The 113189-nt window shown below is 61.4% G+C and carries 107 protein-coding genes and 3 tRNA genes; 65 read left to right on the forward strand and 45 right to left on the reverse strand.

Annotated elements, in window-relative coordinates; all coding sequences use genetic code 11:
- The first annotated feature begins 301 nt into the window (after window positions 1–301).
- The 3 genes from GGQ85_RS06785 (at window position 302) to GGQ85_RS06795 (ending at window position 1569) form a co-directional block, all read left to right on the forward strand.
- Entirely contained in the window at window positions 302–790 is a 489-nt protein-coding gene (locus tag GGQ85_RS06785) for a ferritin-like domain-containing protein (protein WP_309773891.1), read from the forward strand.
- A gap of 385 nt (window positions 791–1175) precedes the next feature.
- Window positions 1176–1349, forward strand: a complete 174-nt coding sequence (locus GGQ85_RS06790; protein WP_309773892.1) for a hypothetical protein — start codon at window positions 1176–1178, stop codon at window positions 1347–1349.
- Window positions 1342–1569, forward strand: a complete 228-nt coding sequence (locus GGQ85_RS06795) for a hypothetical protein (RefSeq protein WP_309773893.1) — start codon at window positions 1342–1344, stop codon at window positions 1567–1569. Before GGQ85_RS06790 ends, GGQ85_RS06795 begins: the two co-directional genes overlap by 8 nt.
- An 812-nt stretch (window positions 1570–2381) precedes the next feature.
- Here the strand turns inward: GGQ85_RS06795 and GGQ85_RS06800 are convergent.
- Window positions 2382–3515 carry an acyltransferase family protein gene (locus tag GGQ85_RS06800; RefSeq protein WP_309773894.1) on the reverse strand — a complete coding sequence of 378 codons (1134 nt, stop codon included), beginning with the start codon at window positions 3513–3515 and terminating at the stop codon, window positions 2382–2384.
- Window positions 3516–3636: 121 nt separating this feature from the next.
- Window positions 3637–4041, reverse strand: a complete 405-nt coding sequence (locus GGQ85_RS06805; protein WP_309773895.1) for a helix-turn-helix domain-containing protein — start codon at window positions 4039–4041, stop codon at window positions 3637–3639.
- A 275-nt stretch (window positions 4042–4316) separates the two neighbouring features.
- Here GGQ85_RS06805 and GGQ85_RS06810 point away from each other — a divergent pair, with 275 nt between their 5' ends.
- From GGQ85_RS06810 to GGQ85_RS06825, 4 genes are all read left to right on the forward strand, one after another.
- Window positions 4317–4673 carry a hypothetical protein gene (locus GGQ85_RS06810; RefSeq protein ID WP_309773896.1) on the forward strand — a complete coding sequence of 119 codons (357 nt, stop codon included), beginning with the start codon at window positions 4317–4319 and terminating at the stop codon, window positions 4671–4673.
- A 59-nt stretch (window positions 4674–4732) separates the two neighbouring features.
- Window positions 4733–5254: a hypothetical protein gene (locus GGQ85_RS06815; RefSeq protein WP_309773898.1), complete on the forward strand. Its 522-nt coding sequence runs from the start codon at window positions 4733–4735 to the stop codon at window positions 5252–5254.
- Complete coding sequence (locus GGQ85_RS06820; RefSeq protein ID WP_309773899.1) at window positions 5211–5699, forward strand: cupin domain-containing protein; 489 nt, start codon at window positions 5211–5213, stop codon at window positions 5697–5699. Before GGQ85_RS06815 ends, GGQ85_RS06820 begins: the two co-directional genes overlap by 44 nt.
- A gap of 96 nt (window positions 5700–5795) precedes the next feature.
- The gene (locus tag GGQ85_RS06825; RefSeq protein WP_079445615.1) at window positions 5796–6200 is read left to right on the forward strand and encodes a DUF3597 domain-containing protein; all 405 of its coding nucleotides are present in this window, start codon (window positions 5796–5798) and stop codon (window positions 6198–6200) included.
- An 893-nt stretch (window positions 6201–7093) separates the two neighbouring features.
- On the opposite strand, the gene GGQ85_RS06830 is transcribed toward GGQ85_RS06825, so the two are convergent.
- Window positions 7094–7540 carry a hypothetical protein gene (locus GGQ85_RS06830; RefSeq protein WP_079445549.1) on the reverse strand — a complete coding sequence of 149 codons (447 nt, stop codon included), beginning with the start codon at window positions 7538–7540 and terminating at the stop codon, window positions 7094–7096.
- Window positions 7541–7869: 329 nt separating this feature from the next.
- Window positions 7870–8085 (reverse strand): hypothetical protein, encoded by a 216-nt coding sequence (locus GGQ85_RS06835; protein WP_139372816.1) that lies wholly within the window; start codon window positions 8083–8085, stop codon window positions 7870–7872.
- Between GGQ85_RS06835 and GGQ85_RS06840 the strand changes: the two genes are divergently transcribed.
- The 3 genes from GGQ85_RS06840 to GGQ85_RS06850 all read left to right on the forward strand — a co-directional run bounded on the left by GGQ85_RS06840 (window position 8067) and on the right by GGQ85_RS06850 (window position 9827).
- A complete protein-coding gene (locus GGQ85_RS06840) occupies window positions 8067–8447 on the forward strand; it encodes a hypothetical protein (protein WP_079445551.1) in 381 nt (126 codons plus the stop codon). The genes GGQ85_RS06835 and GGQ85_RS06840 overlap by 19 nt on opposite strands.
- A gap of 420 nt (window positions 8448–8867) precedes the next feature.
- Entirely contained in the window at window positions 8868–9293 is a 426-nt protein-coding gene (locus GGQ85_RS06845; protein ID WP_079445552.1) for a VOC family protein, read from the forward strand.
- A gap of 339 nt (window positions 9294–9632) precedes the next feature.
- Window positions 9633–9827, forward strand: coding sequence for a hypothetical protein (locus GGQ85_RS06850; RefSeq protein WP_079445553.1), 195 nt, complete (start codon window positions 9633–9635; stop codon window positions 9825–9827).
- A 206-nt stretch (window positions 9828–10033) separates the two neighbouring features.
- Here GGQ85_RS06850 and GGQ85_RS21070 read toward each other — a convergent pair whose 3' ends face one another.
- The 3 genes from GGQ85_RS21070 to GGQ85_RS06860 form a co-directional block, all read right to left on the reverse strand.
- Window positions 10034–10219, reverse strand: a complete 186-nt coding sequence (locus GGQ85_RS21070; RefSeq protein WP_445376076.1) for a competence protein CoiA family protein — start codon at window positions 10217–10219, stop codon at window positions 10034–10036.
- Between the two features lie 503 nt (window positions 10220–10722).
- Window positions 10723–10812: transfer RNA gene (locus tag GGQ85_RS06855), tRNA-Ser, on the reverse strand.
- Between the two features lie 384 nt (window positions 10813–11196).
- The gene (locus GGQ85_RS06860; RefSeq protein WP_309773900.1) at window positions 11197–12324 is read right to left on the reverse strand and encodes an ROK family protein; all 1128 of its coding nucleotides are present in this window, start codon (window positions 12322–12324) and stop codon (window positions 11197–11199) included.
- A 359-nt stretch (window positions 12325–12683) separates the two neighbouring features.
- Here GGQ85_RS06860 and GGQ85_RS06865 point away from each other — a divergent pair, with 359 nt between their 5' ends.
- The 7 genes from GGQ85_RS06865 to proB all read left to right on the forward strand — a co-directional run bounded on the left by GGQ85_RS06865 (window position 12684) and on the right by proB (window position 20861).
- Complete coding sequence (locus tag GGQ85_RS06865) at window positions 12684–15476, forward strand: hypothetical protein (RefSeq protein WP_309773901.1); 2793 nt, start codon at window positions 12684–12686, stop codon at window positions 15474–15476.
- 68 nt (window positions 15477–15544) lie between these two features.
- Complete coding sequence (locus GGQ85_RS06870; RefSeq protein ID WP_309773902.1) at window positions 15545–16435, forward strand: hypothetical protein; 891 nt, start codon at window positions 15545–15547, stop codon at window positions 16433–16435.
- Window positions 16436–16718: 283 nt separating this feature from the next.
- Window positions 16719–17249: a 50S ribosomal protein L21 gene (gene rplU / locus GGQ85_RS06875; protein WP_309773903.1), complete on the forward strand. Its 531-nt coding sequence runs from the start codon at window positions 16719–16721 to the stop codon at window positions 17247–17249.
- Between the two features lie 85 nt (window positions 17250–17334).
- The gene (gene rpmA, locus GGQ85_RS06880) at window positions 17335–17607 is read left to right on the forward strand and encodes a 50S ribosomal protein L27 (protein WP_079445558.1); all 273 of its coding nucleotides are present in this window, start codon (window positions 17335–17337) and stop codon (window positions 17605–17607) included.
- Between the two features lie 138 nt (window positions 17608–17745).
- The gene (locus GGQ85_RS06885; protein ID WP_079445559.1) at window positions 17746–18348 is read left to right on the forward strand and encodes a GNAT family N-acetyltransferase; all 603 of its coding nucleotides are present in this window, start codon (window positions 17746–17748) and stop codon (window positions 18346–18348) included.
- 190 nt (window positions 18349–18538) lie between these two features.
- Window positions 18539–19615, forward strand: coding sequence for a GTPase ObgE (gene obgE, locus GGQ85_RS06890; RefSeq protein ID WP_309773904.1), 1077 nt, complete (start codon window positions 18539–18541; stop codon window positions 19613–19615).
- A 106-nt stretch (window positions 19616–19721) separates the two neighbouring features.
- Window positions 19722–20861 carry a glutamate 5-kinase gene (gene proB, locus GGQ85_RS06895; RefSeq protein ID WP_309773905.1) on the forward strand — a complete coding sequence of 380 codons (1140 nt, stop codon included), beginning with the start codon at window positions 19722–19724 and terminating at the stop codon, window positions 20859–20861.
- A 101-nt stretch (window positions 20862–20962) separates the two neighbouring features.
- Here proB and GGQ85_RS06900 read toward each other — a convergent pair whose 3' ends face one another.
- On the reverse strand, window positions 20963–21397 hold the full coding sequence (locus GGQ85_RS06900; protein ID WP_079445562.1) for a hypothetical protein: 435 nt from the start codon (window positions 21395–21397) through the stop codon (window positions 20963–20965).
- Between the two features lie 465 nt (window positions 21398–21862).
- Here GGQ85_RS06900 and GGQ85_RS06905 point away from each other — a divergent pair, with 465 nt between their 5' ends.
- The 8 genes from GGQ85_RS06905 to GGQ85_RS06940 all read left to right on the forward strand — a co-directional run bounded on the left by GGQ85_RS06905 (window position 21863) and on the right by GGQ85_RS06940 (window position 29755).
- Window positions 21863–23155, forward strand: a complete 1293-nt coding sequence (locus GGQ85_RS06905; protein WP_309773907.1) for a glutamate-5-semialdehyde dehydrogenase — start codon at window positions 21863–21865, stop codon at window positions 23153–23155.
- A gap of 91 nt (window positions 23156–23246) precedes the next feature.
- The gene (locus GGQ85_RS06910) at window positions 23247–23837 is read left to right on the forward strand and encodes a nicotinate-nucleotide adenylyltransferase (RefSeq protein WP_309773908.1); all 591 of its coding nucleotides are present in this window, start codon (window positions 23247–23249) and stop codon (window positions 23835–23837) included.
- 242 nt (window positions 23838–24079) lie between these two features.
- On the forward strand, window positions 24080–24418 hold the full coding sequence (gene rsfS, locus GGQ85_RS06915; RefSeq protein WP_374708854.1) for a ribosome silencing factor: 339 nt from the start codon (window positions 24080–24082) through the stop codon (window positions 24416–24418).
- A gap of 45 nt (window positions 24419–24463) precedes the next feature.
- On the forward strand, window positions 24464–24946 hold the full coding sequence (rlmH, locus tag GGQ85_RS06920) for a 23S rRNA (pseudouridine(1915)-N(3))-methyltransferase RlmH (RefSeq protein ID WP_309773909.1): 483 nt from the start codon (window positions 24464–24466) through the stop codon (window positions 24944–24946).
- A gap of 136 nt (window positions 24947–25082) precedes the next feature.
- Complete coding sequence (locus GGQ85_RS06925) at window positions 25083–26390, forward strand: murein hydrolase activator EnvC family protein (protein ID WP_309773910.1); 1308 nt, start codon at window positions 25083–25085, stop codon at window positions 26388–26390.
- Window positions 26387–27742, forward strand: a complete 1356-nt coding sequence (locus GGQ85_RS06930) for a S41 family peptidase (RefSeq protein ID WP_079445565.1) — start codon at window positions 26387–26389, stop codon at window positions 27740–27742. The genes GGQ85_RS06925 and GGQ85_RS06930 overlap by 4 nt, the downstream gene beginning before the upstream one ends.
- Before the next feature lie 155 nt (window positions 27743–27897).
- A complete protein-coding gene (locus GGQ85_RS06935; protein ID WP_309773911.1) occupies window positions 27898–29103 on the forward strand; it encodes a divergent polysaccharide deacetylase family protein in 1206 nt (401 codons plus the stop codon).
- A gap of 151 nt (window positions 29104–29254) precedes the next feature.
- Window positions 29255–29755, forward strand: coding sequence for an RNA pyrophosphohydrolase (locus tag GGQ85_RS06940; protein WP_079445567.1), 501 nt, complete (start codon window positions 29255–29257; stop codon window positions 29753–29755).
- Window positions 29756–29800: 45 nt separating this feature from the next.
- Here GGQ85_RS06940 and GGQ85_RS06945 read toward each other — a convergent pair whose 3' ends face one another.
- From GGQ85_RS06945 to GGQ85_RS06970, 6 genes are all read right to left on the reverse strand, one after another.
- Window positions 29801–30208 (reverse strand): F0F1 ATP synthase subunit epsilon, encoded by a 408-nt coding sequence (locus GGQ85_RS06945; protein ID WP_079445568.1) that lies wholly within the window; start codon window positions 30206–30208, stop codon window positions 29801–29803.
- 146 nt (window positions 30209–30354) lie between these two features.
- Window positions 30355–31785, reverse strand: a complete 1431-nt coding sequence (gene atpD / locus GGQ85_RS06950; protein ID WP_309773912.1) for a F0F1 ATP synthase subunit beta — start codon at window positions 31783–31785, stop codon at window positions 30355–30357.
- Window positions 31786–31868: 83 nt separating this feature from the next.
- Complete coding sequence (locus GGQ85_RS06955; RefSeq protein WP_309773913.1) at window positions 31869–32273, reverse strand: organic hydroperoxide resistance protein; 405 nt, start codon at window positions 32271–32273, stop codon at window positions 31869–31871.
- Between the two features lie 14 nt (window positions 32274–32287).
- On the reverse strand, window positions 32288–33166 hold the full coding sequence (locus GGQ85_RS06960; RefSeq protein WP_079445571.1) for a F0F1 ATP synthase subunit gamma: 879 nt from the start codon (window positions 33164–33166) through the stop codon (window positions 32288–32290).
- Between the two features lie 145 nt (window positions 33167–33311).
- Window positions 33312–34844 (reverse strand): F0F1 ATP synthase subunit alpha, encoded by a 1533-nt coding sequence (gene atpA, locus GGQ85_RS06965; protein ID WP_079445572.1) that lies wholly within the window; start codon window positions 34842–34844, stop codon window positions 33312–33314.
- Window positions 34844–35404, reverse strand: a complete 561-nt coding sequence (locus tag GGQ85_RS06970; protein WP_309773914.1) for a F0F1 ATP synthase subunit delta — start codon at window positions 35402–35404, stop codon at window positions 34844–34846. Before GGQ85_RS06970 ends, atpA begins: the two co-directional genes overlap by 1 nt.
- 645 nt (window positions 35405–36049) lie before the next feature.
- On the opposite strand from GGQ85_RS06970, the gene GGQ85_RS06975 reads away from it, so the two are divergent.
- Complete coding sequence (locus GGQ85_RS06975) at window positions 36050–36562, forward strand: septal ring lytic transglycosylase RlpA family protein (RefSeq protein ID WP_309773915.1); 513 nt, start codon at window positions 36050–36052, stop codon at window positions 36560–36562.
- A 235-nt stretch (window positions 36563–36797) separates the two neighbouring features.
- Here GGQ85_RS06975 and GGQ85_RS06980 read toward each other — a convergent pair whose 3' ends face one another.
- Complete coding sequence (locus GGQ85_RS06980; protein ID WP_309773916.1) at window positions 36798–39008, reverse strand: primosomal protein N'; 2211 nt, start codon at window positions 39006–39008, stop codon at window positions 36798–36800.
- Window positions 39009–39272: 264 nt separating this feature from the next.
- Here GGQ85_RS06980 and GGQ85_RS06985 point away from each other — a divergent pair, with 264 nt between their 5' ends.
- Window positions 39273–40238 carry a tyrosine recombinase XerC gene (locus GGQ85_RS06985; protein WP_309773917.1) on the forward strand — a complete coding sequence of 322 codons (966 nt, stop codon included), beginning with the start codon at window positions 39273–39275 and terminating at the stop codon, window positions 40236–40238.
- Between the two features lie 32 nt (window positions 40239–40270).
- On the opposite strand, the gene lpdA is transcribed toward GGQ85_RS06985, so the two are convergent.
- From lpdA to GGQ85_RS07035, 10 genes are all read right to left on the reverse strand, one after another.
- The gene (gene lpdA / locus GGQ85_RS06990; RefSeq protein WP_309773918.1) at window positions 40271–41674 is read right to left on the reverse strand and encodes a dihydrolipoyl dehydrogenase; all 1404 of its coding nucleotides are present in this window, start codon (window positions 41672–41674) and stop codon (window positions 40271–40273) included.
- 101 nt (window positions 41675–41775) lie between these two features.
- Entirely contained in the window at window positions 41776–42273 is a 498-nt protein-coding gene (locus GGQ85_RS06995; protein WP_309773919.1) for a hypothetical protein, read from the reverse strand.
- Window positions 42274–42292: 19 nt separating this feature from the next.
- On the reverse strand, window positions 42293–43579 hold the full coding sequence (gene odhB / locus GGQ85_RS07000; RefSeq protein WP_309773920.1) for a 2-oxoglutarate dehydrogenase complex dihydrolipoyllysine-residue succinyltransferase: 1287 nt from the start codon (window positions 43577–43579) through the stop codon (window positions 42293–42295).
- Window positions 43580–43691: 112 nt separating this feature from the next.
- Window positions 43692–46649, reverse strand: coding sequence for a 2-oxoglutarate dehydrogenase E1 component (locus GGQ85_RS07005; RefSeq protein ID WP_309773921.1), 2958 nt, complete (start codon window positions 46647–46649; stop codon window positions 43692–43694).
- 148 nt (window positions 46650–46797) lie between these two features.
- Window positions 46798–47682: a succinate--CoA ligase subunit alpha gene (gene sucD, locus GGQ85_RS07010; RefSeq protein WP_079445580.1), complete on the reverse strand. Its 885-nt coding sequence runs from the start codon at window positions 47680–47682 to the stop codon at window positions 46798–46800.
- A complete protein-coding gene (sucC, locus tag GGQ85_RS07015) occupies window positions 47683–48882 on the reverse strand; it encodes an ADP-forming succinate--CoA ligase subunit beta (protein WP_309773922.1) in 1200 nt (399 codons plus the stop codon).
- A gap of 203 nt (window positions 48883–49085) precedes the next feature.
- The gene (gene mdh / locus GGQ85_RS07020; protein WP_079445582.1) at window positions 49086–50054 is read right to left on the reverse strand and encodes a malate dehydrogenase; all 969 of its coding nucleotides are present in this window, start codon (window positions 50052–50054) and stop codon (window positions 49086–49088) included.
- Window positions 50055–50156: 102 nt separating this feature from the next.
- Entirely contained in the window at window positions 50157–51341 is a 1185-nt protein-coding gene (gene zapE, locus GGQ85_RS07025; protein ID WP_309773923.1) for a cell division protein ZapE, read from the reverse strand.
- 65 nt (window positions 51342–51406) lie between these two features.
- Window positions 51407–51943, reverse strand: coding sequence for an RNA 2',3'-cyclic phosphodiesterase (gene thpR, locus GGQ85_RS07030; protein WP_079445621.1), 537 nt, complete (start codon window positions 51941–51943; stop codon window positions 51407–51409).
- Between the two features lie 140 nt (window positions 51944–52083).
- On the reverse strand, window positions 52084–52734 hold the full coding sequence (locus GGQ85_RS07035; protein WP_309773924.1) for an arylesterase: 651 nt from the start codon (window positions 52732–52734) through the stop codon (window positions 52084–52086).
- Window positions 52735–52936: 202 nt separating this feature from the next.
- Here GGQ85_RS07035 and GGQ85_RS07040 point away from each other — a divergent pair, with 202 nt between their 5' ends.
- The 6 genes from GGQ85_RS07040 (at window position 52937) to GGQ85_RS07065 (ending at window position 60964) form a co-directional block, all read left to right on the forward strand.
- Window positions 52937–53665 carry an ABC transporter ATP-binding protein gene (locus tag GGQ85_RS07040; RefSeq protein ID WP_309773925.1) on the forward strand — a complete coding sequence of 243 codons (729 nt, stop codon included), beginning with the start codon at window positions 52937–52939 and terminating at the stop codon, window positions 53663–53665.
- A gap of 127 nt (window positions 53666–53792) precedes the next feature.
- Window positions 53793–56348 carry an ABC transporter permease gene (locus GGQ85_RS07045; protein WP_079445622.1) on the forward strand — a complete coding sequence of 852 codons (2556 nt, stop codon included), beginning with the start codon at window positions 53793–53795 and terminating at the stop codon, window positions 56346–56348.
- A 282-nt stretch (window positions 56349–56630) separates the two neighbouring features.
- Window positions 56631–57422, forward strand: a complete 792-nt coding sequence (locus GGQ85_RS07050) for a Bax inhibitor-1/YccA family protein (RefSeq protein ID WP_079445586.1) — start codon at window positions 56631–56633, stop codon at window positions 57420–57422.
- Between the two features lie 215 nt (window positions 57423–57637).
- Window positions 57638–58696 carry a ligase-associated DNA damage response exonuclease gene (locus tag GGQ85_RS07055; RefSeq protein ID WP_309773926.1) on the forward strand — a complete coding sequence of 353 codons (1059 nt, stop codon included), beginning with the start codon at window positions 57638–57640 and terminating at the stop codon, window positions 58694–58696.
- Complete coding sequence (locus tag GGQ85_RS07060; RefSeq protein WP_309773927.1) at window positions 58693–60483, forward strand: ATP-dependent DNA ligase; 1791 nt, start codon at window positions 58693–58695, stop codon at window positions 60481–60483. The genes GGQ85_RS07055 and GGQ85_RS07060 overlap by 4 nt, the downstream gene beginning before the upstream one ends.
- 175 nt (window positions 60484–60658) lie before the next feature.
- Entirely contained in the window at window positions 60659–60964 is a 306-nt protein-coding gene (locus GGQ85_RS07065; RefSeq protein ID WP_309773928.1) for a DUF6460 domain-containing protein, read from the forward strand.
- A gap of 112 nt (window positions 60965–61076) precedes the next feature.
- Here the strand turns inward: GGQ85_RS07065 and GGQ85_RS07070 are convergent, their stop codons facing one another.
- Window positions 61077–62171 (reverse strand): quinone-dependent dihydroorotate dehydrogenase, encoded by a 1095-nt coding sequence (locus GGQ85_RS07070; protein ID WP_079445590.1) that lies wholly within the window; start codon window positions 62169–62171, stop codon window positions 61077–61079.
- Window positions 62168–62512 (reverse strand): DUF952 domain-containing protein, encoded by a 345-nt coding sequence (locus GGQ85_RS07075; RefSeq protein ID WP_079445591.1) that lies wholly within the window; start codon window positions 62510–62512, stop codon window positions 62168–62170. The genes GGQ85_RS07070 and GGQ85_RS07075 overlap by 4 nt, the downstream gene beginning before the upstream one ends.
- A gap of 229 nt (window positions 62513–62741) precedes the next feature.
- Between GGQ85_RS07075 and GGQ85_RS07080 the strand changes: the two genes are divergently transcribed.
- The gene (locus tag GGQ85_RS07080; RefSeq protein WP_079445623.1) at window positions 62742–63368 is read left to right on the forward strand and encodes a S24 family peptidase; all 627 of its coding nucleotides are present in this window, start codon (window positions 62742–62744) and stop codon (window positions 63366–63368) included.
- Between the two features lie 63 nt (window positions 63369–63431).
- Here the strand turns inward: GGQ85_RS07080 and acs are convergent, their stop codons facing one another.
- The 4 genes from acs to tsaD form a co-directional block, all read right to left on the reverse strand.
- On the reverse strand, window positions 63432–65390 hold the full coding sequence (gene acs / locus GGQ85_RS07085) for an acetate--CoA ligase (RefSeq protein ID WP_079445624.1): 1959 nt from the start codon (window positions 65388–65390) through the stop codon (window positions 63432–63434).
- 166 nt (window positions 65391–65556) lie between these two features.
- On the reverse strand, window positions 65557–65970 hold the full coding sequence (locus tag GGQ85_RS07090) for an EVE domain-containing protein (protein WP_309773929.1): 414 nt from the start codon (window positions 65968–65970) through the stop codon (window positions 65557–65559).
- Window positions 65971–65972: 2 nt separating this feature from the next.
- Window positions 65973–66953 carry an NAD(P)H-dependent glycerol-3-phosphate dehydrogenase gene (locus tag GGQ85_RS07095; protein ID WP_309773930.1) on the reverse strand — a complete coding sequence of 327 codons (981 nt, stop codon included), beginning with the start codon at window positions 66951–66953 and terminating at the stop codon, window positions 65973–65975.
- 13 nt (window positions 66954–66966) lie between these two features.
- Entirely contained in the window at window positions 66967–68040 is a 1074-nt protein-coding gene (tsaD, locus tag GGQ85_RS07100) for a tRNA (adenosine(37)-N6)-threonylcarbamoyltransferase complex transferase subunit TsaD (protein WP_309773931.1), read from the reverse strand.
- Between the two features lie 93 nt (window positions 68041–68133).
- Between tsaD and hemC the strand changes: the two genes are divergently transcribed.
- The 8 genes from hemC (at window position 68134) to GGQ85_RS07140 (ending at window position 75003) form a co-directional block, all read left to right on the forward strand.
- Window positions 68134–69084, forward strand: coding sequence for a hydroxymethylbilane synthase (gene hemC, locus GGQ85_RS07105; RefSeq protein ID WP_079445595.1), 951 nt, complete (start codon window positions 68134–68136; stop codon window positions 69082–69084).
- Between the two features lie 3 nt (window positions 69085–69087).
- Window positions 69088–69834, forward strand: a complete 747-nt coding sequence (locus GGQ85_RS07110; protein WP_309773932.1) for a uroporphyrinogen-III synthase — start codon at window positions 69088–69090, stop codon at window positions 69832–69834.
- 89 nt (window positions 69835–69923) lie between these two features.
- Window positions 69924–71309, forward strand: a complete 1386-nt coding sequence (locus GGQ85_RS07115) for a COG4223 family protein (RefSeq protein ID WP_309773933.1) — start codon at window positions 69924–69926, stop codon at window positions 71307–71309.
- A 7-nt stretch (window positions 71310–71316) separates the two neighbouring features.
- A complete protein-coding gene (locus GGQ85_RS07120) occupies window positions 71317–72969 on the forward strand; it encodes a heme biosynthesis protein HemY (RefSeq protein ID WP_309773934.1) in 1653 nt (550 codons plus the stop codon).
- Window positions 72970–73102: 133 nt separating this feature from the next.
- Window positions 73103–73178, forward strand: a tRNA-Thr gene (locus GGQ85_RS07125).
- 87 nt (window positions 73179–73265) lie between these two features.
- Window positions 73266–73496 (forward strand): hypothetical protein, encoded by a 231-nt coding sequence (locus GGQ85_RS07130; RefSeq protein ID WP_079445640.1) that lies wholly within the window; start codon window positions 73266–73268, stop codon window positions 73494–73496.
- A 134-nt stretch (window positions 73497–73630) separates the two neighbouring features.
- Entirely contained in the window at window positions 73631–74110 is a 480-nt protein-coding gene (locus tag GGQ85_RS07135) for a tellurite resistance TerB family protein (protein WP_309773935.1), read from the forward strand.
- Window positions 74111–74217: 107 nt separating this feature from the next.
- A complete protein-coding gene (locus tag GGQ85_RS07140; protein ID WP_079445680.1) occupies window positions 74218–75003 on the forward strand; it encodes an SDR family NAD(P)-dependent oxidoreductase in 786 nt (261 codons plus the stop codon).
- Window positions 75004–75127: 124 nt separating this feature from the next.
- On the opposite strand, the gene GGQ85_RS07145 is transcribed toward GGQ85_RS07140, so the two are convergent.
- Window positions 75128–75203: transfer RNA gene (locus tag GGQ85_RS07145), tRNA-Ala, on the reverse strand.
- A gap of 480 nt (window positions 75204–75683) precedes the next feature.
- Between GGQ85_RS07145 and GGQ85_RS07150 the strand changes: the two genes are divergently transcribed.
- From GGQ85_RS07150 to folD, 3 genes are read left to right on the forward strand one after another with little or no spacing between them, the layout of a single operon-like run.
- Entirely contained in the window at window positions 75684–75974 is a 291-nt protein-coding gene (locus tag GGQ85_RS07150; RefSeq protein WP_011313809.1) for a YggT family protein, read from the forward strand.
- Between the two features lie 11 nt (window positions 75975–75985).
- Window positions 75986–76306, forward strand: a complete 321-nt coding sequence (locus GGQ85_RS07155) for a DUF167 domain-containing protein (RefSeq protein WP_309773936.1) — start codon at window positions 75986–75988, stop codon at window positions 76304–76306.
- An 18-nt stretch (window positions 76307–76324) separates the two neighbouring features.
- Window positions 76325–77209, forward strand: a complete 885-nt coding sequence (gene folD, locus GGQ85_RS07160; protein WP_309773937.1) for a bifunctional methylenetetrahydrofolate dehydrogenase/methenyltetrahydrofolate cyclohydrolase FolD — start codon at window positions 76325–76327, stop codon at window positions 77207–77209.
- A 108-nt stretch (window positions 77210–77317) separates the two neighbouring features.
- Here the strand turns inward: folD and ppa are convergent, their stop codons facing one another.
- From ppa to GGQ85_RS07185, 5 genes are all read right to left on the reverse strand, one after another.
- Complete coding sequence (gene ppa / locus GGQ85_RS07165) at window positions 77318–77848, reverse strand: inorganic diphosphatase (protein ID WP_309773938.1); 531 nt, start codon at window positions 77846–77848, stop codon at window positions 77318–77320.
- Between the two features lie 184 nt (window positions 77849–78032).
- Window positions 78033–78542, reverse strand: coding sequence for a GNAT family N-acetyltransferase (locus tag GGQ85_RS07170; RefSeq protein ID WP_309773939.1), 510 nt, complete (start codon window positions 78540–78542; stop codon window positions 78033–78035).
- Between the two features lie 323 nt (window positions 78543–78865).
- Window positions 78866–80125, reverse strand: coding sequence for a flavin monoamine oxidase family protein (locus GGQ85_RS07175; protein ID WP_309773940.1), 1260 nt, complete (start codon window positions 80123–80125; stop codon window positions 78866–78868).
- 11 nt (window positions 80126–80136) lie between these two features.
- Window positions 80137–82863: a DNA mismatch repair protein MutS gene (gene mutS / locus GGQ85_RS07180; RefSeq protein WP_309773941.1), complete on the reverse strand. Its 2727-nt coding sequence runs from the start codon at window positions 82861–82863 to the stop codon at window positions 80137–80139.
- A gap of 96 nt (window positions 82864–82959) precedes the next feature.
- Window positions 82960–83673 (reverse strand): class I SAM-dependent methyltransferase, encoded by a 714-nt coding sequence (locus tag GGQ85_RS07185; RefSeq protein ID WP_309773942.1) that lies wholly within the window; start codon window positions 83671–83673, stop codon window positions 82960–82962.
- A 227-nt stretch (window positions 83674–83900) separates the two neighbouring features.
- Here GGQ85_RS07185 and GGQ85_RS07190 point away from each other — a divergent pair, with 227 nt between their 5' ends.
- From GGQ85_RS07190 to ispG, 3 genes are all read left to right on the forward strand, one after another.
- Window positions 83901–84761, forward strand: a complete 861-nt coding sequence (locus GGQ85_RS07190; protein ID WP_309773943.1) for an alpha/beta fold hydrolase — start codon at window positions 83901–83903, stop codon at window positions 84759–84761.
- A gap of 335 nt (window positions 84762–85096) precedes the next feature.
- Entirely contained in the window at window positions 85097–85588 is a 492-nt protein-coding gene (locus GGQ85_RS07195) for a Fur family transcriptional regulator (RefSeq protein ID WP_079445648.1), read from the forward strand.
- A gap of 345 nt (window positions 85589–85933) precedes the next feature.
- On the forward strand, window positions 85934–87226 hold the full coding sequence (gene ispG / locus GGQ85_RS07200) for a flavodoxin-dependent (E)-4-hydroxy-3-methylbut-2-enyl-diphosphate synthase (RefSeq protein WP_079445649.1): 1293 nt from the start codon (window positions 85934–85936) through the stop codon (window positions 87224–87226).
- A gap of 76 nt (window positions 87227–87302) precedes the next feature.
- Here the strand turns inward: ispG and GGQ85_RS07205 are convergent, their stop codons facing one another.
- From GGQ85_RS07205 to GGQ85_RS07215, 3 genes are all read right to left on the reverse strand, one after another.
- Complete coding sequence (locus tag GGQ85_RS07205) at window positions 87303–88910, reverse strand: Na+/H+ antiporter (RefSeq protein WP_309773944.1); 1608 nt, start codon at window positions 88908–88910, stop codon at window positions 87303–87305.
- Between the two features lie 193 nt (window positions 88911–89103).
- Window positions 89104–89790, reverse strand: a complete 687-nt coding sequence (locus tag GGQ85_RS07210) for a DUF1345 domain-containing protein (protein WP_309773945.1) — start codon at window positions 89788–89790, stop codon at window positions 89104–89106.
- Window positions 89791–89797: 7 nt separating this feature from the next.
- On the reverse strand, window positions 89798–90724 hold the full coding sequence (locus tag GGQ85_RS07215) for a polyprenyl synthetase family protein (protein ID WP_309773946.1): 927 nt from the start codon (window positions 90722–90724) through the stop codon (window positions 89798–89800).
- Window positions 90725–90982: 258 nt separating this feature from the next.
- Between GGQ85_RS07215 and mtgA the strand changes: the two genes are divergently transcribed.
- The 4 genes from mtgA to GGQ85_RS07235 all read left to right on the forward strand — a co-directional run bounded on the left by mtgA (window position 90983) and on the right by GGQ85_RS07235 (window position 95075).
- Window positions 90983–91663, forward strand: a complete 681-nt coding sequence (gene mtgA / locus GGQ85_RS07220) for a monofunctional biosynthetic peptidoglycan transglycosylase (protein WP_309773947.1) — start codon at window positions 90983–90985, stop codon at window positions 91661–91663.
- A gap of 99 nt (window positions 91664–91762) precedes the next feature.
- Window positions 91763–91948, forward strand: coding sequence for a 50S ribosomal protein L32 (rpmF, locus tag GGQ85_RS07225; RefSeq protein ID WP_009798498.1), 186 nt, complete (start codon window positions 91763–91765; stop codon window positions 91946–91948).
- A gap of 124 nt (window positions 91949–92072) precedes the next feature.
- Entirely contained in the window at window positions 92073–92714 is a 642-nt protein-coding gene (locus GGQ85_RS07230) for a hypothetical protein (protein WP_309773948.1), read from the forward strand.
- Between the two features lie 582 nt (window positions 92715–93296).
- Window positions 93297–95075: an EAL domain-containing protein gene (locus GGQ85_RS07235; RefSeq protein ID WP_374708855.1), complete on the forward strand. Its 1779-nt coding sequence runs from the start codon at window positions 93297–93299 to the stop codon at window positions 95073–95075.
- Between the two features lie 129 nt (window positions 95076–95204).
- On the opposite strand, the gene GGQ85_RS07240 is transcribed toward GGQ85_RS07235, so the two are convergent.
- Window positions 95205–96263, reverse strand: coding sequence for a polysaccharide deacetylase family protein (locus GGQ85_RS07240; RefSeq protein WP_079445655.1), 1059 nt, complete (start codon window positions 96261–96263; stop codon window positions 95205–95207).
- A gap of 260 nt (window positions 96264–96523) precedes the next feature.
- Here GGQ85_RS07240 and GGQ85_RS07245 point away from each other — a divergent pair, with 260 nt between their 5' ends.
- The 10 genes from GGQ85_RS07245 (at window position 96524) to phoB (ending at window position 106251) form a co-directional block, all read left to right on the forward strand.
- Window positions 96524–97915: an OmpA family protein gene (locus tag GGQ85_RS07245; RefSeq protein ID WP_309773949.1), complete on the forward strand. Its 1392-nt coding sequence runs from the start codon at window positions 96524–96526 to the stop codon at window positions 97913–97915.
- Between the two features lie 4 nt (window positions 97916–97919).
- The gene (locus GGQ85_RS07250) at window positions 97920–98246 is read left to right on the forward strand and encodes a hypothetical protein (RefSeq protein WP_309773950.1); all 327 of its coding nucleotides are present in this window, start codon (window positions 97920–97922) and stop codon (window positions 98244–98246) included.
- 129 nt (window positions 98247–98375) lie between these two features.
- On the forward strand, window positions 98376–99431 hold the full coding sequence (locus GGQ85_RS07255) for a putative bifunctional lysylphosphatidylglycerol flippase/synthetase (RefSeq protein ID WP_079445685.1): 1056 nt from the start codon (window positions 98376–98378) through the stop codon (window positions 99429–99431).
- Window positions 99412–100764 carry an ATP-binding protein gene (locus GGQ85_RS07260; RefSeq protein WP_244553402.1) on the forward strand — a complete coding sequence of 451 codons (1353 nt, stop codon included), beginning with the start codon at window positions 99412–99414 and terminating at the stop codon, window positions 100762–100764. Before GGQ85_RS07255 ends, GGQ85_RS07260 begins: the two co-directional genes overlap by 20 nt.
- A gap of 125 nt (window positions 100765–100889) precedes the next feature.
- Window positions 100890–101915 carry a phosphate ABC transporter substrate-binding protein PstS gene (pstS, locus tag GGQ85_RS07265; protein ID WP_079445658.1) on the forward strand — a complete coding sequence of 342 codons (1026 nt, stop codon included), beginning with the start codon at window positions 100890–100892 and terminating at the stop codon, window positions 101913–101915.
- A 127-nt stretch (window positions 101916–102042) separates the two neighbouring features.
- Window positions 102043–103032: a phosphate ABC transporter permease subunit PstC gene (pstC, locus tag GGQ85_RS07270; protein ID WP_309773979.1), complete on the forward strand. Its 990-nt coding sequence runs from the start codon at window positions 102043–102045 to the stop codon at window positions 103030–103032.
- Between the two features lie 82 nt (window positions 103033–103114).
- Window positions 103115–103960 carry a phosphate ABC transporter permease PstA gene (pstA, locus tag GGQ85_RS07275; protein ID WP_079445659.1) on the forward strand — a complete coding sequence of 282 codons (846 nt, stop codon included), beginning with the start codon at window positions 103115–103117 and terminating at the stop codon, window positions 103958–103960.
- On the forward strand, window positions 103957–104775 hold the full coding sequence (pstB, locus tag GGQ85_RS07280) for a phosphate ABC transporter ATP-binding protein PstB (RefSeq protein ID WP_079445660.1): 819 nt from the start codon (window positions 103957–103959) through the stop codon (window positions 104773–104775). The genes pstA and pstB overlap by 4 nt, the downstream gene beginning before the upstream one ends.
- Window positions 104776–104808: 33 nt before the next feature.
- Window positions 104809–105525, forward strand: coding sequence for a phosphate signaling complex protein PhoU (phoU, locus tag GGQ85_RS07285; RefSeq protein WP_079445661.1), 717 nt, complete (start codon window positions 104809–104811; stop codon window positions 105523–105525).
- A 21-nt stretch (window positions 105526–105546) separates the two neighbouring features.
- Complete coding sequence (gene phoB, locus GGQ85_RS07290) at window positions 105547–106251, forward strand: phosphate regulon transcriptional regulator PhoB (protein WP_079445662.1); 705 nt, start codon at window positions 105547–105549, stop codon at window positions 106249–106251.
- A 249-nt stretch (window positions 106252–106500) separates the two neighbouring features.
- Here the strand turns inward: phoB and GGQ85_RS07295 are convergent, their stop codons facing one another.
- Complete coding sequence (locus GGQ85_RS07295; protein ID WP_079445663.1) at window positions 106501–107007, reverse strand: GcrA family cell cycle regulator; 507 nt, start codon at window positions 107005–107007, stop codon at window positions 106501–106503.
- A gap of 455 nt (window positions 107008–107462) precedes the next feature.
- Between GGQ85_RS07295 and GGQ85_RS07300 the strand changes: the two genes are divergently transcribed.
- Window positions 107463–108674 (forward strand): aspartate aminotransferase family protein, encoded by a 1212-nt coding sequence (locus GGQ85_RS07300; RefSeq protein WP_309773951.1) that lies wholly within the window; start codon window positions 107463–107465, stop codon window positions 108672–108674.
- Complete coding sequence (gene argF, locus GGQ85_RS07305) at window positions 108671–109597, forward strand: ornithine carbamoyltransferase (protein ID WP_079445664.1); 927 nt, start codon at window positions 108671–108673, stop codon at window positions 109595–109597. The genes GGQ85_RS07300 and argF overlap by 4 nt, the downstream gene beginning before the upstream one ends.
- A gap of 72 nt (window positions 109598–109669) precedes the next feature.
- Here the strand turns inward: argF and GGQ85_RS07310 are convergent, their stop codons facing one another.
- Complete coding sequence (locus GGQ85_RS07310) at window positions 109670–110941, reverse strand: coiled-coil domain-containing protein (RefSeq protein ID WP_079445665.1); 1272 nt, start codon at window positions 110939–110941, stop codon at window positions 109670–109672.
- Window positions 110942–111132: 191 nt separating this feature from the next.
- Window positions 111133–111738 (reverse strand): DUF1134 domain-containing protein, encoded by a 606-nt coding sequence (locus GGQ85_RS07315; protein WP_309773952.1) that lies wholly within the window; start codon window positions 111736–111738, stop codon window positions 111133–111135.
- A 110-nt stretch (window positions 111739–111848) separates the two neighbouring features.
- Here GGQ85_RS07315 and GGQ85_RS07320 point away from each other — a divergent pair, with 110 nt between their 5' ends.
- Window positions 111849–112355 carry a YHS domain-containing (seleno)protein gene (locus GGQ85_RS07320; protein WP_309773953.1) on the forward strand — a complete coding sequence of 169 codons (507 nt, stop codon included), beginning with the start codon at window positions 111849–111851 and terminating at the stop codon, window positions 112353–112355.
- A 17-nt stretch (window positions 112356–112372) separates the two neighbouring features.
- Here the strand turns inward: GGQ85_RS07320 and GGQ85_RS07325 are convergent, their stop codons facing one another.
- Complete coding sequence (locus tag GGQ85_RS07325) at window positions 112373–113161, reverse strand: 3'(2'),5'-bisphosphate nucleotidase CysQ family protein (RefSeq protein WP_309773980.1); 789 nt, start codon at window positions 113159–113161, stop codon at window positions 112373–112375.
- Between the last annotated feature and the right edge of the window lie 28 nt (window positions 113162–113189).

Consider the following 113189-nt stretch of genomic DNA (forward strand, 5'->3'; position numbering starts at 1 on the left):
ACTTCCGCCGCTTCGCCACCCGATACGACAGGCGAACAGAACACTTCACAGGCTTCATCAAGCTCGCAGCAGCCATGATATGGATGCGATGAATGCCGATCGGTTCTAGCGTCGTCAACTAAAGCGGCCGCGTCCAAGCTAGTGTGGGTGGGCCTCGGCAGCCAGGCTACCGGATCCTTCTGAATCTCATTCCCAATTAGGAACGTTTCAGGGGTGATGGCATTGAGGCGATGTCCCGCCTCGAAGACAACCGTCGCAATAAGTCGCGAACAATACTGACCGGTAAAGTGAAGGACCTGATATGACCAAGGCTGAAGAGAACCTCATGGCTTGGCTTCGCGATGCGCACGCCATGGAAGAACAAGCCGAGACGATGCTGAAGGCCTTGGCAGGCCGGACCGACGACTACCCTGAGATAAAGACGCTCATCGAAAAGCATCTCGGCGAGACCCAAAGGCAGGCTAAATCGCTTCAGGAATGCATTCAGCGTCGCGGTGGCGATACGTTGACTTTGAAGGATGTAGCGGGGAAGATGGTCGCGTTCGGCCAAGGTATGAGTGGTATGTTCGTAGAAGATGAGATCATCAAGGGAGCGATGGCGAGCTACACGTTTGAACACATGGAAGTCGCGGCGTATCAAGTTTTAATTGCCGCTGCCGAAGCTGTCGGAGATGGCCGAACGAAGGCGGTTTGCGAAGGTATTCTGCAGGAAGAGCTTGCGATGGCTGATGACCTTGAAAGCCATCTGCCGGGGTTGACGGGCAAATATCTCAGCCGTTTGGATGTTTAGCCTCATCGAGTGAGGGCAGACAAGACCCGCTCCGGCGGGTCTTTCTATTGTGGCAAGCTAACAAGCCTTTGCTGCTCGTCAATTGCGAGCCGGCGCACCTTGCACATCTGACGACAGCTACGGCTGTGCATTGCAATTCATTGACTGCGATCTTACTGCTGGACTACAGCACGGCTGGTAGGATGTAGCAGCATGAGCACGAGTGAAAGGCCGGTCTCGGATAACGGTTATGTCAAGCCAATATTTCTGACCAGTTCAAATCCTTCTCAACGCATCGTCGATAGCGAGATCGACAAACGCAGACTACACCGGAGATCAGTTCCGTTCGGACGTCGCAGCCGCTGGCGCCGCGAAGTACGGGCTTTCCAAAGATTACATAGAGAACGTGCTTCCAGTCCTGGCAAGTCATACTTCGGGCTTCGGCGTGAAGCTTGCGACCAGCAACTCGGCCTTGATCGGTGGCCGGAAGACCAAGCAATCAAGGCATGCGATGCAGTCCGCCGGTCTGCTCGAGAAGAACGGTGGGGAATACGAGTTTCATGATTGGGCGCATGAATAGCTTCGCCAATGCGCTGTCACGGTTCACCTCCACGATCGAGACCGGGAATTGTCCTCTCGAATCCCGTGGCGGCAAACTTATCAACTGGCTCAAAGGTGACGACGCGCCGCTCGAGGGCAAGATCCCGATGCCGAAGGGCGATCCACGGCGCTTGCCCGACGGCTCAATTCTTCCCCATGCCGACGAGCGATCTCCGAAATCAAATCCCGGACTTCCCTGACGGCCTCCCGCTGCCAATGCGAGATCCTCGGCGCACGCTTAGCGGAGAGCGGATTCCATTTCCGTATGCCCGATCCTCGCAATGAGGGTGAGAGTTGGTCGCCGCCCCCTGTCGATGCCAACGCATCAGCACCGGCGAAGGTGGACGTAGAGGTGAAGCCGAGCTCGGACCGGGCATCAATGTGAAGGTCGAGCCCAGCTCATATTTCACGACTCTGGTGGAGCGTATGGAGAAGGCCATCAAGCTCGTCACCTCAATAGCATACAGCAGCAACGGCCCCGGCTCGGCAGGTCATTCATCCCCCGATGCAAGCGCGGCTTCGTCAGGGCAAGGAGGCAATGAGCTACTTGGCTTCCAGTAACGCTAACCACGCAGCCGCCGCCGCGGTTGCCCTGTCCCATGCGATCTGTGCCGTGACGCCCGCTTGTAGGGCACCGACGAGTTGTCGACAGGCGTATAAGAAAGTGGTTTCGGATTCCGCGATTTCGCCGTCAGTCTCTAAGTCTCTCGCTAGGCCTTCCACCAGCCTAAGCGCGTTTTGGGCAGGCGAACCTCTCGCAACCCTCAAAACCGAGACGGCATAGCGGGCTCTAATCAAGCCTTCTTTCTCGCCCATCCGATCTTTGACCCTCACCACAATCGAATCGCTCGGATGGTATTGAACCATAGGCTGAACGCCGGGTGCGGCGATCCTTGCTTAGGACTGAGTGGATCGCGACGAGCTTGATGGCCTGTGCCGGCTAGAGGCCGGTGAGGGCCGACGAATGACCAGGTGCCGAACGACCCAGATTCTCATCGCGAGCGCCAGATAATCAGCGATCCGAAGAAATACGCATTGACCTTGGCCTTGCTCTGACTTGGAGTCCGGATCGGCTTGCTAGCGTCGCAAGCTTTTCTTTTGTTAGGCGATGTAACGGGCGGTCGAAGAAACGCCACACAACAGCGGCGAGTGCGAAAGCACCGGCGATAATACCCATGGTCAAGGCCCGGCTTTGTTGCTGTGGTGCGAGCGCCGTGAAGACGACGTAGCCGAGCTGCATGTGTAACAGGTAAAGGGGATACGTGATGCCGCCGGCGGCGAGCACGGCCTTTGCCGGCAGCGGCATGCGCTTGACCTTGGTCGCAAGAAAGACAGACGCGAAAGAAATCAGACAAACGGCAACGGCCACCTTTGGGTCGAATGAACTGTCGGAATGTACGCCAAGCCGTTCAAGTTTATGGACGGTTTGGAATACCACTGTACCCAGCGCCAATACCGACAGCGCCCACAGGCGCAGATCACGGCGTCCGCGATAATACTCGTAGATGAGGAGACCGGCCGCGAAAAACCCGCTGTCGTCGGCTATGAAGAGCTTCTCGAAAATGGGTGCGTCGATCGTGAGCTCATTGGCGGAAGTGATTGCTAGCCATACCACGATGATCGCGTCCATCCGGCTTGGAAACAATCCTGACGCCATGAGAATGACGACCCAAATGTAGAACACCACCTCAATTACAAGCGACCAGTAGGCGGAATCCATATAGGGCTGACCGAGCATTGGCGCCGCGATGAAGAGATTGCACAACCACTGCCGCGCCGTGACTTCGAAGTGACCCGCACCGAACAGCGCAACGGCAACGAAGGTAATGGTCATGCAAACGACGAACGTGGGATAGATGCGACTAAAGCGGGCGATCGCGAACCCCGTCGGCGTCCGCCCCTCCGCCGAGAAAGCGATAACAAAGCCGCTAATTGCGAAAAAGACGGGTACGCCGAGGAAACCGTATTGCGCAATCGGGGCTAACTCCGGAAGCGCCACCAAATACGTGCCGTGCGAATAGGGGCCCCAGAAACCGTAGTGATACAGAATAACGCCTGCGACAGCGGCGAGCCGCAGCAGGTCGAGGGCCGGTAGCCGCGAGGGCGCTGTCTGAATTTGCTGCACGAGCCTGATCTTCCAGAGCATGCACCATCCGCCCTATCGCTGAAGATCCCTTTAACACAACGTTGAACGGGCATCCGTCACAGCAGGGCTAGTTCCTCCCCATTGCACGTTCCTAAAGTGCCCGTCGTAACGATCGCCGTCTTTAGTCTTCGCGACACGCAATCTGCTCGACCAGGTTGACGACGCTGCGGCGGAGCTTTGGATCAGTGATCCGAGTGAATGCGCGGATCAGGGCTAGTCCCTGAGATGTTGCGACAAAACTGGAAACGTAGTCAGGTGATGGCACCTGGCCGGGATCCTCGGTCGCGGAGATACGCGTGGGGCTACCCTCGAATAGAAAAGAAACCGGAATTCCAAGGATCTCGGAAATCTGCTTGATGCGACTGGCACCGACGCGATTAGTGCCTTTTTCGTACTTCTGAACCTGCTGAAATGTCAGCCCCAAAGCTTCCCCGAGTTGCTCCTGGCTCATGCCGAGCATAATGCGGCGCATGCGCACACGGCTGCCGACATGCTTGTCAATGTAATTGGGCGACTTAGTCGACATATCCTGGTCTCTTCGCCGGAAGGCGGCAGCAAGCTGTCGGTACAATCAGTTGCAGTTATCGTCAAATTCAACTCGATCACATGATGAAAATTCGAAGTTAATTCGCTATGGAATGGAATTGCTCGACTTGGCGTTAGTTCCACTTCCCGATCGGATCTACGACTATGAACTAGGGGCGCGGCTACGCCGCGACGTGCGCGTGCAACGATAAGGTCCTCCGGATACAAACTATGTAACGGTCATCGTAGAAGAGCCGCTGCACTAGGCGCATCACGTTGCAATTCCTCGATCGCGCTCTTACACCTGATACAGCGCAATGGCGAAAGGCTAGCAGCGTGGTGAGCACCAGTTTGTTGTCCGCGGCCAAGCAATGGATTCCTGCGTTCCAACCGACACCACCAGAGATCTGCGCGGAAACGCTCCAACGGATCCTATGCTCTTTTGATCGGCCGATTATCGAAGCGACAGCACGTGCCAGGCTAGAACGCGTCCTGCGGTACCATGACGAGGGCCACGTCAATCTTCTCATCGTGACGATCATCGAGTCCGCGGACAACGAAAATGCGCTGGTCGCGCCGGTGATTGAGGCCGTGCACCATGTGATGACTCGGCAACGCGCGTGGACGGACTAGGGCTCAGAATGGCTCGAGGCATTTGATCATCTGCCGCCACTGATGACCATTTCGAGGTCATGCACGAGCTCGACCTTTTCCTCGAAACATCGCTCGGCAAGTATCTGGGCATGATCCTGGAAAACAAGTTGAGGAAGCATTTCGAACCTGAGCCCACTCAGAAGCCGCGGGTCGAGCGAAAGTCTAAGGCCGAAATCGTGATCGCCGAGGGATTGTTCCTCCTCCAGCACAAGGGAGAACACAAGACGTCTCGCATAACCCAGCTCGCCTTCGACAAGTTCGGACTTAATCCGACCAGTTGCGCAGCTGTGACGAATGTTGCCCGGCCCTATGGGTATCGCCTTTGGCTGGTGAAAGGCCTCTCTCGTGTTGCGCTATATGAGATTTCGGCGCCGTCGACCTCGCCGGCCATTCGTGAAGCAATCGAAAATAGGTTGCGCCTTGGAGAGAAGGTCCGGGCGCCAGATCAGGCGCTTACGAGCGACCTCGGGTTGAGGCTACCTCAAATCGCCATCGCTTCAACGGTTGGAGAATATAATGAGCAAGGCGCCCGACGGCACCATTTGCATTGCCGCGCATGATGCCCCGCTGCGTGCGCGATCTTCAAATTATCCCGAGCCGTACCGGTCGCAGATGGCGAGGCGGCAGAAGAGGCCGCTTGGTGATCTGTTCGGGATTCGGAATTTCGGCGTCAACCTGACACGTCTTTTGCCGGGAGGTATGTCTTCGCTGATGCACCGGCACGATAAGCAGGACGAATTCATTTTCATTCTGGAAGGCCAACCTACGCTAGCAACAGATCAGGGAGAGTTCGAGCTCCAGTCAGGCATGTGCGCTGGCTTTCCGGCTAAGGGTCTTGCGCATCATCTGATCAATCGTACGGGATCCGATGTCGTGTATCTGGAGATCGGTGACCGCTCACCTGGGGATTCCGCTACCTATCCAAACGACGATCTTGAGGCAGTGCTGGATTCGACGGGAGCTTGGCAATTCCTGCATAAGGATGGAAAGCCCTACACTGATTGAAGCCAATCTCAGGGCGGCGGAATGGGATGGAACGAACCTGATCGGGCGCGTTATCTCGAGGTTGAATTGTTCCTCGCGGCCGAACGGAGCCTCACAATGAGCATATTTGGAAAGATCATGGGTGCCATCTTCGGCAGCCACGCCGAAGCTGCGACACCGACATCAAAACCCGAGACAGGCGGCGGGTCTGCTGCGACCCCGGCCACCTCTACCTCAAATGGAACGGCCGCCGGCAGCACTGTTGACGTTGCAGCCATTCTCGACAAGGCTGTAGCGAAGAAAAACGAACAGCTGGCCTGGCGAACTTCGATCGTTGATCTCATGAAGGCTCTCGACGTCGACTCCAGCCTAGAATCTCGCAAGGAGCTGGCGAAGGATCTGGGCTTTCCCGGCGACATGAATGACTCCGGGACAATGAACATTTGGCTGCATAAGCAAATGATGGCACAGCTGGCAGCTAACGGCGGCAAATTACCGCCTGATCTCACCCGCGCAGCTTAGCGGGAGGTTCGCTTCGATTCATGCCAGCAGGAGTTCGACAAGTGGCGATTGGTACTGTGAAGTGGGGCCACATATCCCTATCTCAAACGCTCAATTCTATCGGCATACGACGCGGGGGTTAATCCGGGGGGTTATATTTTAATCAATATTCTTTAATGTTTTCAATCTGATATGGCGGAGAGAGTGGGATTCGAACCGTCATCCTTGTAAGCGCCTGAAAAGTAATGACTTCTTCGACCGCGACATTGGCTTTGTGTACCAATGCGATGTAAACGGCCTTCCGAAACCTTGTCAACAATTGCGGAATCAGGCCGAGGGTTGACGACGGAAACGCGCGCCTACGCTTGTTCACCGTCCGGCCCCGTAGGGCGGGACGTCGAGCGGAGGGGCCTTGCGCGCGTTTCCGACGTCACCGCGCGACGGGGCCCCCGGTTCTATGCGGGAGGACGGTGGACGCGCAGCGTCCAGGCGCGGGACCCGTGGCCCGCGTCGTGCCGTCCGAAGCATCGAACTGGGGTGAGTGCGGGGAACCCCGGCCGAAACTTATTCTCACAGGGAACATTATTCCGGACGCCTAGGAATCAAACCTCGTCGGCGACTACCGGAGAGAATGTTTCCTGCCGTTCCGGGAGGCCGACGTCCGATAACTGACAAATCCGCTACGCCGCAACCGCCCGCAGCCATTCCGCGGAATGAAGATTTCGGTAATTTAGCACCGTTTTCTAAGATTGTGGCAAGCCTCTGCCGTTTCCCGGAACGTCATTTCGCTGTTTTGATACCGTTTTTCGAGTTTCCAATGAAGGTGTTCCAAAAATAGACAGGTTTAAACGCGCATTGGATGGGGTCGGCGGGGCGGCTGGGATGATTGCCCACGGGAGAAAGACCCCCGTCGTTCAACGCGGCAGGAGGCTGCGGGGGCCGTCTCCGCGTGCTGCGGGCCATCCGTCGAGCGGTCCCGGCGTATCCGGAATGACGGCAGCCGTCGCGCCCGTGACTGCTGCCATGAGGTGTTGCCCCGCAGCAGTCCAGTCGCGGAGGCAACGCTTGGAGTGCTCCCGGACGGCGGCGGCAAGGGACGGCCAGTCGTCTCCGGAGACAGTCAGGAAAAACATCCGCAAGGCGAGGTCGTCGGCAACTGCGGTCTGGTGGCCCATGACGTCGCACCACGGCTGTCCGGCTTTCCGGATACGGCGCCAATGCTCATGGCGCCGGGCCGCCGTCTCGTCTGTGCGAATCCAGGCCGCGAGGTCTGGCGCGTAGTAAGCCCACTCATGGCGCGGCGTCCGGCCGCTGGCACGGTCGATCACGTAGCGCCGGAGGATGTGCGGAGCGACCGTCATCGAATGTCGAATCCATTAGCATCGCGGTCGGGATGGCGCGGCCGAGGTGGCGAGAAACGCTCTCCACGGCGCTCGAATTCGGCAGGCTCGTCATTGCCGAGGCTGCGGAATCGATCCAGCTCCGGGATGATGTACGCCACGCCCTGCGCCGACAGATGTTTCCGTTGGTCGTCGTCAAGGTGCGAAATCACGAAAGCCTGGAGCGGCTTCGGAAGGCGGTTCAAAGCTTCAAGATCGCCACCCGCAGCGGTCTTGACGTCGGCGGCGACGGCAGACCGTGCCGACGTAATCGTTCGCGTGGTCGTCGCGACGGCTTCGTGTTCGCGTTTTCAAGCAGCTTGTGCGGAAGCGGACGGTTCGCAATTCTGAATCTCGACGCCTGCGCGCTGCGCGGCGATCCATAGACGGTCCTGCTCATGCTGGGTCCAGTCGCCGTCGAGATAGACTTTGCCGTCCCATGCATCACGCGCTTTAACGACCGTGGCCGCGATCGCTTCATCAGTCAAGGCGGGTCCGCCGGTGCCGCGTGTGGCGCCTGCGATCATGCGGCGACATCCACCGCTCGAAGGCGGTCAACGATGCGAACAAGGTCGGCTTGCGTGGCGCGGATATCCTGGAGAACGGATTCGGCAGCGGCATGTCCCGGAGCGCGCCCGATCTCGCGAAGAGCCTTCGCGATCTGAACCGTTGCACCGGTGAGCTTGCCGACTTCACCGACAAGGCGGGCCACGGCGGCGACGGACGTACCGCAGGAAGTCCTGCACGATCCGGAAGGGCTTTGATGATCGCGGTGCGGGCGAAACCTGAAACCGACGTCTCGGCCGATGCGGCCGCAGCGGTGAGTGCTGCGGATGTCGCGGGATCGAGACGGACGGACAGGATTGAAGGCATGGCACCAACTCAGTGAAACGATGTCACTGAGGATGAGTCCACCGGCGGCTTTGAACAAGCCATGCTATCTTACGATGTGCGCGAGCCGGACAAGCCATGGTGTGTGACGTCGGCTTGAATAACGCACAACCCATGTTGTCATACGGCGGCAACGCAAACGGCTGCGGGAAGCCGTTTGGTGGGGGTTAAGGGGGAGGTTTCCTCCCGCCTCACCAGCTTGGGGTCAGGAGCGAAGCGTATGACACCATGGCTGGCTTTCTCAGATTCCGCTCACTCAAAACGACTGCACAAGCCATGTTGGCGAATTCGTCGAGCAATGACACGACAAGCGGTCACGAAGGGGCTGAAAACCGCAACGTCGTGTCAACAATGAGGGACTGAGGACGTCGAATCAGGCGTATCCTGACCGACAGGATTCTGACGATGGAGGCACGACATGGACTTGGGATTGACCCTATTTGTTGAGTTGGAACGGCTGCGGGACGCGGCGGATTTCTATAGGGCCGCATTCGGCGCCGAGCAGGTGGCCACGCATAACGAGGATGGCCGTCTCTCGGCCGTGGAGATGCGCCTTGGCGGCTCGACATTTAACGTGTGTGGGGCAAACCCGAAGCGAGAACAGGAACCGCAGCGCGGCGGTCCCTTCTTTCCGAAGGCCGCCGGCGCGGTGAATGCAATCGTGAACCTAACCGTTCCGGATTTGGATGCAGCAGTTCGTTCTGCGATTGCCGCCGGTGCAACGGTCCGAAATGGAATCGAGACTGACACCGCCGGTCGGCGGGTGGCGGCCCTTTTCGATCCGGATGGCCATATCTGGGGGCTCGTCGAACGGCAGACAGTAACGACGGCGATTGCCGCTTGAAGCGACAAGAAAAGGCCCCGAAAAAACTCGGGGCCTTGTTCATTGGGTGTCGCGGCGCTTATCCTCGCTATTTTCCGGACGTCTTATGCGGCTGCGTTGCAGGCGCTCAATATGCCGCCCGTTGAGTCCAAGGGAACGAAGCTCACCAGCCGCCCAAAGCTTTCCGGGAGCGGCGGGCCGAGGTCGATTTTGGGTACTACGCGGCTCTCTGGCAGACTTCGCGAAGTGAATACGTTCGTTTTCCATGCCTGCAGTCATAGACTCACCCCAGCAACAAGGACAGGACACCACTAACCTACCGGTCATGATCGAGTACATCGCCACGAATTACCGGCTGACATGCAGGTCATACTGGCCGTGGAAGCGCCGACGACGTTCCGTTTCGATAAAGTGATCGAACTCGATGAGGCCTATCATCTCCTGAAAGCAGACCAGTACAGCCAGATCTATGAGTTTATGCGGCCATTCACGGACGCCATGTACAATAGTTTGCTTGGTAGTGATGACCCGAGCGATGAGGAGCCAGCTTCGTAAGCGGTATATCCCTGAGGAGACAGCTGCTATGGGAGAAGTATAGTCGAGCGTACTATGCTGCCCCTCGAAAGCCACACGATTGGCCTACCCGACGGCAGCAGCACGTCTGAGCGGGGATCGCCGGCGATCGACAAAACCTCCGCCTCGACGTCGCACGATAGGCTGCGCGCGATAGGCGGTGGCCAAGTTCCTTGGCCCGTGATGTTTCATGCGCGGCATAGCTGCAGACCGCCCGGCCGATGCCCGAAATACGGCCGCCAAATGCGTCCCTTCGCTAGGGTCACCGGCTCGCCGCAGCCTGGGCAGGCATAGGCTGGCCCCTTGGCTGCCTGCGCCGCTTCGATCCGAGTGTTGAAGATGGCACGGTCTGAGGGCAGTAAGCTCTTGGCGATTCACAGCTGTGAAGGCAAGGCTAAGCCAAGTGCGCTGTGGGTGTGGTGCTTGAGCGGCGGTAACTTGGTTCCATCGCGCTCTTGCGCTTTATAAGAGGTCCGCTGGATCGGGTCCTCGAATAGGTAAGGCTAAAGGCGGTAACGAGGTAAGCGATGTCGCCGAAGATGCGCCGCTTGAGGAGTTCGCCGCGCTGGAAGCGTGGTGAGTCGTTCGATCATCTCGATGACATCTCGTGCCGCGCGCCGCCGGGCTGGGGATGACCTGGTTAACCCGGAGTGAAGCTCGCGAGAACAATGCAGCATGTGCCTCGGATCGCGGTTGCGTTGATACCGGGTCGGGACCGTAGTTCTCAACCGTAGTATGGTCAAATAATTTGCATCGTGGTGAGGTGGGGCGGCGAGGTTCAGGATGAAGAACCTACCAGATCGATTGCAGGCGATGGGGGTATATCCGGGGGTCATATCTGAAAAATCCAAAAATATCGTTATTTTTCAATGCGATATGGCGGAGAGGGAGGGATTCGAACCCCCGATAGGCTTGCACCTATGCCGCATTTCGAGTGCGGTGCATTCGACCACTCTGCCACCTCTCCAGGGGCCGCCCGGGCGGACGGGGCCGCGTTTAGCGCGTTTTCAGGCTAAGTGGAAACTGGTTCGCGCGAAGAACGCGCGCATTGATACATTGCCGCGGGATCAAATGCAAAATCGAACCGGCAGCGAGGTTCGCCATGGAAGCCGCGGACAAACTGAGGCCATCGGTGCCTCGTTGTGGCCGAGTGGTGGGACCGCCGGACGCGATAATAACCGGCGGTCCCGTGCCGCGTCATTAAATCGTGGCCGGAAGTGCGGCTTCGCGGACCACCTGCGCGACCATCCGACCGTAGCGGTCTTTGCGCAACCGGCAACGCGATCCGGATTTTAACCTCACCAATCAAGGTTACTTTGTTGTGAAAGGAGATCAGTGTTGTGAAAGGAGATCAGTCCTTGGCTTTCCTGTCTTTCTTATCTTTGTCCTTTCCGTCCTCGATATTCTTTTCTTTCTTGTTCTCTTTCCTGCGATTGGTGTAGCGCGCGTTGCCAAGGCCGGTACCGATGGTCAATACGCCCCAGCGTTTGACATCCTGCATGTAGGGCGTTTCGCTCAGACCTTGCACCACGCCGTCGTTATGCATGAGCACGGTAGTGTCGTGACCGCCGATCTCCGGAATGGCCTCGATCAGCAAACCCGGCAGGTTGAACCTGCTGCTCTCCCAGTTCCCCGGAAGATTCTGCGCGCCTTTCTCGATCGATCCGTCCTCCTCGATTACGCCCGGACAGGAAATGCCGATGAAAGGCGCGAGCTTTAGCCCCTGTTTTTCCGCCTGCGAAATGAGGTCCTTCAGCATCTTCGCAAGTCTCTTCACCGCGCTCTCGCGGGTCGGCTCGTCGTCGGCATGGCGCCACAGCTCGGACTTCCACACCCCGGCCTTGGACAGGTCGGCAGCCTTCTTCCATTTCGTTTCAACCACTCCGCAGCGGATGTTTGTCCCGCCGATATCAACCGCCAGAATGCTGTCGAACGCCTCGAAGATCCAGGAGGGCGCCAGATGCAGGCAGCCGATCAGCCCGGCTTCGTCGGGATCGAAGCGAATCGGAATCAGGTGGATTTTGTGACCCTCGCTTTTCAGCAATAGGTCGGCGCGAGCGATCGCGATCTCGCCGACACGGCTTTTGCGAAAGCCGCCGCCGACCACGATGCATTCGGTGTCAGTCCAAGCCTTGGTCTTGAGGAAGCGCCCGGTCACATAGGCCAGTTCCTGCGCGAATTCCTCGATCGCGCCGTGCACCAGCGCCGCAGCCTCGATGTCATCGCCGACCAGCGTCTGATCGAGCGATCCTTTGCCGATCTCGGCGGAGGGGGTCTTGCCGAGAGGATCGTCGCCGTTTTTCTTCAGCGGTTTGCGCAGGTCGTCGAGAATTTTCCGGAAAGCCCCCCTACAGGCGCGGTCACCGAGAAAACCCTCCTCGTCCTTTAACTCGATGTTGTAGCTGTCGACGTCCACGGATGGCAGCCGCAGAACACCGTGCTTGCCGATGCCTGCGGTGCTTGCATTGCCTTCGGCCATTGCGCCCCTGCTGTTGTTGGTATTCCCGGAACACAACGGCGTGGGAACCGGATGGTTGCAACGGCCCGGTCAAATCGTCGCAGCGCCGTCCGCTCGGCGCGGCCGATTCCACGGGTACATCGATCGAATCCCACTGGAATCAGCGGGCTATGCACCCCCAACGCAGCGCGCAGCCCGGCCGGACAATCGGAGCATTGACCTTCCAGTTAACACCCGCGATACCGCTGTCTGGCGCCGCGAAAGGTTTGATGCTTACGTTCGGCGCAGACTGCAAGCCATTATTCAGACCCAGTTTTTCACGCCGCGTCGTTTCCGACTTATCAGGGCAATTCATTGTGGGATTTTCTTACCGGAGCTGTTTGCTCGTAGCCGCCTGCACATTCGGATTCGCCGGTTCAGCTCTTGCAGCCGATCTCGCCGGCACCTGGCAAGGCAATTATTCATGCGGCGCAAACCGCAACATTGCCTTCACGCTCGATCTGCAACGGTCGGACACCAAATTCGAAGGTACTTTCCGTTTTGCTGTGCCGGAAGCGCGCGACAAAGGCGGCGCTTACAAAGTCAGCGGCAGCATCGATGCCAAGGGCGGATTTACTTTCGTGCCGCGCGACTGGATCGAACGCCCTAGCGGCTACACCGCGGTCGGACTGGTCGGACGCCTGCGTGACAATGGCTTGATGATCGAAGGCACTATGCCGGGCTGCGGCGGCATTGGCGACAATTTTACCGCCACGCGCAACACCCCCGCGGCGCCATCGGGTAATGCCGCGGCCGCGAATACGCCCGTCACCAAACCGCAACCGCCCAGCGGCGGCAAGCTTCAGGGACAATGGCGAGGCACCATAACGTGCACCGCGAAGCGGCGCGAACCCGAGACGCACGACGCGCAGGCCGACATCGTTCAGGACGGCGACCAACTGGCTGCGATATTTCGATTTAAAACACTGAACAAGGCACGCCCCGGCGTTGCCGAGACCGCCGAACAGATCGTCGTTACCACCGGTCACGCAGACGGCAGCCAGGTGAAATTTGACGCCGGTTTGGTAGTCGAGGGAAATCCGCGGTTTTCTTTCAAGATTGACGATGCGCTGCTCGATCTATCGGGCAAACAGCTAGCCGGCAACGTGACGGCGTCCGACTGTCAACAGATCAAGCTTGAACGACACGGCGAGAGCAAGCCCATCGCGTTCAACGCCAACATGGTTGGCGTCTGGACCTACGCCGGCCGCAGCCATACCGACCTGACGATGTCGTTTAGCAACGATGGCTTCGCCGAATTGTTCGCCTCCATGCCCGACGATCAACCGCCCGCCGCGCGCGACCGGCTGCGGCGCGTGCTGGTGCCGCTTTACGTCAACGATCATCGGACCATTCTCATGGTGGCCGGAACTCGTGAGGCCACCGGAATATTTAGGCCCGAAGGTAGCGGTCCGCAGTATCATGTGCTGTCGCGGGCGCGCGCTTTCATTATATCGACCGTCGGTGACAACCTGTCTCTCGTGCCGGTGTTGAGCACGCGGGATATCTGGGAAGCGCCTGGGGGCGATGCACGGACCTCGCTGCGCAGGCTGCCCAACGAAATGCTGCTGACGCGCGCCGACCCAACCTTGCAGAAGCAACTCGACGCGGGGCGAACGCCACCGGTCAAGCTGGCGGATGGCATCGGTGGGCTGCTTGCCGCCGCGCCTTCGCGCCAAGATCAATGCACGGTGTTGCGAAACTGGATCGCGCCATTTGTCGCCAGCACCGACCTCAATCGCATGAGTCTCGATGCCGGCACACGCGTGATCATGGATGCCTTCGCCAATAAAGCATTCGTGCCGGTGTTCGGCCTGCCGTTTGCGGACATGCAGGAGGCGCAACGGCGTTCGATCTGGGAGTTGATGCAAACCCATTGCATCCGCGCCATGAAAATCCAGGCGCTCAACAATCTGGTGATTACTAACTCGTTCTTGAATGAGCGCCACTTCGTCGACATCGCGTCGCTGTTGTCCAACCGCGCCGAGGCGGACAAGTGGTTCGACGAAATGGTCCAGACCGTCGGCCAGCTGCCGCTGGAGCGTCCGGCGCTGGAACGGATTGCCGCGATCGGCAAGGAGGCGGCGAGCCGCTACAACGACGTCGCACCGGCGAGGAAAGCTGCGTTCGAGGACAGCCTAAAGACCAAAACCAATCAGGTGCTTGAGAGCGTTTTCAATCAGGATCTGAAGTCGCTGATCGCCGCCGACGATAGTCTCGCAACATTGAGCAAGCTGTCGGACTTGCTCGGCACCATCGAGAAGTCGTCGCTGCCGCAAGAACGGCGGCAAGTTCTTGTGCAGCAAGCGGCGCCGAAGGCGAATGCGATTGCGCAGCCGCTTTACGTCAGGGCGGTCGCTCAGGCCGAGGCAGCACCGCAATCGCTCGATGGACTCGCCGCCATCCGGCGCATCTGGGCCGAACTCGCGCCGGTGTCGCGCATGATGGCGGCGCATTTCACGCCGGACCGTGACGGCTCGTTGCGCGCCGTGTCGGCGCGCGAGCGCACTCTGTTGGACGACACCGCGATCCAGCAGGCGTTCCGGACAGCGATGCTGGCGGTCAAACCGGCGGGCGATCCGGAGACCAGCGTGCGGAACGAAGCGTTGAAATATGTCGACGCCCGGACCATCGACGACGGACCGGGCACGATCGGGGCGTATCAGACCGCCGTCAACGACGGCGTCGCGCGCGCGGAAATGCGGCTGATCGATTTCAGCGAGGGCAGCGCCCTGGCCGAGCCTGGCGAGCCGACCGCGGAAGACATCTTCCTGCTGGTCAACCAACGGCTGACCAAGGCCAATCAAGCAATTCGCGATCTTGAGCGGCAATGCCTCTCCGGCGGCTACCGCAACGATCCGGTCCTCGGCATCGAGTGCCTGCAAATCCTGGCGCTGACCGGCGGCAAGGGCGGCATGCGGGTGCGCCTGACTGCCTTCAAGAAAATCAGTTGCGCCAAGGATGCCGGTCAGGGCCGCTATCGCTGCCTGTTCTCGGTCTCTCATACCAGCAACAGTCCGGCGATTACCGGGCGGATGGGACAGCTTTTCTCAGCGCCCGGCGTACAAGACAGCCTGTTCATCTGCAACACCGATGGCTGGACAATGGTCAGCGGAAGCCGCGATTCCCGATGAGCGAAACTTGGTGCAGCAACAGCCGCGCGCGTCGGATCGCACCGATCCGGTCGCGCCAGAACGTGACAATGAAGCAGCCGACAATGAAGCAGTCAGTGACGATGCGAACTCACGTCGGCACCATGGCGAGCCTGACCTTGGCAATCTTGCTTGCCGCCCCCTCGCACGGAGTCGCGAAACAGCTCGTGCCGGCGCAATTTCAGGGTGTCTGGCAGAACATGGAAGGCAAGACCGGCGTCTGCAAACAGGCAGATTGGGGCACCGCCGCGCAGACCGATACGCATATCCGCATCAGTCCGGAATCCGTCGATTATCACGAAACGCAGTGCCGTTACACGTCGATCCCGGCCTCGAAGGCTGATAGCGGCAGCGGTACGATCCGGCTGACTCTCGCCTGCCGCGGCGAAGGCGAGACGTGGTCGGCGACCGAAATCTGGCAACTGCAAAAGATCAACGAGCAGTCCATGTTGCTGATCGCCTCACTGAACAGCAAGCACCCGTACATTTTCGCCTATCAGCAGTGCGTTGCGGCCGGCAATGGTACGGCGCCGTCCGGCAGCGGCGCGTCGTCGCCCGCGAACGCCCCGCCAGCCAAGCCGATCGCCGCCGCTAGCCTGCCCTTGCAGCGTGGATATTATGTCGCCAGCGACACCCCCTGCGGTCAGGCATCCAATGCCACGCTGCAATTGCTTCGCCGCGGCGGCATCGGCGCGGCTCGTACGCTCTGCGAATTCAAGGCGATCGAGCAGACCGGCCCGACCAGCTACCGCGTGCGGGAATCCTGCAGCGAACTCGGCAGCGCGACCGCCGCCACGGAGACTGTCAGCTACGAGATCGCAAACGACCGCAGCTTCACGACCCGACGCGCAGACGGCGCCGACTATAACGCCCGCTATTGCGTCCAATCCAGTCTTCCAAGCCCTTGGCGCGATAACGATATTCGTGGGCTCATCAAATAGGCGGCCGTCAGGCCAGCGCGCCGCCGCTCTAGCAGGCCAGAATGGCCGAAAATCCGCCAAATCCGGCATTTTCGCCGGCATTTGCCGGGCGGTTGCCTTGACTCCCTTCGCTGGGCCACTATAAAGCCGCCAACCGGCGCAGGGTGTTTCCCGCGCCGCTTGTTTTTGCGCGGCCGGCAGGCCTTCGCCCCGAGCGCGCGGAAACGATATTAGCCCATGCGACTGAACAAAAAGCCGGCCCGGACCTGTCCGAGGCCGGGATCGAACACGAAGGAATAAAACGATGTTCGCAGTCATCAAAACCGGCGGCCGGCAGTATCGTGTCGTTCCGGATGATGTACTTGAGATTGGCAAGATCGCCGGCGAGGTCGGGACGATCGTGCAGCTTGGCGAGGTTCTGGTGCTGGGCGGCGACACGCCGGTGCTTGGCGCGCCCACCGTGGCAGGCGCCTCGGTCGCGGCGGAGGTGCTGCAGCACAAGCGCGGTCCCAAGGTGATCGCATTCAAGAAGCGTCGTCGGAAGCATTCGAAGCGCAAGCGTGGTTATCGCGACGAAATCACGATGCTGCGTATCACCGAGATTCTGGCTGACGGTAAGGCTCCGACAATCGGGCCGCGCCCGAAGAAGGAAAAGGTCGTCAAGCCTGCAGAAGGCGAGGGTAGCGACGAGGCGCCGAAGGCCGCGACGAAAAAAGCCGATTCTAAAAAGACATCCGCCAAGAAGGTTGCTGACAAGGCTCCGGCAAAGGAGGCTCCAGCAAAAAAGGCTCCGGCTAAGAAGCCCGCTGCCAAGAAGGCGAAATCCGACGATTAAGAGCAATTAAAAATCTCCGTGAGAGAAAATGAATGATTCTGTCACGGAAATGATCTAGAGATACGGACGAAGTTGGAGACGGGCGATGGCTCACAAAAAGGCAGGCGGTTCTTCGCGGAATGGACGCGATTCGCACGGCAAACGCCTTGGAATCAAGGCGTTCGGCGGCGAGCGCGTGATTCCCGGTAACATCATCGCCCGCCAGAGGGGGACCACCTGGCATCCCGGCCTTAATGTTGGCATGGGCACTGACCATACCCTGTTCGCCAAGGTCGAAGGTCGCGTCGCGTTTCGCGTAAAAGCCGGCGGCCGCACTTTCGTATCGGTCCTCCCGATGACGGAAGTCGCAGCCGAATAGACGGTGGATGACATCACGTCCGCCGGTACCTGTTGAACCGGTGGGGCATTGATGGCTCCAAGGGGGAGGCGGGAAACCGGCCTCCTTTTTTATTTTGCGCTCGCATGAAGGCTTGCGTTCGCATCACGGAGCCCGACCATGCTGCAGGACATGCCCATCCCGACGCCCTTGCTGCGCGATCGGCGGTCGTTCGCGCTTGAGACCGAGCGGTTGACGCTGCGCAAGCCGGCCCATGCGGACGCCAGGGTCATTGCGGCGCTCGCTAACGACCGTCGCATCGCGGAGATGGCGCGCCGTCTGCCACATCCTTATACGCTGGATGACGCGGTTCGCTTCGTCGAAGCCGTCGCGTGTGATAGCCGCGAGATGGTGTTTCTGGTCGAGCACCATCATGTGCCGGTCGGAGTAGCTGGCGTTGATTGGAGTGAGCCAGATGCGCCTGAACTGGGCTATTGGTTCGGCGTGGATTATTGGGGCCGGGGCTTCGCCACCGAGGCCGCGCGCGCGGTGATCGACTACGCCTTTGAGGAGTATAACGTCGATCGCATGGTCTCCGGCGCGCGCGTGGTCAATCCGGCCTCGCGCAACGTGCTAGAGAAGTGCGGCTTCCAGTGGACCGGCGTCGAACTGCACCGAATCAGGGCGCTCGGCTCGTCCACACCGATCGATCGTTTCCGCCTGTCCCGCAGCGTATGGTCGTCGCTGAAGCATTGGAATAGTGCCGCTCGTCGCGAACGGTGACATCTGAAAATCTTGGGGAGCGGCATGCCGACGCGTTTTTCTTCACCCGAGCCAGCATCCATCCCCGGGGCAAGCCTGAGGACATGCTTCGCCCGAAACCGCTTCATCTGACGATTTCAGGCAACGGCCGTGATCCGATCACGATGCACGGCCGTTGCCTCGCCAGTCCACCTATCCTACCTAATCGGTTATGAAATTCCTCGATGAAGCCAAGGTCTATATCCGTTCCGGCGATGGCGGTAACGGCTGCGTGGCTTTCCGCCGCGAGAAGTTCATCGAGTTCGGAGGTCCTTCGGGCGGCAATGGCGGACGCGGCGGCGACGTCATCGTCGAGGTCGCCGACGGTCTCAACACGCTGATCGACTACCGCTACCAGCAGCACTTCAAGGCCCCGAAGGGCGCCAACGGCATGGGCTCCGACCGCCACGGCGCCAACGGCAAAGACATCGTGCTCAAGGTGCCGCTCGGGACCCAGATCATCGACGAGGATCGCGAGACGCTGATTCACGATTTTACCCAGCTCGGCGAGCGTTTCGTGCTGGCGGAAGGCGGCAATGGCGGATTCGGCAATGCGCATTTCAAGTCGTCCACTAATCGCGCCCCGCGCAACGCCAATCCCGGCCAGCTAGGGGAGGAGCGCTGGATCTGGCTGCGGCTGAAACTGATTGCGGATGCCGGCCTCGTCGGGCTGCCCAATGCCGGCAAGTCGACGTTTCTCTCCAAGGTCAGCGCAGCGAAGCCGAAGATCGCGGACTATCCGTTCACGACGCTGCATCCGCAACTCGGCGTGGTGAATGCGGATGGCCGCGAATTCGTGCTGGCGGATATTCCCGGCCTGATCGAAGGCGCGCATGAGGGCGCGGGACTCGGCGATCGTTTCCTCGGACATGTCGAGCGCTGCCGCGTGTTGCTGCATCTGGTGGATGCCAGCGGCGATCATGCGGGTCGAGCCTACAAGATCGTGCGCGGGGAAATGGAGGCCTACGCCGGAACGCTTGCCGAGAAGATCGAGATCGTGGCGCTCAACAAGATCGACGCGGTATCGGCTGAGGATTTGAAGAAGCAGCGCGACCGCCTCAAGCGCGCCGCGAAAAAGACACCGCTGCTGGTATCAGGTGTCACGGGCGATGGCGTGCCGGAAGCATTGCGCGCGCTTGTCGAGGTCATCGGGCAAGCGCCCGTCTCGGACAAGGCCAAAGGCGCGGATGCTTCGGTTGCGCAGGCGATAAAAACACCGGTGGCCCGGGCCAAGCCGTGGTCACTCTAGGCGATACCCGCGTAAGCAGGAACGATCCCATCGGTATTCCGCTTTCCTAGCCGCCGCTTTCATGTGATGAAAGCTGCGCTGTCGTTTCGATTGACCGTCGATTGCCATGACCCGCCCGCATCTCAAGAAATTTCGTCGCATCGTCGTCAAGGTCGGCTCGTCCCTTCTAATCGATTCCGCGGCGGGCAAGGTTCGCGCGACGTGGCTGTCGGCGCTGGCTGCCGATATCGCGGCGCTTCATGGCGACGGCTGCGACGTGTTGATCGTCTCGTCCGGCGCGGTCGCACTCGGCCGCAGCAAGCTGAAGTTGCCGCGCGGCCCATTGAAGCTGGAGGAGAGTCAGGCCGCAGCCGCCGTTGGGCAGATCGCACTGGCCCGGATCTGGTCGAAAGTGTTGGGCGATCACGGCATCGGCGCGGGGCAGATTCTGGTGACATTGCAGGACACCGAAGAACGCCGTCGCTATCTCAATGCGCGCTCGACCATCGCAAAGCTGCTCGAGTGGCGCGCAGTCCCGGTCATCAATGAGAACGACACGGTGGCTACCAACGAAATCCGCTACGGCGACAACGATCGCCTTGCCGCGCGGGTCGCCACCATGGCGAGCGCCGATTTGCTGATCCTGTTGTCGGATATCGACGGTCTCTATGACGCGCCGCCTCATCTCAATCCGGAGGCAAAACTGATTCCGGTGGTGAAGAGGGTCACCGCAGACATCGAGGCGATGGCAGGCAGCGCTGCGTCCGAATTGTCACGCGGCGGAATGCGGACCAAGATCGAGGCAGCAAAGATCGCAACAACCGCCGGCACGCACATGCTGATCGCTTCCGGCAAGATCGAACATCCATTGCAGGCCATCATGGATGCTGGTCCCTGCACCTGGTTTCTGACGCGGGCGAATCCGGTCACGGCGCGCAAGCGTTGGATCGCCGGTTCGCTGGAGCCCAAGGGTACGCTGACGATCGATGCCGGCGCGGTCGCAGCGCTACGCGCCGGCAAGAGTTTACTTCCGGCGGGCGTGACCCGGATCGATGGACATTTCGCGCGGGGCGATGCCGTCATCGTGCGTGGCCCAAATACGCATGAAGTCGGTCGCGGTCTCGTTGCCTACGATGCAGTCGATGCCGACAAGATCAAAGGACGCTCGTCTTCCGACGCCGCGCAGCTTCTGGGGGTCAGCGGCCGTTCCGAAATGATCCATCGCGACGATCTCGTGGTTGGCGGGTTGCGCGGCGAGGCTGATTAGAGTGGCTGTTTAGAAAGGACAGGCTTGATTGAATCGTCAAGCCCGGCTTTATGCCGGGCCATGATGAATCCTAGAGCATTTTCTGGCTGAGTGGAAACGCATTAGCTGACTATGCTGGAGCCAATCATACTGCTGAGGATCGCGTAGATGGTTCCCATGGCCGTGATTCCAAAGGCAGCCGCCGCCATCGGGAGCAATATCTCGGTGGCCGCCTGCTTGGAGCTCTGCTGACTGCCCCAAACCGCAAATTTGCCCGTAATCCAATCTCGGAACGGGACCTCGTTCGGATGCTTGTCGTAGTCCGGCTGATGCCTGTACCACACCAGAAACGACCCGCTGAAACACAGGCCGGCCACCAGAAACAGAACGGTGATGAAGGCCAGCGGAAGTGCGACGAAGCTCTGCCTGTCAAAAAAGACCCATGCCATCAGTACAAACCAGGCAACTAGGCCGGCTGCAATCTTTGGGATGGTAGAGTGAAGCTGAGTATAAGTCTCGTTTGCCGGGTGGTTATGAGCGATTGGTTCTCTGATCATGGGACATTACCTTTCTTTGATGCGCAATGCGGGCTTGACGGTTTTGAGGTGGAGTGGCGAGACGCCATAACCGCGGCAAGGGGACTGGCGCGACCGCATTGAGCTAGCCAGCCGTACAGAAAGAAAACAGCGTCGATCACGGCAGGTTTCAGGGTCACGGAGAGTTGTGTGCTGTTGCTAAGCTGATACTCGGTGTGGTTTTGTTCGCCCTGGATTTCCGTTCGTGCTGCCGGAAAGTACATCGGCAACGCCAGGATCGAATCCTGCTCGGCATTAGCTGATGTTTCAATATTTGATATGACGCGTTATGCGCGAGCACAGCTGTTCGCGCGCATCGCTTCACTCGATGGTGACCCACGCTCCTTTCAGAGGCTGTACGCTTTTGCCTCGCGCCTCGCCGGACACGGATTTCTATGCTAGGACGTGACCTCAAGAGAGAACAAACAGCGGGGATTATTATTTGATATGACTGCCTCCCTGAAGGCGGTCGGCGCCTTGGCCGATCTTCCGGTCTTGATGAGCGACCTTGCAACACAGGCGCGTGTAGCCGCGCGAGCGCTCGGTCTTGCTTCAACGGCGCAGAAGAATCAGGCGCTTGATGCGATGGAGCGCGCGATCCGGAAACATGCGGCTGCGATTCTCGAGGCCAATGCGGAAGATGTCGCTGATGCACGCGACGGCGGTGCGACGGCGGCGTTCATCGATCGTCTCACGCTGACGCAAGCGCGCGTGGAGGCGATGGCTGACGGCGTGAAGGTCGTCCGCGAGATCGACGATCCGGTGGGGCGCGTCATCGAGCGCTGGCAGCGACCCAACGGCATGACCATTGAGCGTGTGCGTGTGCCGCTCGGGGTGGTCGCCGTGATCTTCGAGAGTCGTCCCAACGTCTGCGCCGACGCCGGCGTGCTCTGTCTCAAATCTGGCAACGCTGTAATCCTGCGCGGCGGCTCGGAAAGCTTTCGCTCATGCCGTGCTATTCATGATTGTCTGGTGCAGGGATTACGCGAGGCGCAATTGCCGGAAGCGGCGATCACGCTGGTGCCGACGCGGGACCGTGCTGCGGTTGGGCTGCTCTTGAGCGGGTTGAACGGCGGCATCGACGTGATCGTGCCGCGCGGCGGCAAGAGCCTTGTCGCGCGTGTCGAGGCCGAGGCGCGCGTGCCGGTGTTTGCGCATCTTGAGGGCGTCAATCACGTCTATGTCGATGGCGCTGCCGATCTTGCGATGGCGAAGGCGATCGTGCTCAATGCCAAGATGCGTCGCCCAGGCGTTTGCGGTGCAGCCGAGACGCTGCTGGTCGATCGCGCCGGTGCGCGGGACACTCTGAAGCCGTTGATCGAAACGCTGATCGATGCCGGCTGTGAGGTGCGCGGCGATTCCGTCGTGCAGGGTATTGATCCGCGGGTCAGGCCCGCGACCGATAATGACTGGGACACCGAATATGGCGAAGCGATCATTGCTGCGCGCGTGGTCGATGGTTGCGGTGGTGCCATTGATCATATCCAGCGCCACGGCTCGCACCACACAGACGCAATCGTGACCGAGGATCCCGAAACGGCTGCCCGGTTTCTTAACGAGGTCGATTCAGCGATCGTGCTGCATAATGCTTCGACGCAATTTGCCGACGGCGGCGAATTTGGCTTTGGCGCCGAAATCGGCATCGCCACAGGCAAATTCCATGCGCGCGGGCCGGTTGGCGCCGAGCAACTGACCAGTTTCAAATATCGCATACATGGTAGCGGGCAGGTCCGTCCGTGAGCGCAATTGGATCATCCTGCGGGTTGCGCGGGGATTGATTTTGGGGTCGCGTTCCGTCGCTTCAGACGCCATCCCGCTTCATTCCGATGGCATGCGCATAGGTCTGCTTGGCGGGTCGTTCAACCCGCCTCACGCCGCGCATCGTGCCGTCAGCCTGTATGCCTTGAAGCGGCTGGATCTCGACCGGGTCTGGTGGCTCGTTTCACCCGCCAATCCGCTCAAGGATGCGCGGGCGCTGCGCGCTCTCAGCGAACGCGCTGCTGCGGCGTCGGCAATGGCGAGTGATCCGCGGATCGATATCAGTTGTCTCGAAGCTGTCATCGGAACGCGCTACACCATTGACACCATAACCTATCTGCGACGCAGGTGCGCAAACGTGCGCTTTGTCTGGATCATGGGCGCCGATAATCTGGAGCAGTTTCATCGCTGGGAAAACTGGCAGCGGATCGCCGCCGCGGTGCCGATCGCAGTGGTCGATCGTCCGCCGCACAGTTTCCGCGCTCTTGCGGCGCCAGCCGCGCAGGCGCTTGCGCGATGGCGTTTGCCCGAAGCCAGGGCCGACCGATTGGCCACGCACCGCCTGCCTGCCTGGGTTTTCCTCACGGGAATGAAATCGCGGTTGTCCTCGACCGGGCTGCGGAACCGGGACGGAACATGGATGGACGGAAGCCTCAAAACATGAAGGCGCGGCCTCACTGGAATATTGAAACTTCCGCCCCTACATGCGTATTATAACCCATCGGTGCCGGGAGTCGGCGTCGGTACAGCGAAAGGAAATGGTCCCTGACCGCACCTGTATTGTCCAGGTCTGCTTCATCCTCCTCGCCGGGATCGTCGGCGCTGAAGAGAACGAAAGCCAAGACCGACGGGCCTAGAACACGAAGGACTTCGGCAGACGCCGTCATTGCGGAGGCGCAGCCGGATGTGGAACAGACCCTTGAGCTGATCCTTTCCCGCCTCGAGGATATGAAGGCGGAAGATGCGGTCACCATTGACCTACGCGGCAGGTCGGCTTTTTCGGACTACATGGTCATCGCTACCGGTCGGTCCAACCGTCATGTCGGGGCCGTCGCCGAAAATGTGGCCAAGGGCCTCAAGGATGCCGGAGTCAAGAAAGTCCATATCGAGGGCATGCCCAATTGCGACTGGGTACTGATCGATTCCGGCGGTGTGATCGTGCATGTGTTCAGGCCTGAGGTTCGTGAATTCTACAATCTCGAGAGATTGTGGATACAAAACACGGCAACGGCGAAAACGGTCTGAACCGTTCGCCGCTGCGATTCAATTATCGCATGTCAGCGTGCGCAGATGCGACTCGTCGTCGTTGCCGTAGGTCGTCTTAAGCAGGGTCCTGAGCGGGAGCTCGCCAATCGCTATCGCGGACGCATCGAGGATATCGGGCGCAAGCTTGGCTTTCGCGGCTTGGATATCCATGAAATTGCGGAAAGTCGCGCCCGCGATGTTGAGCAGCGCATTCGCGAAGAGGCGGACGCAGTTCTTGCTTTGGCTCCCGAAGAGATGGTCCTGGTGGCGCTGGACGAAAAAGGTAAAAATATCGACAGCGCCGCGTTTGCGGAACATCTTGGCCGCTGGCGGGACGAGTCGGTGGCGAGCACTGTTTTTGTCATCGGCGGCGCGGACGGACTTTCGCCTGAATTGCGGCGCAGGGCTAGATTGAGCGTTGCGTTCGGTGCTGCCACTTGGCCGCATCAGATGGTACGCGTCATGTTGCTGGAGCAGATCTACCGGGCCGCGACCATCCTGGCCGGCCATCCTTATCACCGCGGTTAGTGCGCTCGGCTGAACGCGCCGGCGCGAACGGATTAACAGAGTGCGAGCAAACGAGCGCCGATCACCTGAATTGGGACTGATCCAGGGCTTCCGTTCACGGTCCCAGGAGGTGCGATTCGGACAGTCACCTGCTTCCATGCTTGTGATCTCAGCCTGTCTGCTTGCGGGTTTTTCGTCTGCGGTTTCGTCGTCCGTGATGGCGCAGACCGGAACACCCTCGCCGGCAAACCCGTCGTCGGACGACATCAAACAGCGCGAGCGGGATCTGGACGCGATACGGGCGCAGCAAAAGAGCGCGGTTGAATTGCAGGAGCGACTGAAGGCCGACATTGCGGCGATTGGTCAAAATCGCGCCAAGCTCAATCAACAGTTGATCGATGTCGCCGCCAGTGTCCGTGACATCGAGACCAAAATTGCAGAGGCCGAAGCGCGCCTGCTGCCGCTCGATGCCCGCGAACAGGAAATCCGAGCCTCGCTGGATTCGCGGCGGTCGGAGATCGTGGAGGTGCTCGCCGCTCTCCAGCGCGCCGGCCGCCGCACACCGCCCGCTTTGCTGGTGCGGCCGGAGGATGCTTTGCAGTCTTTGCGCACCGCGATTCTGCTCGGCTCCGTTGTGCCGGAGATGCGCGTGCGCGCGGAAAAGCTCGTGGCTGATCTCGATGAACTTGTCGGCCTTCGGAAATCAATCGCTGCCGAGCGAGATCGAATGGCGGCCAATCGCGACAGCCTCAAGGACGATCAAACCCGTTTGGCGACGCTGGTGGACGAACGACAACGGCAGCAAAGCGGTATCGAAAAAAATATGGCCGTGGAGGCGGCGCGCGCGGTCGAACTGTCGCGCCAGGTCGACACGCTGCAAGGCCTGATCGCGAAGATGGAGCAGGATCTCAAGAGCGCGGCCAAGGCGGCGGCGACAGCCAGCCGGCAAGGTGTTCCGGGAGCGCTCAACGGCAAGCCGAATCTGGGTGCCCTCAAGGATCCCGGCCGGCTCAGTCCGGCTATTGCCTTTGCGTCGGCCAAGGGCTTGTTGGCGCTGCCGGTTAACGGCACGAAGATTCGTGATTTCGGCGGCTCCGATGGTGCCGGTGGCGCGGAAAAAGGCATTTCGTTAGCCGCCCGTCCTGGCGCTCAGGTCACGACACCCTGTGACGGCTGGGTAGTGTATGCGGGACCGTTCCGTAGTTATGGACAACTCTTGATCCTCAATGCCGGGGGCGGGTATCATGTGCTGATCGCCGGCATGGAGCGTATTTCGGTTAACATCGGCCAGTTCGTGTTGACCGGGGAGCCGGTAGCGACGATGGGATCGACTTCCCGTGTCGCCTCGATTCTCGCGGCAAACGCTAGTCAGCCCGTCCTCTACATTGAGTTCCGTAAGGACGGCGCTCCCATTGATCCAGCCCCGTGGTGGGTCGTAAACAAAGGTCAAAAGGTTCGCGGATGATGCGCAAGGTTTCCCTTATTGTTCTCAGCGCCGCAGCGGGTGCCGCGTTGACGCTGTTCGTGACACAGCCGCGGTCTATGACGATGGGATCAAGCGCGCGAGCCGCAACCTCGGATACCTATCGCCAGCTCAATCTGTTCGGCGATGTGTTCGAACGTGTCCGTACCGACTACGTCGAAAAGCCTGACGACAGCAAGCTGGTCGAATCGGCGATCAGCGGCATGCTCACGGGTCTTGATCCGCATTCGAGCTATATGGATGCGAAGAGCTTCCGCGACATGCAGGTGCAGACACGCGGTGAGTTTGGAGGTCTCGGCATCGAGGTCACGATGGAGGATGGCCTGGTCAAGGTGGTCTCGCCGATCGACGACACGCCGGCATCCAAGGCGGGTATCCTGGCAAACGACATCATCACCAATCTGGACGACGAGGCGGTGCAGGGACTGACCCTCAACCAGGCCGTCGACAAGATGCGCGGTCCGATCGGCACCAAGATCAGGCTAAAGATCATCCGCAAGGGACAGGACAATCCGATCGACGTGACGCTGGTGCGCGACAACATTCGCGTCCGTTCGGTCCGTTCGCGGATCGAATCAGACGACGTCGCCTATATCCGCATCACGACATTCAACGAGCAGACCACCGAGGGGCTCAAGAAGTCGATTTCCGACCTGCAAAGCCAGCTTGGCGACAAGCTCAAGGGTTACATCATCGACCTGCGCAACAACCCGGGCGGGCTGCTCGAGGAAGCGGTGACCGTTTCGGATGCCTTCCTCGATCGCGGCGAGATCGTGTCGACGCGCGGCCGCAATGCCGAGGAAACCCAGCGGCGCAGCGCACATCCCGGCGACCTCACCAAGGGCAAGCCCGTGATCGTTCTGACCAACGGCGGGTCGGCATCGGCTTCCGAAATCGTCGCCGGCGCGTTGCAGGACCACAAGCGGGCAACATTGATCGGGACCCGTTCGTTCGGCAAGGGCTCGGTGCAGACCATCATTCCGCTCGGGTCGGGCAATGGCGCGCTCCGGCTGACGACCGCGCGCTATTACACGCCATCGGGCCGTTCGATTCAGGCCAAGGGCATCGTTCCGGATATCGAGGTGCTTCAGGATGTGCCTGATGAACTGAAGTCAAGGACCGATACCAAGGGCGAGGCCTCGCTGCGGGGGCACCTCCGAAACGGCACCGACGAGAAGACAGGCTCGCAATCCTACGTCCCGCCGGACACCAAGAACGACAAGGCCCTCAAGATGGCCGATGACCTTCTGCACGGGGTCAAGATCAACGCCTCGTCACCGTCCCCCAGCAACAAGGCGGCGATTGAAAAGCCTGCAAACAAGGCAGCGAACTGATCCTTTGAAGTAATCAGGTTTTCCGGATTCGGGCGGCCTCAGGGTCGCCCGAATTCGTTTGCGAGTGGGGTCACTTCAGGCGTCGCTGCCAGATCTCGCGTTGCCGCCTTTGCGAGCGCCCATGGTATTCTCGATTCGGATGATTCGAGGGGGCCATGGCCGATACCACCGACGATCTCAGCACGCCGCTTGGACAGAACTCCGCGCCCAAGCGCCGCTTACGGCTTCCTGTCACGCTGCCACAGGCGGCCGGATTTTTGCTGGGATCGATCCTTGTCGTCTTCCTGGGCTTCGTTTTCTTCAATCACGATCCTCTCGGCGGCGAACCTGTGGCGCGGGTTGCGATCCAGCAGACCTCAGTCAGCGATGACAAGCCTGCAGCCGTCCGATCCGCGCCGAAGCAGCCGGACAGCGCCGCCGCCGTTGCCGCTCAATCCGCAACCGGACAGAAGACCATCACCATCATCGACGGGTCCAGCGGATCTCGTCAGGACGTCGTCGTCTCCGGTCCTGAGTCCAATACGGCGGACGCCGGCTCACCGGCGGCGGCAACGGGAGTTGGTCAGCATCTGTTGGAGAAGTCGCGTTATGGAATGATTCCGGTTGTCGCTGCCGACGGGCTGAAGCCTTTCAAGGCTTATGCCATGGGCACCGAGGCGGATCGCGCGAAGGCTGCAAAGACGCCGGTGGTCGCCATCGTGGTCAGCGGTCTCGGCGTCGGTGCGACGAAAACCACCGATGCAATCATGAAACTGCCGTCAGCCGTAACGCTGGCGTTCACACCCTATGGCTCTGATCCGGGTAAGATGGTGGAACAGGCGCACGCGCAACGTCACGAGGTGCTGCTGCAAGTCCCTATGGAGCCCTATGATTATCCCGACAACGACCCCGGACCGCAAACACTGCTCACGACACTTGGCGCCGAGCAGAATATCGATCGCCTTCATTGGCAGCTAAGCCGCTTTCAAGGCTATGTCGGCCTGACCAATTTCATGGGAGCGCGTTTTGTCACTGCGGCTACGGTCATGCAGCCATTCATTCGCGAGGCAGCAGGGCGGGGTCTCGGCTATCTGGACGACGGAACTGCGCCGACGAGCGTTGCGGGTCAACTTGCGGAAAGGCAGGCTATGCCTTTCGCCAAGGCCGACCTGACCATTGATGCCGTTCCGACCTCGGTAGAGATCGACAAGGCGCTCGCAAGACTTGAGGAACTGGCAATGAAGCGGGGGACCGCCGTGGGCATGACTTCGGCGCTTCCGGTTTCCATCGACCGAATTGGCGCTTGGATCAAGGGCCTCGAAAGCCGTGGCGTGATGCTTGTGCCATTGACAACCGCGATGCTGAAATCAAAATCGAGCTAGCCTTCCGCATTTGATAGAATCAGAAGCGTGGCTCTATGATTTTGGCTGACGCGTTTTCTTCACGCGAACCGGTATCCACTTCGCTCGAAAACGCTTTAATCCGAGTCCTTTCCGTTCTCAGGGCGGAGGAGGCGTGCAGGGCATTGATGGAATGGCGCGTTACGACGATCTACCCTACCGCACGTGCGTCGGCATAATGCTGTTCAACGAGAGGGGACTCGTTTTCATTGGTCGCCGCGCAGGCATTGAGCAGGTCGATGACCAACATGTCTGGCAGATGCCGCAAGGCGGCGTCGATCCCGGTGAGGACACATGGCTCGCGGCGAAACGCGAGCTCTATGAGGAGACCAGCATTCGCTCGGTCGAGAAGCTCGCCGAGGTATCTGACTGGCTGATCTATGACATTCCACGCACCGTGGCCGGACGGGCCTGGAAGGGCCGCTATCGCGGACAGCGCCAGAAGTGGTACGCGATGCGCTTCACCGGCAAGGACAACGAGATCGACGTCGCTAATCCGGGCGATGGCCACAAGCCAGAATTTATCGCCTGGCGCTGGGAGCCGATGCAGAACCTGACCCGGTTAATCGTGCCTTTCAAGCGCCCGGTCTATGAGCGCGTGGTCAAGGAATTCACGAGCCTCTCCGGCGGTTAGAGCACATGCGCGGCGCATCCGGAACCCGATCGCCGGTTACGCGGCTCAGTGCATTGCCGTCGTATTGAGCTGACTCTGAATGCTCTTGAAATGGTCCAGCCGCTCGATGGCCCTGTCGAGTTCGGAGCCCTCCTTTTCCGCCAACTGGGCTTCCATGCTCGCGACCGTGTCAGCGAACTGCGTACGATCAAGCTCCTCGATGGAGGTGGCTACGTCGGCAAGGACGGTCAGGCCCTTCTCCGAGACTTCGGCGAGGCCGCCGAGCACGATGATCTTCTGTCGTGTGCCGCCAGCGGTGACGGTCAGGATTCCGGGACGGATCGCCGCAACGACGGGCGCGTGGCCGGCAAGGACGCCGAAGTCACCCTCGACGCCGGGGATGTCGACCTGATCGACTTCGCCGGAGAAAGCGAGCTTTTCAGGGGAGACGAGATCGAAATGGAAAGTCGCCATGGTACTCAGTCTCTCTGTTGTCACCCGCGGGCTTGACCCACGGGTCCATCAGTCAAGATAGTCTGTCTATCGATGGATTGCCGGGTCATAGGCGTTCTTTAGAACGCCGTTCTTCGAACGGCTATCCCCGGCAATGACGCAGTTGTTTAAGCCGCTTCGGCCGCGAGCTTCTTGCCCTTCTCGACGGCTTCCTCGATGGTGCCGACCATATAGAACGCCGCTTCCGGCAGATGGTCGTATTTGCCTTGGCAAAGGTCGCGGAAGCCCTTGATGGTGTCGGCGAGATCGACGAACTTGCCCGGCGAGCCGGTGAACACCTCGGCGACGAAGAACGGCTGCGACAGGAAACGTTCGACCTTGCGGGCGCGGGCCACCGTGAGTTTGTCCTCTTCTGACAGTTCGTCCATGCCGAGAATGGCGATGATGTCCTGCAGCGACTTGTAACGTTGTAGAACCTGCTGCACGAGGCGCGCCGTCTGGTAGTGTTCCTCGCCGACGATCAGCGGCGACAGCATGCGCGAGGTCGAGTCGAGCGGGTCCACCGCCGGGTAGATGCCTTTTTCCGAAATGGCGCGGTTGAGCACCGTGGTCGCGTCGAGATGCGCGAACGAGGCGGCCGGCGCCGGGTCGGTCAGGTCGTCGGCAGGAACGTAAATCGCCTGCACCGAGGTGATCGAACCCTTGTTGGTGGTGGTGATGCGCTCCTGCAGCGCGCCCATGTCGGTGGCGAGCGTCGGCTGATATCCAACGGCGCTGGGGATGCGGCCGAGCAGCGCCGACACTTCAGAGCCCGCCTGCGTGAAGCGGAAGATGTTGTCGACGAAGAACAGCACGTCCTGGCCCTGGTCGCGGAAGTATTCGGCGACCGTGAGGCCGGACAGCGCAACGCGCGCACGCGCCCCGGGCGGCTCGTTCATCTGGCCATAGACCAGCGCGCACTTTGAGCCTTCGCCGCCGCCCTTCTTGTTGACACCGGATTCGATGAATTCGTGATAGAGATCGTTGCCTTCGCGGGTCCGCTCGCCGACGCCGGCGAACACCGAATAACCGCCGTGCGCCTTGGCGACGTTGTTGATCAGTTCCTGAATCAGCACCGTCTTGCCCACGCCGGCGCCGCCGAACAACCCGATCTTGCCGCCCTTGGCATAAGGCGCCAGCAGGTCCACGACCTTGATGCCGGTGACGAGAATTTCCGCCTCGGTTGACTGGTCGGTATAGGACGGCGCCTCTTGGTGAATCGGACGCAGGTCGTCGGCCTTGACCGGACCCTGCTCGTCCACGGGCTCGCCGATCACGTTCATAATGCGACCCAGCGTGCCTGCGCCGACCGGCACCCGGATCGGCGCGCCGGTGTCGGTAACGTCCTGGCCGCGCACCAGACCCTCGGTGGTGTCCATCGCGATGGTGCGCACCGTGGATTCGCCAAGATGCTGCGCTACTTCCAGAACCAGGCGGTTGTCGCCGTTCTTGGTTTCAATGGCGTTGAGAATAGCCGGCAGGTGGCCTTCGAACTGTACGTCGACGACGGCGCCGATGACCTGCGTGATGCGTCCGGTCTGATTGGCGGGGGATGCCATTAGAAATATCTCCTTAGAACTCGTTATTAGTTTGCGCGTGATCCATTCTGAAAACCGGTTTCCACTTTTCAGGATCAAGCGCTTTAGACGGCGGTCAATTTGACGGGCACATTACCCCTGGTCGCCTTGGAATAAGGACAGATGGTGTGAGCGTCTTCGATCAGCGCTTGCAGCTTCGCCTTGTCGGCACCGGGCAGAGCGACCTTCAATTCGGCAGCGAGCGAGAATGCGCCGTCATCGATATTAAGCGTGACTTCGCAGGTAACCCTGGCGGCCTGCCCGTCGAGACCATGCTTCTTCGCCAGAACGAGAATGGCCTGTCCAAAGCAGGAGGACCAGCCAAGCGCGAACAGCTGTTCCGGATTGTGGCCATCGCCGGCACCGCCGAGATCCTTCGGAAGCGCCATCGCCAATGCCAGCGCACCGCCGTCGAGGACGGCGCGGCCATTGCGGCCGCCGCTCGTTGTCGCCTTCGTGACGTAAGCCATGAACGCTCCTGCTGCTAGATGGCCTCGGCGCCGGAGATGATTTCGATCAGCTCCTTGGTGATCATCGCCTGGCGGGTCCGGTTGTAAACCAGCGTTTGCTTGCGGATCATGTCGCCCGCGTTACGCGTCGCGTTGTCCATCGCCGTCATCTGTGCGCCGTAGAACGAGGCGTTGTTCTCCAGAAGCGCGCGGAAAATCTGCACCGCGAGATTGCGCGGAAGCAGCCGGTCGAGAATCTCATCCTCTTCCGGCTCGTATTCGTAGGATGGCGCCGCATCGCCATTTCCGGCCGCGGCCTCGACCGCAAGCGGAATGACCTGTTGGGCGGTCGGAATCTGTGCAATGACGGACTGGAAGCGCGAATAGAACAGGGTGCAGACGTCGAACTCGCCGGCGTCGAAACGAGCCAGCACTTTCTCTGCAATCGCTTCGGCATTGACGAAGCCGAGCTGGCGCACCGAGCGCAGTTCGACGGTCTCGACGATCTGCTTGTCGAAGTTGCGGCGAAGCTGCTCGTAACCCTTTCGCCCGACACAGAAGAACTTGACCTCCTTGCCCTGGTTCATCAAGGCGAAGGCCCTTTCACGGGCCAGGCGGACGATGGCCGAGTTGAACGCGCCGGACAGGCCGCGCTCTCCGGTGCAGACCAGAAGCAAGTGAACTTGATCCTTACCGGTGCCGACCAGAAGCGGCGACGCGTTGGGCGAACCGGCCGCGGCGCTGGCGATGTTTGAAATCACCGTGTCCATTTTTTCGGCGTAGGGCCGCGCTGCTTCCGCGGCGTTCTGCGCGCGGCGGAGTTTGGAGGCCGCCACCATCTGCATGGCTTTGGTAATCTTTTGTGTCGCCTTGGTAGAGGCGATGCGGACCCGCATGTCTTTAAGGCTGGCCATCGATAACCCTGTCTATCTCCTGCTCGGCCTTTCGCCTCTCTCGCTTGCGGGGAGGGCGAGGGAGGGGTCCGACGCGATGTGTATCACTTGTTCCATTCCACCGGCCGCGCCGGTTGATCTCCCAAAAACGGGAGATGTGAAAGGATCAAGCAAAGGTCTTGGCGTAACCCTCGACGGCAGCCTTGAGCTTGGCGGCGGTATCGTCACTCAGGTCACGGCTTTCACGGATGGCATTGAGAATGTCGGCGTTCTTGCCGCGCAGCAACGACAAGAGCCCGTCCTCAAACGCGCGCACCTTGTTGAGCGGCAGCGGATCAAGATAGCCGTTGGTGCCGGCCCAGATCACAACGACCTGCTCCTCCATCTTCAGCGGCGAGAACTGCGGCTGCTTCAGGAGTTCGGTCAGGCGCGAGCCGCGGTTGAGCAGGCGCTGGGTCGAGGCGTCGAGGTCGGAGCCAAACTGCGCGAAAGCCGCCATTTCGCGGTACTGCGCGAGTTCGCCCTTGATCTTGCCGGCGACCTTCTTCATCGCCTTGGTCTGCGCCGACGAGCCGACACGCGACACCGAAAGACCGACGTTCACCGCGGGACGGATGCCCTGGAAGAACAGGTCGGTTTCGAGGAAGATCTGGCCGTCGGTGATTGAAATCACGTTGGTTGGAATGTAGGCCGACACGTCGTTGGCCTGAGTCTCGATCACCGGCAGCGCGGTCAGCGAGCCGTTGCCCTGGCTGTCGTTCAGCTTGGCGGCGCGTTCCAGAAGGCGGGAATGCAGGTAGAACACGTCGCCCGGATAGGCTTCGCGGCCCGGCGGGCGGCGCAGCAAAAGCGACATTTGACGATAGGCGACGGCCTGCTTGGAGAGGTCGTCATAAATAATGACGGCGTGCATGGCGTTGTCGCGGAAGTATTCGCCCATGGTGCAGCCGGTGAACGGCGCGAGGTACTGCATCGGGGCCGGATCGGACGCGGTCGCGGCGACGACGATCGAATATTCCAGCGCACCCTGCTCTTCGAGCACCTTGACGAACTGCGCCACGGTGGAACGCTTCTGGCCGACCGCGACGTAGACGCAGTAGAGCTTCTGGCTCTCCGGGGCGCCAGCGACGTTCAGCGGCTTCTGATTGAGAATGGTGTCCAGCGCAATCGCGGTTTTGCCAGTCTGGCGGTCGCCGATGATCAACTCGCGCTGTCCGCGGCCGATCGGGATCAAGGCGTCGATGGCCTTGAGGCCGGTCGCCATCGGCTCGTGCACCGACTTGCGCGGAATGATGCCGGGAGCCTTGACGTCAACGCGCTTGCGCTCGGTGCCCTGGATCGGACCCTTGCCGTCGATCGGATTGCCCAGCGCATCGACCACGCGGCCGAGCAGGCCTTTGCCGACCGGCGTGTCGACGATGGCGCGGGTGCGCTTGACGGTCTGACCCTCTTTGATCTCGCGGTCGGCGCCAAAAATCACGATACCGACATTGTCGGTTTCGAGGTTCAGCGCCATGCCGCGCGTGCCGTTTTCGAACTCGACCATCTCGCCGGCCTGGATGTTGTCGAGGCCGTAGACGCGGGCAATACCGTCGCCGACGGACAGCACCTGTCCGACTTCCGAAACTTCGGCTTCTTTGCCGAAATTCTTGATCTGATCCTTCAGGATCGCGGAAATTTCCGCGGCGCGGATGTCCATCAGCCTGCCTCTTTCATCGCGTGCTTAATCGAATTGAGTTTGGTCCGGAGCGAAGTATCCACCATGCGGCTGCCGAGCTTGACGACAAGTCCGCCGATGATGGACGGATCGACTTTCACGTTGAGCGTGATGTCCTTGCCCGTCACTGATTTCAGCGCGGTTTTCAGCGCGTCCAGATTCTTGTCGTTGAGCTTCTCGGCGACGGTAACCTCTGCCGTGGCCTCGCCCTTGAACTTCGCGACCAGCGCGCGAAACGCCCGGATCACGTCGGCAACCGCGAACAGCCGGCGGTTGGCGGCCAGGACTTTCAGGAAGTTTGCGGTCGTGCCGCCGATCCCGGCCTTGCTCAGCACGGCGGAGAGTGCCTTGCTTTGCGTATCGGCGCTGAAAACCGGACTGCGCACGAGGCGCACAAGTTCAGCGCTGTCCGCCAACATGGCATCGAACTTGTCGAGGTCGGCCTTGACGGCGTCGATCGATTTGTCTTCGCGCGCCAGTTCGAACAAGGCCGTCGCATAACGGCCGGACACACCAGAAACCGAGGGATCTACAGCAGCCACCAGAGCGCTCTTCAAGCTGTCAAACTCGCAGGGGAAAAGCCGTCGCCGAACAAGCGGCGCCAAAGCGGCCCAAGCCCTTGGAATTCAAGAGGGACTTCGATTTCCGGCCGACACGAGCGTACCGGCAGCGTTAAAATCGCGGCTTTGCTAACATAGCGCGCGCGCAGGTGCAATATGACGGCGGCGTGCGGCGATGCCTTGTCGCATGGCGTCGGATTCAACCGGTGTTGGAAGTTCGGTCGGTCAATCGCGCGAAGCACAAGGCGCATTCCTGCGTACAGTCATTCGGTTGGCAAATGCTGCGTCAGGACAAAAGCAATCAGACCCTTGCCATGGCGGTTTCTCTACACGGCTGAGCCAAGCTTAGTGCCTAGGCGCGCTCCGCAGTACTTAATGAATGGTCACTGATCCAACGCTATAACTTTCTTTTACAGTATATTGATGTATATTATCATGTATATTTTATTAATATATGTATTGTCACGATTAGTGGACGAATCCATCTCGATCAAAAGATATTTCATCCGAGTCACGAAGCAATTCCTTGCCCATTTTACGCCTTAGTTTGAGGATCAACCCTGCCGCGACGAAAAAGTCAGGGGTTTCACTTGCCGCAGGGGCGGCAATACTTTCAAGGGTCCTTCAATGTTGTACTCGCAAAAGACGACCTTAGGGTTTCTCATCCGGCCGCGTACGTTGGCCGCCGTGATCGCCGCAAGCGTTTTGATTGCAGGCAGCGTCACCGGGGCATCGGCCCGGTCGAGCAACCATCATCGGCATCACCACCACCATCAGGGGCATTATGCGAAGAGCCACGGCATCAGCGGATCGTCCTGGTTGAACGCCAATGCTTCTTTTGGAAGCTCGGCCCATTCGAGTCGATCGTTCTCTGGCATGGCCTCCTATTACGGCAATGAAGCCGGCAGCCGCACCGCATCCGGCCAGCGCTTCAATCAGAACGCCATGACCGCCGCCCATCGCCATCTGCCGTTCGGAACCAGGCTGAGGGTCACCCATGGCAGCCGCAGCGTGGTCGTCACCGTCAATGATCGCGGTCCGTTCATCCGCGGTCGTGTGCTGGATCTTTCCAAAGGTGCCGCCCGCGTGATCGGCTTGACCGGCAGCGGCGTCGGCCGTGTGGTCGCCGAGGTCATGTAAGTCCCGCGCCAAGGCGTTTTCCGGGCAAGCGGCGTCCGGAAATTTCTTTGAAGGCCGAATAGGAAAGCTGTGGTCACCTGTTCGGCCCTTCGCGCAGGTCATGGCTTGCCGGGGCCGGAGTTGGCCTCGGTCCGATTCCACATGAGCGCCTCGCGATGGACCGGTCGTCTGACGGATCGGCTGGTCGTCCGCGAGGACGAGGCGCGTCGGTGAACCGGAGTGCTCGAAAGCGCTGCTAGAGAAAGCTCTGCGGATCAATATCCACTTCGAGCTTGAGATTGCCCCTTGTCTTCGGCGCAGACGCGAGCCAGCCGCGCAAATAGCCGGAGAGGTCCACGCTGCGCGCCGACTTCACCAGCAGACGAAATCGATAGCGCCCCTTGATCAGGGCAAGCGGCGCTTCTGCCGGTCCGAGTACCTGAATGTCCTTGTCGATCGGCGCGATTGCGACGAGCCGGCGGGCGAAGCTCTCTGCGCTCGGGCGGTCGCCTGCGGATATGATCAGGCTGGCCAGTCGGCCGAACGGCGGGTAGCCGGTCCGCTCCCGCGCGGCGATTTCGCTGGAATAGAACGCCTCGCGGTCGCTCGCGACCAGCGCCTTCATTACGGGATGTTCGGGCTGGTGGGTTTGCAGATAGCCGATGCCATGGCCCTGCTCGCGGCCGGTGCGCCCGATCACCTGATTGAGCAGTTGGAAGGTTCGCTCGGCGGCGCGAGGGTCGCCGTTGCCGAGGCCCAGGTCGGCATCGACCACTCCGACGAGGTTCAGGCGCGGAAAATGGTGTCCCTTCGCCACAAGCTGCGTGCCGATGATGATGTCGACGCGGCCCTCCGCGATGTCATTCAACTCCGAGCGCATGGTCTCGATCGAGGTGATCAGGTCGCTCGACAGCACCATGGTGCGCGCGTCGGGGAATAGTGCGGCGGCCTCCTCCTGCAACCGTTCGACTCCGGGGCCGACCGCGACCAGCGATTCCTCCGCCGCGCAATGCGGGCATTGATTCGGGCGCGGCATTGAGAAGCCGCAGTGATGGCATACGAGCCGCTGACGGAAGCGATGATCCACGAGCCAGGCATCGCAGATGGTGCAGGCGAAGCGGTGGCCGCAGGCGCGGCACAAGGTCAACGGCGCATAGCCGCGGCGATTGAGAAACAGCAGCGCCTGCTCGCGCCGCTCGATGGCGGTCCGAATCTCTTCGGCCAGACGCGGAGAAATGAAGCGGCCGCGCGACGGTCCCTCGCGCCGAAGATCGATCAGTTCGATCTGTGGCAAATGCTGACCGCCGAACCGGGATGTCAGCGCGATGCGCTGGTAGCGTCCCTTGCGCGCATTGACCTCGCTTTCGACGGATGGCGTCGCCGAGGCCAGTATGATCGGAATCTTCGCGACATATGCGCGAACCACGGCCATGTCGCGGGCGTGATAGCGCACGCCCTCGTCCTGCTTGTAGGCTTGATCGTGCTCCTCGTCGACGATGATCAGTCCGAGGTTAGCGTAGGGAAGAAACAGCGCGGAGCGGGCGCCGACCACAACCTGCGCCTCGCCCGCCGCAATGGCTGCCCAGTTGCGCGCGCGGGTGCGCGGCGTCAATTCGGAATGCCATTCCAGCGGCCGCTCGCCGAAGCGGGCGACGAAACGGTCGCGGAACTGCCCCGTCAACGCAATCTCGGGCATCAAGATCAAAGCCTGCTTGCCGCGGCGGACGGTTTCGGCGACCGCTTCGAAATAGACTTCGGTCTTTCCGGAGCCGGTCACGCCATCCAGCAGCGCGACGTGGAACGTGCCGTTTGACGCCAGCGTGCGCATGGCGTCCACGGCCGCTCGCTGCGAGCGGGAAAAGTCGGGGACGGCGAAGTCGGGATCGGGCGGCGGGGGCGGCGGCGCACGCGGCATTGGCTGGATTGTCAGCGTGCCTTCGTCGACAAGACCATCGACGACGCCGGTGCTGACGCCCGCTTCCTTGGCCGCATCGGATTTTGCACGCAGCAACCCATCCGACAGGACTTCCAGCAGCCGCCGTCGTGCCGGGGTCATGCGTTGGGGCGGCTCGCCGCTCAGCCGCACGCCTGGTCGCGTCCGCTCCGGCCCGAGCTGTTCGCCCATCCGCAGGCTCATGCGCATGACCATGCCGCGCGGCGACAATGTGTAGTTGGCGACCCAGTCGATCAGCGCGCGGAGTTCGTCCCTGAGCGGAGGTACATCGAGCTTGTCGGAGATGTCCTTCAAGCGGTTGTGCAGGCGCGGATCGGGGGCGGGATTCTCGGCCCAGACCACGGCGACCACCTCGCGGGGGCCGAGCGGCACCGTCACCACGTCGCCGGGCCGCACCTCCATGCCGCTCGGCACGCGATAGGAATAGGCATGATCGATCGCAACGGGAACCAGCACATCGACGATGCGCGTCGTCGATGACGGGAATGTGCCATTGCGCGAAGAACGGTCCATCCGGAGAATCGGCCTCTGTCGGGAGTGGCGGACAGCTTAGAGCCTTTCCGCTCCTGACGAAATCAGAAGCGGAGCGCTATCATTTTGATCTCACGCATTTTCTTCACGCGAACCGGTATTCATCCTCGGGTCAAGCCCGAGGACATGCTTCACTCGAAAACGCTATGGGAGGGCCGGCGCCATAGGCCTGCCGGTGGGAAAGTTAGCGAAGGATAAACGAAAGCGGCGCGATATAACCGCCAGACTTATAGGCAAGGTGCGAAGATGGCGAGACTCGCAGATCCGCTACCAGATCTCGCCTGCACGGCGTCGGACGTCGGGCAGCAAATCGTGCGATGGCTGGCGCATCTGCGTGCCGAGCGTCGGCTGTCGCCAAAGACGCTTGAAGCCTATGCGCGCGATGTTCGGCAATGCCTGATGTTTCTCGGCCAGCACTGGGGCGAGTTGGTGACTTTGAAGCGTTTCGCCGCGCTCGAGCCAGGCGATATCAGAGCCTTCATGGCCGCGCGACGCGCGGAGGACATTGGTGGCCGCTCGTTGATGCGTTCGCTGGCGGGGCTGCGTTCATTCGCGCGATTTCTGGAACGGGAAGGGCTCGGCAAGATCGGTGCGCTCGGCGCAATCCGCGCGCCGAAGGTTGGCAAGAGCCTCCCGAAGCCGATCCATATGAGCGCGGCGAAGCGTTTTGCCGACGCGTCCGAGCGGGCCGGCGAGGACCGCGATCCCTGGATCTGGGCACGCGATGCAGCCGTCATGGCGCTATTGTACGGGTCTGGCCTGCGCATTTCCGAAGCGCTCGGGCTGAAGCGCCGCGATGTGCCGCAGCCCGGCGCCGGCGACGTTCTGGTGGTCACCGGGAAGGGCAACAAGACGCGGATGGTGCCGGTGCTGCAGAACGTGCTGGCGCTGGTTCATGAGTATATGGCGATGTGCCCGCATTTGCTGCCGCCGGAAGGGCCGATCTTCGTCGGCGCGCGGGGCGGGCCGCTCAGGGCCCGCATCATCCAGCTTGTGATGGCGCGGATGCGTGGCGCGCTCGGTCTGCCCGACAGCGCAACGCCCCATGCGCTGCGCCATTCATTCGCGACGCATCTCTTAAGCCGCGGCGGTGATTTGCGCGCGATTCAGGAACTGCTTGGCCACGCGTCGCTCTCGACCACGCAGATCTACACCGGCATCGACAGCGAGCGGCTGCTGGAAGTCTACAGGACGGCACATCCCCGCGCCTGACCGAAGATCGCGGTGCAGACAACTCCTCGGTCTCACATATGAATGGCTCGTTTGCCGACTGCGAGGGCGGCTTCCTTGATCGCTTCCGATCGCGTCGGGTGCGCGTGGCAGGTGCGCGCGAGGTCTTCCGCCGATCCGCCGAACTCCATCAGCACGCAAGCCTCGTGGATCAGTTCGCCAGCCTCTCGGCCGATGATGTGAACGCCGAGCACTCGATCGGTTTTCGCGTCCGCGAGAATCTTCACAAAGCCGTCGGTGGTCTGGTTGACCTTGGAGCGGCCATTTGCCGTGAACGGAAACTTGCCAACGGTATAGGCTATGCCGGCCTGCTTCAGCTCCTCCTCGGTCTTGCCGACCGATGAAGCCTCGGGCGTTGTGTAGATCACGCTGGGGATCACGTCGTAGTTCACATGGCCGGCCTGGCCTGCGAGGATTTCCGCGCACGCCACGCCTTCGTCCTCGGCCTTGTGCGCCAGCATCGGTCCCTTGACGACGTCGCCGATGGCGTAGATGCCTTTCACGCTGGTCGCAAAATGCGCGTCGATCTCCACGCGGCCGCGCTCGTCGAGCGCGACGCCTGCCTCCTTCAGGCCGAGGCCGTCGGTGTAGGGCGTGCGGCCGATCGCGACCAGAACCACGTCGGCTTCGATTGTCTCTGCCGCACCGCCTGCGGCGGGTTCGACCTGTGCCATCAGCGTCTTGCCAGATGTATCGACGCCCGTGACCTTGGCGCCGAGCTTGAATGCAAAGCCTTGCTTTTCGAGAAGGCGCTGAAACTGCTTTGCGATTTCGCCGTCCATACCGGGCAGGATGCGATCGAGAAATTCCACCACCGTGACCTGAGCGCCGAGGCGGCGCCACGCCGAGCCGAGTTCGAGGCCGATCACGCCGGCGCCGACGATCAGAAGCTTGCCCGGCACCTTGTCGAGCGATAGAGCGCCGGTGGACGACACGATGCGCTTTTCGTCGATCTCAAGGCCCTTGAGCTTCGCGACATCGGAGCCGGTGGCGATCACGATGTTTTTCGTCTCAACAGTTTGGGTCTTGCCGTCGGCGACCGTCACTTCGACCTTGCCGGCACCGAGAATTCTGCCGGTGCCGCTGATGACGTCGATTTTGTTCTTCTTCATCAGGTACTCGACGCCCTTGACGTTGCCGTCGATGCCCTGCTGTTTGAAATTCATCATCGCGGGCAAATCGAGTTTGGGAGCAGATACGCCGATGCCCATTTTTGCGAACGAATGTCCGGCTTCCTCGAACATTTCAGAGGCGTGCAACAAGGCTTTCGACGGCATGCAGCCGACATTGAGGCAGGTGCCGCCAAGCGTCGGGTTCTTCTCGACCACGGCGACCTTCATGCCGAGCTGCGCCGCGCGAATGGCGCAGACATAGCCGCCGGGACCGGTGCCGATAACGATGAGGTCGTAAGTCGCCATGGTCTCAGATCCTGTCGTTTCAATCCTTGTGCCAGACGATGGCGCTGGCGATTTCGTCCGCCAATACGAAGTTCGAAACTACCTGGCTTCAAGAGTGCGTCTCAGCCGTTGTCCGGCCCGGGGAGCAATTTTGCACGCTGGTCGAAGAGCATTCCCCCGATGAGCCGGTTGACCTCGTCAGGATCCGCTCCGTCCTTGATCAGCTTTCGTCTCAAGGCGTGGGCTTTGTCGAGGTTGCCAAGCTTTTTCTCAATTACCGATTGTTGCTTGTCTTCAGCTTTTGTTTTTTCCTGATCGGCCATCGCTCGTCGTCTCTGGTTGTCATGGTAGAACAACGCTCGCGACAAGACCCAGTCCGCGGATTTTTTCGAGATGTTTTCGAAAGATCCGAGGACATCGAAGAGATTTTCATGGGCGATGCTTTTAACTTCCCCGCCGTATTCGGAGACGTACATATGTGCGGCGGATGGCCCGTGCTCAAAACTCAAACAAGCCAGATAAAACAACTCTAGAATGACTGCATTCAACTCCAGATCGATTGAGGTCAAATGACCAAACTCGGTGGTTTTGGTATTGGACTTCAGCAAGACTTGCGTCATGTGGTTCCCTTAGCTTGAACTACAGATCCAGCACCAATCGCGCCGGGTCTTCCAGCGATTCCTTGACGCGCACGAGGAAGGTCACGGCCTCCTTGCCGTCGATGACGCGGTGGTCGTAGGAGAGCGCCAGATACATCATCGGGCGGATGTCCACCTTGCCGTCGATCGCCACCGGCCGCTCCTGAATTTTGTGCATGCCAAGGATGCCGGCCTGCGGCGCGTTCAGGATCGGCGTCGACATCAGCGAGCCGTAGATGCCGCCGTTGGTGATGGTGAAGGTGCCGCCCTGCATCTCCTCGATTTTGAGCTGGCCGTCGCGGGCGCGGCGACCGTAGTCAGCGATGCTTTTCTCGATGTCGGCGATCGATTTGTGATCGCAGTCGCGCACGACAGGCACCACCAGGCCCTTGTCGGTGCCGACGGCGACTCCAATGTGATAGTAGTTCTTGTAGATCAGGTCGCTACCGTCGATTTCGGCGTTGACGGCCGGAATGTCCTTCAACGCCTGGACGATGGCTTTGGTAAAGAAGCCCATGAAGCCGAGCTTCGCGCCGTGCTTTTTCTCAAACGCGTCCTTGTAGTGCGTACGCAGCGCCATGACGCCGGTCATGTCGACCTCGTTGAAGGTCGTCAGTATCGCGGCGGTGTTCTGCACCTCCTTGAGGCGGCGCGCGATGGTCTGGCGTAGCCGCGTCATCTTCACGCGTTCCTCGCGCGAGGCGTCATTCGGAGGAGAGGGCGCGCGCGCCTGCATGGTGGCAGCCGGCTGGTGGACCGAGGTCGGGGCGGAGGCCGCCTTTTCGATCGCCGCCAGCATATCGCTTTTGGTGATGCGGCCGTCCTTGCCGGAGCCCGGAACGGTCGAGGCGTCGATGCCGCTCTCGGCGGAGAGTTTACGCACCGAGGGGGCGAGCGGGGCATCAGCCGGCGCTGCGGTGCCCGGCCTGGGTTGCGGCTCCTCCGGGCCTGCGTTGATCGGTTTCGTGGTGTCGGACTTAAGGTCCGGCCGCCCGGTTGTTCTTTCGGCGGCGATGCCTTGCGCCTTGGCCGCCGCTGGTTTTGCCGACGCGCTGCCATCGGTTATCTGTCCAAGCAGCGCGCCGACGGCAACCGTCTCGCCCTCCTTGGCGACGAGCTCGGCGAGCGTGCCGGCGGAGGGCGCGGGCACTTCGATAGTCACCTTGTCGGTCTCGAGCTCGACGAGCGGCTCGTCGACGGATACGGCGTCGCCGGGCTTCTTGAACCATTTTCCGATGGTTGCCTCGGTCACCGATTCGCCGAGCGTCGGAACGCGTATCTCGGTCATGGTTCTCTTCCTTTCGTCATAGCCGACGTGTCCCGAAAAGACAGCAGTATGGATGCCAGAAAACATCCGCAACAAGTGGGCTTCGCGTTTCAGTCCGACATGACTGTTCGTGTCAGTTCAGCGCCTCGTCGATGAACGCCTTGAGTTGCGCAAGGTGCTTCGACATCAATCCGGTCGCGGTGGCTGCAGCTGCGGCGCGGCCGGCATAACGCAGGCGTTTGTTGGATGCGCCGATCTGGTTGAGAACCCATTCGAGGTAAGGCTGGATGAAGTGCCATGCGCCCATATTGCGCGGTTCTTCCTGGCACCAGACGATCTCTGCGTTCTTGAAACTGCCGAGGACGTGCACCAGCGCCTTCAGCGGAACGGGATACAATTGTTCGATCCGCATCAGGTACACATCGTTGATGTTGCGCTTCTCGCGTTCCTCGTAGAGATCGTAGTAGACCTTGCCGGAGCACAGCACCACGCGACGAATTTTGTCGTCGTTCACCAGCCTGATCCTTTGCTCCGGCGGCATTGCCGCGTCGTCGTAAAGGATACGATGGAATCCGGTGTCGGCGCCGAGTTCGTCGAGACGCGATACCGCCCGCTTGTGACGCAGCAGCGACTTCGGCGTCATCATGATCAGAGGCTTGCGGATCTGGCGTTTCAATTGGCGGCGCAGCGCATGAAAATGGTTGGCCGGCGTAGTGATATTGACGACCTGCATGTTGTCTTCCGCGCACATCTGCAGGAACCGCTCCAGCCGCGCCGACGAATGCTCCGGTCCCTGGCCCTCATAGCCGTGGGGCAGCATGCAAACGAGACCTGACATGCGCAGCCACTTGCGTTCACCAGAGGAGATGAACTGGTCGAACACCACCTGCGCTCCGTTGGCGAAGTCGCCGAACTGTGCTTCCCACATCGTAAGCGTGTTCGGCTCCGCGAGCGAATAGCCATACTCGAAACCGAGCACAGCTTCTTCCGACAGCAGCGAGTTGATGACCTCGTAGCTGCCCTGGTTCTTGCCGAGATGATTGAACGGCGTGTATCGACTCTCGTCTTCCTGATCGAACAGCACCGAATGCCGCTGCGAGAAGGTGCCACGCTCGCTGTCCTGGCCGGACAGGCGGACGTTGTGGCCCTCCAGCATCAGCGTGCATAAGGCCAGCGCCTCGGCCGTCGCCCAGTCGAGGTCGACGCCGCTCTCGATCGCCTTGGCGCGATTATCGAGAAAGCGCTGCACCGTGCGATGCACCCGGAAACCGTCCGGCACCTGCGTGATGTCGCGGCCGATCTCCTTCAGCGTCTCGATGGCAGCGCCGGTGACGCCACGGCGCGGCTCCTCGTTCTGATCGGCGAGCTTGAAGCCGGCCCACTTGCCGTCGAGCCAGTCGGCCTTGTTCGGCTTGTAGCCGGTGCCGGCCTCGAATTCAGCGTCCAGCCGTGCGCGCCAGTCGGCTTTCAGCTTTTCGATCTCGCCATCGGTTATGACGCCTTCAGTGGTCAGCCGCTTGGCGTAAAGTTCGAGCGTCGAGGGGTGCGCTGCGATCTTCTTGTACATCGTCGGATTGGTAAACGAGGGCTCGTCGCCTTCGTTGTGACCGTGGCGGCGATAGCAGAACATGTCGATTACGACCGGCTTGTGGAATTTCTGCCGGAATTCGACCGCGACCTTCGCAGCGAACACCACGGCTTCCGGATCGTCGCCATTGACGTGGAAGATCGGCGCGTCGATCATCTTCGCGACGTCGGACGGATAAGGGGATGAGCGCGAGTAGCGCGGATAGGTGGTGAAGCCGATCTGGTTGTTGACAATGAAGTGGATCGAGCCCCCGGTGCGGTAGCCCTTGAGGTCCGACAGGGCGAAGCATTCCGCCACCACGCCCTGTCCCGCGAATGCGGCGTCGCCGTGCATCAATAGCGGCAGCACGGAGTTGCGCTGTTCGGGAGGATCGCCGTGCTGGTCCTGCTTGGCGCGCACCTTGCCGAGCACCACCGGGTCCACGATTTCCAGGTGCGAGGGATTGGCGGTCAGCGACAGGTGTATCCGGTTGCTGTCGAACTCGCGGTCGCTCGAGGCGCCGAGGTGATACTTGACGTCGCCGGAGCCTTCGACCGCCTCCGGATTCACCGAGCCGCCTTTGAACTCATGGAACAGGGCGCGATGAGGTTTGCCCATCACCTGTGTCAGCACGTTCAGCCGTCCGCGGTGCGGCATGCCGATCACGATTTCCTTCACGCCGAGATTGCCGCCGCGCTTGATGATCTGCTCAAGCGCCGGGATCAGCGATTCGCCGCCGTCGAGACCGAAGCGCTTGGTTCCCGTGAACTTGACATCGCAGAACTTCTCAAAACCCTCGGCCTCGATGAGCTTGGTCAGGATGGCGCGCCGGCCTTCCGGCGTGAAGCTGATCTCCTTGTCCGGCCCCTCGATGCGCTCTTGAATCCAGCCTTTCTGCTCGGCGTTCGAAATGTGCATGAACTCGACGCCCAGCGTCTGGCAGTAAGTGCGCCGGCAGATCGCCACGATCTCGCGCAGGGTGCCGTATTCGAGCCCAAGAACGTGGTCGAGGAAGATCTTGCGATCCATGTCGGCTTCGGTGAAGCCGTAGGCACGTGGATCGAGTTCTTCGTGATCGCGCGCAGGTTCGAGACCGAGCGGGTCGAGCCTGGCATGAAAGTGCCCTCGCATGCGGTAAGCGCGGATCAGCATCAGCGCGCGCACCGAATCGCGCGTAGCCTGAGTGACGTCGGCGCCGGCGAGCGCCGAAGGTTTCGCTGTCGTCCTCTCCTGCACCCTGGCGTCCACGGTCTTTTCGAGCCGAGCCCAGTTGCCGTCGAGCGCTGAGGTGAGGTCGTCCTGGGGAGCTGGCGGCCAGTTGGCCCTCGCCCAGGATGGGCCTTCCGCGTTCTTTTCGACGTCCTGCGGAGGATCCTTCAGACTTTTGAAGAATTCCTGCCACTCGGGATCGACCGAACCGGGGTCTTTTTCATAGCGGGCGTAGAGTCCGTCGATGTAGCTGGCATTCGCGCCCTGCAAGAACGAGGAAAGGGCAAATGCGGCGTTCGCATCCTGGCGAGACATATCGCGTCCTGACGATTTCGGTCATGGCGTAACAGACGGCGCACGCGTTTTTGCCAGGGAGAACAGCCTTTCTCCGGCAAGATCAGCGCGAATTTAAACGTTATCCTATTTATGAGGGAACTTCCCGCCGAAAAGACCAAGACCTGAATCAAGACTTCAACTTTTCGACAAGAGTTTTTCCCAGTCGCGCCGGAGACGGGGAGACGAAGATGCCGGCCGCCTCCATGGCTGCGGTCTTGGATGCGGCGTCGCCCTTGCCGCCGGAAATGATCGCGCCGGCATGGCCCATGCGGCGGCCGGGAGGCGCGGTGACGCCGGCGATAAAGCCGACCACAGGCTTCTTGCGGCCGCGTTTGGCCTCATCGATCAGGAACTGGGCGGCGTCTTCCTCGGCCGAACCGCCGATCTCGCCGATCATCACGATCGAAGTGGTCTTGGGATCGGCCAGGAACATTTCCAGCACGTCGATGAACTCGGTGCCCTTGACCGGGTCGCCGCCGATACCAACCGCGGTGGTTTGGCCGAGGCCTTCCTGGCTGGTCTGGAATACCGCTTCGTAGGTCAGCGTGCCGGAGCGGGAGACGATGCCGACATGGCCCGGCTTGAAAATGTTCGCGGGCATGATGCCGATCTTGCATTCGCCCGCCGTCACAACGCCCGGGCAATTCGGCCCTATGAGCCGGGACTTCGATCCCGATAGCGAACGCCTGACCCGCACCATATCCAGCACCGGAATGCCCTCGGTGATGCAGACGATCAGCGGGATTTCGCTGTCGATCGCCTCGCAGATCGCGTCTGCTGCGCCGGCCGGCGGCACGTAGATCACGCTGGCGTCGGCGCCGGTCGCCTCGCGCGCTTCGCGGACGGTGTCGAACACCGGCAGGCCGAGATGGGTCTGTCCGCCTTTGCCCGGCGAGGTGCCGCCGACCATTTTCGTGCCGTAGGCGATCGCGGCCTCGGAGTGAAACGTGCCGTTCTTGCCGGTGAAGCCCTGCGTAATGACGCGGGTGTTCTTGTCGATCAGAACGGACATTTACGCGACCCCTTTCACGGCCTTGACGATCTTCTGCGCGGCGTCGTCGAGATCGTCGGCGGGCAGAACGTTGAGGCCGGACTCGCGGATGATGGTCTTGCCGGCGTCGACGTTGGTGCCTTCGAGGCGAACCACTAGCGGGACGTTGAGGCCGACCTGCTTTACCGCGGCGACAACGCCATCGGCGATGACGTCGCATTTCATGATGCCGCCGAAGATATTGACCAGGATGCCCTTCACGTTCGGATCTGCGGTGATGATCTTGAAGGCGGCTGCGACCTTGTCCTTGGAGGCGCCGCCGCCAACGTCGAGAAAGTTTGCGGGCGACATGCCGTAGAGTTTAATGATGTCCATGGTCGCCATCGCAAGGCCCGCGCCATTGACCATGCAGCCGATCTGGCCGTCGAGCGCGACGTAGCTCAGATCGAACCTCGACGCCTCGATCTCCTTGGCGTCTTCCTCGTTCTCGTCGCGCAGCGCCACCACATCGGAATGGCGGTATAGCGCGTTGCTGTCGAACGATACCTTGGCATCGAGCACGCGCAGTTCGCCTTGCCTCGTGACGACGAGCGGATTGATCTCCAGCATCGCCATGTCTTTGGCGATGAAGGCATTATAAAGCTGCGCCACCAGCTTCTCCGCCTGCTTGCCGAGATCGCCGCGCAGTCCCAGCGCCTTGGCGACGGTACGGCCGTGATGGCCCATCACCCCTGTGACGGGATCGACCGAGAGGGTCACGATTTTTTCCGGGGTTTTGTGTGCGACGTCCTCGATGTTCACCCCGCCTTCGGTGGAGACCACGAACGAAACTCTGGACGTTTCGCGGTCGACCAGTGCCGAGAGATAGAACTCCTTGTCGATGTCGAAGCCTTCCTCGATGTAAAGACGGTTGACCTGCTTGCCGACAGGACCGGTCTGCAAAGTCACCAGCGTCGCGCCGAGCATCTGGCCGGCAAACTGCTTCACCTCGTCGATCGATCTGGCGAGACGGACGCCACCTTTGTCGCCGGCGGAGCCTTCCTTGAACCTGCCCTTGCCGCGGCCGCCCGCGTGAATCTGGCTTTTGACCACCCAAACCGGACCATCGAGCGTTTTAGCCGCCGCCTCCGCTTCCGATGCCTTCAGCACCGCAACCCCTCGCGAGACCGGCACGCCAAACTCCCGCAGCAACGCCTTGGCCTGATATTCGTGGATGTTCATCTGGATGGTCTCCGACCCGCGGGAAGGACAATTTTGGCAGGAACAATTTTGACCATTTCCGCCGGCCAAGATATGCCCGCCGGAGGGTCGAGGTGGGCAGTCACCTCACGATGGCCTTGCCAGCAGTGAGTTGCCGCATCTGAATTTCGCAATACTGGCCGCACGCGTATCCGTTCCGAACGATACCGAATGGCAGTGGCCGATCAGCCGTCAAGCAGATCGGGCGCGATCTTTTTGCAGGCATCGACGAGTCCCCGAACCGCAGCGACCGATTTGTCGAAGGCTTCCCGGTCCTTGCCCGCCAGTTCAATCTCGACAATGCGCTCGACACCCTTGGCGCCGATCACCACGGGTACTCCGACATACATGTCATCCACGCCGAATTCGCCGTTGAGATAGGCGGCGCAAGGCAGCACACGTTTCTTGTCCCGCAGGAAACTTTCCGCCATCGCGATTGCGGAGGCGGCTGGGGCATAGAACGCCGAGCCGGTCTTGAGCAGATTGACGATCTCGGCGCCGCCGTTGCGGGTACGATCCACGATCTCATCGATGCGGGCCTGTGAGGTCCAACCCATTTTGACGAGGTCCGGCAGCGGAATGCCCGCCACTGTCGAGTACTTCACCAACGGCACCATGCTGTCGCCGTGACCGCCAAGCACGAAGGCTGTCACGTCTTCGACCGAGACGTCGAATTCATCTGCGAGAAAATAGCGGAAGCGTGAGGAGTCCAGCACGCCGGCCATGCCGACTACCTTCTTCGCGGGCAGGTTAGATGCTTTCTGAAGTGCCCACACCATGGCGTCGAGCGGATTGGTGATGCAGATGACGAAGGCATCGGGCGCGTATTTCTTGATGCCGGCGCCGACCTGCTCCATCACCTTGAGATTGATACCGAGCAGATCGTCGCGGCTCATGCCCGGCTTGCGCGGGACACCGGCGGTGACGATGCAGACGCTGGCGCCTTCGAGCGCTTCATAGGAATTGGTGCCGGTCAGCCTGGCGTCGAAGCCATCCACCGGAGAGGACTGGGCGATATCGAGCGATTTGCCCTGCGGAACGCCCTCCGCGATATCGAACATCACGACGTCGCCAAGTTCTTTCAGTCCGATGAGATGAGCGAGCGTTCCTCCGATCTGACCAGAGCCGATCAAGCCAATCTTGTCGCGCGCCATGGAAATTTTGTCCTTTGATGACAAAGAGCAGGGAAGGGAGAATATCGACGGATCGTGGTTAGACCTTTCGTGGGACCTGTTCAAGCGTCGCAACGTGCAACGTCAAGTCTCCACCAGGCCGGTGGCTGTTCCGCTGGCGAGGGAATCGCTGCGACCATGGGCCCTCGCCAGATAGGAGTCCGAGTTCATCTCGATCAGACGCGAGGAGGTGCGTTTGAATTCATTCGCCTCGAAGCCGTCGTTGGCGCGATAGAGCGAAAGCTGATCGCTATCGCTCGACGCCATCAGTTTCACGCCGTTGTCATACAGCGTGTCGATTAGGGCGATGAACCGCTTGGCGGCGTCGCGGTCGTCATAGTCCATCACCGGGATGTGGTCGATCATAAGAGTGTGATAGTCGCGCGCGAGCCGGAGATAGTCGGGCGCCGCAAGTGGCTGCTCGCAGAGATCGGCAAACGAAAACCGGGCCACGCCGTGGGCCGAGCATGGCACGTGCAGAAGGCGGCCCTTGATCGCGATGTCACGCGGCTCGCAGGGCGCGCCGCCGGTCATGAGCGTCCAGGCTCTGTCGAGCGCCGCCTCAGCCTCGGCGTTGGCGGGTGTCAGCCACATCTTGACGCTGGCGAGTTTCTCCATGCGGAAATCAGTGCGGGCGTCGAGACGCAGAACGTCCATACGCTCCTCGATCTGCGCAATGAACGGCAGGAACAGCACGCGATTGAGACCCCCTTCGTAGAGGTTCTCAGGAGGGACGTTTGATGTCGCCACCACGACGGTACCGAGTTCGAACAGCAGCGCGAACAGACGGCCCAGGATCATGGCGTCGGCGATATCGGTGACATGAAATTCGTCGAAGCACAAAAGCCATGCCTGCTCGAAGATAGATGTCGCGGTGAGCTGAACGGCGTCGGCGTCGGCCATCTCACCTCGCGCGATGCTTTGGCGAAAAGCAAAGATGCGCTCATGCACGTCTGTCATGAACTCATGAAAATGGACCCGGCGTTTGTGGGCGACCCGGCTCTCCTGGAAAAACAGGTCCATCAGCATGGTTTTGCCGCGTCCGACGTCACCATGGATATAAAGTCCCTTCGGCGGAGGTTCGTCGTCGGAATGGAACAATTTGTCGAGGAAGCCCGATTTGCCCGCGGGCTTGTAGGTCATGAGCCGCTCGTCCAGCGCGGCAAGTGCTTCCACCGCCCGCGCCTGCGCGGAGTCCGCCTCGATCGCGCCTGACGTGACGAGGGCCTGATAGTGATTCCGGAACGATGTGGGTGACACCGAAAGCATCGGTCGGTTTTCGACTCCTGAGGGACGGAAATACAAGTCGTGGTGAAGATCTTGTGAATCGGCGGTCACGCGCTGAGCGCGTAGGAGTCCTCGACAACGTAAGGGCCGCCGCCGACCGAGGCACGCGAGGAGAACAGCACGAAGCGCTCGGCGGTGAATACCTTGGACGGGAAATAGCCGCGCACCGACAGATAGTTCGCGACGTCGTGGTTGGATGCGTCGCGCAAGCGGGCCAGCGTGACGTGGGGCGTGAACTTGCGGCCCTCGGGATCCAGCCCGCAGCGCCGCATCAGCCGTTCAAGTTCGGCTTGCAATTCGACCAGCGGCGCGCTCGGCTCCACCGAGGCGACGACGGCACGTGGTTTCTTGCCGCCGAAACTCGACAATCCCCGCAGCGTCACGTCGAACGGTTTGCGGTTGATCCGGGGCAGCACCGACGCGATCTCGTTGGCGGAGGCGCCGTCGATATCGCCGATGAAGCGGAGCGTGAGATGGTAGTTTTCGGGGTCGATCCAGCGGGCGCCCGGCAGACCGCCGCGCAAATCGGACAGCGTGCGGCTGATATCGGACGGTATTTCCAGCCCGGTGAACAAACGCGGCATCGCAAAACCCTCGATGCAAGCCTCGAAATCAATCTGGCGACGAATCACCAGTAGCTATTTTTACCGTAGTTCTGTGACCGTGCGAAGCGCGCGGCCGCATGGCGGGTAATTCCTTGCGAGAGCGGGCGCTCACTTGGTTGTCAGTCTTTCTGCTCACGGATAGCGCGGACAAAGGCCTCAACCGTGGGCAGGATATGTTCGACGATAATTGCCACGCCCGCGGCGGTCGGGTGCATGCCGTCGGCCTGATTGAGCCTTGTGTTCGCCGCGACTTTGTCGAGGAAGAACGGATAAAGCGGCACGTCGTATTTCTTGGCGAGATCGGGAAATATTGCATTGAATTGCGCGGCGTACTCGGCGCCGTAATTCGGCGGCGCGACCATGCCGCATAGCAGGACCGCGACATGGCGCGCCTTGAGGCGCTTCAGGATGTCCTCCAGTGCGGCGCGCGTCACTTTGGGATCAATGCCGCGCAGGGCATCGTTTGCGCCGAGTTCAAGGATCACGCCCTGCGTGCCGGTAGGCACTGACCAGTCGAGCCTGTCGAGACCGCCGGACGCGGTATCGCCGGAGACGCCGGCATTGCCGATCGTGACGTTCAGGCCCTTGTCTTTCAACGATTTTTCCAATTGTGCTGGAAATGCGGCGGCGGCCGGGAGTCCGAGGCCGGCGCTTAAGGAGTCGCCGAGCACCACGATCTTGGCGGGGCCATTGGCCGTTTCATCGGCCGCCTGGGCAGGCACTGCCATGGCGATGCCAGCGCCAAGTAGAATCCACGCAAAGGCGCGCATCAACCTCTCGACCGCCGTAAAAGAAATGCCATATGAGCCAGCGTGGTGGTTCAGACGATCTCTCTCATTTTGCTGCGAGTCCTCTAGAGACCTTCTGAACCAAACCACTTTGGAATAATAAGTTTCTAGTGTCCTTCTGAATCCGAAGTTCGCTCGGAACGGTCCGGCGGGGCAGGCGAACTTCGGATTCAGGACACTAGGCATGGACAGTCTCATCGAACCCTCGTTACCGGCCAGTCATTCCCAAAATCTCAGGCCGGACGCCATCACCATTTCCAATGTCAATCTCACACTCGGTAGCGGCGCGGCGCGTGTCCATATTCTGAAAGACATCAGTCTCCGCATTGGCCGTGCCGAAGCGATCGGTTTGATTGGGCCGTCCGGGTCGGGGAAATCCACCCTGCTCATGGTCATGGCGGGGCTGGAACGTCCCGACCGCGGAGAAGTGGTTGTCGATGGCACTCATTTCAATGCTCTCGACGAAGACGGTCTGGCGCGATTTCGCGGACGTCACGTCGGCATCGTGTTTCAGTCCTTTCATCTGATCCCGACCATGACGGCGCTGGAGAATGTCGCCGTGCCGCTCGAACTCGCTGGCGCGCCGAACGCATCGGCGCGCGCAGCGAGCGAGCTGGATGCGGTCGGTCTCGGCGCGCGGCTGCATCATTATCCGACGCAGCTCTCGGGTGGCGAGCAGCAACGCGTGGCGCTGGCACGGGCGTTCGCGCCTGATCCGGCAATTCTCGTCGCCGACGAGCCGACCGGCAATCTGGATGAGGTGACCGGCCAGCAGATCGTCGATCTCCTGTTCGCCAAGCATGCCGAGCGCGGTATGACGCTGGTGCTGGTGACTCATGATAGCGCACTCGCGCAACGCTGCGACCGCGTGGTGAAGCTACGCTCGGGACGTATCGACGAGGCAGGTCGATGACTCATCAGCCATCATTGGGGATCTGCGGTAGGCTAAAAACACGTCATCGGTGCGCCCGGTCCGTGTTCATGGACTCCAGAACCGCGCGCTTCTTTCGCACTCGTGAATGCACAATGGCGCTTCGCGCATGACGACAAACAGGACCCGCGGGCTGCTTCTTCCACTGCGTTTGGCGTTGCGCGAACTGCGCAGCGGGCTGCGTGGCTTCTATGTCTTCATCGCCTGCATCGCGCTCGGCGTCATGACGATTGCCGGCGTCGGTTCCGTGGCATCCAGTCTGTCGGATGGGCTGGCGCGCGAGGGCCGCACGCTGCTTGGCGGCGATGTTTCGTTTTCGTTGATCCAGCGCGAGGCGAAGCCGGACGAGATCGCCTTCCTGCGTGCGCGAGGAACGGTCTCGGTGGCGGCGACGCTGCGCGCGATGGCGCGCGCGACGGACGGCAGGCTGGCGCTGATCGAACTGAAGGCGGTTGATCGGGCCTATCCCATGCTCGGCGCGCTGGCGCTGGAGCCGGACATCCCGATGTCCGATCTGTTCGCCGAACGTGAGGGGGTATTCGGCGCGGCCGTCGACCAGGCTCTCCTGGCGCGACTGGATCTTAAGATTGGCGATCGTCTCACGGTCGGCAGCGCCACCTTCGAGATCCGCAGCGCGGTTGACGCCGAGCCCGACAAACTAGCTGGCGGTCTTGGGCTCGGACCGCGCTTCCTGGTCAGCATTGATGGTTTGCGCGCCGCGGCATTGCTTCAGCCCGGCAGTTTGGTGCGCTGGATTTACCGGGTCCGGCTTGCGGGCAATAGTGCGGATGACAGGGCGGCGACGGCGCTGGCCGATGCCGCGCGGGCGGCGTTGCCGGAGGCAGGCTGGGACATCCGCAGCCGCAACAACGCCTCGCCGCAACTTGAGCGGAGCATCTTGCGGTTTACGCAGTATCTGACGCTGGTCGGGCTTGCCGCCTTGCTGGTGGGGGGCGTCGGCGTCGGCAATGCCGTCAAGAGCCACATCGACCGGCGGCGCGACATCATTGCGACGTTCAAGGCAGTGGGTGCGACCGGACGCGACGTGTTTGCGATCTATCTAACTCAAATCATGGTGCTGGCCGCTCTCGGCTCACTTGCCGGTCTTGTGATCGGTGCGACGCTGCCTTTTATCATTGTCGGCGCGTTCGGCGATCTGCTCCCGCTGCCGGTCGTTCCGGCGTTGCACCCCGATGAATTGGCGTTGTCGGCGGTATATGGCCTGTTGACGGCGTTGGCGTTCGGCATGTGGCCGCTAGCACGGGTTCATGACATTCCGGTTGCGGCCTTGTTTCGCGACACCATTGCTCACGAAGTCCTTCGGCCGAAGACCCGCTACCTTGTCTTGATGATGCTTCTGATCGCAACGTTGGCCGGGATCGCTATTGGTCTAGCCTACGACAAGCGGGTGGCTCTGGTGTTCGTGGCGGCGTCGGCGATCGTGTTTGTGTTGTTGCGCGGCATCGCCTCCGGGTTGATGGCGCTGGCGCGGCGGCTGCCGCGATCCCGGATCACCATGCTGCGGCTTGCGGTTTCAAACATCCATCGTCCGGGAACGTTGACGCCGTCCGTGGTGCTTTCGCTCGGCCTTGGTCTCGCCGTTCTGGTCACGATCACCCAGATCGACGGCAATCTGCGGCGGCAGTTCTTGGCGTCGTTGCCAGAGCGTGCCCCTTCATTGTACTTCATCGATATCCCGTCGTCGGTATCGGATCGGTTCGACGATTTTCTCAAGCGGCTGACTCCGCAGGCGATCGTGGAGGACGTGCCGATGCTGCGCGGGCGCATCGTCGCGGCGCGCGGCGTCAAAGCGGAAGACCTGAAACCCTCCCGCGATGCTCAATGGGTGCTGCATAGTGATCGCGGCCTGACCTACACTGGCGACGTGCCAAAGGGATCGAAGGTCGTAGAGGGCGAGTGGTGGGGGCCGGACTATGACGGGCCGCCGCTGGTGTCGTTTGAGAAGAAGCTCGCCGACGGGCTCGGGCTCAAGATCGGCGACACCGTCGTCGTGAATGTGCTCGGTCGCGACATCACGGCTACCATCAGCAACATGCGCAGCGTGGACTGGCAGAGCCTTGGCATCAATTTCGTGTTGGTGTTCTCGCCCAATGCCTTTCGCGGCGCGCCGCATACCCATATCGCGACCCTGACCGAGATGCATCACGGCGCCGCGGAAGATGCCGCGATCATCAAGGCTGTGGCCGACGCGTTCCCGATGGTGACGAGCGTGCGGGTTCGCGAGGCCCTCGAAACCATCGGGGCGGTCGTTACCAACCTGGTCATGGCGATCCGTGGCGCCAGCGCCGTCACCCTGGTCTCGGCGATCCTCGTCCTTGGCGGTGCGCTGGCGGCCGGCCATCGCCACCGCGTCTATGACGCCGTGATTCTGAAAACCCTCGGCGCCACGAGGTCGCGGCTGCTTGGCGCCTACACGCTCGAATACCTCATGATCGGTGCCGCCACCGCGGTGTTCGGCATGGCGGCTGGTTCGCTTGCCGCGTGGCTGATCGTGACGCGGTTGATGACGCTCGGTTTCGAATGGCAGGCCGGCAGTGCGGCTATCGTGGTAGGTGCCGCACTGATTGTCACAGTCGCGTTAGGACTGGCCGGCACGCTGATGGCACTCAATCAGAAGCCGGCCTCGGTATTGAGGAATTTGTAACAAGATGTAGCGATTTTCATGGCGATCTCCTACCGGGAGCAGGTGGTTGGGGTCCTTGCGAGTTTTTTGCGCATCGCTCCCCTGGGTGAGGCCCCGAGCCTCTATTATCGGAGGGCGACATTCAGCCGCGCATGGAAGCTTGCGGCTAATGTGTTAGTTTCCCACATATGGGTTCGGTAGGACGCTGGTCCTGATGACCAAAAACCAATATCAGCAGGCCATGTATCCGAGACAGATTTGTACTGGTATCTTGCGATGCCAGCTAACCACGGGAATTCGACCATGTCGGACTTAGACCGCAACCATGCCACTCCGTTTGGCCGGACCGCCGGGCGCGTTGATACCGCGGCCGTCGATGCCGGTCTGCGGTCCTATATGCTCAAGATCTACAACTACATGTCGATCGGCCTCGCCATCACTGGCCTGGCCGCGCTTGGCGTCTACATGGCGGCCGTCACCAACGATCCATCGGGCGCAGCCGCTCAGATCGGAAACGCTTACCTGACGCCGTTCGGCTACGCGATGTTTGTGAGCCCGTTGAAGTGGGTTTTCATCCTCGCGCCGCTGGCGATGGTTTTCGTCATCTCCTTTGGCATCAACCGGCTTAAGCCTGCGACCGCGCAGCTGTTGTTCTGGGCGTTCTCGGCGTTGATGGGCCTGTCGCTGTCCTCGATTTTTCTGGTGTATACTCACACCTCGATCGTGCGGGTGTTCTTCATCACTGCGGCCTCGTTCGGCGCGCTGAGCTTGTTCGGCTATACCACCAAGCGTGACATGAGCGGCATGGGCTCATTCCTGCTCATGGGCCTGTTCGGCATCATCATCGCCAGTCTGGTGAATCTCTTCATCGCAAGCTCGGCGTTGCAGTTTGTGGTGTCTGTCGTCGGCGTGCTGGTGTTCGCGGGTCTGACCGCTTACGATACCCAGCGGCTGAAGAATGACTACATCTACGGCTATGCGTCGCAGGGCGGAGAAATCGCGGAACGCGCGGCGATAACCGGCGCGCTGTCGCTCTATCTGAACTTCATCAACCTGTTCACGCTGCTCTTGCAGTTGCTCGGACAGCGCGAGTAGGCATGATTCCGAAAAGCGGTCGTTCGATTTTGGATCAGATCATGCCTCACGGTCATGATCCGGAAAAGTGGTCTTCCGGTTTTCGGATCAGATCATGCCAAAATTGAACGGCCCGATAATCTGATACGCGAAGCCCCGGCCAAGGTCGGGGCTTTTTCTTTGTGCTTTAAGATATCTTCAGGCGTTGGACTCGAACGATATCCGCGTCCGCTTATATGCCCCTCATGCGCCCGCATGACATCCTGATGCTTGATGCCGCCGGATTGTATTGCAAACCTGGCGGCTTCCATATCGATCCGGTACGGCCGGTGGATCGCGCGGTCATCACTCACGGTCATTCCGATCATGCCCGTCCGGGCCACAGGGCGGTGCTGGCGACGCAGGAAACGCTCGACATCATGCGGCTGCGTTACGGCGATGATTTCGCGGGCTCTACGCAGGCGATTTCCTATGGGCAAGAGATCAGGCTGGGCGATGTCTCGATCACGTTTCATCCCGCGGGGCACGTGCTGGGCTCGGCGCAGATCGCGGTCACGCATGGTGGCGTCCGGATCGTCGCCTCCGGCGACTACAAGGACGTGCATGACCCGACCTGCACGCCGTTCGAGGTAGTTCAGTGTGATGTCTTCATCACGGAGGCCACGTTCGGGCTGCCGGTGTTTCGTCATGGCGATCCTGCTTCGGAAGTAGGCAAGCTGCTGGCTTCGGTCGCGCTGTTTCCGGAGCGTGCGCATCTGGTTGGCGCCTATTCACTTGGCAAGGCGCAGCGCGTGATCGCGCTGGTCCGCGATGCCGGTTACGGCGCACCGATCTATCTGCACGGCGCGATGAACAAAGTTACGCACTACTATCAAAGTCGCGGCATCGGGCTTGGTGATCTGAGGCCGGTCAAGGGGATGAAGAAAGCCGATCTTGCCGGCACCATCACCCTCGCGCCGCCCTCGGCTACGGCCGATCTCTGGACCCGGCGATTTCCAGATCCGGTGACGGCGTTTGCGTCAGGCTGGATGCGAGTTCGTGCGCGGGCGCGGCAACGTGGTGCCGAATTGCCGCTGGTCATTTCGGATCATGCCGACTGGGCGGGATTGACCCGCACCATCGCCGCGACAGGTGCGGGTGAGATCTGGGTGACGCATGGCCAGGAAGATGCGCTCGTGCATTGGTGCACGACGCAGGGACTCGTTGCGCGTCCGCTCGCGCTGGTCGGCTATGGTGATGAGGACCTCGAGGAGGAGGAGGTGGTGAGCTTCTCCGGCGGAGAATACGGCTTATGAATCGCTTCGCCGAACTTCTCGACCGCCTCGCCTACGAGCCCGGCCGCAACAACAAGCTGCGGCTGATCACCGCGTATTTTCGCGAAACGCCGGACCCTGATCGCGGCTACGCGCTGGCCGCACTCACCGGCGCATTGTCGTTCAAGCACGCCAAGGCGGGTCTGGTCCGCGACCTGATTGCCGCGCGCGCCGATCCGGTGCTGTTCGCGCTGTCCTATGATTACGTCGGCGATCTTTCCGAGACCGTGGCGCTCATGTGGCCACAACAACAAGCTCTGGATGCTCAATCCGCTCTCTCTTCTGCTGGCGGGAGATGGAACGAGCAGGCGAGTGGCGAAGGTCACATTCGTAAATCACCTTCCCCGACACTCACCGAGGTCGTCACCACGCTGCGCACGCTCGGCAAGGCCGAACTGCCAGCGCAACTTGCACGCTGGCTCGACGAACTGGACGAAACCGGGCGCTGGGCGCTCTTGAAACTTGTCACCGGCGCCATGCGTATCGGCATCTCCGCCAGGCTTGCCAAGACCGCAGCGGCTGCGCTTGGCTGCAAAGACGTTCACGATGTCGAATTGATCTGGCCCGGTCTCGCGCCGCCTTACCTCGATCTATTCGCATGGCTCGAGGGTTGCGGCGACAAACCGGTCAATCGCGACCCCGCGCCGTTTCGACCGGTAATGCTGGCGCACGCGATCGAGGATGCCGATTTTGTGCGTCTGGATGCGGCCGAATTCATTGCCGAGTGGAAATGGGACGGAATCCGGGTGCAGGCGGTGAGCGGTTGCGACGAGCATGGCAATGTCGCGGCGCGGCTCTATTCGCGCACGGGCGAGGACATCACCCACAGTTTTCCCGATTTGCTGCCGTCGCTGCGGCTGGTGGATTCTTCTGGAGTGACGCTTGACGATTCCCGAGAACCGCTTCGCACTTTTCGGCATCAAGCGTTCGCCATCGACGGCGAGTTACTGGTGGTGCGGGATGGACGGGTGCAATCGTTCAACGTTCTGCAACAGAGGCTGAACCGCAAAGCGGTGACGCCCAGGCTGATGAAGGAATTTCCGGTCCATCTGCGAGCTTACGACCTGCTCGACGACGGCGACAACGATCTGCGTGAGTTGCCGTTCGAAGATCGGCGGCGGCGGCTTGTTGATTTCATCGCTGCCCTCGGCGACCCGCGCATCGACCTGTCGCCGCGAGTCCCCTTTACGACCTGGGGCGAATTGGCGGCAGCCCGCGCCGACCCCGCCGCCGCCGGCGCGGATGCCGACGCCATCGAAGGTATCATGCTGAAACGTCGTGACGCGCCATATCTGCCGGGGCGTCCCAAGGGCCTTTGGTGGAAGTGGAAGCGCGATCCGCATATCATCGATGCCGTCCTGATGTATGCGCAGCGCGGCCACGGCAAGCGATCGTCCTATTACTCCGATTACACCTTTGGGGTCTGGACCGGGGGGGAGGAGGGCGAGCAGCTGGTACCCGTCGGCAAGGCCTATTTCGGCTTCACCGATGAGGAATTGCTTCAGATCGACCGTTTCGTCCGCCGCAACACCACCGAGAGTTTCGGCCCGGTGCGCCATGTCTTGCATGAGCCCGATCAGGGGCTGGTGCTGGAAATCGCCTTTGAGGGCTTGCAGCGTTCGGCCCGGCACAAATCAGGAGTGGCGATGCGCTTTCCGCGGATTAACCGACTGCGCTGGGACAAGCCGCCCCGCGAGGCGGATCGGTTGGAGACGCTGGAGCGGATGCTGGTTTCCGAGGCCGCCGCATCAACCGGCGCTAGAGCATGATCCCGAAAAGTGGAAACCGGTTTTCGGGATCATGCTCGATCAAAAAGTTAAGGTTAGAGTCTGATTCAACGCCGTTGAACCAGACTCCAACGGCCATTGACGGCAAAGCGGTGGTTCCCCATCTGCCCCACACTGATTATGTTGCGCGGGTTCTTGTCCCCGCGGGAGAGCCTCAATGCCGAATGACGACACCCGGAACTTGCGGGCCAGCCCCGACAGCCTGTCGCGTTTCCTCGGCGGCTCGCCGCTGGCGGTTGCGTTTCGTCTGATTTTGCTATCGACGCTGGTCGGCGTCATGCTCGCGGCGATCGGCTTCGATCCCTGGAATATCGTGCAAAGCATTCGCCTGCTGGTCGAACGCGTCTGGGACCTCGGCTTTGATGCGATCAATGGATTGTGGCGCTACTTCCTGCTGGGTGCCGTCATCGTGATCCCGGTCTGGCTGCTGTCGCGCGTGTTCGGCGCGCCGCGCGGGCGTTAGAGCATGATCCCGAAAAGTGGGAAGCGGTTTTCGAATAAGATCATGCTCAATAAAAGAGCATGATCCCGAAAAGTTTTCGGCTCAGATCGTCTCGATCAAACGGCCGGTTAGTCTAGGTCGGCCAGTCTTCCGCCGTAATGTCCGCGGCGTCAGTGCCGATGACGTCCGATAGCGAGTCGCGTCCGGTCCGCAGCAACGTCGAGGTCAGATCGTTCTTGATGTCGTCGATCAGTCCGAGACCCTTGTAGACCAGGGATGAATAAAGCTGGATCAAGGTGGCGCCGGCGCGAATCTTGGTCAGTGCGGCGCCGCCTGAGTCGATGCCGCCGACGCCGACAAGCGGAAATGCGCCTTCCGCCCGCACATAAGTTTCCGCCACCATCCGGGTCGACAGCCGGAACAGCGGCCGCCCCGACAACCCGCCCTGTTCTTTCGCGCGCGATTGATCGCGCAGGGTCGAGGGCCGCGCCAAGGTGGTGTTGCCGACGATCATACCGTCGGCACGGCGTGAGCGTGCGATGTGAACGACGTCGTCGAGCTCCGCCAGCGTCAGGTCGGGCGCGATCTTGAGCAGCACCGGCGTGTCGCCGGCATTCTGTCGGACACGCTCGCGGGCGTCGATCACCTTCGCCAGTAGTTCGTCGAGCGCCGCCGCCTGTTGCAGGTTGCGCAGGCCGGGGGTGTTGGGCGACGACACGTTCACGGTGAAGTAGCTTGCCACCGGGGCAAAGATTTCGATCAGCCTGACATAGTCGGCGATGCGGTTGGCCGAGTCCTTGTTGGCGCCGATGTTGACTCCAACGATGCCGCCGGAATGCGCGCGGGCCGCGAGCCGGCGAAGCACGATGTGGGCGCCGTCGTTGTTGAATCCCATGCGGTTGATGACGCCCTCGTCGCGTTCAAGCCGGAAGACGCGGGGGCGCGGATTGCCGGGCTGTGCTCTCGGCGTCACCGAACCGATCTCCACGAAGCCGAATCCGAGCTTCAGCAGTGCGTCCGGAACCTCGGCGCTCTTGTCAAAGCCGGCGGCCAGGCCGATCGGGTTAGGAAAATTCAGGCCGAAGGCGCGAACCGCGAGCTTCGGGTCGTCGGCGCGCTGGCGTATCGGCGGCAGGAGCCGCAATCCCTGTATCGCCATGCGATGCGCGTCTTCGGGATCGAACCAGCGCAACAGCGGCAGCGAGAAGTTGTCGAAGGCGCGTATCACGGCGCAAGCTCCGGAATATCGTGATATCCGTCCGGTCGCGCGGGCATGTCCAACACTGTTGTGACATGGCGCAGATCGAGCTCGCCATAGAGATGCGGAAACGGTTCGCCGCCGCGCGAGATTTCCCAGCGCAGCGCAGCGCCCAGCGCATCGGCATCGATCGCGATCAGGAGCAGATCGGTTTGGCCAATGAAGTGCTTGCGAGCCGTGCCTTCGAGCTGGGACGCGGTGGAAAAATGGATGAACCCGTCACGAGAATCGTCGGCGCTGCCGCGAAAAACGCCGTGCCGCTCGGCCTCCCGCCAGGCCGAAGCAGGACAGATTTTGTAGATCGTGCGCACGCGTGTCCTGAGCCCGTCGTTGCGCTCTCATGATACCGAAAAAGCGCATAACCCCACTACCGCTCGCTTAAATTGTAGCGGATCCTGCGTGACCGTATCGGTGGCTCGCTCGCACTTCAAGAGCCGCATTTTATCCTCGGCGCAATTGCAGGCTCGCGCCCGTTGAGGTAATAATTCCTAATCTTTGACAGAATTCACCGCCGCGGAAATCAGGACGCGCCACATGGTCATGCTGACACACGCCCAGATATGGACCGCGCTGGATCGTCTTGCTGAGCGCGCCGGCCTATCGCCGTCTGGCCTTGCGAGAAAGGCAGGGCTCGACCCGACCACCTTCAACAAATCGAAACGCATCACTGGCGACGGGCGCGAGCGATGGCCTTCGACCGAATCGGTGGCCAAAGCGCTTGCCGCGACCGACACCGCGATCGACACCTTCGTGCAGTTCATTGAAGATTCGGCACGCGCCGCGCAGGCCGTGCCGTTGCTCGGTTTCGCCGAGGCCGGCGCCGGCGGCTATTTCGACGACGGCGGCTTTCCTGTCGGCAAGGGTTGGGACGAGGTGGGTCTGCCTTCCGTCCAAGACGAACACGCCTATGCGCTGGAGATTTCCGGCGACTCGATGAAGCCCGCTTATCGCGACGGCGATGTCATCGTGGTCTCGCCGGGGACGCCGATCCGGCGTGGCGATCGCGTGGTGGTGAAGACGAGGGACGGCGAGGTGATGGTGAAAGAACTCAAACGCCGGACCGCGAAGATGATTGAATTGCAATCGCTCAATCCAAGCCATGCCAACCGCACGCTGCCCGCTTCCGATGTGGAATGGATCGCGCGAATCGTGTGGGCGAGCCAATAACCACTTCGTCCTCCCCGCAACCACGGGGAGGGGGCATGTTGCGGTTGCAGCAGTTTAATCGACCTACGCTGCCGCGCCGTCCTTCTTGTTCTGACGATTCTTGACGAGATCGTCGACCACGGCAGGATCGGCGAGCGTCGTGGTGTCGCCGAGGCTGGACGGCTCATCCTCGGCAATCTTGCGCAGAATGCGGCGCATGATCTTGCCGGAACGGGTTTTCGGCAGGCCCGGCGCAAACTGGATCAGGTCGGGCGAAGCGATCGGGCCGATGTCCTTCCGCACCCACGCGACCAGTTCCTTGCGCAGCGTCTCACTCGGCTCGACGCCCTTCATCAGAGTGACGTAAGCGTAGATGCCCTGGCCCTTGATGTTGTGGGGATAGCCGACCACGGCGGCCTCCGACACACTCTCATGCGCGACCAGCGAGCTTTCGACTTCCGCTGTGCCCATGCGATGGCCGGAGACGTTAATGACGTCATCGACGCGGCCGGTGATCCAGTAATAGCCGTCGGCGTCGCGGCGGCAGCCATCGCCGGAGAAGTACTTGCCCTTGTAGGAGGAGAAGTAGGTCTGCTCGAAGCGGGCGTGATCGCCATACACCGTGCGCACCTGGGCCGGCCAGGATCTCGCGATGCACAGGTTGCCGCTGCACTCGCCTTCCAGAACTTTGCCGTCGGCATCGACGATCTCGGGGACGATTCCGAAGAACGGCTTGGTCGCGGAGCCGGGCTTCTGCGCGATTGCGCCCGGCAGGGCCGAGATCATGATGCCGCCGGTTTCGGTTTGCCACCAGGTATCAACCACCGGGCAGCGATTGTCGCCGACCACGCGGTGGTACCATTCCCAGGCTTCCGGATTGATCGGCTCTCCGACCGAGCCGAGCAGGCGCAGGCTTGCGCGCGAGGTTTTCTTCACCGGTTCGTCGCCCGCCTGCATCAAGGCGCGGATCGCGGTCGGGGCAGTGTAGAAGATGTTGACCTTGTGCTTGTCGATCACATTCCAGAACCGGGACGTGTCCGGATAGTTCGGCACGCCCTCGAACATCATCGTGGTCGCGCCGTTCGCCAGCGGCCCGTAGAGAATGTAGCTATGGCCGGTAACCCAGCCGACGTCGGCTGTGCACCAGTAGATGTCGCCGTCGTGATAATCGAACACGTACTGGTGCGTCATCGCCACGAAGATCAGATAGCCGGCGGTGGTGTGCAGTACGCCCTTGGGCTGCCCGGTCGAGCCCGAGGTGTAGAGAATGAACAGCGGGTCTTCCGCGTTCATCGGCTCGCACGGGCATTCACTTTCGACCACGGCGGCAGCTTCATGATACCAGACGTCTCGCGTTGGGTTCATGTTGACCTGGCCACCGGTACGCTTGACGACGATCACCCAGTCGACTTCGCCGTTGACCTTCTCGATCGCGGTATCGACGTTGGCCTTCATCGCGATGGTGCGACCGCCGCGCAGGCCCTCGTCTGAGGTGATGATGACGCGAGATTTGCAATCGCGCAGGCGGCCTGCGATTGAATCGGGCGAGAAGCCGCCGAACACCACCGAGTGGATCGCGCCTATTCGCGCGCAGGCAAGGATCGCGTAGGCCGCTTCCGGAATCATCGGCAGGTAGATGGTGACGCGGTCGCCCTTCTCGACGTTGCGCAGCCGCAGGATATTGGCCATCTTGCAGACTTCGTCGTGCAGTTCGCGATAGGTAATGTGTCGGGACTGCGAGGGATCGTCGCCTTCCCAGATGATCGCGGTCTGGTCGCCGCGTTTTTCCAGATGCCGGTCGATGCAGTTGTAGGCGGCGTTGAGCACGCCGTCCTCGAACCATTTGATCGAGACCTTGCCGAGTTCGAACGAGGTATTCTCGACCTTGGTGAATGGCTTGATCCAGTCCACGCGCTTAGCTGCCTCGGACCAGAATCCGTTCGGATCCTTGATCGAGCGCGCGTACATCTCCCGATATTTGGCGTCGTCGATCCAGGCCCGCTTGGCCCAATCCGCGCTTACGTCATAAATCTTGTCGGACATGTTTTTGCTCCACCGCAGGACCCTGGCCCGGAACCAGGCAGATCCATCTTCACCGTTGCGACGATTATGCGTCGCGGCTTGGTACGGCGACAAGCCGTCAGGTTGAATTCTCATTCAACTGTGTTGAGTTCAGAATCCAGCCTGGAGCACCTGGCGTCACCCGCCTTTATAGCCCGCCCAACTTGCAGACCAGCTTCCATTCCGCCGGCGTGACCGGCTGCACCGAAAGGCGGGAGTATTTGACCAGCGCCATGTCGGTCAGGCGCTTGTCTGCCTTGACGGCGGCGATCGTCACCGGTGTCTTCAGCGGCTTGTCCGCCTTGATGTCGACGCAGACGAACTTGCCGGTCTTGTCGGTGGGGTCAGGATAGGCCTCGCGGATGATTTCGGCGATGCCGACAATCTCCTTGCCTTCATTGGAATGATAGAAGAACGCCATGTCACCTTTTTTCATGGCGACAAGGTTCTGCCGCGCTGTGAAGTTGCGCACCCCGGTCCAGGCTTCGCCCTTGGCGCCCTTCGCCACCTGCTGCTCCCACGACCAAGCCGAAGGCTCTGATTTCACCAGCCAGTACGCCATCGCTATCCCTCCGCCCGGAACGGCCGCGTCAGCAGATTGTCGATGGCGCCATCGATCGTCAATCGGCCGGCGAGAATAGCCGCGACCGCCTGTGCGACCGGCATCTCCACGTCGTGGGCGGTCGCCAGCTCGAGCAGCGCCGGCGCGGTGAGCGCGCCTTCGCTGAGTTTGTCGCACGGCGCTTGCTCGCCGCGCCCCAGCGCGATACCGAGCGAGAAATTGCGCGACTGGGGGCTCGAACAGGTGAGGATGAGATCGCCGAGACCCGACAGGCCGGCAAGCGTTTCGCTGCGTCCGCCGCACGCGCATCCGAGGCGGACCAGCTCGCTGAACCCGCGCGTGGTCAGCGCCGCCAGCGCCGACGCTCCGAGTTGTTTACCGACGACGATTCCGGCCGCGATCGCCAGGACGTTTTTGGCAGCGCCGCCGATCTCGACGCCCCGTACGTCCGTCGTATGATAGGGACGGAAGGCGGCCGAGCCGAGCGCGTGAACCAGCGCGACCGCCAACGCATCGTCCTTCGCCGCCAACGTCACGGCTGTCGGCAGCCCCCTTGCCACGTCGTCGGCAAAACTCGGTCCGGACAGGATCGCAGGGACGGCATGAGGAGCGGCTTCTTCGATCACCTCGGTCATGAAGCGCCGCGTGCCATGCTCGATGCCTTTGGCGCTGGCGATCACGGGCGTCCCGGGGGGGAGATGCGGGGCCAGTGCGGCGATCGCCGTGCGCGAGTTTTGCGCTGGCACCGCGATCACGACGATGTCGGCGCGGCCGGCGGCGGCGATGTCATGCGACACGATGATGCTGCGGTCGAGCGGAATGCCAGGCAGGCGCGGATTGTCCCGCGTTGCCGAGATCTTGGCTGCGATCGCCGCATCGCGTGCATGCAGCGTCACTTGCCGTCCAGCGCGCGCGGCGGCGCCGGCCAGCGCCGTGCCCCAGGCGCCGGCGCCGATGACCGAAACACGGTTGAGAGATCTCATCGCGACAACGCCTTCAAAATCCGGCGCGGGTATTGGCGAAGCCTGCCGGCGCCTGCGCGCTGGCATCGAGCAGCCAGCGGGCGCGCGGAGGAGTTTCAAGCGTGTCGGTCAAACCCGCCGCTAGGCGTTCGGCACCGGCCCATGCGATCATCGCGCCATTATCGGTGCAAAGCGTGGGCGGGGGGATGATGAGTGCGGTTTGTGCCCTGGCGGCGACGCTCTCGAGCGCAGCGCGGATCGCCTGATTGGCGGCGACACCACCGGCGGCGACCAGTGCGCGCGGCATACCGAACCGCTCTTGAAACAGCTTGAGGCCGACGCCAAGCCTGTCCGCTGTCGCTTCCAGTACGGCGGCCTGAAATCCGGCGCAGAGATCGCTGATGTCTTGCGGCTCCAAGGGATTGATTCGACCGATCTCGTTACGCACGGCCGTCTTCAGCCCGGAGAGTGAGAAATTGGCGTCGGGACGCCCGAGCATCGGCCGCGGAAAATTGAACCGCGTCGCATCACCGCTCGCCGCGGCGTGCTCGACCTGCGGGCCGCCGGGGTAGGGCAGGCCAAGCATCTTCGCAACCTTGTCGAAGGCTTCGCCCATAGCATCATCGACCGTGGTGCCGAGCCGCACATAGTTGCCGACGCCGAGCACCGCGACGATCTGGGTATGCCCGCCGGAGGCGAGGAACAGGCAATAGGGAAATTCCAGCGCGTCGGTCAGCCGCGGCGTTAGCGCGTGGGCTTCGAGATGGTTGACCGCGATCAGCGGCGTGCGATGAACGAGGGCGATCGCCTTGGCCGTGGTCAGCCCCACGATGACGCCGCCGATCAGGCCCGGACCGGCTGCGGCCGCGACCCCCGACAGCCGCGGGAATCCGACGCCTGATTCCTTCATCGCGCTGGCGACGATGCCGTCGAGCAGTTCGACATGGGCGCGGGCCGCGATTTCGGGAACCACGCCGCCATAGGGGGCATGTTCTCCGGTCTGGGACCGTACGATATTGGAAAGAATCCGCGCGCTGCCGTCCGCCTGGCGTTCGACCACGGCGGCTGCGGTTTCATCGCAGGTGGTCTCGATTCCCAGCACCAGCATCGGCGTGTTGTACCTAGACTAGATATGGCCCTTGCGCTATCGGGCAAACCAGCGTTTCCCTTTCCTTACGGCGTAGCATTATGAGGTCTTGGCGTGCAATCCTCGGATGAGACAGACATTCTGGCAACGATCGGCACCCGGGGCAGCCCGCTGGCGCAGGCGCAGGCCCATGAGGTGCGCGACCGGCTGGCGCGGGCGCATCAGGTGGCGCCCGAGCGGATCGCCATCAAGACCATCCGCACCTCGGGCGACGCCATTCAGGACCGGCCGCTGTTCGATGTCGGCGGCAAGGGACTTTTTACCAAGGAAATAGAGGAAGCCCTGCTTGCCGGCAGCATCGACTTTGCGGTGCATTCGTCCAAGGACGTGCCGACATTTCTGCCCGACGAGACCTGGTTGCCCGCATTTCTGCCGCGCGAGGACGTGCGCGACGTCTTCATCAGTCCACGCGCAGCGTCTTTGGACGATCTTCCGGCGGGTTCGACCGTCGGGACCGCGTCGCTCCGGCGGCAGGCCATGGTGCTGCGGTTACGCCCCGACCTGAAGGTCAATACACTGCGCGGCAATGTCGAGACCCGATTGCGCAAGCTTGACGCCGGGGAGGCCGACGCCACGTTGTTGGCGCTGGCCGGTTTGAATCGGCTCGGATTGCAGGACAAGGCGACGCGCATTCTCGAGACAGAGGAATTCCTGCCGGCGGTCGGGCAGGGCGCTATCGCGATCGAATCGCGCCGTGACGACGACCGCATCAACGCGTTTGTGAAGGCCATCGGCGACTCTGAAACGGAAGTGGCGCTGAGCGCCGAGCGCAGTTTTCTGGCTTTGCTCGATGGCTCCTGCCGTACGCCGATCGGCGGTCATTGTCGGGTGAACGGCGACCGCATTCACTTCCGCGGTCTCATCATTTCTCCTGATGGCACGGAATCCTATGAAACCGTGCGTGAGGGGATACGTGCGGATGCGGTCGCGCTTGGGGCGGACGCCGCGCATGAACTGCGCGAGCGCGCTGGCGAAAAGTTCTTCACCCTGTTCGCCGGAGCGTGAGGCGTGGCGGTTCTCGTCACACGGCCTGAACCGGACAATGAAACCACGGCGGCGGCGCTCCGTGCGATGGGGCGCGAAGTTTTGTTGTCGCCGGTGTTGCGCCTCGAGCCGATTGCTTTTGAAATCGAGCAGGATGCAAATTATGGCGCGGTCGTCGTGACCAGCGCTAACGCACTGCGCGCGCTCGCCGTTCATCCGGGAAGGGAATCGCTGCTGAAACTGGCCGGTTTCGCGGTCGGCGATCATACCGCCAACGCCGCGCGCCAGGCGGGTTTTCAGGATGTGGTGGCGGCAGGCGGAGATGCCGCGGCGTTGTGCGAACTCATTGTGGAGCGTGTCCGCGCGAAACGTCTGACAAAGGGTACCAGGATTCTTTATCTCGCTGCGGCTGATCGCTCATGCGATCTCGCCGGGAAGCTCGAAGGGCACGGTTTAACTGTCGTGACGACAACATGTTACCGGATGGTGCCGGTGGCGAGCCTGTCTCGCGAGGTTTGTGACGCGTTTGCTTCGCATCGGATATCGGCGGTGCTGCATTATTCTCGCCGCAGCGCCCGCGCGTTCCTGGATGGCGTCCGCATCGGCGGCGTCGAAATATCGGCTTTGGCGGTCCCACAATGTTGCATTTCTGGCGCCGTTGCCGCGATTCTGCGGGATGCCGGCGCCTCCCATGTAGCGGAGGCGAGCGCCCCGGCCGAAGAAGCTGTACTGGAGGCGCTGGATTGTGCGTTGCGGTCGCTATCGCAGTAAGACGTGCGTTACGCAGATAATCGGGGTAAATAGGGGGAGGGGTTTGGAATCTGATACTCGATGTGTCGCTGCAATGGGGAACCGTGACGATGGCAGATGACAAGCATAACGACGCCTCCCAGGAGGGAAATTCACGCCCGCTTTCCGCAGGCGCTGAAACGACTGAAATCGCCGAGACGGCAGAGCATGCCGCCCCAACGGACGCGGGTGAAGCAGGCGATCAACAGGCCGGACGCTGGCCGTCCATCTCGGTCGCAAATGACACGCAAGATGACACTCACCAGGATCGAGGCTGGCAGGATCAGTCGTCGACCGAAGACCTTGAGGCCAACCGTATTTCCGGGACCTCGGACGATGCCGGTTCCGCTTCGGGTGAAGCGGCTGATCATCAGCCTTTCGGCGAGCAGCCGGTTCCTCCGCGTTCTCCGTCCCGCGCGTCGTCGGCACTGATCGCCGCCTTTACAGGCGCTGTCGCCGCCGGGCTTGTGGTAGGCGGCGCGTGGCTGGCGGACTGGCCACCGTCATCCTCCGCCTCATCCTCTGCGTCGCAAGTGAGTTCGGCGGAATTCGGCGCTCTCGCGAATCGGGTGGCTCGGGTCGAATCGACGGCGAGCAAGCCGGCCGCTTCGTCGCTCGATCAGGCCGCGGCGACGCGCATCGACAACTTGGACAAATCGGTCGCATCCTTGCGCGAGGAATTGACAACGTTGCGCGGGGAGCTGGCAACGGTTCGCGGCCAATCCGACAAACTGGCGACCGCGCTGAAGGACGGATCGCCCGTGCCGCAGCACGATGCCGATGGGTCATCTGATCTTGCTCCATCTGATCTTGCGGCTATCAGTGCGCGACTCGCGCAGACCGAGCAACAGGTCGAGCAGACGACGCAAGCCCTTACCGCGGAGATTGCCAAGCGCGGCGCGGAGACAACCAAGCATGACACGGCTCCGATCAGTGACGGACCGCTTCGTCAGGCCGTTGCCGCGACGCTCCTGAATGTCGCGGTGCGCCAAGGCCAGCCTTATGGCGATTTGCTTGCGGCATCCAAGACGCTGATCTCCGATCCGGATACGTTCAAACCGCTGGAGACGTTCGCAGATTCCGGAGTGCCGAGCGCGAATGTGCTGTGTCGCGAACTTCTTGCGATCGTTCCGAAACTCGAGCCGTCGCCGGTCAAAATTTCCGCTAACGATATCGTGAACCGGTTGCAAGAAAGCGCCGTGCGTCTGGTGCACATTGAGCGTGTGGATGCGCCGCCGGCCGGAGAATCCGCCAGCGCCGTCGTCGCACGAATCAAGGCGGCCGCCCGACAAAACGATGTCGCCTCTGCGAGAAAAGAATTGAATACACTTCCGCCGACCGATCGTACCGCCGCCGAGCCCTGGATCGCCAAGGTCGACGCCCGCGATGCCGCTCTTGCCACCGCGCGTCAATTCGCTTCCGATGCGATGGCGGCATTGGCCAAACCGGCGCCATAGGTTCCAGATGTTTCGTATCATCCTGTTTCTCGTTCTTATTGCCCTCTCTGCATTGGGCGCCACCTGGATTGCTGATCAGACCGGCACGATCGTGATGTCGTGGGACGTCTGGCGGATCGAAACGACGCTACCGGTGTTCGCACTCGGGCTGGGCCTGCTGGTCGTTGCCTCGCTCTTGGTCTGGAGCGCGGTGCGAGGATTGTGGTACGCGCCAACACGTCTCCGCCGCGTGCGCCGGGAGCGCCGGACTGCGCGCGGCAGGGACGCCATTACGCGTGGATTGCTCGCGATCGGTTATGGCGATGCCGCCGCCGCACGCAATCATGCCAAGGTTGCCCGGCGTCTAGTGTCGCAGGACCCCTTGGCGTTGCTCTTGCATGCCCAGGCCGCGCAACTTGACGGCAACGCGGATCGCGCGCAGCGCGCCTTTCGCACCATGGCCGAGCGCGCGGATACGCGGCTATTGGGCTTGCGAGGGCTTTTCATCGAAGCTCAGCGTGCCGGCGATCCGGCGGCGGCAGTGGCGATCGCGGAAGAAGCGCTTAAAACTTCGCCATCTTCGATATGGGCTTCACAAGCCGCGCTCGGCTTTCGTTGCGCCAGGGGCGACTGGGCTGGTGCGCTCGCCATCCTCGACAGAAACGTCGCGTCAGGTCGTATCGACAAGGCGCTGTATCGCCGTCAGCGTGGTGTGCTGCTCACGGCGAGGGCGTTGGAGTTCGAAAAGTCCGATCGCGATTTGTCGCGCCAGAATGTGATGGAGGCGGTGAAGTTCGCGCCGACGCTGGTGCCGGCCGTGGTGCTCGCAAGCAAGTATCTGAGCGAAGCGAACCAGATGCGGCGCGCGATGCGGATCATCGAAATCGCGTGGCTGGCACAGCCGCATCCCGATCTCGCCGATGCCTATGCCCATGTGATGCCGGGAGATTCCGCGCTGCTGCGGTTGGCGCGGGTGGAGAAACTATCGGAAAAAGCGCCTGGTCATCCGGAAAGCGCGCTGGCGATCGCGCGTGCGGCGCTCGATGCCAGCGAGTTCGCTCGGGCTCGCGATGCTCTGGAGCCGCTGATCGCAGCGCCGACGCAACGCGTTGCGATGTTGATGGCCGAAATTGAGCATAGAGAGCATGGCGACAGCGGGCGCGCCCGCGCCTGGACGTTGCGAGCCGTACGCGCCCTGCACGATCCGGTCTGGACCGCAGACGGGTACGTGTCTGACCACTGGCGTCCGGTTTCGCCGGTAACCGGGCGGGTTGACGCGTTTCAGTGGCAGACTCCTTTGGCGGCGCTGCCTTCGAGCAGGCCTCCCTTGGTCGAGGCGGAAGTTTCGGACCAGATCGTGGCAGATACGCCCCGCGTCGAAGCCTTGCCCGCCGCCGAGGACTCCAAAGCTCAGGACGTCGCAATACCACCGGTTAATGTCGAAGCTGCATCGTCTGGAATTATTGCCATGCCGGACGAGACTGCGACATCACTGACCCATCACACGCAATCCGAGGAAGACAAGGCCGGCGCTGTTCCCGACGTGATCCCGATCGTTCGCGCTCCGGACGATCCGGGGGTCGATGACAGTTCCCAAAACGATGGGTTTGTTGAAGACGATCCCGCAGCTGCGCGCCAGGCCGGAGGGCTGCGGGGGCTCCTGTCACGCCGGGGTAGCTGAATGCGGCCGGGCGGCGATTTTTACCGGCGGCGCAGCGGCCGGGTTCTTGCCAAGGGGGATGGTGCCCGATATCAGAGGTCCCGCGCCTCGGGCTGTGGCCTGGGGGCCGCATGCACGGCATGTATGAAGGATAGCCGCTTTAGCTCAGTTGGTAGAGCACATCATTCGTAATGATGGGGTCAGGTGTTCGAGTCACCTAAGCGGCACCACTTCTTTCATCGTTCGATCCCGCAGATATTGGTGCCGACGGTCGCCGTCGATACAGGCAGATGTCACCTTGACTTGATGGAGCGCCAATGATCCGTTTCGCCGTCATTTTATCGCTTCTTCCCCTGCTCGCTGGCACCGCCGCGGCGTCGGCGCAGACCGCGGCGGAGAAACGCAATTCCGGGTGCGCGCGCGACGTTGCCAAATATTGCCGAGCCAAAATGAATGATGGCGACATGGTCGTTCTCACATGCTTGAAGGAACACCGTGCGAAGGTGAGCAAAAAGTGCGCCGAGACCTTGGCGGAGCACGGCCAGTAACCCAACTGCGAGCTGAGTCTTGTCAACGTGTGTAATCCAGCTACGAGAAACTCTGGCGGATGGCGCATGTTTTGCTTTCCGCGCGCTTATGAACGCACTCGTACGGCATTCCAAACATTGCGGTAGGCGGACCAATGCTTGATAGATTGCGCCATTTCATCATCGACGTCATATCGCCCGAAGCACCGGACCATCGATCATTCGATGAAACCGGTTGCAAGCTTGCGGCGACCGCGCTGTTCATCCATGTCATCTCGCTCGACGGCGAGCCGTCCGACGTGGAAATCCGCAAACTGCACGAGCTGATCGAAACCCGTTTCGGATTAGATCCCGGCACCGCCAACAAGTTGATCACGTCTGCGACGCTGGCGGAAGGCGAGGCGGTCGATCTTTATCAATTCACCAGTGTGCTGATGCGCTCGCTGAATGATGAAGATCGCTTGCGTATCGTCGAAATGATGTGGGAGTTGGTGTATGCGGACGGCCGCGTCAGCGAATTCGAGGAGAATGTCGTGTGGCGCGCTGCTGATCTTCTGGCCATTTCATCGCGCGATCGTATCGAACTCAAGCATCGCGTCGGCAGCAAGAGTTCAGCGCCAGATCCTGCGATCTGATCGGCAAATGTGCGAAGCAGAACTGAGGGTAGCGCGATAGGCTGGCAGGCCCGTCGTCGCGCCGAACGTTGATCGTGTCATCTTCTAACCATTCAAGAGTGCAGATCGTGACCCATCCGGTGACATTGATAACAGGCGCTTCCTCCGGGATCGGCGCCGAACTGGCACGGGTGTTCTCCGCGCACGGGCACCGGGTGGCCCTGGTCGCCCGGCGTGCCGACCGCCTCCACGCGCTTGCGGCTGAAATCGTCGCATCGGGCCGCATCTCTCCGATCGTGATCCCCTGCGATCTCGGGGAGGCCGATGCGGCAGACCGGATCGCTGCGGCGCTCACCGCCGAGAGCGTCGAGGTCATGTATCTCGTGAACAATGCCGGTTATGGATTGTTCGGCCGCGCCGCCGAACTGGATCGCGCCGCTCAGCTTGCGATGATCGACCTCAATATCCGGGCGCTGACGGATCTGACGTTGCGTTTCGCCGCAAGCGTGATCCGGCTGCGCGGCGGTATTCTGAACGTCGGTTCGATTGTAGGATTTCTGCCGGGTCCCGGCATGGCCGTCTATTATGCGTCGAAGGCCTATGTCCTGTCATTTAGCGAAGCGCTGCGCGGCGAACTCGGTCCCCGCGGCGTCCGTGTCACTGTGATCTGTCCCGGCCCCGTACCATCGGAATTTCAGGCGCGGGCGGGCGTGACGCCCGGTTTCGACTCTGCGATCCTGAATGTTTCCGCCAAGGATGTTGCTCAGGACGGCTACCGCGGCCTCATGGCCAATAAAAGGGCCGTGCTGCCCGGCCTCGGGACCAAGGTGATCCCGTTTCTGCTTCGGTTATTCCCGCGCGATTTCGTCCTGTGGGGAGTGGCCGGCTTCCAAATGCGGAGGCGGCGATCATGACGTCCACCGCCAGCGTCGCCTAAGACCTTCACGCTCTCGAAAAATTCGCGCGGGACGACGACTTTAGCGCCGATCTGTTCGCGGCAACGCTTCTCTTGAAGAACGGTTCTCTTGAAGGAATCGGTGGTGGAGCCAGGCGGGATCGAACCGCCGACCTCGTCATTGCGAACGACGCGCTCTCCCAGCTGAGCTATGGCCCCGTCTGCGATCAGCGGCGAATAAACGGGCGCTGCGACCGAAACGCTGTCATTTACAATCCTCGCCAACGGCAAGTCAAGAACGGCCGAAAACAGCGCGAATCGGCTCTTTGAGCGTCATTTGCCCTGCGTTCCCTTGTTTAGCGGGAACCGAAACGATATTTAGCAGGCTCGCGTTCCGAATTCGAAGCTCGTTGCCTTGGTTGTGTAACAAGGCGAATCTTCGAATTCTAGGGGACACGGAAGACCAATACTCCTAGTGTGGCTGCAATTCGGAGGTTCTCTTGACGGACTTTTGGCAAGGTGAAGGAACATCCGAATTGCAGCCACACCAGATACCGGTGGTCAGATCCTGACATTCGCATCCGGTTTCACCGAGCGTTCCTGCGAATGCCAGAATCGAACACCACTGGCAAATAAGTCGCGAACGTCAAATTCACTCCACTGGTCGTATTCACGATCAAACCCGCGAGCCAATCCGCCATGCGAGCCATACTGGATATCGTCCTTATCATCCTCGACCTCTATGTTTGGCTGCTGATTGCCTCGGCGATCCTGTCATGGCTGATTGCATTCAATGTCGTGAATACCCGCAATCAGTTCGTCGGCGCGGTGGCTGAGTTTCTGGAGCGGATCACCGAACCCCTGCTGGCGCCGATCCGTCGGTTGCTGCCGAATCTCGGCGGGCTCGACATTTCTCCGATCATTCTGATTCTGATCATCCTGTTCATGCAGCGAGTCATCACCTATTACATCTATCCTGCGGTGTTCTGACCGGCGGCCTGATGGAGCCGTGGCGGTATTCTTCGCAGGGCCTCAGCATCGCCCTGCGGGTGACGCCGCGCGGCGGCCGCGACGGGATCGATGGCATTGAAATGTTGGCCGACGGCCGGCCGGTGGTGAAGGTTCGCGTCCGCGCCGTTGCCGAAGGCGGCGAGGCCAACCGCGCTGTCATGGCGGTGTTGGCTAAGGCGCTGGGTGTGCGGAAAATCGACGTCCGGATACTTGCGGGAGCGACGTCGCGGCTGAAGCAGGTCGCTGTCGACGGCGACCCCGTTCAACTCGGCAACGCCCTGCGTGAATTGACGGCGGCTCAATCGAAATAGCCCGAACTGAGGATCAGCATGGCGGCCAGTATCATCGATGGAAAAGTCATCGCCGCCGATTTGCGTGCGCAGGTGGCCGGTGAGGTGACGCGGATGAAGCGTGACCACGGGCTGACGCCGGGTCTCGCCGTGGTGCTGGTCGGCAACGATCCGGCGAGCGAAGTCTATGTCCGCAGCAAGCACAAACAGACCCAGGCCGCCGGCATGGCGTCGTTCGAGCACATGCTGCCTGCGGATGTCGCGCAGGCCGATGTGTTGGCGCTGATCGCTGAATTGAACGCGGATGCCGCCGTTCACGGCATTCTGGTGCAATTGCCGCTCCCCAAGGGGCTTGATACCGAGGCGATCATCGCCGCCATCGATCCGGCGAAGGACGTCGATGGGTTGCATCCCTACAATGCCGGGCGCCTCGCAGGCGGTCTGTCAGCCTTGTCGCCATGCACGCCGCTTGGCTGCATCATCCTGACCAAAAGCGTGCATTCCTCGCTCGAAGGTCTGGACGCCATCGTGATCGGCCGTTCCAATCTCGTAGGACGACCGCTGGTGCAGTTGTTGCTCAATGAAAACGCCACGGTGACCATCACGCATTCGCGCTCCCGCAACCTGCCCGAACTCTGTCGCCGCGCCGATCTGGTTTATGCGGCGGTCGGCAAGGCTGAAATGGTACGCGGCGACTGGCTTAAACCGGGCGCGACCGTGATTGATGTCGGCATCACGCGTGTGCCGACAACCGACGGCAAAACGCGGCTGATAGGCGACGTTGCATTCGACGAGGCGATGCAGGTCGCGGGGGCGGTGACGCCGGTTCCCGGCGGCGTCGGGCAGATGACCGTGGCCTGTCTGCTGGTCAATACGCTGCGCGCGGCCTGTGCGATCAATGGCTTGCCTGCGCCGACGGTATGAGCGCCAAGGGCCGTCGTTGCCCGACCTGATTGTTTCTGGGTTTAACGGATGCGCGTGCGACGCGAGCGGCGCCGTTTTTCGAAGACTGTGCCGGCTGATGACGCTTGATTACGCCCCTCCGGCCCGCGCGATGCCCTCCAGGATCAGTCTGCGGGCGTCGTCCGCGCTGCCCCAGCGCAGCACCTTGACCCATTTGCCGGGTTCGAGATCCTTGTAGTGCTCGAAGAAGTGCTGAATCTGCTGCAACGTAATATCCGGCAGGTCGCTGTAGTTTTTTATCCTGTCATAACGCTGGGTCAGTTTCGACGTCGGGACGGCGATGATTTTCTCGTCGCCCCCGGCCTCGTCCTCCATCAAGAGCACGCCGACGGGCCGCACGCACATTACGGCGCCCGGCACGATGGCGCGTGTGTTGGCGACGAGGACGTCGCAGGGGTCGCCGTCTTGCGAAAGCGTGTGCGGGATGAAGCCGTAGTTACCGGGATAGCGCATCGCGGTATAAAGAAACCGGTCGACCACCAGCGTGCCGGCATCCTTGTCCATCTCGTACTTGATCGGCTCACCGCCGACGGGCACCTCAATGATGACATTTACCTCATGCGGCGGATTAGGTCCGATCGAGATCGCGTCGATACGCATTGGGGCTCCATGATTGAAGAGCGTCGGTCAACATATGGTCGTCATACGCTGGCTTGACGCGCGTATCTATCTATCTTCGAGAAAAGTCTTCCGAAAAATGATGGATGGCCCGGCACAGGGGATGCCGAACGGCAATGCCCGCCATTGACCGAGAACTGAAGAATGACGATCAGAGATCTGGCTTCTAACTCGTCCAGGCGAACGCCATCTTGTCCAGCGACTTCGGCCCGAACCTCTCGGAGGAGCGGGCGACCATGCGGCCACCGAGCGCGCGATAGAATTCCATCGCCGGCTCGTTGTCGGACAACGCCCAGGTCACCATGCTTTTCAGCCCGCTCTGTATCAAATCGCGCCGCGCCGCGGTGAACAGCCGCCGGCCGAAGCCCAAGCCCTGGAATTCGGGGCGCAGGTAAAGCTCGTAAATTTCGCCTTCGTACTGCAGGCTGCGGGCGCGGTTGCGGCCGTAGTTGGCATAGCCTGCAACCTGCTCGCCGAAAACCAGAACGCTGATACGACTGCCCTTGCGGATCGCGCTGTCCCACCAGTGCGGGCCGCGCCGGTTGATCAGCTTTTCCAGCTCCGCGCCGGGGATGATGCCCTGATAGGCCGAACGCCAGGACTCGTCATGGGTTGCTGCGACCGCGGATGCATCCGCGATCTTGGCCGGCCGGAGTTCGATCAGGATCGTGCTCATGTTCCGATCAAAGCAAGTCGGCGCGCCGTCTTCAAGGTCCATCGTTAATTAAGGGTTAAAATGTGCATTTCGCACATCACGAGTGCGACGTTTTGTATCGAAAAGGGACAGTCATGGCGCGGGCGCCGCGATCCTTCGACAGAAATCGGTTGGAGGTATCGTGACGTCTGCATGGGCAGACCTGTTCAGCTCGACCGGTCCAACAAACGCACGACGGTATCGGAGGAAATAACCGGCACGAGAAAGTTGTTGGTGCGCTCCAACGCACCCGCAAGCTGTCCAGATTTCTTCGTGCCGTTCGTATTGCCGATGACGATAGGGGATCAGCGCTTTGGCAATTCTGCCGCCTTCATCACCTCCCGCGCCGCCCGCTCGCCGCTGTCGCGTGCGCCGTGCGCCGTGGAGAAAAAGTTCGGTGAAGTGGCTTCGCCGGCAAAAAACAGTCGGCCGTCAACGGGCGCGGCCAGCGCGGCGCGGTCGCCGGCATGCCCGGGCAGGGCGTGGGAATAGGCGCCTTGCGCGAAAGGATCGCTGGCCCAATGCGATTCCGCGAGCGGTTTCAGCTTGCTGCGAAAACCGGAACCGAGCAGCGCCGCGATCTCGTCGATCGCCTGCGCGGCGAATGCGCCATCGCCGGCGTCTTCCAGTTCGCGCGCGAAGCTGCCGCCGAAAAACCCCTCGATGCAGGGCTGGCCGAACGGGCGCAAGTGATACGTTCCCATCTTGGTCCGCATGGTGGCGCCGCTCAGGTTGCCGTCCTTTGGCACCATGCCTTCCGGATCGTCGAGAGCCAGTATGACCTTGTCGTCGACGCCAAGCGGCAGGCCGGCCGCGGCGTCCAATTTTGCGGGCAGCTCGGGATGGAAGCGGATCGATTCGTTCGCGAGCAGGTTGGTCGGCACGGTGACGATTACCTGCGTCGCGGACAGTTCGCCTTTCGATGTTTCGATACGGATACGCCGGCCGGAATGATCAATGCGCCAAACCTGCGTGTTCAGCACCAGCGGGCACGGCTTGGCGTAGGCCGCGATCAGCGCGCCGTAGCCGCGGCGCACCCGCCAGTTTACCCGTGTATCTTCGTAGGTGCTCGTGTCGCGAACCGAGACGCCGTCGAGTTCGCAGCCGTTCACATAGGTCGAGATGGCGTCGATCATCGGATTCCAGCGGTTGCCTTGTTCGAGATAGCGACTGGCGGAGTCATCGGCATCGTTCTTTGCTGCTTGCTGGAGGCGTTCATCGAACGCATCCAGCGCCGCGAGGAAGTCCTCGTGCTCGGCCATCGGAAATCCGGCATCAAGGCCGCGCTTGCGCCATGGGGGTGGTGTCTTGTCGATTTCGAAGCCGAGCTTGCCTGCGACCGGAACGAAGGAGTTCCTGTCGGCCGAATGCAGCCAGCCGCAGCCGAGATCGAAGACAATGCCGGGGGCGGGGACAATGGTGTGGGCGCGTCCACCGACCCTGTCGCGGGCTTCGAGCACGACGACGGAGAGGCCGGAGTCTTTCAATGCATCGGCCGCGCCGAGCCCGGCGGCGCCGGCTCCGATAATGGCGACATCGATATTGGAGGGGAGATTTCGCGACATCGCAACACTGATTACTGTTTCGGCAGTTTCGCCTTGAGCGCGTAGAGCGCTTCCAGCGCCTCGCGCGGGGACATCTCGTCCGGATGCAGGGATTTCAACGCTTCGATCAATTGAACGGTTTCGCTCGGCGGTGCGGATTCGCCGGCGGCGCGCGCCGGAACCGCAAACAACGGCAGATCGTCCACCAGCGTTCGCACGGTCGATCCGCGATCCTGCGCCTCCAGTTTCGCCAGCACCGATTTGGCGCGCGCGATGACCGACGGCGGTAGCCCGGCGAGCTTGGCCACCTGGATGCCGTAAGACCGGTCGGCGGCGCCGGGCAGCACCTCATGCAGAAACACCACCTCGCCGTGCCATTCCTTGACCCGCACGGCGGCGTTGAACAGCCGCGGCAGCTTTGCCGAAAGCGCGGTGAGTTCGTGATAGTGCGTCGCAAACAGCCCGCGGCACTTGTTGGCCTCATGCAGGTGCTCGATCGTCGCCCATGCGATCGATAGGCCGTCGAATGTCGCGGTGCCGCGACCGATTTCGTCCAGGATAACCAGCGCGCGTTCCGACGCCTGATTGAGGATGATGGCGGTTTCCACCATCTCGACCATGAAAGTCGAACGCCCGCGCGCCAGATCGTCGGCTGCGCCCACGCGTGAGAACAGCCGGTCGACGATGCCGATGCGCGCGCGGCGCGCCGGCACGAAACTGCCGGTCTGCGCCATCAACGCGATCAGCGCGTTCTGGCGCAAGAAGGTGGATTTTCCGGCCATGTTCGGGCCGGTGAGCAGCCAGATCTGCCCCGATGTCTGGCTTGGGATTGGCGACAGATCACAGGCGTTGGCGATGAACGGATGGCCGGCGCGCTTCAGCGCCTGCTCGACCACCGGATGCCGCCCGCCTTCGACGGCGAAGCTGAGTGAGTTATCAACATCCGGCCGGGTGTAGTTCTCGTCGATCGCGAGCTTTGCGAGCGATGCCGCGACGTCCAACTGCGCAAAGGCGTGCGCAGCGTTGCGTAGCTCGTCGCCATTCTGGATTGCCATCTCGGCAAGCCGGTCAAAAATCTCGAGTTCAAGACCAAGCGCGCGGTCGCCGGCATTGGCGATCCTGGCTTCGATTTCACCGAGCTCCGATGTTGTGAAACGCACTTGACCGGCCAGCGTCTGGCGATGGATGAAGGTGGCGTTGAGCGGCGCGCTCATCAATCGGTCGCTGTGCTGCGCGGTCACCTCGACGAAATAGCCGAGTACGTTGTTGTGGCGGATCTTGAGCGTCTTGATGCCGGTCTCCTCGGCGTAGCGCGCCTGCATCGCCGCGACGACGAGACGTGAATCGTCGCGCAGCTTGCGCGCTTCGTCGAGCGCGCTCTCGTAGCCTTCGCGGACAAACCCACCCTCGCGCTTCATCAGCGGCAGGTTTTCGGACAGCGCATCACCGAGTTCGCGCGCGAGATCGCGGGACGGCCGCCGCAGCGACTGCATCGCCGCGGCGATGTCCGCCGGTGGATCGGAAAACTCCTCAAGCCGCGCGAGCGCCTGGCCCGCCGCCAGCATACCGTCGCGCAGGCCGGCGAGGTCGCGCGGCCCGCCGCGCCCAACCGAGAGTCGCGCCAGCGCCCGCGACATGTCAGGAGCAGTCCGCAGGATGGTGCGGATGTCGTCTCGTGCCGGGCTGTCGGATGTAAATGCGGCGACGGCATCGAGCCGCCGTGTAATCGCGGTCGTGTCGGTTAGCGGGGCCGCCAGCCGTTGTGCCAGGAGGCGCGATCCCGCCGCCGTCATTGTGAGATCAATGGCGTCGAGCAGCGAACCGCGCCGTTCGCCGGCGAGCGTGCGCGTCAGTTCGAGGTTGGCGCGGGTGGCGGGATCGACGGCCATGGTGCTGCCGGACGCCTCGCGTGATGGCGGCGAGAGCGGTGGCCGTTGGCTAATCTGAGTGCGATCGATGTAGGTGACGGCGGCGGCGGCCGCGGTCGCTTCCAGCCGTGACATGGCGCTGAGGCCATCCATGGTGGCGACCGCGAAATAATCGCACAGTCGACGTTCGGCGGTCGCGCTGTCGAACACGTCGCGGGTCAACGGCGTCACCGACGGCAATTCGCGCAGCAGGGCGCGCAAGTCCGGATCGCCATGAAGTGCGTCGGATACGATCACCTCGTTGGGATTGATGCGCGCGAGCGTCGCCCCGAGTTCACCCGCCCCGCATTCGGTGACCATGAACTCGGCGGTCGAGATGTCGATCCAGGCCAGTGCGAAGCGATCGCCCCCGGAGGACGCTTGCGCCCTCGCCAATGCCAGCAGGTAATTGTTGGCCTTGGCGTCGAGCAGCGTGTCTTCGGTCAGCGTTCCCGGCGTGACGAGCCGGACCACGTCGCGGCGAACCACGCTCTTGTTGCCGCGCTTGCGCGCTGCAGACGGATCCTCCGTCTGCTCGCACACTGCGACGCGGTGGCCGGCTGCGATCAGCCGGTGCAGGTAATCGTCGGAGCGTTCGACCGGAACGCCGCACATCGGAATATCCGCGCCCTGATGCTTGCCGCGTTTGGTCAGGGTGATGCCGAGCGCGCGCGAGGCGATTTCGGCATCCTCGAAGAACAGCTCGTAGAAATCGCCCATTCGGTAGAACAGCAAGAGGCCGGGATTGGCCGCTTTTATTTCAAGGTACTGTTCCATCATCGGCGTAACCCGCGTCGCCTCAACAGGGGCGGCCGGGTTCGGTGATGGCGGCATGGTGCGCTGGATCGTCATGGCGGCGAAGCTACAAAGTTTCGCCGCCGGCTCCTACGGCATTGCGGCGGTCGTGCGCCTTTTCCACGCATCGCTTCGCGTTTAATAGCTCTTGGATCAGGGCACGATTGCCCATGCCCCCACAAGCCGCGGGTAGAAAACGCAATATTCGTCGGAAGCGGCCTCCTGCAAAAGCCGCTGGCGTAGCGTATCGATTTCCACGGTTTTCTCGGTCGCTATTCCCAGCTTCACGATCGCCGGCAGCAGGCTGCGCACAGAGTCGACCAGGAAGTCTATCCCCGCCTCGTCGTCAGCGGTCGTTATCCGGGTGAGCCCAGCCATCTGCGGTGTCAAACCTGCGGCACGGAACGTACTGAACAGCGCTACCCCCATATCGAGCTGGCGCCCGCTCCGGCGATAAACCTCACCCACCCAGCCGATACACTGTTGGAAAAATGTCAACGGCGGGTGGACCGCTGCCGTACTCAGATCAAATTCAATAAACGACAAGATCGCGCCCGTCCGCAACCGGTTCCGCAGTCCGCTCAGCGCCTCCGCTGGGTTCGCAAGATGGATAAGGATGAATCGGCCTATGACCGCATCGAACTGAGAACAGTCTTCAAGGCTTTCGAGCGTCCCCGGCGAAAAACTTGCCCAAGGCTTGCCGTCGGCATCAAGTCGCATCCGCGCAATCGCGAGCGCCTCGGCAGCCGGATCGATTCCCTTTACGGTTCCCTCTTGGGAAACAAGGTCTGCAGCAATCAGGGAAACATCGCCAACGCCGCAACCAATATCAAGAACGTGCATCGCCTTTTTCAAGCCGGCGCGCACGAGAAGATCACGCGTGAGATCGGAGAATAACGCTCCCTGGCGGCGAAGCCTCTCAAGTTCTCGGTCGGAATGGCCCAACACATAATCCGTGCGGATCTTGCCATCCTGATCTTCGACCGCTGCAGTGCTGGCTTCGGAAGGAGGTGCCGAACAACTCACAAATGTCTCCTAAATCTTTAACACCTCTTGCGTCTTATCGTGCCTAAGCTGGGAACAGAGGTAGGGCGATGTTGTCGCGCACGATCAGTACATCGCAAGGGCAAATGGCGTTCCTGGAAAATTCAGGGAGCGGCACGCCTGTTGTTTTTATACATGGGAATTCGACCTGTCGTGACGTATTTCGGCATCAATTCGAAACAACGTGGGCGACGACACAGCACATCATCGCGATCGATCTTCTCGGGCACGGGCAATCGGATGACGCGCTGGAGCCGCAACAAGCTTACACCATTCCCGGTTATGCTGCCACGCTGATCGAGGCTTTACGATCATTGAATATCACGCGCGCGGCGCTTGTTGGCTGGTCGCTGGGTGGGCACATCAGCCTCGAAATGGTCGGGCAGGGATTCGAAGCTTCCGGTGTTATGCTGGTCGGAGCGCCGCCCATCAGGCGCGGTATTCTGGGAATGGTCCGCGGCTTTCGAATCCAGCGCGATCTGCTGCTCGCAACAAAAAGCGTTCTGAATGCGCACGAGATCAGCCGATTCGCGCGTGTCTGCGTCGGGGAGAAGCACGCGGCGCGGTTCCACGACACAATCGCTCGCACGGACGGTCGCGCACGTCAGATCCTGGGCCGTGGGTTGATAGCTGGGCTAGGCGTCGATCAACGCTGGATCGTCGAAAAGCTGTCAACACCGATTGCCGCCGTCAACGGTTCTGAGGAGCCGTTTGCACGCCTCGACTACGTGGCAAGCATCTCCTACAGGTCACTTTGGGACCATTCCTGCCATATCATCGACGGTGTCGGCCACGCGCCCTTTCTCGAAGCGCCCGAGCGGTTCAATCCGCTGCTATTCCGCTTTCTGAGCGACATCAATTTCAGCCGCATCGACAATACAACACAGCAACAAAGCTGTAGCGATGCTTGAGCGCGGCACGCCAAGCATCCCGAGAGCCTGAACCCGGCAAGTCCCTCAGGCCGTCCTTCATGCATTCGATAGGTCGGTGAACAGGCCTTTATTAAAAGGCTGGCGCAGGACGATGTGCTTTCAGATGCGTCGCATCGATCGCGCCAGCGCAGACCGTTTTTGATGACGAAGACGATGCCGCTGATCGCCCCGTCGATCGTCACTCCTCGCAGTTCCGCACGGCAGCGGCTCGGCCTGGTCCATTATGCTGCATTGCAACACGAACCAAAATTTGTCGGGTGATGATGCTGAAGGGGGAGCAGAACCGGCTTAAACGGGTTAGATGAGTGAATCGAATGACCGCGACGAGACCGACATTCCCCGTTCCGGGGCACGACCATGACCGCTGCGCCGCGGAGGCGATCAGCCACGCGGAGCAAATCTGCGCGCGGCGTGCCCAGAAATTCACGCCTATCCGTCGCCAAGTGCTGCAGGCGCTGCTGTCGAGCCATCGGCCGCTCGGCGCCTATGAAGTGATAGAGGAACTGGCAAAGTCGATGCCGCGTCCCGCGCCGATCACGGTCTACCGCGCGCTGGATTTTTTGATAGGAAACGGCCTGGTTCACCGTATCGAAAGCCGTAATGCGTTCCTGGCCTGCGGGCATGACCACGATGAGAGCGCGATGGTGGCGTTTTTGATCTGCGAGCAGTGCGGCTCGGTCGGCGAAATTCCCGCAAGCCGCGTGGCGCAGAGTCTGAGCGATGCAGCCCGCACCACGGGGTTCACGCCGAAGCTGTCCGTGGTTGAAATTACCGGCACCTGCGCCCATTGCCAGAACGCGCCGTAGTTCTTGCGATTGGGCTCTTGCCGGGGCTACGAGGCACGAGGGTTCTTGACGGTGGATGCTTCATGACCTTGACAGGAGACACTCGTCGTCAACTCGCGGCAATGAATGAAGTGACCATCCGTATATTTTTCGTAAATTTTTCAGTGGTTTAAATGCTTGCCAGCGAATTGTCGGCTTATGGGTTCATAAGTTCTTTGTTTTGGTGTGGGACTGGCTATCTCATGCCGGGGATGCGGCTTTCGGGCATCGCGGCGTTGTTAAGCAATGCCTGCCTGGCTCGAAACAGCTCTCTCACCCTTCATTGATCCGTTGCTGGATGTTACGAAAACCTGATATTTGAGCCCCATGAACAAGTTCGAAAGTCCGTCGGATATCGACGTCGCAGGCCCAAGCCCGCGGCACACAACCACGCAAGTGATGGTCGGCAATGTCGCCGTCGGCGGTGGCGCGCCGATCGTGGTGCAATCGATGACCAACACCGACACCGCCGATGTCGAGGGCACGATCGCTCAGGTCGCAGCCTTGTCGCGCGCCGGCTCGGAAATGGTCCGCATCACGGTGGATCGCGACGAGGCCGCCGCCGCCGTGCCGTATATCCGCGACGGCTTGCGCAAGCGCGGCATCACCACGCCGCTGATCGGCGATTTCCACTATATCGGCCACAAGCTGCTGGCCGAACATCCAGCCTGCGCGGAAGCGCTCGACAAGTATCGCATCAATCCGGGCAACGTCGGCTTCAAGAACAAGCGCGACAGCCAGTTCACCGACATCGTCGAAATGGCGATCAAGTACGGCAAGGCGGTGCGGATCGGCGCCAACTGGGGCTCGCTCGATCAGGAGCTGCTTACCAAGCTGATGGAAGAGAACGCCAATTCGGCGGCGCCGCGCGATGCCCGGGCGGTGACGCGCGAGGCGATGGTGCAGTCGGCGCTGTTGTCGGCGAAGCGCGCCGAGGAGATCGGCCTGCCGAAGAACAAAATGGTTCTGTCGGCGAAGGTCTCGGCGGTGCAGGATCTAATCGCCGTCTATCAGACGCTGGCGTCGCGGTCGGACTACGCGATCCATCTCGGCCTCACCGAAGCCGGCATGGGCTCGAAAGGCATCGTCGCCTCAAGCGCCGCGCTTGGCATTCTGCTCCAGCAAGGCATCGGCGATACCATCCGCATCTCGCTGACGCCCGAGCCCGGCGGCGACCGCACGCTGGAAGTTCAGGTCGCGCAGGAACTGTTGCAGACCATGGGCTTCCGGACCTTCGTGCCGCTGGTCGCGGCATGTCCCGGCTGCGGGCGCACCACCTCGACCACGTTCCAGGAACTGGCGCGATCGATCCAGGACTTCATCCGCGACGAGATGCCGAACTGGAAGGCGCAGTATCCCGGTGTGGAGCAGCTCAACGTCGCGGTCATGGGCTGCATCGTCAATGGCCCCGGCGAATCGAAGCACGCCGATATCGGCATCTCGTTGCCCGGCACCGGCGAGGCGCCGGCGGCGCCCGTCTTCGTCGACGGCAAGAAGTTCAAGACCTTGCGCGGGCCGGCGATCGCGCAGGACTTCAAGGCGCTGGTGATCGATTACATCGAGCAGCGATATGGTAACGGCGCCAAGGCGCGGGCCGAAGCGGTGAGCGCGGCGGAGTGAGGCCGTCTCCTGAATCGCGTGAGATCAATATGCCGGCTTCTCAGCCGTCATATTGACGGAGCGCTCGTCGTATTCCTCACAGCGGCGTATTCTTTTCCCGGTTGTTGACAACCGCTTCTTCGAGGTCGAGATCGCGTTCGATCCGGCGGCGGGTTTCGTCGGTGATCTTGCCTTCACGCAGCAGCCTGTGCAGATGCGTGCGCTCGATGGTGATGATTTCTCGCACCATGGATGCTCCCTTCGTCGCCGGCGAATGTTCGTCGCCCTCGCGCGGCGGATCGGGCAACGCCCGTATCCGGGTTTCGTGCCGTGCCTCGAGAAACCTGGCGAGGCCTTCGGGCAGCTTGCGTTCGGCGATGATGGTGTCGAGGGCGCCCCGCGTGGCCTCGATAATGCTGCGCCGCGCCGTGATCTCGGCTTCGCGTTCATTCAGTGCTTCACGGTGGCCGTGCTGCGAAACGCCGAGCAGGTTGACGACAGGCGGTAGCGTCAGACCGATGCCGAACAGCGTCGCGAAGATGACGCCGAAGCTCGTCAGCTGAATGAGGTCGCGGTAGGGAAACGGCTCGCCGTCCGGAAGCGTCAGCGGCAAAGCGAGAGCGACCGCGAGCGACACCGCGCCGCGAATGCCGGTGAAGCCGATGACGGCGACATAGCGCCACGGCGGCGTCGGATCGCGCCGCCTGACCCGCGCGCTTAGGATGCGGGTCAGGTAGGTGGCCGGAAACACCCAGATGAATCGCGCAGCGATCACGATGGCCGAGGTCAATGCGATCGCGACTAGCACCTGGCTGACCGGAACCGCCTTGGCCTTCTCCATCAGCACCCGGACTTCGAATCCCATCAGCAGGAACAGCACGCCCTCGATCAGCCAGATGGCAAGATCCCAGAAGAAGATGCCCTGAAGCCGCGTTGCCGCCGAGATCAGCAGCGGTCCATTCCAGCTCACGTAAAGTCCCGCGGCGACGGTGGCGATGACGCCGGAGCCGCCGAGATGTTCGGGAACCCAATAGGCGAGATAAGGCGTCAGCAACGACAGCAGGATTTCCACCCGCGCGTCATGGGCCCACTGGCGCAGCCGCAGGCTGAGCCAGCCGACAATGATGCCGAACGCGATTTCGCCGAGCAGGATGAAGATGAACGATCCGGCGGCGGATGGCAGCGAAAACGCGCCGGTCGAGACGGCCAGCACCGCGAAACGATAAAGAATCAGCGCGGTGGCGTCGTTGGCGAGGCCTTCGCCTTCGAGGATAACGAGAATCCTGTGCGGCAGGTGCAGCCGTTTGGCGATGGCGAGCGGCGCCACGACGTCGGGCGGCGAGACGATGGCGCCGAGCACGAAGCCGACGCCCCAGGGCAGCCCGAGCAGCCAGTGCGTTACGGCGGCGACCGTACAGGTTGTGAAAATGACGCAGCCGATGGCGAGCAGGGCGATCGGCCGCAGGTTGGATTTGAACTCGCGCCAGCTCATGGAAACGCCGGCCGAATAGATCAGCGGCGGCAACACCATCAGTAGCACGCTCTCCGGCTGCATTTCGATGGGCGGAAAGCCCGGCACGAAGGCCAGCATGATGCCGACCATTAGAAATACGATGGCCGGCGCCGTCACCAGCCGCCGTGCCAGCGCGGCCGATGCGGCCATCACGGTAAGAACGAGCAGGGATGTCAGGAAGGTTTCGGTCATGCCAGCGGAGGGCTCCTGGGCCGAGAGCGTAATGGACAGAGCTTGACCGCAACCGCAAGGATATTCTGATCGTCCAGCCGCCGGGCGGGATCGCCGGAAACCGCCCGGAAGGAACGATTAGACGCGCCCCCATGATCTTGCTTGGTGGCGCGGCGATGTCCAGATCTGCAAGTGTTTACCCGCGTGATGCCGGTCAGATTGCGCTCGCCGCGATATTGACCATCAGCGCCAGCAGCGCGGTGTTGTAGAAGAACGAGATCACGCCATGCGCCGTCGCCGTGCGGCGGATGATCTTGTCGGTAATGCCGACATCGGACACCTGCGCGGTCATCCCGATGACGAATGAGAAATAGACGAAATCCCAGTAGTCTGCGTCCTCGCGCTGATCGCCGCTCGGAAATTGCAGACCTCCGGGTTTATTCCCGCGATAGTATTCGTGCGCGTAATGCAGAGCGAAGGTGGTGTGCACGGCCGCCCAGGACAGCGCGATAGTCAGCATCGCGAGCGTCAGGTCGAGGGCGCTATGGTTATGCGCGCCAAGCTCGAACACGATCGCTGCAATGCTGGCGAACGCACCGATTGCGGTCATCAGCAAAATCACGAAGCGGCCGTCGTCCTGAATCCGGGCATTTCGGCGGATGTGGGTGGCACCGCTGCCGAATACCACGGTGAAGACCAGAAGGAGATAGAACGCGGCGAAGACGTCCCAGCCGATCAGGAGCCGGGGGACGAGCCGCACATTGTCGGGGATTAGGAAGCTGGCGACAACGCCGATCGCGACGGCGATGAAGGTTCGGCGCCGGGCGTAGATCACGCGCGCCGGCGCGGGCATTTTCCTGAAGCGAAGCAAGAACGGATCGTCATCGTCCTTGCCTGCCATGGCGGCTTCAGCTCTTGCGATCGGCGACAAAATGCGCGGCGGCGCGCAGCACGTCGCCGCGTGGACCGAACGCCGACAAAGCCTCATCCGCCTTCGCCAGAAGATCCCGAACGCGTTTCTTGGCGCCGTCGATGCCGAGTTGGGTGACGAATGTGGTCTTGCCGAGTGCCGCGTCGGCGCCGGCCGGCTTGCCGAGCGCCGCCGCATCGCTTTCGACGTCGAGAAGGTCGTCGGCGATCTGGAAGGCTTCGCCCAGCGCGCGACCGTAAGCGTCGAGCGCCTGATAATCTTTTTGCGAGGCCTGGCCGAGCAGCGCGCCGGCGATGCAGCCGAAGCGGAGCAGTGCGCCCGTTTTCATCTGCTGCACGCGCGCCACGTCGACCGGCTCGCGGTCGCCGAAGCGGCCTTCACCGGCGAGATCGAGCAGCTGCCCGCCAACCATGCCGCCAATGCCGGCAGCGCGCGCCAGCGCGCGCGTGAGCAACAGGCGAACGGCTGGATCTTTATGGACCTCGTCGCGGGTGATGATGTCGAAGGCAAGCGTCAGCAGACCGTCTCCGGCGAGGATTGCCGTGGCATCGTCGGTGGTCTTATGCAGAGTTGGCCGCCCCCGGCGCAGGTCGCTGTTGTCCATCGCCGGCAGGTCGTCATGAATCAGCGAATAACAATGGATGCATTCGAGCGCGGCGCCGGCCAGCAGCGCGGCGTCGCGCGGAACACCGAATACAGCCGAACTTTCGACCACGAGAAACGGCCGCAACCGCTTACCGCCGCCGAGTGAGGAATAACGCATGGCGTCCATCAGCCGCTTCGGGCGCGCGATCTCGTCGGGCAGAGGGCTGTCGGATAGCAATTTTCCCAACAGGGCCTCGGTCTCGTCCGCCGTCGTGTCAAGGCGCTTTGTAAAATCAGCGGATGAAAGTCCTGACGTCATCAAAATGGCTCCAAGAACAGAAAAGGGCACCGAGACTGCAAAGGTTTGGCGAGGTCGATTTTTGCGGGACAATCCTTCATGGTGTCGGCTTCGTCAATTCCGGCCGACCGACAATCTGCTGGTCGCGGTGATCCGACTGAAGGAGTTTTCAATGCCTTCTTACGCCGGCTTCGGTGTAATTAACGGTGATTTTGTGAATCTCCTCCGTCACGGACGAGGTGAACCCGTTCGCCGATCGATTGAAGGCGTTACAGCCTGATGCGGCGGGCGATCCGTATCGTGGTGCTCTTCGTCACTGGCCTGCTGCTGTTGCCTTATTTGCTGACGCCACTGTATCGGATCGGCCATCCGGTCTCGACGCTGATGATATGGCGCACGCTCTCGGGCGCCCCGATGTCGCGGCAATGGATCGATTTTTCCGCGCTTCCTTCGGCGCTGCCGCGCTCCGTGGTCGCGTCGGAAGATGCAAAGTTCTGCAGCCATCACGGCATCGATTGGGATTCGCTACGGGATGTGCTCGACGATGCCGAGGACGGCGAGTTCAGGCGTGGCGGCTCCACCATCACTCAGCAAGTGGCAAAAAATCTGTTCCTCTGGCCGGGACGCAGCATGGTCCGCAAGGCGCTGGAATTTCCGCTGGCGATGTGGATCGATGCGGTACTGCCCAAGCAGCGAATTCTCGAAATCTATCTGAATATCGCGGAATGGGGGCCGGGCGGCCAGTTCGGTGTCGAAGCAGGGTCCCGCTATGCCTTCGGGCGATCCGCAGCCAGCCTAACGGCGCGGGAAGCGGCGCTCTTGGCTGCGATCCTGCCTAATCCAGTCCGGCGCAGCGCCCGAAGGCCCGGCCCGGGGGTTCGCCGGCTGGCCGGGACCTATATGGTCCGGGCCAGAGCATCCGAACTGCGCAGTTGCTGGCACGGCGATCGTGGCCTATAAGGCCGGCTTATCAGCATTCAACTCGCGCGTTCGGGACTCGCCGCGCCTGCCCATTGGCGTTTCGAGACGGACTCGACAACATCCTGTAAGGACACGGATATGGCCGTTCCAAGAAGAAAGACATCGCCGTCACGGCGTGGCATGCGCCGTTCGGCAGATGCGCTCAGCAAGCCGACCTACGCCGAGGACAAGGATTCCGGCGAGCTGCGCCGTCCCCACCATCTCGACCTGAAAACTGGCATGTACAAGGGCCGGCAGGTTCTGAAGGCCAAGAGCGACTCCTGAGCCCAGGCCTGATCAGCCTTGCGGTCCGGAACAGGCGCGGGGCTGGAATGAAGGGAGCGCCAGGGACGGAGGGATTCGGCACGCGGTTCTCGAACCTCCCGCTTGAATGAAGGAGGCCTTGGTGATGTCCGTGATCGGTTTCCCTCTGCTCCTGATTCCTCTAGCGATCTGCAACATCATTGTCTTCCTGATGCCGGGCGTCCTCTTGACGGAGCCCGTTCTCACATTGACCTTGATGTCGGGTGTGCCTTGGCCGGTGACGCTCGGGGACACGCTGCTCGCGCTCGGCATCGTCCTGTTGCTGTTCGAAATTATCAAAAGCGTGCGCCCCGGTGGCAAGTATCTCACCGACCATCTGCTGTCGCTGGCGGTGTTCGGGGGTGCCGCGGCGGAATTCGTGATGCTGCCGCAATTCGGTTCGTCGACCTACTTCATGCTGACGCTGCTGGCGCTGGTCGATCTCCTCTCTGGTTTCGTCTTGCGGACGCGGCGGCCTGCCCGTGCGGTCGCCGGACCGTTGCAAGGAGCGGCAGAGGCCGAAGCGTGTGAACCGCGCTTCGATCCGGCACCTGCATCCATGGCGGCCTCGGTTTCGTCGCCTGCCGACGCTCCAGCGGTCGTTGCCGAACAGGTCCCGGAAAGGGCCCCGGGGTCAGCGACCGTTCATGCCGAGGCTGCCGAAGCCGAACAGCATCCGGACGTTCCGGGCCCTGGCATCCAGCCCGGCAGCGAGACGCCGATCCCTTCCGATCAGTCCCGCCGCTAGCGCCCAGCTTCTGAGTTCGTCAGAACGGAAAGGCTGGAGGCTCAGATGACGCGCAGTAGCCGCGGACCAGACCGCGCGCCCGCTTGATTCCGCTCGCCCGTTGAATGATAGGCTGCCTGGGCGACCTGTGGCGTCGCGCGGCGGAACATCCGCGTCTGTGGACTATGCTCCGCGACGGCGATCAGTTGCGTGACAAAGAACGCGTCATGGTGCGCCGTGGAACGCCGAACCAACCGACGCTCCACAGGCGCGACGGCTGACATCGGCCCTGGGCTTGGAGACTTTGTCGCGCCGCTGCGGTCCCGCCCGGGATTGGCAGCGATTCCAGATATCCGGCCCGTTCCTGCGATCGTCATCGTTGATGCAGCCTGTGTGAATGTGTTGTTCCGGGACATTGTGCCCGTGCTCGCAACGACTATCGCAAAAGCTGTGCCGGGACCGCTTCCTTGGGAAGGAAACGCATTTGGGTTGGAAATGGTGATCTTTAGGGTTGTTTTATGAACTTTACCTAGCGTGTCCGGGACGGGACGCTCTATTCTTTAAGATGGGAATCACTTGGCAGCGTCCTAAAATGAGGCGACCGTGACATCCGCCATTTCACCGGCAGTCAATCCCTCGTCCGGCGCTGATGCGTCACAAGCCGCCAGCGCGCCTACGGCCCTGCCCCGAGCGACTCAAGAACCCCGGGTGCCGGCGATTCTTGCGGCGCTGGGTCGGGCCGCGTTTACTTGGGATATTCCAAGCGATTCCCTGACCTGGACCGAGGGAGCGGCATCGATCTTTCAGGACATCGACCCGCCCTCGCTTGCTACCGGAAACGGGTATGGAGCTCTGATCGAACCGTCAGGATCGATCCGTGTCGATATTTTGTCAGCCACGCCAACCGCCCGGCAGCGCTGTGGGGAGGGAGTGCCCTATCGCATCGAATATGGACTGCGCGCCAGTGCCTCCGCGCCGATGCTGTGGATTGAGGAGTCCGGATGCTGGTTCGCCGACGCCGATGGCAAGGCGGTGCGCGTCGAGGGTATCGTGCGGCTTGAGAATGAGCGGCGGGCGCGGGACGAGCGGCTTATCAGTCTGTCCCGGAACGATGCCCTGACCGGCGAGCTTAATCGCACGTATCTGACGGCGGCTCTCGCCGAAGCGATCGAGGAAGCCGTGCGCTACCGCTCGTCGTTTGCGTTCATGATGGTCGGGATCGATCACCTCGCGCGCATCAACAATGCTTTCGGCTTCGATGTCGCCGACGAGGTGATCGGCGATGTCGCCAGGCGCATCCGGGCGCGATTGCGCGGCGGCGACGTTCTTGGCCGCTTCTCCGGCAACAAGTTCGGAGTGATCCTGAAGAACTGCGGTTTGGACGACGTGAGTGTCGCGGCCGAACGCCTTCTGGCGGGCATCCGCGAAGAGATCGTGATGACCAAATCCGGCCCCGTTTCGGTCACCGCCTCGATCGGCGCCGTTCTGGCTCCGCGTTATGCTCGGACCGCTGATGAAGCGATCAATCGCGCCCAGGAAGTCCTCGAGGCTGCGAAAAGTCGCCGTAGCGGTTCGCTCGCAGTGTGGCGACCCGATATTGAGCGCGACGCGCAGCGTCGAATCAACATCAGGGTTACCGACGAGATCGTCACCGCATTGAACGAGCGCCGTATTCTCACCGCTTTCGAGCGGGTGGTCGACGCGCGCACGCGTGAAACGGCGTTTTATGAGTGCCTGGTCCGGATGCAGCAGCAGAACGGTCAGGTTCTGCTCGCGCCTGATGTCGTGCCGGTAGCGGAGAAGCTCGGTCTGATCCGTCTGGTCGATCATCGCGTGCTGGAGCTTGTCATCGCCGAGCTCGCGGAAGCGCCCCACGTCCGGCTCAGCCTCAATATCTCGCCGGAGACCACCATGGACGTTGATTGGTGGACAGCGATCGAAGCACTGATGGGTGCGCATCCCGGCGTGGCCGAACGCCTGACCGTGGAGATTACCGAAACTGCGGCGATACAGGATATCGACGACGTCCAACGATTCGTCACGCGGTTGAAGAACTTGGGCAGTCGCATTGCGATCGACGATTTCGGAGCCGGCTACACCTCGTTCCGGAACTTGCGCAAACTCGGCGTGGATATCGTCAAAATCGACGGCGCGTTCGTGCACAACCTCGCGCGCTCCTCCGACGACCGGGCGTTCGTGCAGACGCTGATCGATCTCGCGCGGCGGCTCGATATCAGGACGGTTGCCGAGTGGGTTCAGGACGAGCAATCCGCCGCCATGCTGCGCGACTGGGGCTGCGACTACATCCAGGGTAGGCTGATCGGCCTCGCTTCGCCGACGCGGCCATGGAACGTTCCGGCGGCTGTTCCGGCGGCGAACTGAAATCCTTTATTCGCAATGAAGCAGATGCTGCCTCTTCGCTTCTGTCGGGAAGATCGGAATGCACCGCGATGATGTGTGACGAGATGTGTTCATCCCAATAGGCACGCTTGAGCACAACGTCTTCAAGCCTCAGGTGACGTCAACGCGACGGAATCCATTCCACAGGGCGGTGGCAGCGCCCGACGTCAGCACCGGAAGGACGCGGGCAGTCTGATAGTTTCCGTTGAGGGAAATTCGCGGTAGCGCGGTCGGATGCTCCGCATTCTCAGGAAAGATCATGCCCGGTCGCGTCGTGATCGCAGTATTGAAACCGGCCGCCTTGGTCATAGCGAACTCGCGCACTCCCGCGGCGTCACGGTCGCCGTAGGGATAGGCGAGATGGACGACCGCACGCTGCAAGACAGCTTCGATCTGTGTCCGGCTGAAGGTGATCTCCTGAAGGGCCTGCTCCTCGCTTCGCTTTGCGAGGTTGCAGTGACTGACGGTATGAGCGCCGATCGTGACCAGCGGATCGGTGGCGAACGCTTTCAATTCGTCCCAGGATAGACACAGCTCCGCGCTGATGATGGATTCATCGACGCTATAGCGTGCACACAACCCATCCAGTTCGCGCGCGACATCGCGGTCGTCCGGCAGCCCACGCAGCAGATCGTGAATGAGAGAGAACGCTCCCTGCTTTTGTTCGACTGTGCGGGTATCGAGACGTATGGCGGTGTCACCGATCGTGCTGTCGATCCGCTCGGTGGAGGCAATGACCCGTTCGAGCGCTACCCACCAGAGGTGACCGGTTCCGTTTGCGAAATCATTCGCGACATAGACGGTGAACGGCGCGTCATATTCGCGCATTGCGGGCAGTGCGAAGTCGCGGTTATCGCGGTAGCCATCGTCGAAGGTGAAGCACGCAAACCGTCGCGAGAAGTCGCGTTGGCTCAACCGGCGATGCATCTCGTCCGCGGTCACGATGTCGATTCCGCGCGACCGGACATGGGCCAGGATCATGCGCAGAAATTCCGGAGTCACTTCCAGGTGATGATTGGGTTGGAACGGAGCATTTCGGCGCGGCCGCACATGGTGCAGCATGAAGATCGTTCCGACGCCTGCGAAGATCGGCCGCAGCAGGTGATGAGCGCCGCTGAAATACAGGGCATCCAATCCGGCCCGAATGACGGTGTTGCGGAGCTGCTTCATTTGAAGTGATCGGCCAGTCCCTGCTGTTGACCAAATCTTAGTCGGAAACGGTTGAAGAAACGGTTATCCCTTCGGTCCGTCGCTGATGAGGCCTCCATTTCATTTCGGTTTGACAGTCCGGCAAGGGTTTGTTTTCTCTTCATTTCGTCACGCGCGGCCGACCGAATCGCGTCCGGCTTTACCCGGTGCGCGCTTCAAAAGCTGGAGCGGATTGCATGATCCGGTCCGTCGGCAGCCGATTTTGCGCGACAGGATATTGAATGCGCGGATTTTTCAGATGGAGCAGCAAGTGGTGGCCGGGTGTCATCCCGCTCATCGTTCTTTGGGGGCTAGCCGCTTGGACGACAACGGGTCCGCTGGAAGCCGATCTGAGCGAGCAGGCCGCCGCCGTACTCAAGGACAGCGTTCTCGATAAAACCACGATCAGCGCCGCCGGGCGCGACATTATGTTCTCCGCCGAGGCGTTTTCGGAGCAGGAACGCAGCAACGCGGTGGCCTCGGTAGAGACGGTCCCGGGTGTGCGACGGGTCAACGATCGCACCGCGCTCGTCGCCGAAGCCAAACCGTTTGTCTGGACCATCGAACGGGAGGTCGGAAGGGTAACGCTCGGCGGAAACGCGCCGTTGCCGGTGGTCAAGAACAAACTGCTGGACGCCGCGCGTGCAACGTTTGCCGGCATCGACATCGCTGATCACATGGATTTAAAGCGCGGGGCGCCGCCGAGATTTGAAGCCGCAGCGACACTACTTATCGGTGAGACAGGCAAGCTCAAGACCGGCAAGGCAACGATTTCGGATTTAACGGTGAATCTGTCAGGTATGGCGCGTGAACTTGGCGGACGCGAGGCAATCGCCTCGGCGCTGAAGAATTTGCCTGACGGATACTCGGTCGCCAACGATATTCACGCCCCGCCATATGTCTTCGAGGCCAACAAGGATCCGGTCGCCGGGACGCTGATATTGACGGGGTATGTGCCCGACAATGCGATTCATGCCACGATCGTTGCATCCGCGGGCCGCAAATTCGGCGAGAAAATCATCGATAAGCTCAAGGCAAGTCTGGGTGCGCCGGCAGGCTTCGATGCCGTCGTCACGCGGGCGCTGCGATCTTTGTCGCGTCTGTCGACAGGGAGACTCGTCGTCTCTGATCGGAGCGTCGATCTCTCCGGCGACGCGCTATATGACCCGGCCGAAAGGCAAATCCGCGCTAATTTGCCCAAGGATCTACCTCGTGGCTGGGAGGCAAAAATGGAAATTTCGGTCAAGCCGCCGGCAGCCCCGGTCGATCCGACGGTGTGTCAGCAACTGTTCGGTGAACTTCTGGAGAAGCGCACCATTCAGTTTGAAACCGGTCAGGCGACGTTGGAGCTCGATTCGATCGGCCTGCTCGATCAATTGACGGAAACCGCGCTGCGTTGCCCGACGGCCACAATCGAGATCGTGGGACACACCGACAGTGACGGTGATGCGTCATTTAACCAGACACTGTCTGAACGACGCGCGCAGGCGGTTGTGGACTTTCTGGTGAAAGCCGGATTGCCTGCCAGTCGATTCAGGCCGATCGGATTCGGCAGCGCTCAGCCAATTGCCACCAATGACACCGACGAGGGCAAAGCGAAGAATCGACGCATTGATTTCATTGTGAGGCAGTAAAGATATGGTCTACCTGGCAGGATTTCACTGGGTTTGGCTCATTGTATCGTTGCTGCTTGGCCTTGCTATGGGTTGGATTGCGGTGGTGCATCGCGGGCGGGGAGTTTCAAAACCAACTGCGCGGTGGCTATCGGCTCTGGTCTTAGCGCTGATTGTGGCAGCTTTCATGCACGTTGTTCCCGGCCGGTTCGGTTATTGGCTTGACCTTGGACTGGTGATGCTCGGAGTCTATCTTGCAGGTTGCGCGGCCGGATCGTGGTTGCGCGAGGGGGTAGTCTCGCGTCAGGCGGCGTCCGGGGGATCGACGGAACACTCTGGCGAGACACTCTGATGTGTTGAAATTAAGGGATTTGTTGACGCCGGCTGAATTCCACTAGGAACCAAAACACGCTACGACCATGTCCCGTGAATGAATGCGGAAAGGCACGACGTTGCCGTGGACCGCATTTCGAGGTTCTCGATGCTTGGATTAATACGCAGAGCGATCTCGATTCTGCGCCGGAAACGAATCCTGCACAAGCTCGGTGTGGCGATCAGCGTCACTGTTATCGCGGCCGCTTTCTACGTGCTCTTCCATATTCTCCGGGACATCGATGTCGAGGAGGTGATGGAGGCCATCAAGCGGACCGAGTGGAGCTCGATCGCGTTGGCGGGCCTGTTCGTTGCCGCGGGCTATTTCACGCTGACATTCTATGACCTGTTTGCAGTGCGGACCATCGGGGTCACTCATGTCCCCTACCGCGTCACGGCGTTCGCGGCCTTTACCAGCTATTCGGTTGGCCACAACGTCGGCGCCAGCGTGTTTACTGGCGGGGCGGTGCGCTATCGCATCTATTCCGCTTGGGGGTTGAATGCGGTCGATGTCGCAAAAGTCTGCTTTCTGGCGGGTCTCACCTTCTGGCTCGGCAATGCCGCCGTGCTCGGACTTGGTATCGCCTACCACCCCGAGGCGGCGACGAGCATTGATCAGCTTCCGCCAGTGTTCAATAGGCTGATCGCAATCGCGATCATTCTTGCACTGATCGGGTATGTGATCTGGGTTGGGATCCGGCCGCGTCGCGTCGGTAGCGGGGCATGGACGGTGGTTCTGCCGGGCAGTCGGCTGACGCTGCTGCAAATTTTTATTGGAATCGTCGATCTGGGATTTTGCGCACTCGCGATGTACGTGCTGCTTCCCCACCAGCCCAATGTCGGCTTTGTCGTTGTCGCGGTGATTTTTGTGTCCGCGACGTTGCTGGGTTTTGCAAGTCATTCGCCCGGGGGGCTCGGCGTGTTCGACGCTGCCATGCTGATCGGCCTGTGGCAGATGGAGAAGAAGGATCTTCTGGCCGGGATGCTGTTGTTCCGGCTGTTCTATTATGTTTTGCCCTTCACCATTTCCATAATCTTGCTCACGTTTCGGGAAGTTTTTGTCAGCGCGCGAATGAGACGCGTGGGTAAGGCGCCGACCGGATCGAAAGCTGGACCCGACAGTAAACTGCCCTATCTGGGGGAGCATGGCGATTCTGGCGCCTGACAGCACTCAAGCGGCTGCGGAAGCAAACGCCTCCCGGGTCTCAGGGCCCGGTGCGAGGTCCACATCCTGGCCGGACCGGTTGCGCCGCTCCGCGCTCATCCTGCTCGTTGCCGGGCTTGTTTTGACCGCACTGGTTGTGTTCGGCGGCTTGCAGCCTTTGGGCGCCATCGTTGCCTTTGTCTGCATCACCGGTGCGGCGCTGGTGCCCTGGCAGGTTCAGGATCCGGATGCCTCGCGCGAAACCGAACTCTGGGCCAATCCGGTCGAGACGGAGGTGGCACATGCCATCGTTGCCGGTATGCCGGATCCCAACGTGCTGCTCGATAGGGTCGGCCGCGTCATCCATCTCAATGCCGCGGCGGCGCAGCTCGTACCGGCGTTGCGCCGGAGCGAGCTCGCGCAGTTCGCACTGCGAGCGCCTGAGATCGTCACAGCGTTGCGTGAGGCGATTGCGACCCGGGAATCGCGGCGGACGACCTATCTCAATCCTGTTCCGGTCGATCGGTGGATGGAATTGATCATCACGCCGATTCCGGTGCCGACTGCATTCGGTGGCGTCGACTATTGCATGCTTTTGACGTTTCACGATCAGACGCCGTTGCGCCGGGTCGAGGAAATGCGCGCCGATTTCGTCGCCAATGCGAGCCACGAGTTGCGCACGCCTCTCGCTGCGCTCTCGGGGTTCATCGACACGCTGCAAGGTCCTGCGCGCGAGGATGCCCGGGCACGAGAGCGGTTTCTTGGCATCATGCACGCGCAGGCGGCGCGGATGGCACGGCTGATCGACGATCTCTTGTCGCTGTCGCGGGTCGAGCTGTCGGCGCATGTGCGTCCAGAGACGATTGTCGATGTTGTTCCGATCGTACGAGAGGTCGTCGACGGACTTGAGCCGCTGGCGGCGGAGCGTCATGTCGAGATCGAGGTCGCATTGCCCGAGGCCTCGGTGCGGATCTGCGGCGATCGTGAGGAGCTGCTGCGGCTATTCGAGAACCTGATCGAGAACGCGCTGAAATATGGCGCGTCCGGCGGCAGGGTCATGGTGTCGTCGATGCTCGGCGTCTCGCCGGAGGGCGCGCCGGAATTCCGGGTGGTGGTGCGGGATTTCGGTCCTGGCATCGCGCCTGAGCATTTGCCGCGCCTTACCGAACGCTTCTATCGGGTCGACGTCGGCGACAGCCGGGCTCAAGGCGGCACAGGCCTCGGCCTGTCCTTGGTGAAACATATTCTCAACCGTCATCGCGGTCGGCTCCTGATCGAGAGCGTGCCCGGTCATGGCGCGAGCTTTACCGCTTGTTTTCCACAGGCGCAGAACGCGACGGAAGCTGAAAATTAAATAGTTTCAGATGCTTGGATGTGTCATGCCACTGTCGTCAAACTGTCGTAAAAGCAGCATCGGCCGTACCTAGAAGGGGCGATGAGCGCAACCGCGCTCTCTGCTCAATGCGAGGGAGATCGCGCATGAATTTCTTCCGGGTCATCGCCGCCGCTGGCCTCGTCGTCGCCTCTGCGGCTGTCTTTTCGGTTCCGGCGAAGGCAGCCGATGTCACTGGCGCGGGCGCGACCTTCCCGTTTCCGGTCTATTCCAAATGGGCTGATGCCTACAAGAAAGAGACCGGCAACGGTCTGAACTATCAGTCGATCGGGTCGGGCGCCGGCATCAAGCAAATTCTTGCCAAGACGGTGACCTTCGGCGCGACCGACGCGCCGCTGAAGGCCGACAAGCTCGAGAAGGATGGTCTTGTGCAGTGGCCGATGGTGATGGGAGCGATCGTACCCGTCGTGAATGTCGAGGGCGTGAAGCCTGGTGAACTGGTCCTTTCGGGCGAATTGCTCGGTGATATCTATCTCGGCAAGGTCACGAAGTGGGACGATCCTGTGATCGCGAAACTCAATCCGGGCGTCAAGCTGCCTTCGGCTCCGATCGCGGTGGTGCATCGTTCGGACGGGTCAGGCACCTCGTTCAATTTCACCAACTATCTGTCCAAGGTGAACGCGGAGTGGAAGTCCAAGGTCGGCGAGGGCACCGCGGTCGAATGGCCGGCGGGTGTCGGTGCCAAAGGCAATGAAGGGGTTTCCGGCAATGTCGGCCAGACCAAGAACTCGATCGGCTATGTCGAATACGCCTATGCCAAGCAGAACAAGCTGACTTATGTCGCGCTCGTCAACAAGGCCGGCAAGGCGGTGCAGCCGACCATCGCTTCCTTCCAGGCCGCGGCCGCCAGCGCCGATTGGGCTCACTCGCCGGGATACTACGTCATCCTGACGGATCAGCCGGGCGAGACTTCCTGGCCAATCACAGCCGCGACGTTCATCCTGATGCACAATGAGCCGGCCGACAAGGCGGCCTCCGCTGAAGCCATCAAGTTCTTCAAATGGGCGTTTGAGAAGGGCGGCAGGATGGCTGAGGAACTCGACTACATTCCGATGCCGGACTCGGTCGTCGAGCAAATCAAGAAAACCTGGACCTCCGAGATCAAAAGCTGATCTTGGGTAGTGGAGGAGCGCCAGAGCGCTCCTCCACTAGTTTTTGACTGGTGCAAAAAAGCTGTCTCCGTATCCCGGGCATGATGCTTTGCGAGACATACAGGACATAGGAATAGGCGTGACGGAAATAGCCCTTCATGGCAGCGCGGTGGAGTCGGCGGACCGCTATGATCGAACCCGCGCTCTGAACGCATTCAGGTTCGGGGATCGCGCGTTCTACTGGACCACGCGCATCAGCGCGATGCTCGTTCTGATGTTGCTTGGCGGAATCATCATTTCGCTGGTCGTGGGATCCTGGCCTGCGATTGTGGAGTATGGAAGCGGGTTCCTGACGACGCAGCGCTGGGCGCCGTCCGCCGAGCCGCCGGTGCTGGGCGCGCTGAGTCCGGTGTACGGCACCGTCCTGACCTCGGTCATCGCCATGATGATCGCTGTCCCGGTCGGAATCGGAATTGCTGTTTTCCTTACCGAGCTGTGCCCGCTGTGGGCGCGCTGGCCGATCGGCATGGCGATTGAGCTGCTCGCGGGCATTCCTTCGATCATCTACGGCATGTGGGGCTTCTTCATCCTCGGTCCGATCCTCGCCAACACGGTGCAGCCCTTCTTCATAGACCTATTTGAAGGTGTGCCGGTCCTTGGTGCGATCTTCGGTGGTCCGCCGTCGTATCTGAGCCTGTTCAACGCGTCGCTGATCCTCGGGATCATGGTGCTGCCTTTCATCACCGCGATTTCGCGTGACGTATTCGCAACCGTGCCGCCCGTCCTGAAAGAGGCGGCCTATGGCGTCGGCTGCACCACCTGGGAAGTCGTCTGGCACGTTGTGCTGCCCTATACGCGCGTTGGCGTGATCGGCGGCGCCATGCTGGCGCTCGGCCGTGCGCTCGGCGAAACGATGGCGGTGACATTTATTATCGGCAACTCGTTCCGCATCTCGCCATCGATCTTCGCGCCCGGCACGACGATTTCCGCAGCGATCGCCAGCGAGTTCGCGGAGAGCGACGGCTTGCATCAGTCGAGCCTGATGCTGCTCGGTCTGCTGTTGTTCGTTCTGACGTTCTTTGTGCTCGCCGCAGCGCGGCTGTTGCTGTTGCGGTTGGAGAAGAAGGCAGGGAAATAGGCATGGCACGGAAGAACGGAACCCGGTTTTTCCCGACAAACGAATTCGTTTGTCCAGCGATTATGCCTGTTCAGGTCAAGCCATGAATCCGATCTATGCGTCCCGCCGCCGTCGAGATGTTATCGTCCGCGCCCTCTGCTTTGTTGCCGCCGCATTCGGTGTCTCCTGGCTCGGGCTCATTCTGTTCACGCTGTTCTATAACGGTCTCGCCGGGATGAGCTGGCAGCTTTTCACCCAGAACACGCCGCCGCCCGGCGCGTCCGAAGGCGGTCTGCTGAACGCTCTTGTCGGCTCCATCATCATGACGGTGATAGGTGTGGGGGTAGGTGCGCCGATCGGGATGTTTGCGGGCACCTACCTCGCGGAATACGGCAAGCACGATCGCCTCGCGCCGGTCATTCGCTTCATCAACGACATCCTTCTCAGTGCGCCTTCAATCATCATCGGTTTGTTCGTATACGGCGCGGTGGTGGTCCCGATGGGAGGATTCTCGGCACTCGCGGGGTCACTAGCGCTCGCCGTGATCGTCATTCCGATCGTGGTGCGCACCACCGAGGACATGCTGAGCCTGGTGCCGAACTCGCTGCGCGAGGCGGCCTCCGCGCTCGGCTTACCGCGCTCGCTCGTCATCAAGCGCATCGCCTATCGCGCCGCGCGAACCGGCCTGATCACCGGCGTGCTGCTTGCCACCGCGCGCGTTGCCGGCGAGACCGCGCCGCTGCTGTTCACCGCCTTGAGCAACCAATTCTTCAGCATGGACCTGACCAACCCGGTCGCTAACCTTCCTGTCACCATCAACAACTTCGTGCAGAGCCCTTACGTCTACTGGAAAGAACTGGCGTGGAGCGCCGCGCTGTTGATCACCTTGGCGGTACTGGCGCTGAACATCATTGCGAGGTTGATGGGTTCTGAGAGGATCGCAAAATGACCCACGGTTCCGTCGCCGCCTCAGGCTCGGCTGCTCCACCGCCGGTGATTGATCCGGTCATTCCGGTGAAGATCGACGCTCTTAACCTCAATTTCTATTACGGCCAGCATCATGCGCTAAAGAACGTCAACCTGTCGATCGCCGGCAACCGCGTGACGGCTTTCATCGGCCCCTCGGGTTGCGGAAAATCGACCCTGCTTCGCATCTTCAACCGCATGTACGACCTGTACCCCGGCCAGCGCGTCGAAGGACGCGTGTTATTGGACGACGCCAACATCCTGGACCCCAAGCTCGATCTTAATCTTTTGCGCGCCAGGGTCGGCATGGTGTTCCAGAAGCCGACGCCGTTTCCGATGACGATCTATGACAACATTGCGTTTGGCATCCGCTTGTACGAGAGGCTGCCGAAATCGGAAATGGACGATCGGGTGGAAAAGGCACTGCGGGACGGCGCCTTGTGGAACGAGGTCAAGGACAAGCTCAATGCGAGCGGACTCAGCCTTTCCGGTGGTCAGCAGCAGCGCCTGTGCATCGCGCGGACCGTTGCGGTGCGGCCCGAGGTGATCCTGTTCGATGAGCCGTGCTCGGCTCTCGACCCGATCTCAACGGCCAAAATCGAAGAGCTGATCGATGAGCTGAAAAGGCACTACACGATTGCGATCGTTACCCATAATATGCAGCAGGCGGCGCGCGTATCGGACTACACCGCGTTCATGTATCTCGGCGAGATGATCGAATTCGGTCCGACCAACAAGCTGTTCACATCGCCCTTAGATCGCCGCACCCAGGATTACATCACCGGCCGTTTCGGCTGAGGCTGCCTGCGGAGACGCGAGGAGAATTTTGATATGGCTTTCGAACACACCGCCAAGGCGTTCGACGACGACCTCCAGGAGCTGACGCGGCTGGTGTCCGAAATGGGCGGACTGGCTGAACGGCAGATCGTGGAATCCCTGGACGCGTTGATCCGCCGCGACGTTGCATTGGGTGCTCGCGTCGTGGCCGCCGATGCCGAAATCGACAAGCTGCAGCGCATGATCGAGGAACGCGCCATGCTGACTATCGCTCGGCGACAACCGATGGCCGTGGATCTGCGCGAGATCGTCGGCGCCATGCGAGTTGCTATCGATCTGGAGCGCATCGGCGATCTCGCCAAGAACATGGGCAAGCGCGTGGTTGCGATCGACAGCGATTTCCGCCCGCTGAAACTGATCCGCGGTCTCGAACATATGACCGATCTCGTGCGGTCCCAGGTCAAGTCGGTGCTCGACGCTTATGCGGCGCACGATCTGCCTTCGGCGATGGCAGTCTGGAAGGGGGACGAGGAGGTGGATGCTATCTGCACCTCTTTGTTCCGCGAACTCCTGACTTACATGATGGAGGATCCGCGGAACATCGGGTTCTGCATTCATCTCATGTTCTGCGCCAAGAACATCGAGAGAATCGGCGACCACGCCACCAACATTGCCGAGACGGTGTTCTACATGATCGAGGGTCAGCAGATTCTCGACAAGCGTCCCAAGGGGGATATGACTGGTTTCGCATCGGCGACTCCACAGAACTGAAACGGGATCAGGCGAGACACGATGGGTGCACGCATTCTGGTAGTGGAAGACGAGGAAGCGTTGACGACGCTGCTGCGTTACAATCTTGAAGCCGAAGGTTATGAGGTCGAAACGGTAACGCGGGGCGATGAGGCGGATACGCGGCTGAAAGAGCGCATCCCCGATCTTGTGGTGCTGGACTGGATGTTGCCGGGCCTGTCCGGCATCGAGCTATGCCGCCGGCTGCGGGCGCGTCCCGAAACCAAGCAGCTTCCGATCATCATGCTCACCGCTCGCGGCGAGGAGAGCGAGCGGGTGCGGGGGCTTGCGACCGGCGCCGACGACTACGTGGTCAAGCCGTTCTCGGTGCCGGAGCTCCTGGCGAGGGTAAAAAGCCTGCTGCGGCGCGCGAGTCCGGCGCGGCTGGCATCGATCCTGATTTTTGGCGACCTAGAGCTCGACCGCGATAGGCACCGCGTTGCGCGTTCCGGTCGTTCGATCGATCTTGGCCCGACCGAGTATCGGCTGTTGGAGTTTTTTCTCGAGCATCCCGGCCGGGTGTTCAGCCGCGAGCAATTGCTCAACAGCGTCTGGGGCCGTGACGTCTATATCGACGAGCGCACCGTCGACGTTCACATCGGACGACTGCGTAAACTGCTCAGTCCGGGTGGTGAGGCGGATCCGATCCGCACGGTGCGTGGTGCAGGCTACGCGTTGGACGAGCAGTTCGCGAGCGCGACTGAGTAAGCGGGGATAGCTGAACAGCGTCGATAATCGTCGTGATGCTGCGCTAGAGCATTTTGTTTTTGATTGAATCAGAAACGAAGGTCTTGATGTTGTTTTGACGCGTTTCCTTCACGCGAACCGGCATCGACTTCACTCGAAAACGCTATAGAGCGTCAACCGCGGCTTCCCGCAGATCTACGATCTGCTTGGACGCAAAACGAAATGGCCGGCTCAAGCCTGGCTATGACGAGATTTGAAGTTACGCTGTGATTACCGCGCCTTCGGCGCTTGGCGGCGACGGTCGGCGGCGGGCTGATAGGCGATGCGCGAGTGGTGCGCGCAATAGGGCAGGCCGGTGAGAGCCTTGCCACCGCAGAAGAAGAATTCCGGACTCGAGGGGTCGCCAACCGGCCAATGGCAAGTGGCTTCGCTGAGTTCGAGTAGTGATAGCCGCTGGCTCATAGGCACGACATTGTCGTAGGCGATCGGGTCTGGCTCGAGTTCAATCTCGAAGGCCTGCGCGAGCGCGGTATTTCCCCGGGAGACAGGGCGGGACACCCGCATCATGTGCTGGGCCGGACGGGCCTTGCGCGGCCGCGGCACCGTTGACGAAGGGCTCTTGGCGCGGCCCGATAGACCCAACCGGTGCACCTTGCCGATCACCGCGTTACGCGTCACGTTGCCGAGTTCGGCGGCGATCTGACTTGCGGAAAGTCCCGCTTCCCAAAGTTTCTTCAGTTGTTCGACACGGTCGTCGGTCCAGGTTATCACCGTCATCGCACATTGTTCCCTTGTTTAAGGCGTGCCCCCCGCAAGGCCGCGCACCTGAAGCGCCCCCTGAGAAACTCGTGTCGGCAGAATCCCTTAACCCTCGCCGGGCGGGAAAACGCCCGGGCGCTTACGCTGAGAACAGGGACCGATCGAGGATCAAAACGCCGCACGAGATGTCGTATTCGACAAGCCTAAGGCTACAATATGCCGTGACTCACGCGCAAGAGTCGGGCCTTACGGCGTCCACATGTTCTGCAAGAAAATGAGAGAATCGGCTCATTCTGCGACTTTCCCGCATCACCGAAGCACAAGTGGAATATTGACAGTAATCGCCGTGCACCTAGAATAACCGTCGCGTGCCGCCTTGAAAGGCGGCACATTTCGTTTCCGGGGCTGACAGTTCGTTGGTCGCGCCACAGCGCAGCCGAGCCGTTCCGCTTCCCATCAACCGGCAAATCGTCATGACTACAGCAGCGGCGTCTCATCTATTGCCCGTTTTCGCAAGGGCCGATCTTTCATTCGAGAGCGGCGAGGGAGCCTGGTTGCTTGGCTCCGACGGCGGACGCTATCTCGATTTCACCAGCGGCGTTGCCGTGAATGCGCTTGGCCATTGTCACCCGCATCTCGTCGCCGCGCTTCAGGCGCAGGCGGCAAAGCTCTGGCACGTCTCGAACCTTTTCAAATCGCCCGACGGCGAGCGTCTGGCGGCACGGCTCTGCGACCAGAGCTTTGCCGATTTCGTCTTCTTCGCCAATTCCGGCGCAGAGGCGGTGGAGTGCGCCATCAAGGTCGCGCGCCGTTATCATGCCCACAGGGGCAATCCGGAACGCTATCGGATGGTCACCTTTGAAGGCGCCTTCCATGGTCGCACGCTGGCGATGCTGGCTGCCACCGGCTCGAAAAAATATCTCGAAGGATACGGGCCGCCGGCGGACGGCTTTGACCAAGTGCCGCTCGGCGATATCGAAGCCGTAAAGAAGGCGATCGGTCCTGAGACCGCCGGAATCCTGATCGAGCCGTTGCAAGGCGAAGGTGGCGTGCGCGAGCCGCCCCACGCGTTCTTCCGAGCGCTGCGTCAGCTTTGCGACGAGCGCGGCCTGCTGCTGGTTTTTGACGAGGTGCAGACCGGTATGGGGCGTACCGGCGATCTCTTTGCCTACAAGCGCATTGGCGTTGCGCCGGATGTGATGTCATTGGCGAAGGCGCTCGGCGGCGGTTTTCCGATCGGCGCCTGTCTTGCGACCGCGGAAGCCGCTTCCGGCATGACGCCTGGCTCGCACGGTTCGACCTTTGGCGGTAATCCGCTAGCGGTTGCGGCGGCCAATGCCGTGCTCGACGTGATGCTTGAGCCTGGCTTCTTCGAGCGGACCCGAAAGATGTCGCTGCTTTTGAAACAGAAGCTGGCTTCGGTCGTCGATCGATATCCCGATGTGCTTAGCGATGTGCGAGGCGAGGGGCTTCTGATCGGCCTCAAGGCCGTGGTCCCATCGGGCGATCTGGTCAGCGCGCTACGTGAGGAAAAGCTCTTGACCGTTGGCGCCGGCGAAAATGTTGTGCGCTTGCTGCCGCCGCTGATCATCGGCGACGCCGAGATCGAGGAGTCGGTGCGGCGGCTGGAGCGGGCCTGCGTCAGGCTGTCCGGCGCATCCGCCAAGAAGGAAGCCGCGCAATGAGCAAGGCGCCACGGCATTTTCTCGATCTGTTCGACGTGCCGAGGACGGAACTGCGCGCGATTCTCGACGCCAGCGTCGCGATGAAGAAGCGACGCAAGGAGGGCCGGATCGCCGACAGGTCGCTCGAAGGCAAGACGCTGGCGATGATCTTCGACAAGCCCTCGACACGCACCCGCGTGTCGTTCGACGTCGGCATGCGCCAGCTCGGTGGCGAGGCGATCATGCTGACCGGGGCCGAAATGCAGCTCGGACGCGGCGAGACCATCGCTGATACCGCGAAGGTGCTGTCACGCTTCGTCGATATCATCATGATCCGCATCCTCAGCCACGACGCGCTGACGGAACTGGCGACCCACGCAACCGTGCCCGTCATTAACGGACTGACGCGGCGATCGCACCCCTGCCAGGTGATGGCCGACGTGATGACTTTCGAGGAACACCGCGGGCCGATCAAGGGCCGTACCGTGGCGTGGACCGGCGACGACAACAACGTGCTGGCGTCGTGGGCGCACGCGGCGGAGCGCTTCAGCTTTAATCTCAACATCGCGACTCCGCCGGAGCTTGCACCGAACAAGCTGCTGAAGGACTGGATCAGATCGAGCGGCGCGCCGATCAGGCTCGTCACGGATCCGGAAGCGGCGGTGCGCGGCGCAGACTGCATCGTCACCGACACCTGGGTGTCGATGGGCGACAAAGACGGCGAGCACCGTCACAATCTGCTCAAGCCTTACCAGGTCAATTCAAAGCTGATGCGGCTCGCAAAGCCGGACGCGCTGTTCATGCACTGCCTGCCGGCGCATCGCGGCGACGAGGTCACCGACGAGGTAATTGACGGACCGCAGTCGGTGGTGTTCGACGAGGCCGAAAACCGGCTGCACGCGCAGAAGGGCATTCTGGCCTGGTGTCTCCACGCGGCGGGATAGCGGAGCGGTTTCGGCCGGTGTTTTAAGGAGGCGGCCAATTTAAGGAGGCGGCCAAGCCTGATGTAACGCGAGCTAGCCCGGCCGGCGTCCCGCGCGGGGGGCATGAGATTCCAGAGCACGGATGCGGTCGGCCAGCGTGCTAACCGGAATCGCTCCGTTACCCGCCGAGCCATTGACCGTTTTCGTGGCTTTGGCGGGACCCGTAGCTGTTGCCGTCAGGATGGCTTCGATCGGGGAATCCGGCCCTTCGATGGTCATGGCCAGCCTCGCGACTTCGGCGGCGATGTCATTAATGTGCTCCCGCAACAGCGCGTTTTCCATCTGCTCGACCGTACCGGACTCCGCCTGACGCTGGAGCACGTTGATGTCGCGCTGCAATTTGGTTCGCTCGTCGTGGGCAGCGCGCAGCGCCCGTTCGGTCGCCAGTATTTCGTTGCGCAGCCCATCGATGAGCGGAGACTTACCGCCGTTTAGCGACGCAATCTCGTCGCGTAACTCACTGTTGGCGCGTTCCGCGGCAGCTTTGACTCGCCGCAACTCACTGTTCTTCGTATTTCGCTCGGCAAGCGCCGTGGTCTGCGCAGCGAAGTCGGCTTCGAGTTCTCTGACCCGACCGCCGAGCCTTTCCGCGTCCTTGGTTTTGTCGATGAGCTGGCCGTCAATCTTGACGATGCGCTGGCTTAGATTCTCGACGTGTTTGCGTGCCTCGTCGCGCTCCCTGGCCGCGACTGTTGTTTGGCCGCGCTGTTGCTCGAGTAGTGTATTCGTAGCGGCGAGTTCGTTTTCGATATCGTTGAGGCGGCTCTGCAATCGCTCGATCTGCGCGCGTACGACGAACAGTTCGGCTTGCCGGCCTTCGGCAGTCAACGAGCGGTCCGACAAGTCCTGGCGAAGCCGCCCGAGTTCCTTTTGCCGCTCGGCGAGGGTCTGCTCGACGCTCCGCAACATTTCCGCCTTGGTGGCAAGCTCCTGTTCGGCTGACTGCAATCGCTCCCCTGCCGTTTTCCCGCGTCCCTCTAGACTGAATATCCTCGCGTTCTTCTCGCCGAGCTCCACCTTCAGGCGGTTGATTGCGTCGGCCTTTTTGCCGAGCTCAGCGGACTGGCTGGCGACCTTCCTCTTGAGTTGGTCGACACTCATTTCCAGCCGCCGCGCCGACATCGCAAATTCGGCACGCAACTGATCTTTGTCGGCCTGGATTTCAGCCATCGACATCGGGGTAGCGGCTTCCATGCGTTTGATGGTGAGGCGGACTGCGCGGTCGTGCACGAGCGGCATGACCATCAGTCCGCACAGCATCGAAATTAGAAAACCGATCGCCAGATACATGATCGGCTCGACCATGGGCAACGCTCCACAACCCGGAAAGGCGCTAGGGATCTGGTTACCATGCCACGGGTGGCCGGTGAAAGGCCAGCGCTACGCCTCAATCGGTTTCCCAACCAAGCGGAATAGTCGCAAGAAAATGCTTTCAGTCAGTAACGTGCGCCTACTTTGATGCAAGACCGCATCCTTCTGCGGATATTCGCTGGACGTCAGAACGGGTTCCAGGTCGCTTGGGGCGTATACTTCAAATAGCCGATATTGGCGCCGAGCCGTAGTCCGAGACCCGAGCGGATCGGCACCAGCACGATGTTGTTTGCGGTCAGCGCCGTCATTCCGAAGCCGCCGACGATATAGGCGGAACCGTCGATGCCTGCGAAACGCTGATAGATCGCGCTTGTGGCGGGCAGGTTGTAGACCAGCGTCATGGTGCGGGCGCCGTCGCCGCCCCAGTCGAATCCGACGGATGGCCCCTGCCAATAGACTTTCAGGTCACCGGCATTCTTGGTGTAGAGGGTGCCCTCGCCGTAGCGCAGCCCCGCCACAAAGGCCCCCGAGCCTTCCTCGCCGAGGATGTAGCCGTTCGGCAGGCCCCATTGGCTCACCGCACGTTCGATGACCGAGGCGAGCCCGCGTGAGACGTTGCCGAAGAACCGGGTTCCGGATGTGAGAAGTTCATCCGACGAATAGGTGCCAGGACCGCTGCTCCGTTGTGCCGGCTGTGCCCGGTAAGGCGCCGATTGCTGGGCAGAGGCCGGCACAGTCCCGAACATCACCGCAGCGAGCGCGACCGCTGCAAGGCGCGAAATAAGAGTCATGAAAAGCACCCCAAGTAGCAACTTGTCACTGCGTCCTTAACCCGATGCTGAGATGCAGGTTCGTAGGATGCGGCGATCGTCCCCCGACTCGCGAGTTATCGGCACCAACTATGACGGCACGGCGGCAGGAAAGATATGGCTTGTGCCTCGGAATAGCCGTGATCGCCTCGCTGGGGTGCGCCTTCGCTATCTCGGAGATCAATTTGGCGGCTCGGGCCGCCACCTCCGAACGGGTCGTGGTCGACAGGTATACGGGGCTGGCGATCGGCGGGTTCGATCCCGTGGCTTTTTTTACCGACGCACGGCCGGTGCAGGGCGACGCCGACTACGAGGTCTCGCAGGGCGGCGCTATCTGGCGCTTCAGCAATCCCGACAACCGCGCCTTTTTCATCGCCAACCCCGATGTTTATAGTCCACGTTTCGGGGGCTACGATCCGGTGGATATTGCGCGGGGTGTGACTTGCGCTGGAACGGCGCGACTCTGGCTGATTTTCGGTCAGCGGCTTTATCTATTCGGTCATGAGGACAGTCGCGCGGCTTTCGCGGCTAATCCGGCGCACTATCTGCGCGAGGCGACGCGCCGCTGGGCCGTGCTGAAAGAAACCCTCGCGCAGTAGTGCGGCGCCGGCTTCGCCTAACCTCGGGGCGCGGCAGAAGGGTCGCCCCAGGCAATAAACTCCGGGACCAGAAACCCCTCGCGGGCTAGGCCGAAATGCAGCGGCGCACCCAACTCATCCGTGACCTTGCCGCCGGCGGCGGTGACCAGAGCGTGACCTGCCGCAACGTCCCATTCGCCGGTCGGGGCGAGTCGTGGGTAGATATCGGCGCCGCCCTCCGCGATCCGGCAGAACTTGACGGCGGAGCCGAGCGGTTTGCGCACCGCGCCGGGCCGGCGCTCGATGAATGCGTCCGAGCGGTGGTCGGCGTGGGAGCGGCTGACGGCGGCGACCCATTGGGAGCCGGGGGGAGGAAGCGGTCGGGTCGCAATCGGCTTTGCGGCGCCGGACTCACCGCCGTCCGGCGTGACCGCGACGCGCTGGGCGCCGCGTCCGACAAGACCTCGCCAGATCGACCCGAGCGCCGGCGCGCCGATGATGCCGAGTAGCGGCACCCCGTCCGTCACGATTGCAAGGTTCACCGTGTATTCGTCGCGACCCGCGATGAATTCCTTGGTGCCATCCAGCGGATCGATCACGAACAAACTTCCGGAGTAAGGCGGTGTCGCGAGATGCACGCGCTCCTCGGACAGCACCGGAATATCGGGGCGGAGTTGCGCGAGTCCTTCGGCGATCACACGGTCAGAGGCGAGATCCGCGTCCGTGACGGGAGACCCGTCGATTTTGCCGCCGATCATCATGCGGCCGCGATTGATCGAGAGCACGGCGGCGCCGGCTTTCGCGACCAGTTCCGTGAGTGAGTCCATCAGCGCGGCAGCGGAGTGAGCGTCGATC

Source organism: Nitrobacter vulgaris (genome assembly GCF_031453995.1).
GTDB classification, from domain to species: domain Bacteria; phylum Pseudomonadota; class Alphaproteobacteria; order Rhizobiales; family Xanthobacteraceae; genus Nitrobacter; species Nitrobacter vulgaris.

What these genes read in the sequence shown, in the direction of transcription:
- GGQ85_RS06785 (WP_309773891.1), top strand. Translation starts at nt 302, where the DNA reads ATGACCAAGGCTGAAGAGAACCTCATGGCTTGGCTTCGCGATGCGCAC.
- GGQ85_RS06795 (WP_309773893.1), top strand. Translation starts at nt 1,342, where the DNA reads ATGAATAGCTTCGCCAATGCGCTGTCACGGTTCACCTCCACGATCGAG.
- GGQ85_RS06800 (WP_309773894.1), bottom strand. Translation starts at nt 3,515, where the DNA reads ATGCTCTGGAAGATCAGGCTCGTGCAGCAAATTCAGACAGCGCCCTCG.
- GGQ85_RS06805 (WP_309773895.1), bottom strand. Translation starts at nt 4,041, where the DNA reads ATGTCGACTAAGTCGCCCAATTACATTGACAAGCATGTCGGCAGCCGT.
- GGQ85_RS06815 (WP_309773898.1), top strand. Translation starts at nt 4,733, where the DNA reads ATGCACGAGCTCGACCTTTTCCTCGAAACATCGCTCGGCAAGTATCTG.
- GGQ85_RS06820 (WP_309773899.1), top strand. Translation starts at nt 5,211, where the DNA reads ATGAGCAAGGCGCCCGACGGCACCATTTGCATTGCCGCGCATGATGCC.
- GGQ85_RS06825 (WP_079445615.1), top strand. Translation starts at nt 5,796, where the DNA reads ATGAGCATATTTGGAAAGATCATGGGTGCCATCTTCGGCAGCCACGCC.
- GGQ85_RS06830 (WP_079445549.1), bottom strand. Translation starts at nt 7,540, where the DNA reads ATGACGGTCGCTCCGCACATCCTCCGGCGCTACGTGATCGACCGTGCC.
- GGQ85_RS06835 (WP_139372816.1), bottom strand. Translation starts at nt 8,085, where the DNA reads ATGATCGCAGGCGCCACACGCGGCACCGGCGGACCCGCCTTGACTGAT.
- GGQ85_RS06845 (WP_079445552.1), top strand. Translation starts at nt 8,868, where the DNA reads ATGGACTTGGGATTGACCCTATTTGTTGAGTTGGAACGGCTGCGGGAC.
- GGQ85_RS06850 (WP_079445553.1), top strand. Translation starts at nt 9,633, where the DNA reads ATGCAGGTCATACTGGCCGTGGAAGCGCCGACGACGTTCCGTTTCGAT.
- GGQ85_RS06860 (WP_309773900.1), bottom strand. Translation starts at nt 12,324, where the DNA reads ATGGCCGAAGGCAATGCAAGCACCGCAGGCATCGGCAAGCACGGTGTT.
- GGQ85_RS06870 (WP_309773902.1), top strand. Translation starts at nt 15,545, where the DNA reads ATGAAGCAGCCGACAATGAAGCAGTCAGTGACGATGCGAACTCACGTC.
- rplU (WP_309773903.1), top strand. Translation starts at nt 16,719, where the DNA reads ATGTTCGCAGTCATCAAAACCGGCGGCCGGCAGTATCGTGTCGTTCCG.
- rpmA (WP_079445558.1), top strand. Translation starts at nt 17,335, where the DNA reads ATGGCTCACAAAAAGGCAGGCGGTTCTTCGCGGAATGGACGCGATTCG.
- GGQ85_RS06885 (WP_079445559.1), top strand. Translation starts at nt 17,746, where the DNA reads ATGCTGCAGGACATGCCCATCCCGACGCCCTTGCTGCGCGATCGGCGG.
- obgE (WP_309773904.1), top strand. Translation starts at nt 18,539, where the DNA reads ATGAAATTCCTCGATGAAGCCAAGGTCTATATCCGTTCCGGCGATGGC.
- proB (WP_309773905.1), top strand. Translation starts at nt 19,722, where the DNA reads ATGACCCGCCCGCATCTCAAGAAATTTCGTCGCATCGTCGTCAAGGTC.
- GGQ85_RS06900 (WP_079445562.1), bottom strand. Translation starts at nt 21,397, where the DNA reads ATGATCAGAGAACCAATCGCTCATAACCACCCGGCAAACGAGACTTAT.
- GGQ85_RS06905 (WP_309773907.1), top strand. Translation starts at nt 21,863, where the DNA reads ATGACTGCCTCCCTGAAGGCGGTCGGCGCCTTGGCCGATCTTCCGGTC.
- GGQ85_RS06910 (WP_309773908.1), top strand. Translation starts at nt 23,247, where the DNA reads ATGCGCATAGGTCTGCTTGGCGGGTCGTTCAACCCGCCTCACGCCGCG.
- rlmH (WP_309773909.1), top strand. Translation starts at nt 24,464, where the DNA reads ATGCGACTCGTCGTCGTTGCCGTAGGTCGTCTTAAGCAGGGTCCTGAG.
- GGQ85_RS06925 (WP_309773910.1), top strand. Translation starts at nt 25,083, where the DNA reads ATGCTTGTGATCTCAGCCTGTCTGCTTGCGGGTTTTTCGTCTGCGGTT.
- GGQ85_RS06930 (WP_079445565.1), top strand. Translation starts at nt 26,387, where the DNA reads ATGATGCGCAAGGTTTCCCTTATTGTTCTCAGCGCCGCAGCGGGTGCC.
- GGQ85_RS06935 (WP_309773911.1), top strand. Translation starts at nt 27,898, where the DNA reads ATGGCCGATACCACCGACGATCTCAGCACGCCGCTTGGACAGAACTCC.
- GGQ85_RS06940 (WP_079445567.1), top strand. Translation starts at nt 29,255, where the DNA reads ATGGCGCGTTACGACGATCTACCCTACCGCACGTGCGTCGGCATAATG.
- GGQ85_RS06945 (WP_079445568.1), bottom strand. Translation starts at nt 30,208, where the DNA reads ATGGCGACTTTCCATTTCGATCTCGTCTCCCCTGAAAAGCTCGCTTTC.
- atpD (WP_309773912.1), bottom strand. Translation starts at nt 31,785, where the DNA reads ATGGCATCCCCCGCCAATCAGACCGGACGCATCACGCAGGTCATCGGC.
- GGQ85_RS06955 (WP_309773913.1), bottom strand. Translation starts at nt 32,273, where the DNA reads ATGGCTTACGTCACGAAGGCGACAACGAGCGGCGGCCGCAATGGCCGC.
- GGQ85_RS06960 (WP_079445571.1), bottom strand. Translation starts at nt 33,166, where the DNA reads ATGGCCAGCCTTAAAGACATGCGGGTCCGCATCGCCTCTACCAAGGCG.
- atpA (WP_079445572.1), bottom strand. Translation starts at nt 34,844, where the DNA reads ATGGACATCCGCGCCGCGGAAATTTCCGCGATCCTGAAGGATCAGATC.
- GGQ85_RS06975 (WP_309773915.1), top strand. Translation starts at nt 36,050, where the DNA reads ATGTTGTACTCGCAAAAGACGACCTTAGGGTTTCTCATCCGGCCGCGT.
- GGQ85_RS06980 (WP_309773916.1), bottom strand. Translation starts at nt 39,008, where the DNA reads ATGGACCGTTCTTCGCGCAATGGCACATTCCCGTCATCGACGACGCGC.
- GGQ85_RS06985 (WP_309773917.1), top strand. Translation starts at nt 39,273, where the DNA reads ATGGCGAGACTCGCAGATCCGCTACCAGATCTCGCCTGCACGGCGTCG.
- lpdA (WP_309773918.1), bottom strand. Translation starts at nt 41,674, where the DNA reads ATGGCGACTTACGACCTCATCGTTATCGGCACCGGTCCCGGCGGCTAT.
- GGQ85_RS06995 (WP_309773919.1), bottom strand. Translation starts at nt 42,273, where the DNA reads ATGACGCAAGTCTTGCTGAAGTCCAATACCAAAACCACCGAGTTTGGT.
- odhB (WP_309773920.1), bottom strand. Translation starts at nt 43,579, where the DNA reads ATGACCGAGATACGCGTTCCGACGCTCGGCGAATCGGTGACCGAGGCA.
- GGQ85_RS07005 (WP_309773921.1), bottom strand. Translation starts at nt 46,649, where the DNA reads ATGTCTCGCCAGGATGCGAACGCCGCATTTGCCCTTTCCTCGTTCTTG.
- sucD (WP_079445580.1), bottom strand. Translation starts at nt 47,682, where the DNA reads ATGTCCGTTCTGATCGACAAGAACACCCGCGTCATTACGCAGGGCTTC.
- sucC (WP_309773922.1), bottom strand. Translation starts at nt 48,882, where the DNA reads ATGAACATCCACGAATATCAGGCCAAGGCGTTGCTGCGGGAGTTTGGC.
- mdh (WP_079445582.1), bottom strand. Translation starts at nt 50,054, where the DNA reads ATGGCGCGCGACAAGATTGGCTTGATCGGCTCTGGTCAGATCGGAGGA.
- zapE (WP_309773923.1), bottom strand. Translation starts at nt 51,341, where the DNA reads ATGCTTTCGGTGTCACCCACATCGTTCCGGAATCACTATCAGGCCCTC.
- thpR (WP_079445621.1), bottom strand. Translation starts at nt 51,943, where the DNA reads ATGCCGCGTTTGTTCACCGGGCTGGAAATACCGTCCGATATCAGCCGC.
- GGQ85_RS07035 (WP_309773924.1), bottom strand. Translation starts at nt 52,734, where the DNA reads ATGCGCGCCTTTGCGTGGATTCTACTTGGCGCTGGCATCGCCATGGCA.
- GGQ85_RS07040 (WP_309773925.1), top strand. Translation starts at nt 52,937, where the DNA reads ATGGACAGTCTCATCGAACCCTCGTTACCGGCCAGTCATTCCCAAAAT.
- GGQ85_RS07045 (WP_079445622.1), top strand. Translation starts at nt 53,793, where the DNA reads ATGACGACAAACAGGACCCGCGGGCTGCTTCTTCCACTGCGTTTGGCG.
- GGQ85_RS07050 (WP_079445586.1), top strand. Translation starts at nt 56,631, where the DNA reads ATGTCGGACTTAGACCGCAACCATGCCACTCCGTTTGGCCGGACCGCC.
- GGQ85_RS07055 (WP_309773926.1), top strand. Translation starts at nt 57,638, where the DNA reads ATGCCCCTCATGCGCCCGCATGACATCCTGATGCTTGATGCCGCCGGA.
- GGQ85_RS07060 (WP_309773927.1), top strand. Translation starts at nt 58,693, where the DNA reads ATGAATCGCTTCGCCGAACTTCTCGACCGCCTCGCCTACGAGCCCGGC.
- GGQ85_RS07065 (WP_309773928.1), top strand. Translation starts at nt 60,659, where the DNA reads ATGCCGAATGACGACACCCGGAACTTGCGGGCCAGCCCCGACAGCCTG.
- GGQ85_RS07080 (WP_079445623.1), top strand. Translation starts at nt 62,742, where the DNA reads ATGCTGACACACGCCCAGATATGGACCGCGCTGGATCGTCTTGCTGAG.
- acs (WP_079445624.1), bottom strand. Translation starts at nt 65,390, where the DNA reads ATGTCCGACAAGATTTATGACGTAAGCGCGGATTGGGCCAAGCGGGCC.
- GGQ85_RS07090 (WP_309773929.1), bottom strand. Translation starts at nt 65,970, where the DNA reads ATGGCGTACTGGCTGGTGAAATCAGAGCCTTCGGCTTGGTCGTGGGAG.
- GGQ85_RS07095 (WP_309773930.1), bottom strand. Translation starts at nt 66,953, where the DNA reads ATGAGATCTCTCAACCGTGTTTCGGTCATCGGCGCCGGCGCCTGGGGC.
- tsaD (WP_309773931.1), bottom strand. Translation starts at nt 68,040, where the DNA reads ATGCTGGTGCTGGGAATCGAGACCACCTGCGATGAAACCGCAGCCGCC.
- GGQ85_RS07115 (WP_309773933.1), top strand. Translation starts at nt 69,924, where the DNA reads ATGGCAGATGACAAGCATAACGACGCCTCCCAGGAGGGAAATTCACGC.
- GGQ85_RS07120 (WP_309773934.1), top strand. Translation starts at nt 71,317, where the DNA reads ATGTTTCGTATCATCCTGTTTCTCGTTCTTATTGCCCTCTCTGCATTG.
- GGQ85_RS07130 (WP_079445640.1), top strand. Translation starts at nt 73,266, where the DNA reads ATGATCCGTTTCGCCGTCATTTTATCGCTTCTTCCCCTGCTCGCTGGC.
- GGQ85_RS07135 (WP_309773935.1), top strand. Translation starts at nt 73,631, where the DNA reads ATGCTTGATAGATTGCGCCATTTCATCATCGACGTCATATCGCCCGAA.
- GGQ85_RS07150 (WP_011313809.1), top strand. Translation starts at nt 75,684, where the DNA reads ATGCGAGCCATACTGGATATCGTCCTTATCATCCTCGACCTCTATGTT.
- GGQ85_RS07155 (WP_309773936.1), top strand. Translation starts at nt 75,986, where the DNA reads ATGGAGCCGTGGCGGTATTCTTCGCAGGGCCTCAGCATCGCCCTGCGG.
- folD (WP_309773937.1), top strand. Translation starts at nt 76,325, where the DNA reads ATGGCGGCCAGTATCATCGATGGAAAAGTCATCGCCGCCGATTTGCGT.
- ppa (WP_309773938.1), bottom strand. Translation starts at nt 77,848, where the DNA reads ATGCGTATCGACGCGATCTCGATCGGACCTAATCCGCCGCATGAGGTA.
- GGQ85_RS07170 (WP_309773939.1), bottom strand. Translation starts at nt 78,542, where the DNA reads ATGAGCACGATCCTGATCGAACTCCGGCCGGCCAAGATCGCGGATGCA.
- GGQ85_RS07175 (WP_309773940.1), bottom strand. Translation starts at nt 80,125, where the DNA reads ATGTCGCGAAATCTCCCCTCCAATATCGATGTCGCCATTATCGGAGCC.
- mutS (WP_309773941.1), bottom strand. Translation starts at nt 82,863, where the DNA reads ATGACGATCCAGCGCACCATGCCGCCATCACCGAACCCGGCCGCCCCT.
- GGQ85_RS07190 (WP_309773943.1), top strand. Translation starts at nt 83,901, where the DNA reads ATGTTGTCGCGCACGATCAGTACATCGCAAGGGCAAATGGCGTTCCTG.
- GGQ85_RS07195 (WP_079445648.1), top strand. Translation starts at nt 85,097, where the DNA reads ATGACCGCGACGAGACCGACATTCCCCGTTCCGGGGCACGACCATGAC.
- ispG (WP_079445649.1), top strand. Translation starts at nt 85,934, where the DNA reads ATGAACAAGTTCGAAAGTCCGTCGGATATCGACGTCGCAGGCCCAAGC.
- GGQ85_RS07205 (WP_309773944.1), bottom strand. Translation starts at nt 88,910, where the DNA reads ATGACCGAAACCTTCCTGACATCCCTGCTCGTTCTTACCGTGATGGCC.
- GGQ85_RS07210 (WP_309773945.1), bottom strand. Translation starts at nt 89,790, where the DNA reads ATGGCAGGCAAGGACGATGACGATCCGTTCTTGCTTCGCTTCAGGAAA.
- GGQ85_RS07215 (WP_309773946.1), bottom strand. Translation starts at nt 90,724, where the DNA reads ATGACGTCAGGACTTTCATCCGCTGATTTTACAAAGCGCCTTGACACG.
- mtgA (WP_309773947.1), top strand. Translation starts at nt 90,983, where the DNA reads ATGCGGCGGGCGATCCGTATCGTGGTGCTCTTCGTCACTGGCCTGCTG.
- rpmF (WP_009798498.1), top strand. Translation starts at nt 91,763, where the DNA reads ATGGCCGTTCCAAGAAGAAAGACATCGCCGTCACGGCGTGGCATGCGC.
- GGQ85_RS07230 (WP_309773948.1), top strand. Translation starts at nt 92,073, where the DNA reads ATGTCCGTGATCGGTTTCCCTCTGCTCCTGATTCCTCTAGCGATCTGC.
- GGQ85_RS07240 (WP_079445655.1), bottom strand. Translation starts at nt 96,263, where the DNA reads ATGAAGCAGCTCCGCAACACCGTCATTCGGGCCGGATTGGATGCCCTG.
- GGQ85_RS07245 (WP_309773949.1), top strand. Translation starts at nt 96,524, where the DNA reads ATGCGCGGATTTTTCAGATGGAGCAGCAAGTGGTGGCCGGGTGTCATC.
- GGQ85_RS07250 (WP_309773950.1), top strand. Translation starts at nt 97,920, where the DNA reads ATGGTCTACCTGGCAGGATTTCACTGGGTTTGGCTCATTGTATCGTTG.
- GGQ85_RS07255 (WP_079445685.1), top strand. Translation starts at nt 98,376, where the DNA reads ATGCTTGGATTAATACGCAGAGCGATCTCGATTCTGCGCCGGAAACGA.
- GGQ85_RS07260 (WP_244553402.1), top strand. Translation starts at nt 99,412, where the DNA reads ATGGCGATTCTGGCGCCTGACAGCACTCAAGCGGCTGCGGAAGCAAAC.
- pstS (WP_079445658.1), top strand. Translation starts at nt 100,890, where the DNA reads ATGAATTTCTTCCGGGTCATCGCCGCCGCTGGCCTCGTCGTCGCCTCT.
- pstA (WP_079445659.1), top strand. Translation starts at nt 103,115, where the DNA reads ATGAATCCGATCTATGCGTCCCGCCGCCGTCGAGATGTTATCGTCCGC.
- pstB (WP_079445660.1), top strand. Translation starts at nt 103,957, where the DNA reads ATGACCCACGGTTCCGTCGCCGCCTCAGGCTCGGCTGCTCCACCGCCG.
- phoU (WP_079445661.1), top strand. Translation starts at nt 104,809, where the DNA reads ATGGCTTTCGAACACACCGCCAAGGCGTTCGACGACGACCTCCAGGAG.
- phoB (WP_079445662.1), top strand. Translation starts at nt 105,547, where the DNA reads ATGGGTGCACGCATTCTGGTAGTGGAAGACGAGGAAGCGTTGACGACG.
- GGQ85_RS07295 (WP_079445663.1), bottom strand. Translation starts at nt 107,007, where the DNA reads ATGACGGTGATAACCTGGACCGACGACCGTGTCGAACAACTGAAGAAA.
- GGQ85_RS07300 (WP_309773951.1), top strand. Translation starts at nt 107,463, where the DNA reads ATGACTACAGCAGCGGCGTCTCATCTATTGCCCGTTTTCGCAAGGGCC.
- argF (WP_079445664.1), top strand. Translation starts at nt 108,671, where the DNA reads ATGAGCAAGGCGCCACGGCATTTTCTCGATCTGTTCGACGTGCCGAGG.
- GGQ85_RS07310 (WP_079445665.1), bottom strand. Translation starts at nt 110,941, where the DNA reads ATGGTCGAGCCGATCATGTATCTGGCGATCGGTTTTCTAATTTCGATG.
- GGQ85_RS07315 (WP_309773952.1), bottom strand. Translation starts at nt 111,738, where the DNA reads ATGACTCTTATTTCGCGCCTTGCAGCGGTCGCGCTCGCTGCGGTGATG.
- GGQ85_RS07320 (WP_309773953.1), top strand. Translation starts at nt 111,849, where the DNA reads ATGACGGCACGGCGGCAGGAAAGATATGGCTTGTGCCTCGGAATAGCC.
- GGQ85_RS07325 (WP_309773980.1), bottom strand. Translation starts at nt 113,161, where the DNA reads ATGGACTCACTCACGGAACTGGTCGCGAAAGCCGGCGCCGCCGTGCTC.